Source organism: Bacillus sp. PSXD-155, from assembly GCF_049310765.1.
Lineage (GTDB): Bacteria > Bacillota > Bacilli > Bacillales > Bacillaceae_G > Bacillus_A > Bacillus_A cereus.
The window spans coordinates 169,361-284,703 of record NZ_JBMOWC010000003.1 but is presented as its reverse complement, the minus strand read 5'-3'; the positions used below and the strand labels follow the sequence as shown (position 1 = coordinate 284,703).

Sequence of the window (115,343 nt, the reverse complement as noted above, 5' to 3'; positions counted from 1 at the left end):
TCCAACCGCATCTGCGTATTGTTTAATGAATGCACGCGCATAAAAAGCTCCTGGCAATACATCATAATTGCCTTCTTCAATTGCCACTAAATGGCGTTTTTGAATTTTTGTAATCTCATGCAGCTGATCAATAGTCAAGCCTTTTGCTTCTCTTGCTTCTTTCAGCTTTTGTCCCAATTCCGTCACTACTAACACCTCAATATTTCTTTAAAAGTCAAACATAGAGAAATTATTTTGCGTACCTTGCTCAATTTCATCTACTAAATTATATTGAATTTCTTCATCATAATCGTTACGCAACTCGATAATATAATCAAAATCATCCAATGTGTATTCTGACTGACTCACAAATACATCAGGATGTTCTACAACTTTCGTTGCAGGCAATCTCATAATTTCACGAACGAGCTGCCAATGTCTTTCGTTAGCACGCTTCGTTGACACAATTCCATCTAGGATGAAAATATTGTCATCGCTATACTCATCTTCAATTAATTGACTACGAACAGTTTGCTTAATAAGAGTAGATGATACAAATAACCACCTTTTATTTGCACAAACACTTGCAGCAACAATGGATTCTGTTTTTCCGACACGAGGCATTCCGCGTATCCCAATTAGTTTATGGCCTTCTTTTTTCATAATTTCTGCCATAAAGTCTACCAGTAAGCCTAATTCATCACGCACAAATCGAAATGTTTTCTTATCATCTGCATCTCGTTGTATGTACCTACCATGCCTAACTGCTAGCTTATCTCTTAGCTTGGGCGGACGATATTTCGTTACCGTTATGTTATCCATCGTATTTAAAATTGATTCAAGTCTAGAGATTTGCTCTTGATTATCACACATAAGAAGTAACCCACGTCGTGCATTATCTACACCATTAATTGTGACAATATTAATGCCGAGCATACCGATTAACGAAGAAACGTCACCAAGCAAGCCAGGTCGGTTTTTATGTATTTCATATTCAAAATACCATTCAATCATCCAAGATCACTCCCCTTGCTTACTTTACACCTACGTACTATATTATATGATTTCACCTTAATAGGGAAGCTAAATGTATAATCTATCCTGTGTAATTATTATACAAAAAAAGTAGAGAGGAGAATCTCCTCTCTACTTTTACTTATGTTGTACAAACTTAACCATTAAGTTTGCGATTGTATGTTGCTCCTGTTCATCAGCAACTTTCCAAAGCTCAGCTAATAATTTCTCTTGGTCATTGCGTCCTTCTACTTCATTAGCAAGGTAGTCGCCAACACGAAATGCCATATCTGATACCGCACCGCCGTCTAAACCTTTTCCTTGCGCTTGCTCTAAACGATCTCCTAAAAAGCTCTTCCACTGATCAAAATTATCTAATACTGACATAATTAAGCACCTCACTATTGAGTAATAAAATCATGCTTAATTTGTGCAACTATTCATTTTTTATGTAAGAAATTTTTAACAATGCCAACCGCCATTCACTCCGATGATTTGTCCAGTTATGTAAGATGCTCCTGGTGATACGAGGAATGCAACTGTTTTTGCTACTTCTTCTGGTAACCCTATTCTACCTAATGGTATATCTTCAGCAATTCCCATTTTATCTTCTTCAGAAAAAACACTTAACATTTCCGTTTCAATTGCTCCTGGTGCTACCGCATTCACACGTAATCCACTTAAAGACACTTCTTTCGCTAAAGCTTTCACATATGAATTTTGCGCCCCTTTTACCATTGAATAAAGCACTTCACAAGAAGCCCCTATTTGTCCCCATATAGATGAAACAATTACAATATTACCACTTCTCCTCCCAATCATAGGCGGAAGTGCCATTGAAAGTAATTTATATACGTTCTTCACTTGAAGTTCTACCATATAATCCAATTCATCGTTTGTTACATCTGTTACTAGTCCAAAAATACTCTTCCCAGCTGCATATACAATAACATCAATAGGCTGTTCAATTTGTCCCCACAATTGCTCTGGTCCATCACTAGAAGCCAAATTCGCTTGAACAGGGATAACTTCCCCCCATTCCTTCTGCAATTCCAATACCTTTCCTTCACTGTTATTGTAATGTACATAAACTGTATATCCATCTTGAATTAATTGTTTCGAAATAGCAGAGCCAATCCCCCCGCTCCCTCCAGTTACTAACGCATACTTTTTCATAAATTCCCTCTCTTATCTCTACAAGTTCAATTTTCACACAACTAAATAATACCCTCATCTTACAATTTTTCAATGATAAGATGAGGGTATCTTTAAAATGTTATTTTTTCGGTAACACCTGACAAACACTCATTTTTTCTTCTGATAACAATAATTTTGCTACTTCTTGTAAGTCTTGAACGGTTAGCCCTTCCAATACAGTCAATGCATCAAATAGACTAGATTCATTAAACGCATATCGTGTAAATTGATTTGCAATATATTCTGGTGAATTCAACGAGCGTAAAAAACCACCAATTTTCTTTTTCTTCACTCGTTCTAATGCCACCGCATCTAATTGATCATAATCTGTTTTTAATAAAATATCTTTTAAACGATCTGCCAATTCATCAGGTTGTTTCGTATCACCGCCAACCATTGCAAAACCGAAGTTATTTTCTTCTGTATAATCATACGAGAATGAATCATCAATAAGCCCTTCATTATATAAAGCTTCGTAATGAACAGAACTTTTTCCAAATAAATAATCTAAAAGTAACGTAAGCGCAATTTCTTGTTTTAAAAGCGCTTGCCCTTTTTCTTTTAAATTAGTCGCTTTAATACCAACTAAACATTTCGGTGTTTGCACAGGCATTGAAATAATTTTTTTCTTTTCATTTACCTCATTTGGTTCCTCTTCAAATGAACGCACAATTTCTGGCTGGTTTTTATAATCTTTTTTCGCTTGATTTTCACGTACTAAATCCATTGTTTTCTCTGGATCAATTGCACCCACAACAAATAATAACATATTGCTCGGATGATAAAATGTTTCATAACATTCATATAATAAATCTTTCGTAATTTTACTAATAGATTCGATTGTCCCTGCAATATCAATTTTAATTGGGTGTTTTACAAACAAGCTATCAATTAACCCAAAGTACAAACGCCAATCTGGGTTATCTTGATACATTTGAATTTCTTGCCCAATAATCCCCTTCTCTTTTTCAACTGTTTTTTCAGAGAAATAAGGCTCTTGCACAAAGTTTAGCAATGTATTTAAATTTTGTTCTACGTTTGAAGTACATGAAAAAAGGTAAGCTGTTCGTGTGAAGGATGTAAAAGCATTTGCCGATGCTCCTTGTTTACTAAACAATTGGAAAGCATCGTGATCTTCTTTTTCAAATAATTTATGCTCAAGAAAATGTGCAATCCCATCAGGTACACGAATCATTTCTTCTTTCCCTAATGGTACAAATGTATTATCTACTGAACCATATTTCGTCGTAAACGTCGCAAATGTTTTATTAAATCCTTGTTTCGGTAAAACATATACATCTAATCCATTAGGAAGTTTTTCATAATAGAGTGTTTCTTTTAATTGCTCATAAACAATTTTCTCCATTTACTCTCCCTCCGTTCCTTGTAAAAAGTAAATTGTATCTAGTTCAATATTTTTAGCAACTTTTACAATTTCTTCTTTTGTCACACTTTCTATACCTGTAAGCCATTCTTCAACTGGACGTGTACGATCTGAAATAATACCATGATATAGCATTTCTACAAATCCACGCGGTGTATCAATCGCCTCTAATATTTGATTTTGGATGACACTTTTTGTTTGATGTATTTCTTCTTCAGAAAACTCTCCGTTTTGCATCGCAAGCATTTGTTCTTTAATAATTTCAACTGCTTTTTCATAATTTTTCGCTTCAATTCCTGACATAACAAATAATAAACCTTTATGACTTTCAAAGCGCGATGCTGCATAGTACGCTAAACTATTTTTTTCACGCACATTTACGAATAACTTCGAATGAGAAAAACCACCAAACAATCCATTGAACAATTGCAATGCAAAATAATCTTCATCTTTATATGTGACAAATGTACGATAACCGATGTGTAATTTACTTTGTTTTAATTCTTGTTTTTCAACAACTTCTTTTTCTTCATTATTTCGTCTATGAAGGAGTACATTTCTTTCTCTCACTGGACGAGCTGAAATAGAAAAATACTTACTTACAAGATCAACAGCATTTTCTGAAATATCACCAATAATATATAGATCCATTTCATCTTCCGCTAACACCTTTTGATAATATTGATACAGACTTTCATTTGTAATAGAAGTAACACTCTCTTTTTTTCCATTTGCACTTAAACGATACGGTTCTACTTTGCACATTTCTTCAATTAAACGTTCGTTTGCATAACGCATTTTATCATCATAAGTAGCTTCAATGCGCTGTAAAAGTGCTCTTTTTTCACTTTCTACGATAGAAGGTAGGAAACCGTTCCCCTCCGTTGCTGGATGTAACACAATATCCGATAACATAGAAAGCGCTTTTTCAAATAACGGTGGTGCATCATGTAAATATACTTCATTTGCAATGTCTACATAAATGGAGATGATATGGTCTTCTCCTTTTTTACTTACATCTACCGCTAAAGAAGACCCGTATAATTCTTCTAAATATTGACGAAGACGAATTACAGAAGGTAATTTTTCTGTCGCACTTTGCAATACGTATGGCAATAGGGCACGCTCTGTCACCGTCTCTTCATTTAAAGGCGCTTTAAAACGAAATACAAACGTATTCGTTTTATATTTATCAGTCGGAATAATATGTACGCGTAAACCACCTAACTCATGTAGTTGTTGTTCCATTAGTTTCATTTATAGCCCTCCTTTACGTATATAGGAATATTCCTCTTCAATATACAGTTTTTAGAAATGAAAAATCAACTTTTCTTCCTTATTATGCTTACATATGATCTTTCTAAAAACTTTAATATGTAAGGAACATAGTAAAATTCCGTATTAAATATATTCTATGTAAAAAAGCCCACACTAATGTGCGAGCTTTTTTATACTTATAAAATACTTATCGTTTTCCTTTTTCATAAGGAGTTCCTAATGCTTTCGGAGCTTCAGAACGGCCTACAAAACCGACAAGTGCTAATATTGTGAATACATATGGTAATATCGTTAATAAAACACTTGGAATTTGATCTAATACAGGAATTGTTCCGCCCGTTACACTAAGAGATTGCGCAAAACCAAAGAATAGAGCTGCACCTAGTGCGCCTAGTGGATTCCATTTTCCAAAAATCATAGCCGCTAAAGCTAAGAAACCTTGTCCTGTAATAGTTGCCCCTGAGAAGTTATTAGAAATTGACATTGCAAATATCGCTCCACCAATTCCAGCAAACACTCCTGATATACAGACTCCAATATAGCGCATTTTATATACGTTAATCCCCATCGTATCCGCTGCCATGGGGTGTTCACCAACAGCACGTAGACGAAGACCGAACGGTGTTTTATAAATAACATACCAAACAACGAATGCTAAAATAATGGCAATATACGAAGTTATTGGTACGTTCGAGAAAAATATTTTCCCTAAAACCGGAATATCCGAAAGGCCTGGAATATCAATCTTTTCAATACGATACTGAATAAAGTCAGTCTGCCCTTTATCAAAAATCTTCTTAATTGCAAATACTGTTAAACCAAGAGATAAGAAGTTAATTGCTACACCACTTACAACTTGATCCGCTCGGAATGTAATAGAGGCTACCGCATGAAGTAATGCAAATAATCCACTACCAATTGCCGCAAATAATAACGCAATCCATGGAGTCATCGTTCCCCAAGTATCACCCATTAATAAGTTTGTAACTACTCCAATAAATGCACCAAATAGCATTAGTCCTTCTAATCCGATATTTACAACACCCGATCTTTCACTAAATACACCACCTAATGCTGTGAAAATTATAGGTGCTGATGTATATAACGTACCCGTCACAAGAATGGCTAATATATCTAAAAAGCTCATTTATTTCCCCTCCTTGCTCATGCGTGTAAGCGCCCATCTTAACACATAACTACATGCAACAAAGAAGATGATACATGCAATAATTACATTAATAAGCTCTGATGGTACATCTGCCTCAAAGTTCATTTGAGGGGAAGCACTTTTCAAACCACCAAATAATAAAGCTGAAAGGATTATACCAAACGGATTATTCCCTCCAAGTAATGCTACAGCAATCCCGTCAAATCCTACTCCTGTAAACGAAGACATCGCTGTCATACTCTGGAATGTTCCTAACCCTTCCATCGCTCCACCAATCCCCGCAAATGCACCAGCAATTGTCATAGAAAATACTACATTACGAGAAACTTTCATACCCGCATATTGAGAAGCATGCTGATTAAATCCTACCGACTTTAATTCGTAACCTAAAGTTGTTCTATCTAATAAGAACCACATTAAAATAGCGATTAAAATTGCTACAATAATTCCCCAGTGTAGACGTGAACCATCAGTAATAGAAGCAAGCCAGTCTGAAGATAGTGACGCACTCTCTTTAATATCATACGTTTTGTCATTACCCGCATGTAAGAAACGCTTAATAATGTCATATGTTACATACAACGCGATATAGTTCATCATAATGGTTACAATAACTTCATTCACTTGAAACTTTCCTTTTAAATATCCCGGAATGAAGCCCCAAATTCCGCCCACCAATGCTGCGAATAAAATAGATAATGGAATATGAAGGAAAGCTGGTAGTGAGACTGCATAACCGAACCAAACCGCCGCAAGCCAACCAACTAACAATTGACCCTCTACCCCGATATTAAATAAACCTGTACGAAATGCAAACGCCACCGATAAACCAGCAAGAATAAGCGGTATCATTGTACGAAGCGTTTCACCAATCGCACTTGCGCTACCGAACATACCTGTCCAAAGTGCACTATAACCAACAATTGGGTCATAGCCACTAACTAGCATTACAATTGCTCCTACAAGTAAGCCGAAAATAACGGATAGTACTGGGACTAAAATATTTATCGTTCGCTCTGTTAAAAGTTTTTTAGCCATTGGTACCCACCTGCTCCTTCTTTGTTCCTCCAGCCATTAACAATCCAAGCTGTTGTTCATTCGTTTCTTTCGCATCAACTATTGCTACAATTTTCCCTTCATAAATAACAGCAATTCGATCGCTAACATTTAAGATTTCATCTAACTCTAGTGATAAAAGTAGTACACCTTTTCCTTTATCCCTTTGCTCTATTAATCTCTTATGAATAAATTCAATTGCTCCTACATCTAAACCACGTGTTGGCTGTGCCGCGATTAATAAATCTGGATCACGGTCTACTTCACGTGCAATAATTGCTTTTTGTTGATTCCCCCCAGATAGAGCGCGTGCTAACGTTTGCTCACTAGGTGTACGTACATCAAACTGTTCAATAAGAGCCTTTGCTTTTTCTGTAATTTTGCTGAAATTTAAAATCCCTTTCTTTGAAAACGGATTTTTATAGTACGTTTGCAGAACTATATTATCTCTAACAGAAAAATCAAGAACGAGTCCGTGTTTATGACGATCTTCTGGAATATGACCAATTCCCTCTTCTGTTATTCTTCTAACAGGCCAATTTGTTATTTCTTTTCCTCTAATTGCAATAGAACCTGACTCAACTTTTCGTAAACCAGTAATTGCTTCTATTAATTCACTTTGTCCGTTTCCATCAATTCCTGCAATCCCAACAATTTCCCCCGCACGAACAGTTAAGTCAAGGCCTTTTACAGCAGGTAGTTGACGTGCATCGTGAACAACAAGGTTTGCAATTGAAAGTACCTCTTCTTTTGGCTTCGCGTCTATTTTTTCTGTTTTAAAATTCACTTGACGTCCGACCATTAATTCTGCAAGTTTATTTTCATCCGTATTTGCAACGTCAACCGTTCCAATCCCTTTTCCTTTACGAATAATCGTACAACAATCGCAAACTTCCATAATTTCTTTCAACTTATGTGTAATAAGAACAATAGATTTTCCTTCTTGCACAAGCTTTTTCATAATTTGAATTAGCTCATGAATTTCTTGTGGTGTTAACACAGCTGTCGGTTCATCAAATATTAAAATTTCTGCACCGCGGTAAAGAGTTTTCAAAATCTCAACACGCTGTTGCATACCAACTGAAATATCCTGTATTTTCGCATATGGATCTACAGCTAAGCCGTATTGTTCAGACAGCTTTTGAATTTCTTTAGCAGCTTCCTCAACAGCAATTTTCCCTTTTTTCTTCGGTTCATTTCCGAGAATAATATTCTCTGTAACTGTAAAATTATGAACAAGCATAAAGTGCTGATGAACCATTCCAATACCAAGGTCATTTGCCACATTCGGATTGGTAATGTTTACAGACTTTCCTTTAATTTTAATTTCACCTTGTTCTGGTTGGTACAAACCAAATAGTACATTCATCAATGTGGATTTCCCTGCACCATTTTCTCCAAGTAAAGCATGTATCTCACCCTGCTTTACTTGCAGCGTAATATCATCATTCGCTACAATGCCTGGGAATACTTTCGTAATATTATTCATTTCAATTACGTATTCCATTGTGTTCCTCCTTTTAACAGGGAACATTCCCCTATTACACTATTAACTTATTAAGCAATTCGGAAGTTTTATACATACAAAGGTTAGTTCTATGAACTAACCTTTGCTATTTCTCTATTTATTTTTTTAGAGAAGCTTCATATTCTTTATACTCTTTATCTGTAGCCGGTACTTTAATTTCACCGTCTGTAATTTTCTTTTCAAATTCTTCTACTTTTGTTAAAATTTCAGGGTTAACTTTTTTCACGTTATCAGTTGTTTTTGAAATACCAATACCGTCATCTTTTAAGCCAAACGCTTCAATTTTTCCACCTTTTAACTTTCCATCTTTTGCTTCTTTAGCTACTTTTTCTACAGCTACATCAACGCGTTTTATCATTGAAGTTAATGTTACATTTTCAGGCATACCTTCTTGATGTTGGTCACGGTCAACACCGATTACCCAAACATTTTCACCTTTTTTCTTACGGTTTTTCGCTTCAGTGAACACACCGTTACCTGTACCACCAGCAGCATGATAAATTACATCTACGCCTTGACCGTACATTGCTGAAGCAAGAACTGTACCTTTTTCAGGCTTATCGAATGCTTCTGCATATTCAGATACGATTTCAATGTTTGGATTTACTGCCTTTGCACCAGCCTTAAATCCATTTTCAAATTTACTAATTAAATCACTCTTCATTCCACCAACAAATCCTACTTTATTCGATTTTGTTGACATAGCCGCTACTGCACCTACAAGGAATGATCCTTCATGATCTTTAAATGTAATGCTCGTTACGTTCGGTGCATCTACAACAGTATCTACGATTGCAAATTGTTGTTTTGAAGATTCTTTTGCAACTTCTTTAATTGCACCTTCTAATTTATAACCAATTCCGAAAGTTAAATCATATTTATCTTTTGAGAATTTTTTCAAATTCGGAATATAATCAGCTTCTTTTTCAGACTGAAGGTAACGATAATTTGTCTTTTCTTTTAAACCATTATCTTTACCAAACTTTTGTAACCCTTCCCAAGAAGATTGGTTAAATGATTTATCATCAACGCCCCCAACATCTGTTACGAGACCAACCTTGAAGTCTTTATTGTCTTTCGTGTCTTTCTTATCACTGCTCGCCTTATCCGAGTTACCACATGCACCTAAAACTGTACTTGCTGCTAATGTTAATGATAATAAAAGGCCTGCTTTTTTCTTCATACTAGAAACCCCTCCAAAAATGATATATATTTATTTATTCTTACGCTGCTGTCCCTTACTTCTTGCTGTCACCTCCCTAAAAAGGAATTTACCTACATACGCTTTCTTAATACGTGGAAGCTAAATTTATCAGCTCTAAAGTAATTGATAGAATATAAGATTGGCTCATCATTTTGATCATAGTGCATTTGTTTTAATACAAGCAGTGCTGTTTCAGGCTCACATTCTAAAATCGGTGAGATTTTCGGATGATAGCCAATTGGCTCAATGTGAGCAACCGCATATGTTATGCGCTTATGCGTGTTATTATGTATCACCGTTAATAATGATTCCTCATTGTAACCCGATAAATCTGGCAATATTTCTTTTGCAAGTTTATCGATACAATACACAACAGGTTCCCCATCTGCTGTACGCACGCGTTCAATCATCACTGCATTAAAACCATCTTCACTATTAAACTTCTCTTTTTCCTCTTCAGTTAAAGTTGTAGTGGATGATGATAAAAAGATTGTTCCTGGTGTTTTTCCCACACTAGAAATCATATCTGTAATACTAGAAAGTTGTTCTATTCCAGAAGAAAATAATGGCTTTGCATTTACAAATGTCCCTACACCATGTCTACGAATGACAACATTTTCTTCTTCTAAAATACGTAATGCTTCCCTTAAAGTCGCTCTACTTACGCCAAGTTCTTTCGCTAAATCAAACTCTGATGGTAACTTTTGTCGTTCTTTATAAGCCCCATCTTTAATTTTTTCTTTGATGTGATCAATCACCCGTAAATATAGGTGACGACTATCGGATTTTACTGACATAAGACTCCCCCGCATTTCAATTATTCGACCTCTGATGTAAGACTTCTTTTCTCTTTTTTCAACTTACAACATAGTACAAATGACTAACTACTAAAAATAAGCGCAATTGTCGAATAAATAATAATAATTTTTTAAGATGAAATTTTCACTCTTTACTGTATAAAAAAAACTTTGCACCATAAACATTCCTCATTTCGAGAAAAAGTTCGGCACAAAGATCCTTTACATCCTTTGTTACACACTTTTCCCCTCATAGTCTAGCAATTCATGGTTGCCAGGTAGAAACTTATGGACCTTATCTCCAAGATTATATGAGGCAGTGATTCTTTTCGAAGTAATCTTACCACTTGCTCTCATACGTGTCAACAAAATCCAACATTTTTCTGCATTAAATATCGAACATTTACATAAAACATACTCAAAGTATTCGTATTCTATAGGGACCCTATAAATGTAAGCCCTTTCTTTATTGCTGAGTATAGTATATAACAAAAACACTATATAAAAAAGCCTAATTGTAAAAACAATTAGGCTTTTTTTAAGAACTTTTTTCTTGTACATCATTAATGAGTACTTCTCTCGGTTTACTACCTTCATATGGACCTACTACACCATTCATTTCCATTGCATCAATTAGACGAGCAGCTCGCGTATAACCTACTCTAAACCTACGTTGTAGCATAGAAACAGATGCTGTTTGCATTTCCACTACAAGTTGAACCGCTTCATCATATAATTCATCTTCTACTTCCTGCTTCGTATCAGGAACATCTTGCGGAATCATATCTTCTTGATATTGTGCTTTTTGCTGTCCAATAACATATTCTACAACTCTCTCAACTTCATCATCTGATAAAAATGCGCCTTGTACACGTACAGGTTTCGATGCACCAATTGGTATAAACAGCATGTCGCCACGACCTAGTAGCTTTTCTGCACCACCACCGTCAAGAATTGTACGAGAATCTGTTTGAGAAGATACAGCGAATGCAATACGTGATGGAATATTTGCTTTAATAACACCCGTAATAACGTCAACTGACGGACGTTGCGTTGCAATAATTAAATGAATACCAGCAGCACGAGCCATTTGCGCTAGACGCATAATCGCATCCTCTACATCAGACGAAGCAACCATCATTAAATCTGCTAACTCGTCCACAATTACTACAATATACGGTAATTCGGGTTGTTTCGCTTCTGATTGACTATTATGTTCTTTTATATAATCATTGTATCCTTCAATGTTACGTGTACCACTATGAGCAAATAATTCATAACGACGTTCCATCTCACTCACAACTTTTTTCAATGCTTGCGATGCTTTTTTCGGATCAGTTACAACTGGCGTTAACAAATGAGGCACACCGTTATATACATTTAACTCTACCATTTTCGGGTCAATCATCATTAATTTTACTTCATGCGGTTTTGCACGCATTAAAATACTAACAATAATACCATTAATACATACACTTTTCCCGCTACCTGTCGCACCAGCTACGAGTAAATGGGGCATTTTATTTAAACGGGCTAATACAGCTTCACCTGTAATATCTCGGCCAAGACCAATTAACAACTTCTCTTCCGGATGATTATTAGCCTTAGAATCAAGAACTTCCCTCAGCGTTACCATCGAAACTTCTGAGTTCGGAACTTCGATCCCTACAGCTGATTTCCCGGGAATTGGCGCCTCAATACGAATGTCCTTTGCAGCTAAAGCAAGGGCTAAATCATCACTTAAACTGACAATTTTGCTTACCTTTACCCCCATATCAGGATACACTTCATATTTTGTAACTGCAGGACCTCTATGCACTTTGGTTACTTTCGCTTTCACTCCGAAACTTTGGAATGTACGTTCTAATTTACGAGCATTCTCATAAATTTCCGCGTTTTCATTTGTAACTTGCTTATTCTTTGGAAATTTTAATATATCAAGTGAAGGAAGCTTGTAATCTTTATTTTCTACATTTGAAAATTGCATAGGAGGTGCTTGCGCTTCACTCTCTAACGATTCAACGATTTTTTCTCCACGCTTTTTCTTTGATTCTTCAATTGGTGGAGTCTCTTCAATAAACGGTGAAGTGATCAAATCTTCTTGCTCTACTTCAATTCGTTTATCCTCTTCTTCATTTACAGGATAATTCTCAGTGAAATTTGAAATAATTGGCGGATCAATTTGGATTTCTTCCATCGGCTCAATAACTTCTTCTTGTTCTGCAGCACGTTTGCTTCTTGTACTTCTTGTTGTTTTTTTCTTTTCTGTTTGTTCAGCCGTTCTTTTGGATCTCCAATCTTTATAATCCCCTTGTATCACTTGAAATTGACTTCTAAGAATTCTACCAACTGGAGCTAACACTTCTCCAATATGTTTATTTGTTATACAGAGTACCCCGAGAATAACTAAAATAATTCCAATGATATAGGCTCCTACTTCGTCGAATAGGAAGTAACATGTCGCGAACATAAGCGCACCAAACATACCACCACCTAAATGAACGCTATCTGGCCCTTTTTTCATTTCAAGAAAGAAGTTATCTTTCGTACTCACAATAACAGAAGTATTTTGCACTGCTCCATCTTTTGTAAGAAGGTTAAATAATGTAATATGACTAAACATTAATATTGCCAATACAATTAAATAAAATCCAATTAACCGTTTATTTAAAAGGTTCGGCCATCCGCGTTTTATAACAAAGGAAACCGATAAAGCTATTACACCTAACACACCAATTATGTACCACTCACCAAAGAAGAAGCGAAAAAATAACACAAACGATTTCCCTACAACGCCTAGCTGTAAAATCGTAATGATTGAAAGTGCAAAAAGAGTTAAACCGACGATTTCATAATACAAAGTTGGCTTTATCGTACGTCTTGCCTTTGCCTTCGTCCCTCTTTGCTTTTGTTTTGCCATTTCTTCACCTCGTGTTCTACATATAAGTAAAGCTCTCCTAAAAACGCTCTATTTATATGTCTGTTTTCTCTATTTTTCAGGTCTTTATATCTTCTATTTTTACACTTCTTGTAAAATGCTAAATAAACAGAAGAAAGCAGCCTACTCATGGCTGCTCAACCGTCTTGTTTTTTATATTATACCATAGCTTCTAAACAAAATCCTTCTTTTTGCTAAAAGGTTATTTTCTGACCTGGCTCAAACTCTAAATAGTGAAGTGGGTCCGTACTTAGCACACGTACAATAGAATAACACCCATGTTCCTCTTCAGAAACCATTAATTCCACACCATTTATATTTACAACTTTTTGACTTTCACATTGTGAATAATCGGCCGGATACACAAGTTGCTCTGGCATAATTGTATATAAAATCATTGTAACATTGTCCCTTCTGCACTACCTTCAGCGCGAACATCGATTAATTCGTTTAATTTTCGAATTGCATTTCCAATACCACCAACATCATCTATAAGACCGTACTTTACTGCATCCCCACCAATTACATTCGTCCCAATATCTCGCGTTAAATTTCCTTTCGCAAACATAAGCTCTTTAAAACGATCTTCTGTTACTTTCGAGTGCTTCGTCACAAAACGAATGACTCTTTCTTGCATCTTATCCAAATACTCAAATGTTTGTGGCACACCTATGACAAGACCTGTTAAACGAATTGGATGAATTGTCATCGTCGCAGTTTCCGCAATAAACGAATAGTCAGTAGAAACAGCAATCGGTACACCAATGGAATGTCCCCCACCTAAAACTAAAGATACTGTTGGCTTTGAGAGTGAAGCTACCATTTCAGAAATTGCTAGTCCAGCTTCAACGTCACCTCCAACCGTATTTAATATTAACAGCAAACCTTCAATTTTTGGATTTTGTTCAATCGCAACAATTTGCGGAATGATATGCTCGTATTTTGTTGTTTTATTTTGCGGCGGTAATTGAACATGACCTTCCACTTGTCCGATAATCGTTAAACAATGAATACGTGATTCATTCATCTGTGGTACATTTGTCTGTCCAAGCTGTTGAATTTTTTCTACTATTGAAGCCTCTTTTCCAGCTTCTTTTGGCTCAGCTTCTTTTTCTTCATTTGTATATCGATCACGTTCTGTCATTTCGCATCCCCTTTCACTCGTATATAACTATTATTTCTTAAGTTATAAATTTCATTCGATAGGGTTAAAAAGAAAAAAAGATCACCCATAAGGGTGATCTTTTTTATACTTCCATAATAATCGGTAAAATCATAGGTTTTCTCTTTGTCTCTTCGTACAAGAACTGTCCTAATAATTCACGAATATTTTGTTTTAACATTGACCATTCAATCGAATATTCTTTAATTGACTGCTCAACAATCATACGTACAATCTCTGTAGATCGTTCAATTAACGCTTCTGATTCACGAACATATACGAAACCACGTGAAATGATTTCTGGACCAGAGATAATTTTCTTTTCATCTTTACCAAGTGTTACAACAACTACTAATATTCCATCTTGAGATAACATCTTTCTATCTCGAAGAACGATATTACCAACGTCACCTACACCTAATCCATCAATTAAAACATTACCAGCTTGTACTTTACCGACTAAGTTCGCTTCATCGTCACCAAAAGCAATTACATCGCCTTTTTCTACGATAAAGATATTTTCTCTTGTAATACCTACATCTTCAGCTAAATACGCATGTGCTTTTTGCATACGAAACTCACCATGTACGGGTACAAAGTACTTCGGTTTCATTAAATTTAACATTAATTTTAATTCTTCTTGGCTACCGTGACCTGAAACGTGAACTTTTCTTTCGCCGTAATAAACAACTTCAGCTCCAGCTCTAAATAACAAATCAATAATTTTTGATACAGATATTTCATTACCCGGAATTGGCGAAGCAGCAATGATAACAGTATCACCTTTACGAATTGAAATTTGTTTATGTGCTTGTTTTGCCATTCTAGATAGAGCAGCCATCGGTTCACCTTGACTACCTGTCGTTAAAATAGCTACCTTTTTCTCTGGGAAGTTGTCTACTTCTTGTAATGAAATAACCATACCTTCTGGAACATCTAAATAACCAAGACGTCTTGCAATGTCTACTACTTTCACCATACTACGTCCTACTACGGCTACTTTTCGCCCTGTTTCGGCAGCTGCATCAAATACTTGTTGAATACGATGTACATTCGATGCAAATGAAGCAACGATAATACGACCTTCTGCACCGTAGAACACTTTAGAAATTTCTACACCAACTTCTTTTTCTGAACCTGTATACCCTGGACGCTCTGCATTTGTACTATCAGATAATAGGCAAAGTACACCTTCATTTCCGATTTGCGCCATTTTCCCAAGATCTGCTCCACTATTTCCAATTGGAGTTTGATCGAATTTAAAGTCTCCCGTATATACGATTGCACCTTTTGATGTATGGAAACAAACGCCAACAGAATCCGGAATACTATGTGTCGTTCCGAAGAATGACACTGTTGTAGTGTTAAACTCTACTGTTGAATTTGAATCGATTGTTTTTAGGTCTACACGGCCTAACATGCCCGCTTCACCAAGTTTTTCTTGTATAAGTCCTACTGTTAATTTCGTTGCATAGACTGGAATAGATAATTTACGAAGCACATACACAATTCCACCAATATGATCTTCATGACCGTGAGTAATAAATAAACCTTTTACTCGCTCTTGATTTTCCACTAAATATGTAATATCAGGAATAACGATATCAATTCCAAACATTTCATCTCCCGGGAACATTAACCCCGCATCTACGATAAAGATTTCAGAATCAATTTCAACACAGTACATGTTTTTCCCGATTTCACCTACTCCACCAAGAGCAAATACTTTAACAGACTCATTCTCTTTTCTCTTCATGTTGTTGCCTGGTTTAAAAATCTTGCAAACACTGATTTCACTAAAATTGCAGAGACACCAGGGGAAACTCTACAACCACCATATTTTCACCGTCCAAGACGAATGTCCTTACCGTTATGCGATATCATGTCCTTGTTTATTTTTTAAACCAGGTTTCACCTCTCTTTCATTATATAAATCAAATATCTTATTCGATATGATATGAAAATTTAATTAAATTATAATTTTTCCCAATTTTGCTAAGCATACCCGTACTAAGCTACTTAGCCATATTATACCTGATACAAGAAATAGAACACAAGTTAAATCGTGCGAAAGAAAAAGTAAAAGAAAGGAACAGCACTAAAAGTATATGGCTTATTTCCGCTGCTTTTATACTCCATGTTATTTGAAAAAAAAACTTAAACACTTTAAATTACTTTCATTTGATGGATTTCCTAGATTTTTTTCTTGAATTGCACAAAAACACTTATAAAATGAAGCTTTTTTATAGATTACGTCATATTTGAGGCAATTCCTATAAAAACATAATCGAAAGTATTTTCTGTACTAGCAAATACTTTTCAACAAAATTAAAGATGTAAGATCCTTTTCTTATAAACATTGCATTACATGACAAAAGGCTATGAATTACAAAATCTAATAGAAATTTAATAAGGTTAAATTTTTAGCAGGATTTGACAGCCATTATCGAGAAAAAGATGTTGGAACCAAATTAATGAAAGAACAATATCATACTTTAACAAGTAGAGAACGCGTAGCGTAATATACTCGTTTTCAACATAAAATGTTTTCTATATTATAGGGTCATATACAGACGAGAAAGGCGATCCTAAAATCATTTTACAAAAGATTCACTTTAAAACAGATTCAAACATTTTCATATCAATAAAAAAATGACCTAGTTTCACACTAGGTCATTTTTATTAACGAGGAATAGATTGCATTACAGATTGTAACGTTACTCTTTCTTCTTCTGTTAATGGAAGAAGTGGTAAACGTACAGAACCTACATCTAATCCAACCATTTGTAACGCTGTTTTTACTGGAGTTGGACTTGGCGCCATAAATAACGAATCAGTTACTCTTACAAGTAATTGATGTAATTTTTGTGCCTTTTTAAACTCTCCTGCTTGAAATGCTGTAATCATTTCTTGCATTTCATTTCCGATAACATGAGATGCTACCGAAACGATACCTTTAGCCCCAACTGCCATAGCCGGTAACGTTAAACCGTCATCACCGCTGTATACCGCAAAGTCGTCCGCTGTTTTTTCAATGATTTCTGTCATTATCAACACATCGCCGCCGGCATCTTTAATAGCAACAATGTTTTCTATTTCTGATAAACGAACAACTGTATCAACGGAGATTTGTACAATAGATCGTCCTGGAACGTTATATAGCATAACCGGAAGCGGCGTACTTTCAGCAATTGCTTTAAAATGCTGATACATTCCTTCTTGACTCGGCTTATTATAATACGGTGCTACTAGCATTACTGCATCCACACCAACTTCTGTTGCCTTTTTAGTTAAGTCAATAGAAGCATGCGTATTATTGCTACCTGTTCCAGCGATTACGGGCACTCTTTTATCGACAACAGATACGACATGGCGATATAACGCTACCTTCTCTTCTGAAGTTAATGTAGGAGATTCTCCTGTCGTTCCTCCTACCACGATTGCTGTTGTACCGTTATCAATTAAATAATTTACCAATTTCGTTGTCTTTGCAAAATCGATATTCCCGTTTATATCAAACGGTGTTACCATCGCGGTTGCAATTGTCCCAAAATCTATCATGGTCTCACTCCTTATTGTTCCAGTTGCTTTTCTTTTGAAAGCTCAAACGCACTATGTAATGCATTTACAGCCTCCACTAAATCAGTTTCTTTTACAAGAACCCAAATTGTTGTATGACTATCTGCCGATTGCAGGATTTGAATACCTTTTTCTGCTAAAGCTGTAACGATTTTCGCAGTAACCCCTGGGTATCCTGCCATTCCAGCTCCAACGATAGATACTTTCGCACAATGCTCTGTCACAATTGGCTCATATCCAAGGTTCTTTAATAATTTAACTGCATGACTTGATACATTATCACTCACCGTATATGCTACACCAGTAGGTGAAATATTAATTAAATCGACACTTATTCCTTCGTTCGCCATCTCTTTAAACACATGTTGTTGCAAATCATATGCCGTTTCTTTTGCAAGCACTTTAATTTGCGTTACGTTTGATACGTGGGCGATACCTGTAACAGGACGTTCTTCTACATCACGACCTCTTGTAGCACCGTCATATGCTGAAATAAGCGTACCTTCACTATCAGAATACGTAGAACGTACACGAAGTGGCACTTTTGCATGCATCGCAATTTCAACTGCACGTGGATGAACGACTTTCGCACCTTGATAAGCCATGTTACAAATTTCGTTATACGTTACAGTTTGAAGATGACGTGCATCTTTTACAATACGAGGATCCGCAGTCATAACACCTTCTACATCAGTGAATATATCGATGTATTCAGCATGAAGTGCAACACCTAATGCTGAAGCTGAAGTATCACTACCTCCGCGTCCAAGTGTTGTCGTATCACCTTTTTTCGTTTGCCCTTGGAATCCTGTAACGACGATTACATCTACATTTTCTAACTCTTCATGTATACGATCGCAATTCATTTCAATAATCTTTGCATTCGTAAAGTCATCATTCGTTACAAAACCAGCTTGTGCACCATTTAATGCTGCTGCTTTTATACCGTTCTCATTCAACATATTAGAGAAAACAATTGCAGAGATTAACTCTCCGCACGATAATAATAAATCTTGCTCACGTTTAGAAATAGTAGATTCCTCTTGATTTACAAGACTTAATAACGTATCCGTTGCATATGGTTCACCTTTACGACCCATAGCAGATACGACAGTAACTACTTTATAACCAGCAGCTAATGATTTCTTTATATGATGAAGCGCATGCTTACGTCCATTGTCATCACGTACTGATGTGCCACCAAATTTTTGAACAATTATTTTCATATTTTGCACCTTCTCTTAGCCGTTTACACTAATTGTAATTTTACTAAGCGCTCTGCAATTTGAACAGAATTCCATGCAGCGCCTTTTAATAAGTTATCAGATACGACCCAAAGATGGAATCCTTTATCGTTATTTAAATCTTTACGGATTCTTCCAACGAATACTTCGTTTTTACCTACTGCAGTAGCTGGCATTGGATATAACTGCTCTTCTGGATTATCTTGCAGAACAATACCTTCCGCATTTGCAAGTAAGCTCTTTAATTCTGCTACTGTTACGCCTTCTTTTTCTACTTCGATGTAAACAGACTCAGAGTGTCCTGATACAACTGGTAAACGTACACATGTTGCCGCTACTTCTAATTCAGGCATATGCATAATTTTTTTTGTTTCGTTAATCATTTTCATTTCTTCAAATGTAAATCCATTATCTTGGAACTTATCAATCTGTGGAATCGCATTAAAAGCAATTGGGAAATGCTTCTTATCACCTGATACAGGAAGAACATTTGCCTTAACTTCTTCGCCATTTAAGATTGCTTGTGATTGTTCATGAAGTTCTTCAATAGCTGCCGCACCAGCACCTGATACAGCTTGATATGTGGAAACGATTACTCGTTTTAAACCATATTGCTGACGAACTGGCTCAAGAGCTACTACCATTTGAATTGTAGAACAGTTTGGATTTGCAATAATACCATTATGTTCTTTTAAGTCGTTTTCATTTACTTCAGGTACAACAAGTGGCACGTTTTCTGTCATACGGAATGCACTTGTATTATCAACAACAATCGCACCGCGTTTTGCTGCTTCTGGCGCTAATTGTTTCGATACAGATCCACCAGCACTAAATAGTGCGATATCTACTCCTTCAAAGCTTTCAGGAGTTGCCTCTTGAACTGTAAATTCTTCGCCTTTAAATACAAGTTTCTTACCTGCAGATCGTTTAGATGAAAGTAACGTTAATTTCCCGATTGGAAATTCTCGTTTCTCTAAAGTATTTAACATTTGTTCACCAACTGCGCCGGTTGCTCCAACTACAGCGACATGAAAAGTTTTTTGCTTTTCCATCACTATGCCCCTTTCTAGATACCAATCCTTCTATAACTTAGAATCAGAAGGAGTATACAATACCCCTTCTGATCTTAATAACGTTAATTTTATCATATTCTACAGTAAGAATGATGGTTTCATCAAAAATTGTCCGTTTTTTTTCGTTTTTTAATTCATATATCTGAATTTTTCTACGACCACCGGTTGCAATTGCTTTCCTTGCAGCGCTTCTAATACTGTATCTTCCAGTAACTCCATACGAGCTACCATTGAGTTCGGTTTTTTCTCTGGCGCATCTTGACCGAATGGGACGAAATAGATATTTTTTGTGGCCATTAGGCGCATGAGATTTACCCCATTTAATCCTAAAGCATCATTCGTCGAAACTGCCAATACGACAGGCTTGCCATTTCTTAGCGTCGCTTTTGCTGCCATTAGTACTGGAGAATCTGTCATTGCATTTGCAAATTTACTCATAGAATTTCCTGTTAAAGGAGCGATTACCATGCAGTCTAATGGAATTTTAGGTCCAAGTGGCTCTGCTCCAACAATTGAATTAATTGCTTTAAAACCTGTTATTTCTTCAATCTTCTTAATCCACTCTGCTCCTTCTCCAAATCTAGTATTTGTTGATTGAACAGTGTATGAAACAACGGGACGTACTTCTGCCCCTTCAGCAATTAATTTTTCTAAGTGCGGCATAACTTCCTCATACGTACAATGTGAACCCGTAAATCCGAAACCAATTCGTTTCCCCTTCAAACTCATTTCTTTTCCTCCTTTGCAATTGCATCTGCTGCTAATAACTGAGAAAGAACATTTGCTAAAATTTGCCCAGCCGTTTTGGGAGCAACAATACCTGGTAATCCAGGTGCTAGCAACGCTTTGACTCCTCTTTTTTCCGCATATCTAAAGTCAGTACCACCTGGTTTAGAAGCTAAATCAATCACTAACGTATGAGCTGGCATTTTTGCAATAACATTCGCTGTTACAACGAGGTGCGGAATTGTATTGATTACAATATCGATATTCCCTACTTCTTTCTCTATGTCTTGCATATGAAAAGGAGAAAACATCATTTCTGTAATACGTGCAATATGTTCAGATCGTCTTGCTCCAACTTTGACATGGGCTCCTAATGATTGAAATGCTCTCGCAACACTCATTCCTGTTCTACCAAATCCTAGAACCATTACATTGGACCCATGAATTGTATAGTCGGTATGTTGAATTACCATCATTAATGTACCTTCTACAGTTGGAATAGAATTGTATATTGCCACATCATCACGATCAAATAATTTAACAAGTTTTCGGTTCGTAGTAGATACGAGATTTTCCAAGTAAGGTGTACCAATACCCGAATATATAGTAAAGTGTTCTGGTGTATTTTCAATTTGTTCTTTCGTTATTGAAACTTTTTCATTTGAAAAAATAGTATCTACTTCTCCTTTAGCATTTGTGCCTGCAACCGGCAAAATTATTGCGTCTACAGAAGTGAAATCTAAATTTTGTATACTTTCTTTTGCTGCCCCTGTGAAACCATGATCTAACTGATCAAACCCTATCAAAGAAAGTTTCGCATCCAATTCAACTAGCTTACGAATTACTTCTAGCTGCCTTGCATCTCCTCCTATGACAGCAATATGCATCTCAGTCAACATTCCCTAATTCACCTTCTTTTTCTGTCATTTATAAGAAAAGTGCCTACTTTTTCTTTTTCCTCCACATCATATGTAATGTACGAGTTTATGGTGATTGAAAATCCAAATGCACATATGATTTATCAGGTTTCTATGTAGATACAAAAAAGATGACCAAAATGGCCATCCTTCACTCCGAATTTGAACGATCTATACTATCACAAAGAAGCATATCATGTCCGACTTTCTTTATTTGATTCCATGCCACCCTTACTTCTTGTGGTTCCTTTTTAAAACCTCCCCACTTCCCTACAGGTATTATAAGTGTTTGTATTTGTCCGTCTTTCTCATTAATCTCTAAATCCATATAACCTAAGACTCCCATTTTTTCCGCTTTTTCTATATCTACAACCTCTTTACCACTTAATTCACTTAATCGCATACATACTCCACTCCCCTACTGAATTTTTCATTTGCGTTGTCTATAATTAGTACCTATTCTATATGTATAAAAAAAATAACCTTCTCTCATTTAAAAAGAGAGAAGGTTATTATCAGATACATCATAAAAATCGATTATAGTTTTATTCCTTTTGGAAGTTTTCCGTCTGGACTAATAAGTGCCGCAGAGAATTCATCAGTAAACATGTTGCGAATTAATCCGTCCACATTTTCTTTTGTTACAGTGTTTACACTTTCAATAATCTCATCAAGTGAACGATGTTTACGAAGAAGCAATTCATTTTTACCGTTACGGCTCATACGGCTATTTGTACTTTCTAAACTTAACATTAAGTTTCCTTTTAATTGCTCTTTACTATTCATAAGCTCTTTTTCTGTAATACCTGTATTTTTCAATGTCTCTAATGTTTCTTGCATTGTTTCATACAGTGTATCTAATTGTTGGCTACCTGTTCCACCGTAAAGTGTTAACATACCTGTATCTTCATAAGAAGAGTGGTAAGAAAATACCGAGTAAGCTAATCCACGTTGCTCACGTACTTCTTGGAATAAACGGCTACTCATGCTACCTCCTAAAACATTATTTAATACAATTAAGTTATAAATATCTTCGTGTCCCATTTGTAAGCCTTTATATCCTAGACATAAATGAGCTTGTTCCGTTTCCTTTTTACGGGCTACCTTATTGAAATGGAAAATTGGGCTATGTACTTGTTCACGGTTTGTTGTTCCTTCATAACTACCGAAATATTGCTCCACTGTTTGTAAAAATGCTTCATCAATATTTCCTGCAACTGATACAACTACATTTTCAGGTGTGTAATGATCTTTTATATATTGACGTAACGTATCACCTGTAAACGTATTAAGCGTTTCTTCTGTTCCTAAAATAGGATATCCAAGTGGATGCGTTTCATATGTTGCTTTCGTTAACATATCATGCACAATATCATCTGGCGCATCTTCGTACATTTTAATTTCTTCACATACGACATTCTTCTCTTTTTTCAGTTCTTCCTCATCAAATGTTGAATTAAAGAACATATCTGCTAAAACATCTAGAGCATATTTAGCATGCTCATCTAATACTTTTGCATAGTAACAAGTATATTCTTTTGAAGTAAATGCATTCACTTGACCACCAATGCTATCAAATGATTCTGCAATCTCTCGTGCACTACGTGTTTCTGTCCCTTTAAAGAACATATGCTCTAAAAAGTGAGAAATCCCATTATTTTTTTCATTTTCATTTCTTGATCCCGCATGGATCCAAATACCAATTGCAACCGATCTTACAGTTGGTATATTCTCCATAACTATTCTTACACCATTTTTACAAGTATATTTTTTAATCAAAAACTTTCCTCCTACTGCCAGTTTCTCTAAATAAAACGCTATTATTTAATGATAACAAGTTTAAGGATGAATGTCATGCAAATGTATTTAATCCACACGTTTTTCATCCAGTAATTCAGTTATATTCCCCACTTTATATCCTTGTTCCTTCAATTTTGTAATCATTGTTTCTAAAGCCTCTGCTGTAGACGAAGTAGGATGCATTAATATGATAGCACCTGGATGTATTTTTCTCATTACTCTCTGCAATAGTACATCCGGCTCAGGTCGCTTCCAATCAATCGTATCTACAGTCCACATAATCGTTCCCATTTGAAAATCATCTGCAATCTTTACGACTTCATCTCGAAAGCTTCCACTCGGCGGGGCAAACCATCTTACTTTTTGATTCGTTGCTACTTCTATCATTCGATTTGTTTTTTGTAACTGATCTCGTATTTCATCTGACGATAACGTTTTCATATTAGGGTGTGTGTATGAGTGATTTCCAACTTCTTGTTTTGCATCGACAATCATTTTTGCAAATCGCAAATTTTCTTTCACCCAACGTCCTTCTAAAAAGAAAGTGGCCTTCACATCATGCTTTTTCAAGATTTCTAATATGCGAGGCAAATACTCATTTCCCCATGCCACATTTATTGTTAATCCTACCATCTTTTTATTTGGATGCCCTCTATAAATTGGAGCTGGTGATAAATCTTCCAAATGAACACTCGGTGAGACTTCTTTGAATTCAAGATATTTTTGATCAAATTCCTTTAGCTTCTTCATATTATTATACGATGCTTCAATATCCACTTGTCTTCCATTATATCCAGGTGTTGCCTTCCATATTTTATCAATCATCGCATTTTGAGGTGCAATCTCATACTGTTTTGCATGCTTTTGAATTTCTTCATGCAAGTTATCTTGTGCAAAAACAGAATAAGAGCCTAAACTGACATATAAAGAAAATATACATATGTATGCCAATATACGAACTTTCATATAAACCCTCCCAAATTAACTATATAAAAACATTTTCTTCTTATCTTTGTTAATTTGAGCGTTATAATGAAAACTATACCTATACCGACATAAAAATATATGAACATCATGTTTTTTACATAACAAAAAAAGCCAGTTTAACTGGCTTTTACTTATTGCTGCTCTTGTTTGTTTTCTTCTTTAGCAGCTTCTTTTTCTTGCTCTTCTTTTAGCAATACTTTTCTAGATAGATTTACGCGACCTTGCTTGTCAATCTCGATAACTTTAACTGTAATTACATCACCGATTTTCACAACGTCTTCTACTTTACCTACACGCTCAAGTGCAAGTTCAGAAATATGAACTAATCCATCTTTACCGCTGAATAATTCAACGAAAGCACCAAATTTCTCAACACGTTTCACTTTTCCTTCGTAGATCTCACCTACTTGTACTTCGCGAACGATATCTTCGATAATCTTCTTAGCTTTGTCGTTCATTTCTTGATTTATTGATGAAATGAATACTGTACCATCTTGCTCGATGTCAATTTTAACGCCAGTTTCTTCAATAATTTTATTGATTTGTTTACCGCTTGGTCCAATAACGTCACGGATTTTATCTGGGTTGATTGTCATTGTAATAATCTTTGGAGCGTAAGCTGATAATTCAGTACGTGGCTCTGCAATAACAGATAACATATGATTTAGAATGTGCACACGACCAATTTTCGCTTGTTGTAATGCCTCTTCTAAAATCTCACGTGATAAACCATCGATTTTAATGTCCATTTGCAGCGCAGTTACACCTTGTGCTGTACCTGCTACTTTAAAGTCCATATCACCTAAATGATCTTCCATACCTTGAATATCAGATAAAATTGTGTAATGCTCACCAGATTTAACCAGACCCATTGCAATACCTGCAACTGGAGCTTTAAGTGGAACACCCGCATCCATCATTGCTAAAGTACTACCACAAATACTTGCTTGTGAAGTAGAACCATTTGATTCTAATACTTCAGATACAAGGCGTACTGTGTATGGGAAATCTTTTTCAGATGGAATTACAGGCTCAAGTGCGCGCTCTCCTAGTGCACCGTGACCAATTTCACGACGACCTGGTCCACGCATCGGTCTTGTTTCACCAACACTAAATGATGGGAAATTGTAATGGTGCATAAAGCGTTTTGATTCTTCTACACCAAGACCATCTAAAATTTGCACATCGCCTAATGCACCTAATGTACAAATACTTAATGCTTGTGTTTGTCCACGTGTGAATAAACCAGAACCGTGTGTACGAGATAAAATACCAACCTCTGATGCTAAAGGACGGATTTCGTCACCTTTACGGCCATCTGGGCGAATTTTTTCAACTGTAATAAGACGACGTACTTCTTCTTTTACAATTTTATATAAAATCTCATTTACTTGTCCTAATGTATCAGCGTCAGCTTCCTCAGCTTCGTAATGCTCAATTACACGCTTTTTCACTTCGTTAATTGCATCTTCACGTGCATGTTTCTCATGTACTTGAATTGCAGAATGCATATCCTTCTCAGCCATTTCACGTACAGCTTGATTAAGATCAGCGTCAACTTCATAAAGTTTCACTTCTGATTTCTCTTTACCTACAGCATGTACAATCTCTTCTTGGAATGCAATTAAACGTTTAATTTCGTCATGACCAAACATAATTGCTTCTAACATTGTTTCTTCAGGCACTTGATCTGCTCCTGCTTCAACCATGTTAATCGCATCTTTCGTACCAGCTACAACTAAGTGGATATCACTTTGTTCTTGCTGTTCTACTGTTGGATTAATAACGAATTCGCCATTAATACGACCAACTGTCGCACCAGCGATTGGACCTTCAAATGGAATATCTGAAATCGATAACGCTAATGAAGAACCAAGCATAGCTGCCATTTCAGAAGAACAATCTTGATCAACACTCATTACAATGCTGACAACTTGTACTTCGTTACGGAAACCATCTGCGAATAGCGGACGAATTGGACGGTCGATTAAACGACTTGCCAAAATTGCTTTTTCACTTGGACGACCTTCACGCTTAATAAAACCGCCAGGAATTTTTCCGACTGCATATAAACGCTCTTCATAGTTTACTGTAAGTGGGAAAAAATCTACATTTTTAGCTTCTTTTGATGCAGTTGCTGTAGATAGAACCGCTGTATCGCCATATCTTACTAATACTGCTCCGTTCGCTTGTTTGGCAAGCTGACCAGTTTCAACTGTTAGCTGGCGACCAGCTAAATCTATCGAGAAGACTTGCTTTTCTTGACTCATTTAAGTACCCCTCTCAATTTAAAGTATTCAATTCTTCTATGTAAATGGATAGTATATCACAATATTCTACCTCTAGTATTGCCTAAAATTAAGTAAGCTATAAAGCGTAGAAGATATATTTTTACCTAACAAAAAAGCGGGAATATTCCCGCTTCTTTGACTATCGACGTAAGCCAAGCTTTGTGATTAATTCACGGTAACGTGTGATATCGCTATTACGAAGGTAAGTTAGTAAATTACGACGTTTACCAACCATCTTTAATAGACCACGACGTGAATGATGATCTTTCTTGTGAGTACGTAAGTGCTCGTTTAGAGTGTTAATTTGCTCCGTTAGGACAGCAATTTGAACCTCTGGAGAACCAGTATCAGTCTCATGAGTTCTAAATTGTGCAATGATTTCATTTTTACGCTCTTGTGTTAAAGCCATCCTATTTCACCTCCTATTAATTAAACCCCCAATTACCTAGCAAGCGTCGGTGAGTCGCAATGCCAAGCAATGGTTGTCATAAAGTACATAACATAGAATACTACTTTTCATTTGAAAAAGCAAGTATATTCTTTTCGCTCGCAAAATATTCTTGTGCTGTTTTCTTATCTTTTGCGATTTGTTCAACTAACTCATCAATGCCATTGAATTTCTTCTCTTCTCTTATACGCATATGCCACTCTACTGTAACATTTTGATCGTATATATCTTTGTTAAATTCAAATAAGTGCACTTCAATTGATAATTGACGCTCATCTTCTTTAAAAGTCGGTTTATATCCAATATTACATACACCATCGTACCATTCATCGTGAACTTTTAATCTCACTGCATAAACACCTACAGGTGGCAATAAATACTCATCACTTAAACCTACATTAGCTGTTGGAAAACCAATTTGACGCCCACGTTTGTCGCCGTGTATAACTGTTCCCGCTACAGTATAGGCTCTACCTAAAATAGATGGAATTTGTTCCATTTCGCCATTTCGAATTAACTTTCGTAATGCTGTAGAACTTACTTTCTCTTCTTGAAATTCAACTTTTTCAATCACAGTCTGTGTAAACTCCCCTCTTGCATGAAATGGTAAAGTCTCCATCTTTCCTTTTCCTAAACGTCCATATGAATAATCAAACCCTGCTACTACATGCTTTACATTTAAACCAATAATATAATCATCTACAAATTGTTGTGGTAATAACCCTGCAAATGATTCATCAAATTTAATCACATATAATATATCGATTCCTAAGCTTTCGACTATTTTTTCTTTATCACGCATTGGTGTAATATACTCCACATGCGCATCCTTTTTCCCTAAAACAACAGATGGATGAGGATGAAATGTCATAACTGCACTTTTATATCCTCGGTCGTCCGCTATTTTTTTCGCAGTTCGAATTACACATTGATGTCCTAAATGAATGCCATCAAAAAATCCTAATGCCATTACAGTAGGTGGTAATTCTAATTTATTTTGTTCATGTGGATGAGTTAAATGAATAAGTTTCACGCTTGAATTCACCTTTTTCTGTAATAATCCTTCCAATAATTCATTATAGCTTTAGTTCTTGATTATTCACAAGTACTTTCATTGGCTTTAACATGCCAGGATGTTTCGGATGATGTTCATAAATTGCTAAGCAACGATCATTTTTATCAAACACTGTAATAAATGGTGCTGTTATTTCTAATTCATTCTTTAAGAACATACCATTCTTGATTTTCTCTGCTTGCTTTTCATCTACAACCATTTTTGGAAACTTACTTAATGCTTCATCAATTGAAATGAAGATAGACTCTACTGTTCCATTTTGCACGTTTTCTTCAATTTCTTCAAATGATATGCAATCTTCTAATAAAAATTCACCAGATGCCGTTCTTACAAGGTGAGACATATGTGATGGGAAACCAAGTTTCTCCCCGATCATTACCGCTAACGTTCTTACATATGTTCCTTTACTACACGTTACACGGAAACGGAATGAAATATTTTCTCCTTCAAAAACTTCACGGTCATCAAGTAATACGAATTCATGAATCGTAATTGTACGAACTGGACGTTCCACCTCTTGTCCTGCTCTTGCATATTCATATAATTTTTTCCCGTTTACTTTTACAGCTGAGAACATTGGTGGCATTTGTTCAATCGTACCTGTTAATTCCGCTAGTACCTCTTCTACTTCTTTACGTGTAATAACACGGTTTACATCTTGTTTCTCCACAACTTCACCAGATGCATCTTCTGTTGTTGTTGAAAACCCTAATGTTACTTCACCTTCATATGTTTTCGTTTCACTTGTTAAAAATTGTGCAATCTTCGTTGCTCTCCCCACACAAAGTGGTAATACTCCCGTTACATCTGGGTCTAATGTTCCCGTATGACCAATTCTCTTTTCTCGCAATATCTTTCTTAATTTAAATACACAATCATGTGATGTCATGCCTTTTGGCTTATGTAATAATACTACACCTTCCATATATGTTCACCTCATCATAATTCTTTCGTAGTAAATATCCAAAACTTATTTTGCATTGAAAAAATGGATAGACAAATGTCTATCCATTATTCTTCACGTTTACCGTCTTTATTAATTTCATGTAAAAGTGTATCAATTCGATGACCATATCCGATAGACTCATCAAACTCAAAGGTAATTTCCGGTGTTTTACGAAGACGAATACGTTGGCCAATTTCTGAACGAATAAAGCCTTTTGCCTTCGCTAAACCTTTTAACGTATTTTCTTTCTGTTCTTCGTCACCTAAAACAGAAATATATACTTTGGCAATTTGCAAATCACCACTCACTTGTACATCTGTTACTGTAACAAATCCGATACGTGGGTCTTTAATTTTACGACTAATGATGTCGCCTAATTCTTTTTTCATTTGCTCGCCTACACGGTTTGCACGTAATTTCATAACTCTTCACCTCATTCAATACCATTCCAATTGTGTTATCGTACGTTCAATTTCAGGAAATGAATCGATGTACTCCAGTACACGATTCATTTCTTTTTCACAGATAACACGATTTGAGGATACGGAAACAACCGCAATTTCTGTACGTTGCCATACATCTTGATGCCCAACTTCAGAAACAGCTACATTATAGCGCTGTTTCACACGAGTTAGCACTCGTTGCAAAATTGCCCGTTTCTCTTTTAAAGAATGCACATCGTAAATCATACACTCGAATGAGAGTGAAGCGACAATCATCGCTTCACTTCTTCCATAACGTATGCTTCAATGATGTCCCCTTCTTTAAGGTCATTATATCTCTCAATTGTAATACCACACTCATAGTTCTGTGCAACTTCTTTTACGTCGTCTTTGAAACGTTTTAACGTATCAAGTTGTCCTTCGAAAATTACGATACCATCGCGGATAATACGAACGCCACTATCGCGTGTAATTTTACCGTCAATTACGTAACAACCTGCGATTGTTCCAACTTTTGTTACCTTGAATGTTTGACGAACTTCCGCTTGACCGATTACTTTTTCTTCGAATTCTGGATCCAGCATACCTTGCATTGCTAATTCAATTTCTTCGATTACTTTGTAGATAATGCGGTGTAAGCGAACATCAACGTTCTCTAATTCAGCTGTACGCTTCGCGTTCACATCCGGACGTACGTTAAATCCAATTACAATTGCATTAGATGCAGAAGCTAAAATGATATCAGATTCTGTAATCGCACCTACACCAGTGTGAATGATTTTAACTTTTACGCCTTCAACATCAATTTTACGAAGTGACGCTGCCATCGCTTCAACAGAACCTTGTACGTCTGCTTTTACGATTAAGTTGATTTCTTTTACATCGCTCTCTTGGATTTGTTGGAATAAATCTTCAAGGCTTAATTTAGATTTCTCACCACGTTGTGCAACTAACGCTTCTTGTGCACGTGATTCACCGATTTGACGAGCTTTCTTCTCATCAGCGAATGCCATGAAACGATCTCCAGCTTGTGGTACTTCATTTAAACCTGTAATTTCAACAGGAGTTGATGGACCAGCAACTTTTACACGACGACCAATATCACTTACCATTGCACGAACACGCCCGAATGAAGTTCCAACAACGATTGGATCTCCAACTCGAAGTGTACCGTTTTGAACTAATAATGTCGCGATAGTTCCTTTACCTTTATCAAGCTGTGCTTCAATTACAGTACCCGTTGCATAACGATTTGGGTTTGCTTTATATTCTTCTACTTCACTTACAAGAAGAATCATCTCTAGCAAGTTGTCAATTCCCTCGCCTTGGATTGCAGAAATTGGTACGAAAATTGTATCTCCGCCCCAAGCTTCTGGAACTAATTCATATTCTGTTAATTCTTGCATTACACGATCAGGATTCGCCGCTGGTTTATCCATTTTATTCACAGCAACAATAATTGGTACTCCAGCTGCTTTTGCATGGCTAATCGCTTCAACTGTTTGAGGCATAACACCGTCATCAGCTGCAACAACAAGGATTGTAATATCAGTTACTTGCGCACCACGAGCACGCATCGTTGTAAATGCCGCGTGACCAGGCGTATCTAAGAATGTAATTTTCTTATCATTTACTTCAACTTGGTATGCACCAATATGCTGAGTAATTCCACCCGCTTCGCCAGCAGTTACTTTTGAATTACGAATTGAGTCAAGTAATGTTGTTTTACCATGGTCAACGTGTCCCATAATCGTAACAACAGCTGGACGCTCTTTTAAGTTTTCTTCATCATCTTGCTCATCAATGAATGTTTCAAACTCAGTTTCACTTACAACTACTTCTTCTTCTACTTCAATACCGTAATCAGTAGCAATTAACTCAATTGTATCTTTATCCAAGTCTTGGTTAATTGTTGCCATAATTCCAAGCATGAAGAGCTTTTTAATAATTTCAGATGGCTCTTTACTTAACTTTTTAGCAAGTTCACCTACTGTAAGGCTTCCAGAGAAAGTGATTTTATCTGGTGTTTCTACTATTTGCGTTTGTTGTCTTCCAGCAAAGTTATCTTGACGTTTGTCTTCATTTCCTTTGCCTTTTTTCTTTTTCTTATTGCTGTTCTTTTTACTGCGAACAACTTTCTCTTCTACTTCAAACTCATCTGCAACAGAAGGTTTTTCCGCTCCAGTGTTATATTCATTATCTAATTTATTTACTACTTCATCTTCTAACATTGTCATATGATTCGAAACCTCGATATTCATCTCTTTAAGTTTTGTCATAAGATCTTTACTTGAGATATTATTTTTTTTTGCATATTCATGTACTCGAATTTTACTCATACCTTCACCCCCGGTAATTTGTATCGAGCATGCTACGTAGCTTTTTCGCAAAGCCTTCATCTAACACAGCTACAACGACTCGCTCGTCTCTCCCAATCGCATGCCCTAATTGTTGTCGATTTTCGACTTTTTTCATTGGTACGTTGTAGTACGTCGTTTTATCAGTGATACGTTTAGTAGTGTTCGCTGACGCATCTTCAGAAAGCAATACGAGCTTTGCTTTACCACTTCGTACTTCTTTTAAAACGAGTTCTTCACCCGAAATGATTTTTCGAGCGCGATTTGCTAGTCCTAAAAACGATTTCCAATCGGACACTTATTTCGACTCCTTCTCAACAAGCTCAAGAAGCTCTTCATACAGAGAACTGTCGATTTTCGCTTTTAGATGATGTTCCAAAATGTTTTTCTTTTGAGCTTGCATAATGCATTCTTTATCTTTTGACAAATATGCACCTCGTCCTGATTTTTTTCCAGATAAATCAATAGACACTTCGCCCTCTTTGGAACGAACAATGCGAACGAGCTCTCGTTTTGATTTCATCTCTTGCGTCGCGATACATTTTCGTAACGGAACTTTTCGATTGCTCATACTCATCACCTCTATTCGATTTCGTCTTCAACTGAATCGAATCCGAATGCGATTACGCTATCTTCTTCTGTTACAATTCCAAGTTGTTTCGCATCAGACTCACTTTTAATATCAATTTTCCAGCCTGTTAATTTAGCTGCAAGACGCGCATTTTGTCCACGCTTACCGATAGCTAATGATAGCTGGTGGTCTGGAACAACAACAGTTGTTGCTTTTTCATCTTCATCTACAAGTACTTTAACAACTTGTGATGGGCTTAAAGCATTTGCAACATATTCAACTGGATCATTTGACCAGCGAACGATGTCAATCTTTTCACCTTTTAGTTCATCTACAACACGTTGTACACGTTGTCCTTTCGGTCCTACGCAAGAACCAACTGGATCAACATCAATGTTTTCTGCATGCACAGAGATTTTAGAACGATCTCCTGCTTCGCGCGCTACAGAGCGAATTTCTACAGTTCCATCATAAATTTCTGGAACTTCCATTTCGAATAAACGTTTTAAAAGACCAGGATGTGTACGTGATACGTAAATTTGTGGTCCTTTTGTTGTCTTTTCTACTTTTGTAATAAATACGCGAATACGATCATGTGGCTTATATTGCTCATTTGGCATTTGCTCACTTACAGGTAATAAAGCTTCTACTTTACCTAAGCTTACGTAGATGAAACGAGCATCTTGGCGTTGTACAATACCAACCATAATGTCTTCTTCACGATCACTAAATTCTGAGTAAATAACACCACGTTCTGCTTCACGAACTCGTTGTGTTACAACTTGTTTTGCAGTTTGCGCTGCAATACGACCAAAATCTTTTGGCGTTACTTCAATTTCTAGTACGTCGCCATCTTGGTAGTTTGGATTAATTTGTCTTGCCTCTTCTACAGAGATTTCAAGACGTGGATCAAACACATTATCAACAACGTCCTTACGTGCTAAAACTTGAATTGTTCCCACTTCTGGGTTAAAGCTCACACGAACGTTTTGTGCTTGGTTAAAATTGCGTTTATAAGCAGAGATTAACGCTGCTTCAATCGCATCAATAATAATATCTTTACTAATACCTTTTTCTGACTCTAATACGAGCAAAGCATCTAACAACTCAGTGCTCATGAAGATCCCCCTTCTTACTAAAACGTAACAGCAAGTCGCGCATTTGCAACTTTATCCATTGGAATTTGGATTTCTTTTTTACGTGTTTTAATTGTTAATAGTAGTGTAATTGTAGTACCGTCGTAGGAAAGTAACTTTCCTTCAAACATCTTTTCGCCATCAATCGGCTCATATGTTTTTATTGCCACTTGTTTTCCTACCGCTTGCTGGAAGTCTTTCTCTTTCTTTAATGGGCGTTCTGCTCCAGGAGATGATACATCCAAAAAGTAAAGGTGAGGAATTGGATCCTCTTTATCTAAAGCTTCGCTTAAACGTTCACTTACCGCACCGCATTCTTCAATGTCGACTCCCTTTTCAGAATCGATGAATACGCGTAAGAACCAGTCTTGTCCTTCTTTCACATACTCTACATCTACAAGTTCAAGATTTAACTCTTCAACGATTGGCTGCGCAAATGCTTCTACAACTTCTGTGACTTTCTTATCCATAAACAGCCTCCTTCCTGCCGCCATGTACCATTTACAAGAAAAGATCCCGTTCATAAAGACGGTCTATCTTATTCTTTCTCGTTAGCTAACAAAAGCCCCTGCCGTTAAGCAGGGAATATCTGTCTTAGTATTACCAAATTTAAGAAGTAAAACTTGTAACAAAATATGTATATACGACAGAAATGTCTTTACTATCTACATGAATAAAATGTAGATAGTAACACGAAAGAGTGGGTTTCCCCACTCTCTTTTTCACAAAATATACATGACATGGTTATCTCGGTTTATAGTATACCATAGCAAATATTGATTTGCAAAGACTTTTCCTACCTATTAGAACAGTGATAATTGGTTTTGATCCGGCAAATCTCCTAAACAACCTTGGCTATCTAAATACTCAATAATTGTTTTCGAAACCTTACTTCGTTGCTGTAAGTCTTCTTTTGATAAGAAGTCTCCATTTTTGCGCGCTTCCACAATACTTAAGGCTGCGTTCGTACCAAGACCAGGCACTGCATTAAACGGAGGGATTAATGAGTCCCCATCAATAATAAATTCCGTTGCATGCGAACGGTATAAATCAACCTTTTGGAATGAGTATCCACGCTCACACATTTCAAGTGTCATTTCTAGTACCGTTAATAAACTCTTCTCTTTCGGCGCAGCATCGAGTCCCTTTTGAGCAATTTCATCAATTCTTGCACGTATAGATGCTGAACCTTTCGCCATCGCCTCTACATCAAAATCATCTGCACGGACTGTAAAATATGCCGCATAGAATAAAAGTGCAAAATGTACTTTAAAGTATGCGATACGCACAGCCATAAGTACGTAAGCAGCCGCATGGGCTTTAGGGAACATATATTTAATCTTCTTACATGAATCAATATACCAACCTGGTACATTATTACCTTTCATGTCATCTTCCCATTCTTCCGGTACACCTTTACCTTTACGAACCGACTCCATGATTTTGAAGGCTAATGATGGATCTAAACCTTGATAGATTAAATATACCATGATGTCATCACGACAACCGATAACTTCACTCAGCGTACATGTACCGTTATAAATTAACTCATTTGCATTACCCAGCCATACGTCAGTACCATGTGACAGCCCAGAAATTTGGACCAATTCTGAGAATGTCGTTGGTTTTGTCTCTTCTAACATCTGTCTTACGAATTTCGTACCGAATTCTGGGATACCAAGTGTACCTGTTTTACAGTTAATTTGTTCTTCCGTTACCCCTAACGTTTCTGGACCAGAGAAAATTTTCATTACCTCTGGATCATCCGTTGGGATTGTTTTCGGATCAATACCACTTAAATCTTGTAACATACGAATAACGGTCGGATCATCGTGTCCTAGTATATCAAGTTTCAATAAATTATCATGAATCGAGTGGAAGTCAAAATGCGTTGTTCTCCACTCAGCACCAATTGAATCAGCAGGAAACTGTATTGGGGAGAAATCAAAGATATCCATGTAATCTGGCACAACGATAATACCACCTGGATGCTGTCCAGTTGTACGTTTTACCCCTGTACATCCCGCTACTAAGCGGTCAATCTCTGCATTCCGAATTGTTAAATTGTGATCATTTGCATAACCTTTTACATATCCATAAGCTGTTTTTTCCGCAACTGTACCAATCGTTCCAGCACGGTATACATAATCTTCACCGAACAGTACTTTCGTATAGTTATGGGCACGTGGTTGGTATTCCCCGGAGAAGTTCAAATCGATATCAGGTACCTTATCTCCTTTGAATCCAAGGAACGTTTCGAATGGGATATCATGTCCATCTTTTACATATGCCACATTACATGTCGGACAATCTTTATCTGGTAAGTCGAAACCAGAGCCTACCGAACCATCATTAAAGAATTCAGATTGCTTGCATTTTGGACAGACATAGTGTGGTGGTAATGGGTTTACTTCTGTAATTTCCATCATCGTTGCAACGAACGATGAACCTACTGAACCACGCGAACCTACTAGATATCCGTCGACTAACGATTTTTTCACAAGCTTATGTGAGATTAAATAAATAACGGCAAATCCATGTCCAATAATACTTTTCAATTCTTTTTCTAAGCGAGCCTCTACAATTTCTGGTAGTTCTTCACCGTATATACTGCGTGCCATTTTATAACTCATATCACGTGTTTCATCATCGGCACCCTCAATTTTCGGTGTATATAGATCATCTTTTACCGGACGAACATCACCAATTAATGACGCAACTTTTTGTGTATTCGTTACAACAACTTCTTTCGCTTTGTCCTCACCTAAAAATGAAAAACACTCTAGCATTTCATCAGTTGTACGGAAATGTACTGGCGGTAATGAATGTCGATTTAACGGATTTGCCCCGCCCTGTGAACTAACTAAAATTTTACGATACATTGCATCTTCTGGATCTAAGTAATGCACGTTCCCTGTAGCGACAACTGGTTTATCTAACGTCTCACCTAGTTTTACTAAGTTAGAGATAATTGTTTTTAATTGTCCTTCATCTCGAACGAGTTCACGCTCTACTAAATGACGCAACACCTCTGGAGGCATTACTTCAATGTAATCATAGAACTGTGCAATTTCTTCTACCTCTTCAGGAGCTTTTTGCATCATTGCCTCAAATACTTCACCTTTATCACAAGCCGTTCCTACTAAAATTCCTTCACGGTATTTTTTTAATAGTGACCTCGGTACTCGTGGTACACGGTAAAAGTAATTAAGGTGAGAATATGAAACAAGTTTATATAAATTTTTCAACCCAACATCTGATGTGGCAAGTAACGTCATATGACTTGGACGGCCACGCTTATACGCATCCCCTTGTCCCATGCTATCATTTAATTGATCGTGATATTCAAATCCCTTTTCAATTACATCTTTCAACATTTTCACAAGTAAATATCCCGTCGCTTCTGTATCATAAATCGCACGGTGATGTTGCGTTAATTCAATATCAAGTTTTTTACACATCGTATTTAATCGATGATTTTTCATTTCTGGGAATAAGAATCGTGCAAGTTCTAACGTATCAATAACGGGGTTATTCGTTTTTTCTAACCCAGCCTTTTTAAAACCTACGTTAATAAAGCCCATATCAAAGCTTGCATTATGGGCAACAAGTGTATGGTCACCCATCCATTCCTCAAACTTTTTAAACACTTCGTCCACTTCTGGTGCATCAGTTAACATATCATCTGTAATACCTGTTAATTCAATAATCGTCGCTGATAATGGTTGATGTGGATTTGCGAAAGATTCAAAGCGATCAATGATTTCGCCACCCTTTACTTTTACGGCAGCCAACTCAATGACTGTGTCGTATACAGCTGATAAACCTGTCGTCTCAACATCGAAAACAACATACGTTTCCTCCGCAAGTAAACGATGCGCCTCGTTATACGCTATCGGTACACCATCATTAACTAAATTCGCTTCTACACCGTATATAACTTTAACTCCAGCTTTTTTCCCCGCAGAATATGCCTCCGGGAACGACTGAGCCACAGCATGGTCTGTAACCGCAATAGCTTCATGTCCCCATTTACCAGCTTGGGCAACAAGCCTAGAAACAGGAGTAACAGCATCCATTTGGCTCATCGGAGTGTGAAGATGAAGTTCTACACGCTTTTCGCCTTCTGGCGCTTTATCTTTACGAGACGGCCCTGTTATTTCATTAATATCATTTGCAATCATTACTAAATCTCGAACGAATGTATCGTTTTGAACAGAACCACGCGCTTTCACCCACATTCCTTTTTTCAAGGATTGCAGCATTGGAATATCTTCTTTGTCACGCGAGAACATTTTGATCATAATAGAATCCGTATAATCCGTTATTTTTAAAGTTAATAACGTACGCCCACTACGAAGCTCTTTTGTTTCTACATGGAAGACATATCCTTGAACCGTTTTTCTTCTTTCTTCATCTTGAATTTCTCGCATCGGTGTAATCTCTTCATCCGGCTTAATAAGATACCCGAGTGTAATCGGTCCTTCATGCACAACGCTACTTTCTTCAGCTTGCTTCTTCGCCATTTCTTCCATAGCTTGTATAACACGCTCGCGGTCTTCTTGCTGAGTTTGCTCACGAAACTTTTGCATTTCTTCTGCATTTTGCTGTATATGTGTGTCTAACTGAAAACGCGGGAATCCAAAAACTTCGTATTGATCCCCCACTGGTTTCGCAACGTTTTTCTTTAAAGCAGTAGACTCCAACTCGTTATTTACATTTATCAACAACTTCACTCCATTCACCTGCGGAAGTTGCTTCTTTAAGTACGCGAACATGGGTGAAAATGTAATTCGTTCCGTACAAAGTGGCCAATACGCCCTTACTTCTTCTTCTGTAAATTGTTTATTCTCTGTTTCTAATGCAAATGTTGTTCTTGCAATATGAGAAAATGATTGCTTAAGCTTTGTTTCTAGCAATTCATATAATTCTGTAGGCAAAATACGTGGCACTTGTAAATCAAAATGCCAACTTTTATTCGCTTTATCAATAACGAGCCTTTCAATACCACCGCCTTGTAAATATTGATTTATAAGGTCGTCTGGTATTTGCAACTGCTGGAGCAAAATTTGAAATCGCTCTTGTTGTTCATTTGTTAAAGACATAAGCACTCTCCTTCCATTTGCTATTATAAATTGAAACGTACTACAAAGAAAGATTTCTTCCTTCTTCTTTTACAAAATACGTTTACAAAGAAAGAGAAGGTACCCCATTACGAGGTACCTCTTCTTATTTTAAAATATTTGTAATATATGTTTGAAGTTCTTCTACTTTTACTTCTTCAGACTCACCTGTAGCACGTACTTTCACTTCTACAATACCTTCGTCTGCTTTTTTACCAACTGTAACGCGAACTGGAAGACCGAATAAATCTGCATCTGCAAACTTAACACCTGCACGTTCTGCACGATCGTCTAATAACACTTCATATCCTTGTTCTTGTAATGAGTTGTAGATATTTTCACCCATTTCACGTTGTGCATCAGATTTCATATTTACTGGAATTACATGCACATGGAATGGTGCTACAGCTTTTGGCCAAACTAAGCCGTTCTCATCGTTAAACTGCTCTGCAATTGCTGCCACTGTACGAGATACACCGATACCGTAACAACCCATAATAAGTGGTTGTGTTTTTCCGTTTTCATCTAGGAATGTCGCGTTCATTGCTTCACTATAACGAGTTCCTAATTTGAATACATGACCAACTTCAATTCCGCGTGCGAAAAGAATTGTTCCGTTTCCATCTGGAGATTGGTCTCCTTCTTGAATGAAGCGTAAATCTGTATATTGACTTACTTTAAAGTCACGTTTTGGATTTACATTTACATAATGGAATCCTTCTTCGTTCGCTCCTGAACATCCGTTAACAATTGATGCTACAGCGTGATCAGCAATAATTTCAATATCACCTGTTACACCAATCGGCCCTAATGAACCAATTTCACAATTTAATAATTCTTTTACTTCTTCATGAGAAGCAAGCTCAACAACTGAAGCGCCGTATACATTTTTCACTTTCACATCGTTTACTTCGTGATCACCACGAACAAGTACAACTACTAATTTCTCATCTACTTTAAATACCATAGACTTAATGCACTTGTCAGCTGCAATGTTTAAGAATGCAGATACTTCTTCAATTGCTTTTTGGTCTGGTGTTGCTACTTTTTCAAGAGCTTTTTCTGCTTCGTCACTCTTCGTATACGTATCTACAACAGGAGCCATTTCGATGTTTGCTGCATAATCAGATGTGTCAGAGTATGCAATTGTATCTTCACCAACATCAGATAATACCATAAATTCATGTGTATCTTTTCCGCCCATTGCTCCAGAATCAGCAATAACTGCACGGAAATTCAAGCCACAACGAGCAAAAATGTTAGAGTATGCTTTATATAAGCGATCGTATACTTCATCTAAGCTCTCTTGTGTAGCATGGAAAGAGTATGCATCTTTCATTAGAAACTCTCTTCCACGTAATAAACCGAAACGAGGTCTTTGCTCATCACGGAATTTTGTTTGAATTTGGTATAATGTTAACGGTAATTTTTTATATGATTTCACTTCATCACGCACAAGATCCGTAATTACTTCCTCATGTGTCGCTCCTAATGCGAATTCACGAGCGTTACGATCTTTCATACGCATTAATTCAGATCCGTATGAATACCAACGACCTGATTCTTGCCATAATTCTGCAGCTTGCATAGCTGGCATTAATAATTCTACAGCTCCTGCACGCTCCATTTCTTCTCGAACGATACGTTCTACTTTGTGTAATACTTTTAATCCAAATGGTAGAAAACTATAAATACCAGAAGCATTTTGACGCATAAAACCTGCACGAAGTAATAATTGATGACTCTTAATTTCAGCATCAGCTGGAACTTCACGTAATGTAGGACTGAATACCATACTTTGTTTCATTTATTTGCACCTCTTCATTTTACTCTTACACGCAGTAAAACCCCTCACCTCGAATTAGGTGAGGGATTTTATTCTACGAGCTCTATTTCATTATTAGTTTCATTCTATTTTACAAGAAAAACTTACGAATGTCATTCCATGTTACAACTAACATTAATAACATTAATAATGCAAAACCAATAAAATGAACCATTCCTTCTTTTTGACGGTCAATTGGTTTCCCTCGTAACGCTTCAATTAAGAAGAAGAATAAACGGCCACCATCTAAAGCAGGAACTGGTAATAAATTAAATAAACCAAGATTAATGCTTAGAACTGCCGCTAAACTTAGTACACGCGTAAATCCATAATCTACAACTTGATCTGTTAGATTATAAATTCCTACTGGACCTGACAACTCATTAATAGAAAATTGACCAGTTACTAATTTCACAAGAGATTCAAAAATTAGTTTCGTCCATTGGTACGTTTGTTCAAATCCTGATTTAATAGAACCCATTACTGTTTTCTCTACAGGAGAATAAACACCAATTCTACCAACTTCGTCTTTTCCTTCTTTATCAAGTGTTGGCGTTACTTTCACATTAAACTGTTCATTATCACGCTTTACTTGTAACGTAATTTCTTTATTCGGGTTTTCACGTACAATAGTAACAACATCTTTCCATGTACTTGTGTTTTTCCCATCAATCGCTTGAATTGTATCATTCTCTTTCAGGCCAGCTTGCTGTGCTGCACTATTATCCATCACTTTTCCGACCATTGGTTTGTCAATAGGAACCCCTTGTACAAATCCAAGAATCACAAAAATAACAAATGCTAAAATGAAGTTCATTGCAGGACCCGCAAAGATTGTTAAAGCGCGTTGACCCAATTTTTTAGAGCCAAATTGCCTGTTATATGGAGCAATTTGAATTTCTTCTCCAGCAGTAATGATGCGAGCCTTTTCATTCACTCGGAATGTTTGAAGCTCTTCCTCATACTCTTCATAGCCTGAAATCGTTAGATTATGCTCTAAATCAGCTTGTTCGACTTCAATAACACGAACATTTGGATATTTTTCATATCCATCAAAAACTAATTTCACAGCTTCGTCTTTTTCATTTAGCACAAGGCCAACCTTTTTCCCTGGCTTTAACTCAACTGTGTCTGCATCCTCGCCAGCCATTCTTACATAGCCACCCAGAGGCAGTAATCGAATCGTATACACCGTTTCATTCTTTTCAAATGAGAATATTTTCGGACCAAAACCAATCGCAAACTCGCGGCATAAAATGCCTGCTCTTTTCGCGAAGTATAGATGCCCTAGCTCATGGAAAAATACGAGTGCACCGAAAATTAATATAAAGGCAATCGCTGTATTCAATTCCATAACCACCTTTGCTAAATTTGTTCCATCACAAACCGTCTTGTGGCTGCATCAATTTCCAGAATTTCCTCTAAGCTCGGACGTGCAATGACATTGTGATGGTTCATTGCTTTTTCAATGAGGTCTTCCACTGTTAAGAAACCAATTCTCTTTTGTAAAAAAGCTTCAACAGCTACTTCATTCGCTGCGTTCATTACAGCTGGCATACTTCCACCTGCTTTTCCAGCTTCATACGCAAAACGTAAACAACGGAATCGTTCTTGGTCCATTTTCTCAAAATGCAACGTCCCTATTTCCCATAAGTTTAACTGTTTTGTGTCTGAAAGAGGCAATCTATCAGGATATGTAAGTGCGTATTGAATTGGTACTCGCATATCAGGTGAACCAAGCTGCGCCATTACACTACGATCTTCAAATTCAACCATAGAATGGATAATACTTTCTTTATGTAAAACAACATCGATTTGCTCATAAGGGATACCAAAAAGCCAATGTGCTTCAATTACTTCTAGTCCCTTATTCATCATTGTAGCAGAATCAATTGTAATTTTCGAACCCATTGACCAGTTTGGATGTCGAAGCGCATCTTCTACGGTCACATGATGCAATTCATCTCTCGTTTTATCACGGAAACTTCCACCAGAAGCCGTTATAATAAGACGAGAAATTCTTTTTTCATTTTCACCATTCAAGCATTGAAAAATAGCCGAATGTTCACTATCTACTGGAAGTAACGAAACATTATGTTTTCGCGCTGCTTCCATTACAAGATGTCCTGCAGTTACTAACGTTTCTTTATTTGCAATTCCAATTGTTTTTTTCGCCTCAATCGCACGAAGTGTCGGTAACAACCCTACGCTACCTACAACAGCATTTACTACAATCTCCGCATCTGGATGTAATGCTACTTCTAAAAGTCCTTCACTACCATATACAATTTTTGTATTACCAGAAACAGCTTGTAATTTTAAAACATCTTCCTCTCTTTGCACAGAGACGATTTGCGGAGAAAATTCTTGAATTACCTTTACTGCGTAGTCAATATTTTTCCCTACAGAAAAAGCAACGAGACGGAATTGGTCTGGGTGCGAGCGTAATACATCTAAAGTTTGTGTACCAATTGATCCGCTTGCACCTAATAAACTAATGTTTTTCATGACTCCAACCCCTCGTTCATTTATTAATTGTATTGTAATAAGAAGTAGAGAATTGGTAAAACGAATAACCAACTATCTGTTCGATCTAATATACCGCCATGCCCAGGTAAAATTGTACCTGAATCCTTTACGCCATAATGACGTTTAAAAGCAGATTGTACTAAATCACCAATTTGTCCAAAAATAGAAATGATAATTGTCAGCACAATTAAAATTACTACATTCGATTCGACTGGGAAGAACACGTTGTAAACAAGTGCCACAATAATTCCACAAACGATGCCGCCTAATGAACCTTCAATCGTTTTATTTGGACTAATTTCTGGCCACAATTTTCTCTTGCCCAATGCTTTTCCTACGAAATATGCGCCTGAATCAGTAGCCCATATAACAAATAATGCACAAAACACATATTTAATTCCTAATATTCTCGTTTCATGTAAATATAAGAATCCCATTGCCACATATGTCGTTGCCATTAGTAAAAATGAAGCATTATCAAAAGTAAATGTATTCTTAGAAAGGACTGTATATGATAAAAGTAATAAAACAATCACAAATGTGATTTCCAATTTACCTAATCCAATCCATGTAAACAGTTCTGATGCACTACTTGGAATTAAAAGAATCCACAATAATACTGCAGCTAAAACTGTCGGTACTGAAATAAGCGTAAGCTTATTCATACGAATTAATTCATATAAACCTATAGAAGCAAGTGCATACACTAAAACCGTAAAAGGCACGCCACCGTATATTACGATGGGAATGAATAGCGCGGCAGCAACCACTCCAGTAATAATTCTCTGTTTCACTACCAAACCCTCTCTTTCTACACGCCTCCGAATCTGCGCCCTCTATGTTGAAAGTCAGTAATCGCATTTAGCAAATGTTCTTCTTTGAAGTCTGGCCAATACACATCTGTAAACCAAAACTCCGAATATGCAATTTGCCATAACATGAAATTACTAATACGTAGCTCTCCGCTTGTTCGGATTAACAACTCTGGATCGGGTAAAGAACTCGTCATTAAGTAGGAGGAAAGCATTTCTTCACTTACCTCTTCAGAACGAATTTTTCCTTCCTCATTATCTTTCATCATATGTTGCACAGCAGAAACGATTTCATCTCGACTTCCATAGTTTAACGCGAAATTAAGAATTAATCCCGTATTCTCTTTCGTATCTTCCATGGCTTTCTCCATCGCTCTGCGTGTATGCGTAGGAAGACGATCTTTTTGCCCTATTACTCGGACTTGTACGTTTTCTTCAATCAATTCTGGTAAAAATGTACCTAGAAATTCTTCTGGAAGCTTCATTAAATAATCAACTTCCTTTTTCGGTCTTTTCCAGTTCTCAGTTGAAAAAGCATAAAGAGTTAACACTTTCACATTAAGTTTACTTGCAAATTTTGTAATTTTCTTTACAACTTGCATACCTTCATGATGTCCCGCAATACGAGGCATTGCTCTCCTCTTTGCCCATCTTCCATTCCCATCCATAATGATGGCAATATGTTCTGGGATATATCCTTTTTTCACTTCTTCAACGAGATGATCAAACGATGTGTCCTTTTTACCTTTAAAAAAAGGAAAGTTTTTAAACATCATTCATACCCTCCAACAAGCAGACGTATGCCTAAAAGTGTAAAAAGACCCCCTTAAGAAGAGGGTCATATTTGCGAAGTTATCGCTATTACACTTCCATGATTTCTTTTTCTTTGTTTTTTGCGATTTCGTCAACTTTTGCAATATATTTATCTGTTTCTTTTTGGATATCTTCAGTATATCCTCTTAAATCATCTTCTGTAATCTCGCCAGCTTTTTCAAGCTTCTTAAGATCATCATTTCCGTCACGACGTACGTTACGAACAGCTACTTTTGCTTCTTCAGCATATTTTTTCACAACTTTAACAAGATCACGACGACGCTCTTCTGTTAATGCAGGGAATGCAATACGAATTACAGTTCCATCATTAGAAGGGTTTAAGCCTAAATCTGCTTTTAAAATTGCTTTTTCGATATCACCGATAGAAGTTTTATCATAAGGTTGAATTACAAGTAAACGTGCTTCTGGAACTGTAATGTTCGCTAATTGCACAACTGGTGTTGGTGCACCATAGTAATCAACTTGTACCTTATCTAATACAGACGAGCTTGCACGACCAGCGCGAACTGTTGCTAATTCACGAGAATAAGCAGCAACTGCTTTTTCCATTTTTTCATTTGAAGACTTCAATACTTGTTGTCCCATATTTATTTCCCCCTTACAACTGTTCCAATATTTTCGCCTAAAACGGCACGTTTAATATTACCTTTTTCCATAACTGAGAATACAATTAATGGAATATCATTATCCATACATAGAGAAGAAGCTGTAGAATCCATTACACCTAAACCTTCTTTTAATACATCTAAGTAAGTAAGCGTTTCGTATTTCGTAGCTGTTGGGTCAATAGATGGATCTGCGCTATATACGCCATCCACATTATTTTTTGCCATTAAAATAACGTCTGCTTCGATTTCCGCTGCACGTAATGCTGCTGTTGTATCTGTAGAGAAGTATGGATTACCTGTACCTGCTGCAAAGATAACAACACGTTTTTTCTCTAAGTGACGAACTGCTTTACGGCGAATGTAAGGCTCTGCCACTTGACGCATCTCAATTGAAGTTTGTACACGAGTTTGGATTCCAATATTCTCCAAGCTATCTTGAAGAGCTAATGAATTCATAACTGTAGCTAACATGCCCATGTAATCTGCTCCTGCACGATCCATGCCCATCTCACTTCCAATTTTCCCACGCCAAATGTTACCGCCACCAACAACAACAGCAACCTCTACATCAAGTTCTGCAATTTCTTTTACTTGTTCTGCAACTGACTTAATAACAGTTGGATTAATTCCAAATCCTTGCTCTCCAGCTAAAGCTTCTCCACTTAGCTTTAAAACGACACGATTATATTTCGGTTTACTCATAATGAACCTCCAATTGCTTACATCTTTATTTTAAAAAAGGGAACACAATGTGTTCCCTAATCTGTATTAGTTACTACCTTTTACTTGGTTCATTACTTCTTCAGCAAAGTTGTCTTCGCGTTTTTCGATACCTTCACCAACAGCGTAGCGAACGAATCCTTTTAATGTTCCGCCTTTAGACTCAACGAACTGACGAACTTTCATATCAGGGTTTTTAACGAATGCTTGGTCAAGTAAGCAAATCTCTTCGAAGAATTTGCCTAGACGGCCTTCAACCATTTTTGCAACGATTTTTTCAGGCTTGCCTTCGTTTAATGCTTGTTGTGTTAATACTTGACGCTCATGCTCAACTTCTTCAGCTGTTACAGCATCGCGGTCGATGTATTTAGGGTTAACTGCAGCGATGTGCATTGCAACATCTTTAGCAGCAGCTTCATCAGTAGAACCTTCAAGAACTGTTAATACACCAATGCGTCCACCCATGTGTAGGTAAGCGCCGAATGCATCTGCATCAGTTTTTGATACGATTTCGAAACGACGAAGTGTAAGTTTTTCACCAATTTTAGCGATTGCTTCGTTGATGTGCTCTTCAACGTTTTTACCGTTTTCCATTGTTTGAGCCATAGCTTCTTCAACGTTAGCTGGTTTGTTAGTTAATAAGTGAGCAGCTAATTCTTTAATTAGTGCTTGGAAACCTTCGTTTTTCGCAACGAAATCAGTTTCAGAGTTTAATTCTAAGATTAAAGCGTCGTTACCGTTTGTTTCGATGAAAGTTAAACCTTCAGCAGCAATGCGGTCTGCTTTTTTAGCAGCTTTCGCAATACCTTTTTCGCGTAAGAAGTCAATTGCCTTCTCCATGTCGCCGTTAGTTTCTGTTAAAGCTTTTTTGCAGTCCATCATACCTGCGCCAGTTTTTTCACGTAATTCTTTTACCATTTGAGCAGTGATTGCCATATTTTTCATCCTCCTAAAATATGTATTTATACCTTTTATAAAGGTGTTTATACCTTAAAAAAGGTGATAAAAGGCCGAACCCCTTATCACCTTTCCAACTTTGTTACGCAGTAACAGTTTCTTCACCTTGTTTTGCTTCAAGGATCGCGTCTGCCATTTTAGATGTAAGAAGTTTTACAGCACGAATTGCATCATCGTTTGCTGGGATAACGTGATCGATTTCGTCTGGATCACAGTTTGTATCAACGATACCGATGATTGGAATGTGTAATTTGCGTGCTTCAGCAACTGCAATACGCTCTTTACGAGGGTCTACTACGAATAATGCACTTGGAAGACCTTTCATATCTTTAATACCGCCTAAGAATTTCTCAAGACGCTCTAACTCTTTTTTAAGTTGAACAACTTCTTTCTTAGGAAGTACTTCGAAAGTACCATCTTCTTGCATTCTTTCGATGTCTTTAAGACGCTTGATACGCTTTTGGATTGTTTGGAAGTTTGTTAAAGTTCCGCCTAACCAACGTTGGTTAACGAAGTACATACCAGCACGAGTTGCTTCTTCTTTAATAGCTTCTTGTGCTTGTTTTTTAGTACCTACGAATAAGATGTCTCCACCTTCAGCAGCGATGTCGCGCATCGTTCTGTAAGCTTCCTCAACTTTTTTCACAGTTTTTTGTAAGTCGATGATGTAGATACCGTTACGCTCTGTGAAAATGTAACGCTTCATTTTTGGGTTCCAACGACGAGTTTGATGTCCGAAATGAACACCAGCTTCAAGCAATTGCTTCATAGAAATTACTGACATAATATAGTTCCTCCTAAATGGTTTTTGATATCCTCCGTTTACTTCATCTCTAAGCGAAACTACAAACGTAGCACCAACACTTAAATCAGTAAACGTGTGTACTTTGTACTGACACCACTGCTTACTATATCATACTGAAATATTACAATCAAGTCGAAAATGCGAACAATGTAAAACTTTCTTTGTTCATACTCGAATTCTAGTATTACCAACCTTCATTTCTTTTAAGCAAAAAAGTAAAACACAATTAATAGTTTTCCCAGAAAACACGCTTATGGCACTTTTCACAAGCGCCATCAATCCATTGCACAAAAAAACTCTCCTCGATCGAGGAGAGTTTTTTATAAATTAGTTTGTTTTTAATTTAGCAAGTTCCTGTAGAAACTTGTCGTTTAGCACTTTAATGTATGTTCCTTTCATACCTAAAGAGCGAGACTCAATTACACCAGCACTTTCTAATTTACGTAGTGCATTTACGATTACAGAACGAGTAATTCCTACACGATCAGCAATTTTACTTGCAACAAGTAAACCTTCTGTTCCATTTAATTCTTCGAAGATATGCTCAATTGCTTCTAACTCACTGTAAGATAATGAGCTGATCGCCATTTGAACAACAGCTTTACTACGTGCTTCCTCTTCGATTTCTTCTGCTTTTTCACGTAAGATTTCCATGCCTACAACAGTTGAGCTGTACTCAGCAAGGATTAAATCGTCATCTAAGAACTCTTGACCAAGACGAGCTAATACTAAAGTACCTAGACGCTCACCACCACCAACGATTGGTACGATTGTAGTTAAACCTTGACCAAATAATTCTCTGTTTTCTACCGGGAATGCTGTGTAAGCACTGTTCACATCTAAGTTTGAAGATGTTTCTGTAATGTTGAATAAGCTTTGTGTATATTCTTCTGGGAATTGACGTTCTGCAAGCATTTGCTTCATGCGTTCGTTTTCGATTTGTTGGTGAATTGCATAACCTAGTAATTTACCACGACGACTAACTACGAATACGTTTGCTTCGATTACTTCACACATTGTGTCAGACATTTCTCTAAAGTTTACAGGCTTCCCTGCTGCGCTCTGTAATAACGCATTTAATTTTCTTGTTTTTGCTAATAATTCCATTTCAAAAGTTCCTCCTACATGTTACTCACATATTTTTTCATCACTTGGAAACTAGGGCGAGTCACCTGATGACACTATTACAAAATAAACTGGCTCACATCTTTATTTTTAGCAATTGTTGCTAATTTCTCCTCAACGTATTGAGGGGTTATCGTTATTTTCTCTAACGTAATTTCAGATGCTTCAAACGATAAATCTTCAAGGAGCTTCTCCATAATCGTATGAAGTCTTCTTGCTCCAATATTATCTGTATCCTGATTAACTTGATAAGCAATCTCAGCAATCTTACGAATAGCTTCGTCTGAAAATTCAATTTCTATACCTTCGGTCGCTAATAATGCCATATATTGTTTAATTAACGCATTGTCAGGCTCGATTAATATTTTAACAAAATCGTCTGTCGATAATTTTGTTAATTCTACTCGAATCGGAAATCTCCCTTGCAATTCCGGAATTAAATCCGACGGTTTAGACATATGGAACGCTCCAGCTGCAACGAATAAAATATAATCCGTTTTTACTGATCCGTATTTTGTCGCAACATTCGACCCTTCTACAATTGGCAAAATGTCACGTTGCACACCTTCACGTGATACATCTACGCTATTCGACTGCTTACCAGCAATTTTGTCAATTTCATCAATAAAAATAATCCCGAGCTGTTCAGCACGATAAACAGCCTCTTGTGTAACTTCATCCATATCAATTAAGCGCTGTGCCTCTTCATTTGTCAAGAGTTTTCTTGCTTCTTTTACAGAAAGTTTACGTTTTTTTGTTTTTTTCGGCATAAAACTCCCTAACGCATCTTGGAAATTCATTCCCATTTGCTCCATGCCAGTTCCTTGTAACATATCAAACATTGACGACTGTTGCTCAGTCACTTCAATCGATACAATCTCTTCTTCGAGAAGCCCTGCAGCAAGCTTTCTCTCCACATCTTGACGTTTCTTTTCGATTTCACCATCTTCTTGTGTATCAGACGTTTGACTCGAATTTTGAGCGCCCCCAAAAAGCATCTCTAATGGATTTTTAAATCCAGATTGCTTCTCCGGACTCGGTACTAAAATTTCAACAAGACGTTGATTCGCTTGCTCTTCTGCTTTATCTTGAACTTTCACTACCATTTCTTCTTTTACGATACGAACCGATGTTTCCACAAGGTCACGTACCATCGACTCTACATCTCTACCCACATATCCAACTTCTGTGAATTTTGTAGCCTCAACCTTAATAAAAGGTGCTCCAACGAGTTTCGCCATTCGTCGTGCTACCTCTGTTTTCCCAACACCTGTCGGTCCAATCATCAAAATGTTTTTAGGTGCTATTTCATCACGTAAATTTTCAGCTAATTTACTGCGACGGTATCGATTTCTCAACGCTACAGCAACCGCTTTCTTTGCGTCTTTTTGACCGATGATATATTGATCTAATTTTTCCACAATTTGGCGCGGAGTAAAATGTAAATGCATATAAAATGCCTCCCTTACGATTCTACAATTCTTCAACAATTATGTTGTGATTCGTATAAACACAAATATCACCAGCAATCTCTAAACTCGCTTTCGCAATTTGTTTCGCTGTTAAGTGTTCACTTGCATATTGCTTTAAAGCACGACCTGCAGAAAGCGCATAATTTCCACCAGATCCAATTGCTAAAATACCATCATCCGGTTCAATCACTTCTCCTGTACCTGAAACAAGAAGCATAGTTGTTTTATCCATGACAATGAGCATCGCTTCTAGTTGACGTAACATTTTATCGCCACGCCATTGTTTTGCCATTTCAACAGCAGCACGCTGCAAGTTGCCATTATACTCTTCTAATTTTCCTTCAAACATTTCAAAAAGAGTAAATGCATCAGCAACTGAACCTGCAAAACCAGCTAAAACTTTACCTTGGAAAAGTCTGCGAACTTTACGAGCTGTATGTTTCATTACAACAGCATTTCCCATTGTCACCTGACCATCTCCAGCCATTGCACATTCTCCATTATGATGAACTGCAAATATCGTTGTAGCGTGGAAATTCCCCATAGAAAAAACTCCTTTATTTGTTTTTATAGCTTTTAAAGCAATTTATGCCCGCGGGTGATGCTTCATGTAAACAGAACGCAATCTTTCTTTAGAGACATGCGTATAAATTTGTGTAGTCGACAAATTCTCATGACCTAATAGCTCCTGTACAGTACGTAAATCCGCCCCTTCATCTAACATGTGTGTAGCAAATGTATGCCTTAACATATGGGGACTTATCCGCATTGTCAGTGACGCCTTTTTAATGAGTTCATTTAAAACATAACGTACTCCACGACTTGTTAGCGGTGTACCTTTCGCATTTAAAAATACCATACGAGAGTCTTCGTCAGTCTTATTAACTAACTGTTTTCTCCCATTCTCTATATAAGTAATTAAAGAATCTTGCGCATAGCTTCCGAACGGAATATACCTTTGTTTTTTTCCTTTTCCCATTACTAAAATTGTTCCCACCGCAAAGTCAATATCGGTAAGTTGTAAATTGACACATTCACTCACACGGATTCCAGTCGCATACATCAATTCTAATAAAGCTTGATTCCTTTGACCTAATGGTGTTCCCGTGTCAGAAACTTCAAATAATTCCTCTAACTCTTCAGCATATAAAAACTTTGGGATTGACAATTCTTTTTTGGGGAGTGACGCAAGTGCAAACGGATTATCTTTTCGATAACCTTCACGCATCAAAAAACGATATAAACTTCGTAAGCTTGATACTTTTCTTGCGACAGATTTACGGGCTAACTTTTCATCGTGCAACGTCGTTAAGTACAAACGAACATCCGCGTATGTAACGTCTAAAAAAGAGGATATGCCTTCTCGCTCCATAAATTGCACAAAATGTTCTAAATCATTTTGATAACTTGCAATTGTATATTTTGAATAATTTCTTTCAATTTGTAAATATCCAACGAATAATTGTAACAATTTCTTCACATTCACACAACTCACCTCAATAAAGGCTACTAAATCGTATCACAACTTAGTAGCCTTTGCAAGAAATTTAACTAAATATTTACAAAATTTTGAATTGTTTCTAAAGCGCGTGTTGCGTATGCTTCATTTCGTTCCGCTTTCTTTTTGATCTTTTTCTCTAACGGTGCAAATAGACCGAAGTTCGCATTCATCGGTTGGAAGTTTTTAGCATTCGTTGCCGTAATGTAATTTGCCATGCTACCCATTGCAGTTACTGACGGTAATACAACTGGCTCTTCACCTTGCACAAGACGTGCAGCATTAATTCCCGCTAATAATCCTGATGCTGCTGATTCAACATATCCCTCTACTCCAGTCATTTGACCAGCGAAGAATAAATCATCACGTTGTTTATATTGATATGTTGGACGAAGCAAATTAGGTGAATTAATAAACGTATTACGATGCATTACACCATAACGTACAATCTCTGCATTTTCCAGTCCCGGAATTAACTGTAGCACTTCTTTTTGTGGTCCCCATTTTAAATGCGTTTGGAAACCTACGATATTGTATAAAGTTCCCGCTGCATCATCTTGACGCAACTGAACAACAGCATATGGCGTTTTTCCTGTTTTTGGATCTTCCAATCCAACAGGTTTCATAGGTCCAAATACTAGCGTCTGTCTCCCTCTACTTGCCATAACTTCTACTGGCATACAACCTTCAAAGAAAATTTCTTTTTCAAACTCTTTTAAAGGCACTGTCTCAGCAGCAATTAAAGCCTCATAAAAACGGTCAAACTCTTCTTCTGTCATTGGGCAATTTAAATATGCAGCTTCACCTTTGTCATAACGCGATTTTAAATATACTTTACTCATGTCAATGCTGTCTTTTTCTACGATTGGTGCTGCCGCATCGTAGAAATAGAAATAATCTTCACCTGTTAGTTCTTTTAATTGTGCAGCAAGATCAGGAGATGTAAGTGGACCTGTTGCAATAATTGTTGGTCCTTCTGGAATTTCAGTAAGCTCTTCGTTCACTACAGTTACATTCGGATGGTTTTTTACGTATTCTGTTACTTTAGCTGCGAACTCATGACGGTCTACAGCTAAAGCACCTCCAGCTGGTACAGAGCACTCGTCTGCCGCACGAATAATTACAGAATCCATTAAACGCATTTCCTCTTTAATAACTCCAACTGCATTTGTTAAAGTGTTTGCACGAAGTGAGTTACTACATACTAATTCAGCAAATTTATCTGTGTGATGAGCTGGTGTTTGCCTTACCGGCCTCATTTCATATAATCTAACTTGGACACCACGTTTTGCAATTTGGTAAGCTGCTTCACTTCCTGCAAGACCTGCGCCAATGACGTTTACTACTTGTGTTGTCATTTATATCACCTTTCCTTTTCTTCCCGAAAAAAATGTGAGCAGTTACGCTCACATTTGTTGTTCTTCTTCATAATCGCACGAAATACATTGTACTTGCACGCCTTTTTTTAACTTTTTCTCTACAAGCATGCCTTCACACTTCGGACATTTACGACCAATTGGCTTATCCCAAGATACAAAGTCACACTCTGGATACGTACCGCATCCATAGAAAAGACGTTTCTTTTTGTTACTGCGACGCTCAATAATTTGTCCTTCTTCACATTTCGGACAAGTTACACCGATTTCTTTCACAATCGCTTTTGTATTACGACAATCAGGGAAATTCGAACAAGCCATAAACTTCCCGTATTTACCCATTTTAAAGACCATTGGATGTCCGCATAATTCACAGTCTTCCCCAGCTGGCTCATCTTTAATTTCCACTTCACGCATTTCTTTTTCCGCTTTTTCTAAGCGCGGTTCAAATCCTACGTAGAAATCATCAACAATTTTCACCCAATTGGCATTTCCTTCTTCTACTTCATCAAGGCTTTGCTCCATATTGGCAGTAAATTCAATGTTAATAATTTCTGGGAAAAACTCTAAAATAAGTTCAATTACTATTTCACCAAGTTCAGTCGGAACGAAGCGTTTATTATCCAAACCTACATATCCACGTTTTTGAATCGTTTCAAGTGTAGGTACATAAGTCGACGGTCTTCCAATTCCAAGTTCTTCAAGTGTTCTTACTAGACGGGCCTCTGTATAGCGCGGAGGAGGTTGTGTAAAATGTTGCTTCGGTTCTAAATCCTTTGAAAATACAGTTTCCCCTACTTCTAAAGGCGGCAACATCTTATCCTTTTCTTCCGCACCATCATCTTTCGACTCTACATACACTTTCATAAATCCTGGGAACTTTACAACCGATCCACTTGCACGGAACTGAACATTGTTATTAATGAGTCTCGCTGTCACAGTATCCATTATAGCAGACGCCATTTGACTTGCAACAAATCGCTCCCAAATCAATTTATATAATCGAAGTTGATCACGACTTAAGAAACTTTTCAGTTCCTCTGGCTTTCTCATTACCGAAGTAGGACGAATTGCCTCATGTGCATCTTGTGCATTTGACTTTTTCGATTCTTTCTTCTTTTCTGTTCCTATGTATTCCGTACCATACGCTTCAGTGATGTAAGTACGTGCCTCTGTTTGAGCTGTTTCTGAGATACGTGTTGAATCAGTTCTCATATACGTAATAAGACCTACAGTTCCTTGTTTTCCAAGATCTATCCCTTCATACAATTGCTGTGCAAGCATCATCGTTTTCTTTGCTCGCATATTTAACTTACGTGCTGCTTCTTGTTGCAAGGAAGATGTTGTAAACGGTAATGCAGGATTACGTTTTCGCTCTTTGCGCGTTACATTTTCAACTGAAAACGCATTGTCTTTCATCTGTTCAATTATTTCATTCACTTGCGTTTCATTCGTTAATTGAACTTTTTCACCATCTACACCGTAAAAACTTGCTTCAAATGTGTCTTTTCCTTTTACAAATTCTGTTTTAATTGTCCAGAATTCTTCAGGTTCAAAGCTTTGAATTTCCTTTTCACGTTCGATGATTAAACGAACTGCTACAGATTGTACACGCCCTGCACTTAATCCTTTTTTTACTTTCTTCCATAATAAAGGACTAATATTGTAACCAACAAGACGATCAAGTATGCGTCTTGCTTGTTGTGCATCTACTAAATCCATATTAATTGCGCGAGGATGTTTAAATGATTCTTTGATTGCATCTTTCGTAATCTCATTAAACACAACCCGACAATCTGATTCAACGTCCACATTTAACGTATTCGCTAAATGCCAAGCAATCGCTTCCCCTTCGCGGTCTGGATCGGCCGCGAGATAAACTTTCTTTGCTTTTTTCGCCGCTGATTTTAAATCCTTTAAGACGGGACCTTTACCACGAATGGTAATATACTTCGGGGTGAAGTTGTTCTTTACTTCTATCCCCATTTGACTTTTTGGCAAATCGCGAACATGTCCCATAGACGCGACAACTTTGTATTTTTTCCCTAAATATTTCTCAATGGTCTTCGCCTTAGAAGGCGACTCCACGATTACGAGGTAATCTGACATGCTAGTGCCTCCTTAAGAGGTGGATTCAAGTCTTCATTAATCTTATTGATTTCTCTTGTTTTTGTCAATCAAGAATGAATATACCATACAGTGCCAATCTACCATTTGTCAATAATTGTTTAATAAAAATTTAAAAATATAAGGTTAATTTAAAATCTCCTCCAAGATATCTTCTGCATTTCTTACTAATTTTGCTCCTTGTTGAATAAGATGATTCGTTCCCGATGCCCCCTCTATAAATATAGGTCCAGGAAGCGCAAACACCTCTCTATTTTGCTCTAACGCAAGGTCTGCAGTAATAAGTGTTCCACTTCTCGATTTGGCTTCTACAACTAAAACACCTTTACTTATACCACTAACAATCCGGTTCCTTTTTGGAAAATACCATTTTTTCGGTGCATAGTGCGGAGGATACTCTGTCAATAACAATATATATTCCTTCCACATTTCATATAAATGTCTATTTTCTTTCGGATACATAAACGACAATCCGTGCCCTAATATCGCAATAGTCGGGCAATGATGCCTTACTGTAATCTCATGAGACATTGTATCTATCCCTTTTGCAAACCCACTGACAATAAGCCACTCTCTTTCTAATAAAGGGTGTAAAATAAACTTCAAACTCTCATGACCATATAATGATGGTTCTCTCGTTCCAACAACTGCTAATTTATTTACTTTATTGAGAAAATCTTTCTCTCCTTTTCCATATAAAACGAAGGGAGGATCTTGTATTTCACGTAATAATTGCGGATAATTTTCATCCCATATCGTTATATAAAAAATACGATTTTTCTCTAAATAAGATATATATTGCGGAAGATTTGAACTTTGAAGAAATTTCACTAGTTCTGAAGATTTTTTCGAGGATATTCCAGTGTAGTATTCCATTTGTTTTTCGTTAAAAGTATATATGTTCTTTAATTCTGGATCGACATATAGTAGCCTCTCCATCGCTTTCCAATAATCTGCTAGCAAGTAATGAAGATGTAATAATCGCTCTCTTTTCATCTCAATTCTCCTTACCCATAATTTTTATTATGTAAACAGAAAAAGTGTAAAAAGACACCCTCAAGTAAGAGGGTGTCTTTCAACAGATTAATAGTTTTTGCAAGTCTCAAATAAACCTTTTTCTTTTAAAACAGAGATTAGCGTTTCTCCCATAACTGCTGGAGTTTCAGCTACTTTAATGCCACAAGCTTCCATTGTTTTAATCTTTTCAGCAGCAGTTCCTTTACCGCCAGAAATGATTGCACCAGCATGGCCCATACGTTTGCCAGCAGGCGCTGTTTGACCACCAATGAAGCCTACAACAGGTTTTGTCATATTAGCTTTTACCCATTCAGCTGCCTCTTCTTCTGCTGTACCGCCGATTTCACCAATCATAATTACAGCATGTGTTTCTTCATCTTCATTAAATGCTTTTAACGCATCAATAAAGTCTGTACCGTTAACAGGGTCCCCGCCGATACCTACAGCAGTAGATTGTCCAATACCCTCTTGTGTTAACTGGTGTACAGCTTCATACGTTAAAGTACCAGAGCGCGATACGATACCTACATGACCTTTTTTATGAATGTATCCTGGCATAATACCGATTTTACATTCATCAGGCGTGATAACACCTGGGCAGTTTGGTCCAAGTAAACGTGTATGTTTACCAGCCATATATCTCTTTACGTTTACCATATCTAATACAGGAATTCCTTCAGTAATACATACTACTAAATCAATTTCTGCATCAACTGCTTCCATAATTGCATCAGCCGCAAAAGCGGGTGGAACGTATACAACTGAAGCGTTTGCACCTGTTGCTTTCACTGCATCTTCTACAGTATCAAATACTGGTACACCTTCAATATCAGTGCCACCTTTACCTGGCGTTACACCACCGACAATTTTCGTACCGTATTCAATCATTTGTTTTGTATGGAATAAACCTTGAGAACCTGTAATACCTTGAACAATAACTTTTGTATCTTTATTAACTAATACGCTCATTTTTCTCCCCCGCTTTCTATTAGCCCACTAGTGAAACAATTTTTTGTGCACCGTCTGCCATAGATTCTGCTGCAACAATATTTAAGCCAGACTCATTTAAAATTTTCTTACCTAGTTCTACGTTTGTACCTTCAAGACGTACAACTAAAGGTAACTCAAGACCTACCTGTTTCGTTGCTTCAATAACACCTTCTGCAATAACATCACACTTCATAATGCCACCAAAAATGTTAACGAAGATACCTTTTACATTTTTGTCAGAAAGGATAATTTTGAATGCTTCTGTAACTTTTTCAGCAGTTGCACCGCCACCAACATCTAAGAAGTTAGCTGGGTCACCGTGGTAATGTTTAATGATATCCATTGTAGCCATCGCTAAACCTGCACCATTAACCATACAACCGATATTTCCATCTAAAGGAATGTAGTTTAAGTCGTATTTTGAAGCTTCAATTTCTTTTGCATCTTCTTCGTCAAGATCACGAAGCTCTAAAATGTCTTTATGGCGATATAACGCATTAGAATCAAAGTTTAATTTTGCATCTAGTGCCATAACTTTACCTTCACCTGTTGTAACAAGTGGGTTAATCTCAGCGATAGAGCAATCTTTTTCAATAAACGCACGGTATAAGCCCATCATAAACTTCACAGCTTGTCCTACAAGCTCTTTTGGAATATTGATGTTAAATGCAATTCGGCGCGCTTGGAAACCTTGTAAGCCTACTGCTGGATCAATATATTCTTTAAAGATTTTTTCAGGTGTTTTTTCTGCTACTTCTTCAATTTCTGTTCCGCCTTCTTCAGAAGCCATTAAAACAACTTGAGAAGTTGCACGATCTAAAACTAGACCTACATAATATTCTTTTTTAATATCGCAACCTTCTTCGATAAGTAAGCGTTTTACTTCCTTACCTTCAGGACCTGTTTGATGTGTCACAAGTGTAGTTCCTAAAATGCTTTCTGCATATGTACGAACTTCATCTAAATTTTTTGCAACTTTTACTCCGCCAGCTTTGCCGCGTCCACCAGCGTGAATTTGTGCTTTCACTACACATACATCTGTTCCTAATTCTTTCGCTGCTTCTACAGCTTCTTCTACTGTAAATGCAACCTTCCCGTTCGGAACGCTAACCCCATAGCTTCTAAGGACTGCCTTACCTTGGTACTCATGGATATTCATGGTCCCATCCTCCCCTGTTTTCCTGTTTTACTCGAAAAGTTTTTTAATGTTTAAAAAACATTACATTGCCATTGTATAAGATGATTGGCACGCTGTCTACAATAAAGTGTCAGAAAACTGAAATCGCTTTATTCTTTTTCGGAAATAGTAATGTTTATATGCCAAAATAAAAAATAAGCTGTATATTTACAGCTTATTTTTGAATCATATCTTTAATTGGCGCGAATGACTTTCGGTGTTCCTCTAATACTCCATGCACTTCAATTGCCTCTAAATGTTGCTTTGTGCCATATCCCATATGTTGCTCAAATCCGTATTCAGGATACTTCTCTCCCAGTTCTTTCATCATACGATCTCTCGTTACTTTTGCGATAATGGATGCAGCTGAAATCGAAACACTTTTCGCATCACCTTTAATAATTGAAGTTTGCGGAATTGGTGTGGGAAGCTTCATCGCATCAATTAATAAATGTTGGGGTGTATAAGATAAATTTGCAACAGCATCTAACATCGCTTGTTTCGTTGCTTGGTAAATATTAATTTCATCAATAACTTGCGGTGATACAATTCCAACTCCAATTGCAATCGCTTGTACTTTTATTTCATTATAAAAACGCTCACGTTTCGCTTCACTCAGCTTTTTTGAGTCATTTAACCCTGGAATATAAAAATCCTCAGGAAGAACGACAGCTGCCGTCACAACAGGCCCAGCCAATGGCCCGCGCCCTACTTCATCAATACCTGCGATATATGTGACCCCTTTTTCACGCAAAGCATTTTCATACTTGGACATTTCAAAAAACTTCTCTTTTTCTTTCTGTTCTAACTCTTTTTGTTTATACCACTTCAAAACGAGCTTTTGAACGCCTTTTCGCTCATCTTTCATTAACAGTTGAAAGCGATCATCTTCTTCATTCATAATTTCTTTCAATACATTTTCCGCTTCTTTTATCGTCATTGTTTGCATTTATACAAGCTCCTTTTTAAACGTATCCAAAAAGAAAAGACGCACAAACGCACGTCTTATACTTCTTCTATTTTTTCCACATCTTCTACTTGCTCTGCAAACTCTTCCGGTGTCTCAAACGTCATTTTTCCAAGTTTGCCACCACGAAGCTCACGAAGTACAAGCTCAGATGTCTTATCATAATCAATCATTCCGCCGCCCATTAAGCAGCCTCTATTTTTTCCAATTGCATCGAATAATTCCACAATATCTTCTGGAATCTCATTTAAATTGTAGCGTTCTTTCAAGCGTTCTGGATAATGTTTCTCCATAAAACGTAATGCGTAAACAGCTACATCTTGTAAATTTAAAATTGAATCTTTAATTGCACCCGTCGTCGCTAAGCGAAGACCCACTAATTGATCTTCAAATTTAGGCCACAGAATACCTGGCGTATCTAACAATTCCATTTCCTTCCCAACTTTAATCCATTGTTGAGCTGTTGTCACACCTGGACGATCTCCTGTTTTAGCAATATTTTTCTTTGCCAATTTATTAATTAATGTAGATTTACCAACATTTGGTATACCTACAATTAATGCGCGAATCGCTCTCGGTCTAATACCTTTTGCAACCATTTTATCAAATTTTTCTTTAACAAGCACTTTACAAGCTGCTGCAATTTCTTTCATACCTTGTCCAGCTTGCGCATTAATCGAAATTGCCATATGGCCTTTTTCTTTAAAATATGCGATCCATTGTTTTGTTAAACGATCATCTGCCATATCCGCTTTATTTAAAACAACAAGCCTCGGCTTATGTGTAATGATTTCATCAATCATTGGGTTTCGAGATGATAATGGTAATCGAGCATCTACAAGCTCAATTACAACATCAATTAATTTTAATTTCTCCGTTACTTGGCGTCTAGCCTTCGCCATATGCCCTGGAAACCATTGAATTACCATGTTGCCACCTTCTTTTTCATTTATTTCACAATACGTGCGTCTTCTAACGGCCAATATAACATATTGGCTTTACCAATTACTTGATCCTTTGAAATCGTACCGATTGAACGGCTATCTTTACTAAAACGACGATTATCACCTAAAACAAATAATTGATCTTTTGGAACAGTTTTCTTGCCTGTCATTTCTTCAAGATTAAAATCATATGTAAGCGGTCCGTCAGCAATTTGCTTTTTCTGCTTGTCTAAATACGGCTCCTCATAAGCCTTTCCGTTAACATACAGTTTATCATTACGATACTCTATTTCATCGCCTGGCAGGCCTATAATGCGCTTAATGTAATCTTTATCTTCTGTTGCTCGAAATACGATAATATCAAAGCGTTTTGGATCTCCAATGTGATAACCAATTTTATTCACAATCATTCGATCACGATCATGTAAAGTAGGTGCCATCGATACCCCGTCTACGAGAATTGGAGCAAAGAAAAACTGTCTAATAACACCAGCTAATACAACAGCAATCAAAATTGCTTTAATCCATTCCCAAAGTGAACTCTTCTCTTTTTTCATGCATTTCCCCTCCACGGTTATGTAAGCTGTTCGTATTATACCAAAATTTCATATAGATTGGAAAAAGGGAGCTTGTGCATTTACAAGCTCCCATACATGTCTTATCGAATTTCTTTAATACGTGCTTTTTTACCGCGAAGGTTACGTAAGTAGTATAACTTAGCACGACGTACTTTACCACGGCGAAGTACTTCGATTTTCGCGATTCTTGGCGTGTGAACTGGGAATGTACGCTCAACACCTACACCGTAAGAAATCTTACGAACTGTGAATGTTTCACTAATTCCGCCACCACGACGTTTAATTACAACACCTTCGAAAAGCTGAATTCTTTCACGAGTTCCCTCAACAACTTTTACGTGTACACGTAAAGTGTCACCAGGACGGAATGAAGGAAGGTCAGTTTTTAATTGGCCTTTTGTAATTTCTGCGATTAATTGTTGCATATTAAATTCTCTCCTTTAAACAGATGCTCTTATAAAGTCTTAATAAATTACAGCGGAACATCGTTAATACGGCTACTGATTTCAGTAGCACAAATGTTATAATAGCATATTACTAGGCCTGTTGCAATAGCAAATATATGAAGTTATTACTGCTCTCGCTTTATTTCCTCAAGCCATTTTTTCTCTTGTTTAGATAGATCTCTATCATCTAACAAATCAGGTCTACGCGTATACGTACGGCGCAAAGATTCCTTATGTCGCCATTCGTCAATATTTTTATGATTCCCTGACATTAATACATCCGGTACCTTCATACCACGAAAATCAGCCGGACGTGTATAATGAGGATGCTCTAATAAACCTGTACTAAACGAATCCTCCACTTGTGAAGCATGATTTCCTAGCACGCCTGGCAAGAGACGTACAACACTATCAGTAATAACCATAGAAGCTAATTCTCCGCCCGTTAATACATAGTCACCAATAGAAATCTCATCCGTTACGAGATGCTCACGAATTCGTTCGTCATACCCTTCATAATGCCCACATACAAAGATCAAATGTTCTTCCTCTGCAAGCTCTTCCGCTTTCTTCTGCGTAAATCTTTCGCCCTGCGGACACATTAAGACAACTCTCGGCTTACGCTCTGTCTCTTTCGTCAAATCTTCTACAGCATCAAAAATAGGCTGAGGAGTAAGCACCATACCAGCTCCTCCGCCGTAAGGATAATCGTCTACGCTATTATGCTTACTTGTTGTATAATCACGAAAGTTAACAACACGAAGGTTTACCGCTTCTTTTTCTTGCGCCTTCTTTAATATAGAAGATCCAAATACACCGGTAAACATGTCTGGGAACAACGTTAAAATATCAATTTTCATTATAGCAACCCTTCCATTACATGAATGGTTACTAATTTATTTTCAATATTAACTTGAAGTACAACGTCATCAATATAAGGAATTAAAAGATCTTGACCCTTCGGACGTTTAATCACCCAAACATCATTTGCACCAGGAGAGAGAATTTCTTTGATTGTCCCTAGCGCTTCTCCTTCTTCCGTTACAACGCTGCAACCAATAATTTCGTGATAGTAGTATTCACCTTCAGCAAGTTCGCCTAACTGCTCTTCTGGTACTTTTATTAAAGAACCTTTAAACTTCTCTACTTCATCTACATTGTTATATCCTTCAAATGTTAATAAATCGAATGTCTTATGTTGGCGATGAGAAGTTACCTTCACCGGAAGGTAGTCTGTGTCTTTCTCATTCGATATGTATAGTGTGTTTCCTACTTTATATCGCTCTTCTGGAAAATCAGTACGAGAAATAACACGGATTTCTCCTCTTACGCCATGAGTATTTACAATTTTCCCTACGTTAAACCATTTTGTCATAAATAGTATGTCACCCCTGGTTTCTATATAAATTAAGCATCTCCATTTCATAGATGGAACATGCAATCTCTATTTAAATGTTAAAAAAGGGAGAGGAATAACTCCTCGCCCTTTTTACGTTTATTGAATTTCCAGTGTTACTTTTTCATCATTATGATGTCCCACTGAATACAAGAGCATTCGAATCGCTTTCGCAACTCTCCCTTGCTTTCCAATGACTTTTCCAACATCCTCAGGATGTACAGTTAATCGATACTTTATCTCTCCGTTGTAAAGTTCCTGTGTAACTTTTACATCTTCAGGATGATCGACAAGAGGCTTGACAATCGTCTCGACTAACTTCTTCATAGTCATTGCCTCAATTACTTACCTTGTTTAGATAAGTGGAATTTCTCCATGATACCTTGGTTAGAGAATAAGTTACGAACTGTATCAGATGGTTTAGCACCATTTCCTAACCATTTTAATGCTGCTTCTTCGTTGATCTTAACTTCAGCTGGTTGAGCAACTGGATTGTAAGTTCCGATTTCCTCAATGAAACGTCCGTCACGAGGAGAACGAGAATCTGCAACAACTACACGATAGAAAGGAGTTTTTTTAGCTCCCATACGTTTTAAACGAATTTTAACTGCCATTTATAAAGCACCTCCGAATTTATTTCACACAGATAATTATATTAGCAAAAAGACTATTGCTTTGTAAAGTATTTTTTCTTAACAGAGCCATCTTTTTTTCCTTACATGAATGGAAACTTCAATCCACCTAGTCCTTTTTTCTTGCCTTTTTGCATTCCAGTCATCGTCTTCATCATTTTTTTCATGTCATCGAATTGTTTGATTAGACGATTGATTTCTTGTACAGTTGTACCGCTACCTTTGGCAATGCGCTTTTTGCGACTAGCATTGATTATTTCCGGTTGTTCTCGTTCTAATTTAGTCATAGAACGAATAATTGCCTCAATATGCCCAATTTGTTTTTCATCAACTTGCGCATTTTTCAGCCCTTTAATTTTATTTGCACCAGGAAGCATTCCTAACAATTCATCAAGCGGCCCAAGTTGACGCACTTGTCCAAGTTGTTCTAGGAAATCGTCAAGCGTAAACGAAAGCGTACGCATTTTTTGCTCAAGTTCTTTTGCTTTCTCTTCATCAACTGTAGCTTGCGCTTTTTCAATCAATGTTAAGACATCGCCCATCCCTAAAATACGGGATGCCATACGCTCTGGATGGAACGCTTCAATTGCATCTAGTTTTTCACCCATACCAGCAAATTTAATCGGTGTGTTTGTTACAGCTTTAATAGATAATGCAGCACCACCGCGCGTATCACCATCTAATTTCGTTAATACAACACCTGTTAAACCTAACTGTTCATGGAAACTTTGTGCAACATTTACCGCGTCTTGTCCCGTCATCGCATCGACAACAAGGAAAATTTCATCCGGTTTCGCAACTTCTTTAACTTTCGCTAATTCATCCATTAGTTCTTCATCAATATGCAGGCGACCCGCTGTATCGATTAAAACATAATCATGATGATCTTCTTTTGCTTTTGCAATCGCTTGTTTCGCAATTTCAACAGGACTTACTTGATCTCCTAAAGAAAATACAGGCATGTCCAATTGCTTCCCTAATGTTTCAAGCTGTTTAATTGCTGCTGGACGGTAAATATCAGCTGCAACAAGCATCGGTTTACGATTATGCTTTTTACGAAGCAAATTCGCAAGCTTACCTGTCGTCGTTGTTTTACCCGCACCTTGCAGACCAACCATCATAATAACAGTCGGTGGCTTATTAGCAACAGCAATTTTGCTTTGCTCTCCGCCCATAAGTTCTGTAAGTTCTTCCTGTACAACTTTAATTACTTGTTGTCCAGGTGTCAAACTTTTCATTACATCTTGTCCGACAGCACGTTCAGACACACGCTTCACAAAATCTTTTACTACTTTAAAGTTAACATCTGCTTCTAAAAGAGCTAGACGAACTTCTCTCATCATTTCTTTCACATCGGCTTCAGAAACTTTTCCTTTGCCGCGGATTTTTTGCATTGTCTGTTGAAGTCGGTCGGCTAATCCTTCAAATGCCATATTGCCGCCCTCCTAATCTAATTTTTCGATAGCTTCAACAACTTGTTTCATTTCTTCATTCACATGCTCTTCTTCGCTGATTAGCTGTTTTAGCTTTGCAACAAGTCGCTGTCGCTCTTGAAACTTTTGAAGTAATACTAATTTTTCTTCATATTCTTCAAGCATCGCTTCAGTCCGTTTAATGTTATCATACACGGCTTGGCGACTTACATCAAATTCTTCCGCAATTTCACCAAGAGATAAATCATCTAGATAATAAAGCGACATATAACTTCTTTGTTTTTGCGTTAACAACGATTGATAAAAATCAAATAAATAGTTCATTCTCGTTGTTTTTTCGAGCATGTTGGATCATCCTTTGTTAAGTGATTTCCCTTTACATGAATTAGTTTACATGGAGTCCAAAAGAGTGTCAAGTTTTTTTCTTAACATCATATATTTTTATAGAAAAAGAAGCGGAAATACCGCTTCTTTCGCTTATACTTCTTCTGTTTCTACTAAGTTCGCAAATAAACCATACACATATTGTTCTGGATCAAACTGCTGCAAATCATCCATTTGCTCTCCTAATCCAACAAACTTCACCGGTACATCCATTTCGTTACGAATCGCTAATACAATACCACCTTTAGCAGTTCCATCTAACTTCGTTAAAACAATACCAGTTACATTCGTTGCCTCCCGGAATGTTTTCGCTTGGCTTAAACCGTTTTGTCCTGTTGTTGCATCAATAACAAGCAATACTTCATGAGGAGCACCTGGTACTTCACGCTCAATTACACGCTTCACCTTCTCTAACTCTTTCATTAAGTTTACTTTATTTTGCAAGCGTCCTGCTGTGTCACATAGTAATACATCTACCTTACGTGCTTTCGCAGCTTGTACAGCGTCATACATAACCGCCGCTGGATCAGATCCAGATCCTTGTTTAATCACTTCTACACCAACACGATCGCCCCATACTTCTAATTGTTCAATCGCCCCAGCACGGAATGTGTCTCCTGCTGCCAATAGGACTGACTTACCTTCTGATTTAAACTTATGCGCCAGTTTACCAATTGTTGTCGTTTTTCCTACACCGTTAACACCAACAAATAAAACAACCGTTAATTGGTCCTCTTGCATATTAATTTCGTTACTAAAATCGCTGTCACCTTTGTAAATTCCCACTAGTTTTTCTGAAATAACAGCTTGTACTTCTTTTGGATCTTGAATGTTACGACGTTGTACTTCTTCTTTCAATTGATCAATTAATTCCATTACCGTCGCAACGCCAACGTCTGCACCAATTAAGATTTCTTCTAACTCTTCGAAGAAATCTTCGTCCACTTTACGGTAACGATACACTAAATCATTCACTTTATCCGCAAATGAATTTCTAGTTTTTTCTAATCCGTGTTTAAATTTCTCTGTAACTGTATCCGTTTGTTTTGAAATTTTTTCTTTTAGTTTTTTAAAAAAACTCATACTTTCCCATCCTTCCTATTCACTTGCAATAAGTTCTTCTCCAGCATCTAAACGAACCGAAACAAGTTTAGATACCCCTGATTCTTGCATTGTTACACCGTACAACACATCAGACTCTTCCATTGTACCTTTTCTATGTGTAATTACAATAAACTGCGTCTCATCACTAAATTTCTTTAAATACTGTGCAAAACGAGCTACATTCGCTTCATCAAGGGCGGCCTCTACCTCATCTAGTACACAGAACGGTACTGGGCGCACTTTTAAAATACCAAATAAAAGCGCAATTGCCGTTAAAGCACGCTCTCCACCTGAAAGTAAACCTAAGTTCTGCAATTTCTTCCCTGGCGGTTGTGCTACAATATCAATACCCGTATTTAGTAAATCCTCTGGATTAGTCATTACTAAATCCGCTCTACCGCCTCCAAATAATTCAGAGAATACCGATTGAAATTCCATTCTAATGCCTTCAAACGTAGTAGAAAAGCGTTTTTTCATTTCTTCATCCATTTCGGTAATAAGCTGGTGCAATGTCGTTTTCGCTTCTTCTAGATCGTCTCTCTGCTCTAGTAAGAATGTATGACGCTCCGCTACACGTTCATATTCATCAATTGCCCCTAGGTTCACTGTACCTAACTCTTCTATGGATAATTTGATTAATTTTACTTTCTTACGCGCATCTTCTGCAGGCATTGTCATTGTATATTTTAGTTTCGCCGCTTCAAATGAAATCGTATATGTTTCACGTAAATGTTGTAATCTATTTTCCAACTCTACATCAAGTCGGTTTATTCTCACTTCTTGATCTTTCAACATTTCAAGAATATATTTATGTTTACCTGTCGTTTCTTTCAAATTGCGTTCTAAATGTTCTACTCTCTCTTGCAACGATACACGTTGTTCACGACGAGAGCGAATTAATTCTGAAGTTTGATTACGATCATACGCTTTCTTCTCAATCATATTCGTAATTTGCTCTTCACCACTTGAATTAGATGTCATTTCTTGTTTTAAGAATGCTAAATCCTCTTTCGTTTTTACAAGTGTCGCATCCGTTTCTTCTTTTTCCTTCGTCAATCGTTCAATTTTTTCTTTTTGATTAGATAAGCGTTGTTGCTTTTCAGCTGCCAGCACTTTTAATTCAGTCATTTCTTTTTGAACTTTTTCTTTCGAAGAATGTTGCTCACTTTTTTGTTTTGTTAAAGCTACAATTTTACTATCTAACTCAGTGATATCAGCTTGAAGATTCGCTAAAATCCCTTCTAACTCCTCTTTACGCCCTTGCATTTTTACTCGATCTTGTAAAAACCCTTCAATCTCTAAATCATAAATAGACAAGCGGTCATTAATACGATGTTCTTCTAATTCTAAACGATTAATCTCTTCTCTTAATTTCTGCTCTTCTACACGATCCACTTCTACAGTTTGCCTTAGTTCGCGTATTTTCACTTCTTTTTCTTGAATCTCTTGTTTTACTGCTTTAACAAAGTTTTCTAACTTCGTTGTTTTTTCTTCCATATCGGTTAACTTACGAGTCCACTCTTCCAGTTCACGTTGGCGTCCTAATAAAGAAGATTTCGCTTGTTTTACCGCCCCACCAGTCATAGAACCGCCAGGATTCACTACGTCACCTTCGATTGTTACAATGCGATAACGGTATTGCAGTTGTTTCGCCAACTCATTTGCTCCGCGTAAATCTTTCGCAACAATAACAGTACCTAATAAATTTGAAACTACATTTTCATATTTATTGTTGTACTGCACAAGTTCTGCCGCCACACCTACAAACGATGGGTGTTGATTTGCAATGCGTAATTGCTCAAATGATAACGATCTGCTTTTAATAACAGCTTGCGGTAAAAACGTTGCACGTCCATGTTTATTTTGCTTTAAAAATGCAATCGCATTACGAGCATGCTCCTCTGTTTGTACAACAATATGCTGCATCGCTGCACCTAGAGCGATTTCCATTGCAACTTCGTATTCTTTCGGAACCGTTAACAGTTCGGCAACAGCACCCTCGATACCTTGCAACCTATTTTCTCTAGCTTTCAATACTTCACGTACACCTTGATAGAAGCCAGAATAATCTTCTTGCATCTCTTCAAGCATTTCTTTTCGAGAACGTGCCTGTTGCACAAATTGGTATGCTTGGTATAGTTTTGTTTCATTTTCACTATACTGCGTCTTACATTTCCCAAGTGCCGCCTCTGTCTTCTGTATGTTTGAGAGAATGCCAGCTACTTTTTCTTTCGCTTGTTCGTAACTTTCTACAAGTTTCGTCTTTTTCGCTGTAATTTCCATACGCATTTCTACATATTTCGCATTCTCTTCATCTAGACGCTCGTTTTTAGACGTTTGCTGTTTAGATTGTTCTTCAATCATAGATAATTCATTGCGATGACTAGCTTGTTGATTTAAAAGTTCAATATAGTCACCTTTTAAATTCTCAATCTGTTCCTCTAAATTGTCAGCAAAAGTAGCAAGCAATTGCTCATTATCATGCAATTTTTGCTCCAACTCTTTTACTTCATTCACAAATTGCATTAAAGCTTCTGTACTTGACTCAATCTCACCATCGTAAATTTTAGCTTTCTCTGTTAATTCAACAATTAACTGCTCAAGTTGCGCACAATGCGTCGTAGCATTTTGCTTTCTCTCTTTTAACAACTCGCGCTGCCCTTCTAGTTTTTCTAGCTCTTTACTAGAAAGAAGAAGTACCTCTTGCAACGAGTCTACAGACTCATCTACCGCTTGTAATTGTCCACGTAATTCCTCAAGTTCTTCTTCACTTTTTTGTAAATTCGTTGACATTTTAGCTTCTTCGTTTTTATTATGCCCAAACTGATTTCGAAGTGCTTCCCATTTCTCATGCAATTCTTCAATTTCATGGACAATAAGCGCAGCTTCTACTTTCTCTAATTCTTCTTTATTCTCAAGATAATCTTTCGCAATAGAAGCTTGTCTTTCTAAAGGTTCTACTTGACTACTTAATTCATGAATTATATCTTGTACACGATTTAAGTTTTCTTGTGTTTCTTCTAATTTTCCTTCAGCTTTCTTTTTGCGAAGTTTGTATTTTAGTACGCCTGCCGCTTCTTCAAACACACCTCGACGCTCTTCTGACTTACTACTTAAAATCTCTTCCACTTTCCCCTGGCTAATAATTGAAAAAGCTTCTCTTCCCATACCAGAGTCCATAAATAAATCAATAATATCTTTCAATCTACATGATTGTTTATTAATATAAAAATCACTTTCACCTGAACGAGATACACGACGTGTTACACACACCTCATTGTATTCAATTGGTAAACGTTGATCTTCATTATTTAAAGTTATTGTTACTTCAGCAACATTAACCGCTCTCCTTGTATCACTGCCTGCAAAAATAATATCCTCCATCTTTGCACCACGTAATGATTTTGCAGATTGTTCACCAAGTACCCAGCGAATTGCATCAGTAATATTACTTTTCCCGCTTCCATTAGGTCCTACTACAGAAGTTACACCCGGGACAAAATCAACAGATACACGCTCAGCAAAAGACTTAAACCCTGCTATTTCTAATCTTTTTAAAAACACGAAAGGCCTTCCTCCTATTCTCCGTCGTTACAAATGTTTTCTATACAAAAACAAGCTATTATACGGATTTACCTTCTTTTTATTTACAAACAAAAAGAAAGTTTCATTCTATGCACAAGGAATCCCCCTCATTCAAAGGGGGATTCCTTATAGTTGTTCTTTTAATTTTTTCAATGCTTCTGCAGCAGCTTGTTGCTCTGCTTCTTTTTTCGACTTACCACTACCAAGACCTAAAGCTACGTTATTTAACGTAACACGTGACACAAATTCTCGATTGTGAGCTGGTCCTTTTTCTTGCAAAATTTGATACTCAACATTGCCACTACCATCACGCTGAATCAATTCTTGTAACTGACTCTTATAATCCATCACATGAGAAAAAGCACCCTCATTAATTTTCGGATATACAATTTCTTTTAAGAATTCCCAAACTGTTTCTAACCCTTGATCAAGATAAAGGGCACCAATAAACGCTTCAAAGACATCCGCTAATAAAGCTGGTCGTTCACGTCCACCTGTCATTTCTTCACCTTTTCCTAATAAAACAAGGCTACCAAATGACAATTCGTTCGCAAAACGAACAAGAGATGGCTCACATACAATAGCTGCACGTAGTTTTGTTAACTCTCCTTCGCTCATTGTCGGATATTTTTGAAACAGATACTGCGATACAGTAAGTTCCAATACTGCATCTCCAAGAAATTCAAGACGCTCATTATCTTCATGCGGTTTTTTTCGATGCTCATTCACATACGATGAATGCGTAAATGCTTGAATCAATAATTTTTCATCTGTAAACGTAATACCTATCTTTTCTTGAAACACTTTAAATGCTTCACGATATTTTGTTTCGTATTTTTTTTCTCTATATTTTCGGTACGGCATAGGTCCCTCCAGATATAAGCCAGAAAGCCCCGCTAAAAAACGGGACTTCACTTAAGCATTATAGATGACTCTCTATGTAAGTCACAGCATCGCCAACAGTAGCAATCTTTTCAGCATCTTCATCAGAAATTTCCATTTCGAATTCATCTTCTAATTGCATTACAAGTTCTACTACATCTAGGGAGTCTGCTCCTAAATCTTCCTTGAAGCTTGCAGCTGGTACTACCTCAGTCTCTTCTACTCCTAAACGATCAACGATGATTTTTGTTACGCGCTCTAAAACATCTGCCATTCCATTCACCTCCCCTCAAATATTATATTAAATATTGACCAAAAAAACTAGGTGAAATCGATTCTTTTATTACATTACCATACCGCCATCAACATTTAACGTTTGACCTGTAACATATTTGCTTTGATCAGAAGCAAAAAACGTTACAGCATTCGCGATATCTTGCGCTTCACCAAATTGAGCAGCTGGAATAACTTTTAACATTTCGGCTTTAATATTCTCATCTAGTACATCAGTCATATCAGTCGCAATAAAGCCTGGCGCAATTGCATTCACAGTAATATTTCGACTTGCTAACTCTTTTGCAGATGTTTTTGTTAATCCAATAACACCCGCTTTAGCAGCAACATAATTAGCTTGCCCTGGGTTTCCTATAACACCCACAACAGAAGCGATATTTATAATTCTACCATGACGTTGACGCATCATATAACGAGATACTGCTTTTGTACATAAGAATACACCTTTTAAGTTTGTATTAATAACTGTATCCCATTCTTCTTCTTTCATACGCATTAATAAATTATCTTTTGTTACACCAGCATTATTTACAAGAATATCAACTTGTCCAAATGTATCTACTGTTTGTTTCACCATATTTGTAACATCATCAGCATTTGCAACATCTGCTTTTACCGCAATTGCATCAGAACCTAATTTCTTAATTTCATCTACTACTTCATTTGCTTTTTGTTCATTACCCGCATAATTTACTACTACATTTGCCCCTTGTTTCGCTAAATCGATCGCAATCGCGCGACCAATTCCACGTGAAGCGCCAGTTACTAATGCTACCTTCCCTTTTAACATCAGTTTTCTCCTCTCAAATTTGAAATGGTATCTTTTAATGTCTCTTCATCATATATCGCATATGCTTTCACTGATGAATCAATTGACTTCATAAGTCCAGCAAGTACTTTTCCAGGTCCAATTTCAATAAATGTATCTACTCCCTGCTTCACCATACATTCAATAGACGGGTACCATAATACAGGCGAATAAAGCTGTTCGATTAACTTTTCTTGAATGTCGGCACCACGTGTAATAACATCCGCCGTAACATTTGCAATAACAGGAATATTCGTATCATGAATTGTAATTTCATTTAAAACACTTTGGAACTTCTCAGCTGCCGGCTTCATAAGTGAAGAATGGAATGGCCCACTTACTTTTAGTGGAATTGCTCTCTTTGCACCATTTTCTTTCGCTCTTTGAGAAGCAAGCTCTACGCCTTGCTTCGTTCCAGAAATTACAATTTGCTTCGTACTATTCATATTAGCGATTTGCACTGCATATCCTTCACTTGTTACTTCTTCTGTAACTTGTTTCAGCATATGTGGGTCAGCACCTAATATAGCTGCCATTGCACCATCCCCGCCCGGAACAGCTTCTTCCATATATTCCCCGCGTTTCCTTACAGCATATACCGCATCTTCAAAAGTTAATGCACCAGCTGCTACAAGAGCGCTATATTCACCTAAACTATGACCAGCGACAAAGTCAGGTGTAATGTCATACTCTTTCAAAGCTGTCAAAATAGCAAAACTCGTTGTTAATAATGCAGGCTGAGCATTTGTTGTTAATGTAAGCTTTTCCTGCGGTCCTTCAAAAATCACTTCTGAAAGTGAATCTTCCAACACCTCATCTGCTTTTGCAAACACTTTTGCAACCTCTTTATTATTCTCTGCTAATTGTTTACCCATTCCAACTGCCTGTGAACCTTGGCCCGGAAAAAGAAATGCTATTTTTCCCATTTCAAATCCTCCTCTTATTGGAGTGACTCTTTCTCCATTACGCTTGAAATCGTAGGAATTACTTCTTTCGCTACCATTTCTCTCGTTTGACGAATCGCACTAAATATCGACTGGTCATTAGAAGAACCGTGAGCCTTAATGACAGGTGCTTTCAATCCAAATAATGCAGCTCCTCCATACTCCGAATAATCCATTTTATCTTTTAATACCATAAGTTTTGGCTTTAATACCGCCGCTGCTAATTTGCTCGTAAATGAACTCATTAATTGTTCTTTCAACATAGAGAATAGCGCAAGTGCTGTTCCTTCTAATGATTTCAACGCTACATTCCCTGTAAAACCATCACATACAACAACATCTGCTACACCTTGCAATAAATCTCTTGATTCAACGTTCCCAACGAAATTAATTGGCGCATCCTTAAGCATTGCAAATACTTGCTTTGAAAGCTCGTTTCCTTTTCCATCCTCTGTTCCAACGTTTAATAGTCCAACACGAGGATTTTCAATTCCTCTTACCTTCTCAGCATAAACAGATCCCATTACTGCATATTGATATAAATGAATTGGTTTTGCATCAACATTTGCTCCAACATCTAACATAACAAAACCTTTTCCATCTACAGTTGGCATTGTAGGCGATAAAGCTGGTCGCTCAATTCCTTCCATACGACCGACAACAAATAATCCAGCTGCCATTAAAGCTCCTGTACTACCTGCGGATATACAAGCGTTTGCTTCTCCATCCTTTACTTGCTGTGCCGCAAGTACCATTGAAGCTTGTTTTTTTCGACGAACCGCTCTTACTGGTTCCTCCGTCGATTCTATTTTTTCGTCTGTATGAAGAATAGTAATTCGTTCATCACTCGTTAAGTATTGACGAATTTCCTCTTCTTTCCCTACTAACGTAATATGTAGATCAGAATATTCCTTAATAGCTTTCATTGCCCCTAATACTACAGCCTTTGGAGCGTGATCTCCGCCCATTGCATCTATTGCGATTTTCATAAGTTGTTACCTTCCTCACTATAATTACTAGATCGATACATTTCAAAAGTGCCTGTAAAAACAAGTTCTTCTCCAACGAAGCTACGCACTTTGACAACCGTCCGTCCCTTATCATTCTCTACGTCTTCAACGCGCGCTTTTGCAACAACACGCTCTCCTAATTTTACAGGGCGAATGTATCGAATGGTAGACTTTGCAGTTAAAGCTAATTCTTCATCAATAACCGCAACAGCTAGTGAGTTTGCTTGCGCAAACAGATGATGCCCACGGGCAATTTGATTTCTTTTAAATACATGTTCTACCTTTACTTCAAAGATAGAGATTGCATGTCTATCTAATTCAATATCAATAATTTCTCCGACAACCTCTTCTAACGGTAAAGATTTCACATCTTCTTCATGTTGCTTTGTAGCTACATGTTTAATTCTCTCTCTTAATTCAGGAATAGACAATTCCATACGATCCAGTCGTACTGTTTGTATACTCACTTGAAATTTTTCCGCTAAATCTTCATCCGTAATAAAAGGATTTGATTCGATTGTTTGTTGTAATAATTCTTGTCTTTCTTTTTTACTTCTTCTTTTCTTCATACCGCACCATCCATTTTTATGACTAGGTACTAACAGTAGTATATAATCATTAAAAGTAGAATGCAACAAAAATTTTTGTTGACTCCCTTTAATCGAGCTTCTCTCCTTGGAACACACCTGTCCCATCAAGATACGTACGCAAGGCAGCGTACTGATCATTGTGCCAAAATGCTTCTGAATCTACTAGTATCGCCGCATCTTGCCTTGCTGTTTCTAACGCTCGATAATCGTGTACCATGTCAGCAACCTTAAATTCTGGTAAGCCACTTTGCTTACTCCCAAAGAAATCTCCAGGACCTCGTAATTCTAAATCTTTTTCTGACAATACAAATCCATCATTTGTTTCAGTCATTATGCGCATTCTTTCTTTTCCTGTTTCTGATTTAGGGTCTGCTATTAATAAACAATATGATTGTTCACTACCACGCCCGACACGCCCTCTAAGCTGATGAAGCTGCGATAAACCGAAACGTTCTGCATCATAAATAACCATCACAGTCGCATTCGGTACGTTCACACCCACCTCAACAACCGTTGTCGATACAAGAATTTGCACTTTATTTTCACTAAACTGGCCCATTATCTCTTCTTTTTCCTGAGACGATAATCTCCCATGCATCAATCCAACTTGGCATTTCCCTTGGTAATGATGCGTCAGCATACTATGTAAGTCGATAGCATTTTGCACATCAAGTTTCTCAGATTCTTCAATTAGAGGACAAATAACGTATGCCTGTCTTCCTTTTTTTATTTCCTTCTCAACAAAACCGAGGACGCGATCTAACATATCATGTTTTGCCCAGTATGTTTCAATCACCTTTCTACCTGCTGGCATCTCATCGATTATCGAAACATCCATCTCTCCAAATGCAGTAATTGCAAGCGTACGCGGAATTGGTGTCGCTGTCATAAATAATACATCTGGATTTTCACCTTTCTCCCGTAAAACTCGGCGCTGCGCTACACCAAATCGATGCTGTTCATCTGTAATAACGAGACCCAACCTATGAAATATAACTTCATCTTGAATTAAAGCGTGCGTTCCAACAAGAATATCTATTTCTCCTTGTTCTAACTTCGCTAAAATTTCTCGGCGTCTTGCACCTTTAACAGAACTTGTTAGCAGTTCCACCTTCATACCAAAATGCGAAAACGTTTCAGCAAGCGACTGATAATGTTGCTCAGCTAAAATTTCTGTAGGAACCATTAAAGCACCTTGATAATGAGCTAATTTCGATGCATAAAGGCCAATCGCAGCAACAACTGTTTTCCCAGAACCAACGTCACCTTGTAATAGTCGGTTCATCCGATAAGGAGATGTCATATCTTTTAAAATTTCATCTACAACTCGGCGCTGCGCACCAGTTAATGGGAACGGCAGTGCATCGATAAATTCTTGTAATTCTACTGACGGAATCTCTTTCTTCGTCCCTTTTGAATTTTCCCTCTCCATTTTCCTCAGTGTTTGCATTTTCAGCTGAAATAAGAAAAATTCCTCATATACAAAACGGCGACGCGCTTGCTTTAAATCCTCCTGTCCTACCGGAAAATGCAAAGCCTTAAGTGCTTCATATCTTGGTAATAATTTATACCGGCCTAACAAACCATCCGGTAACACTTCGACTATAGAATCTCCATATTCCTTTAACGCTTGAGCAATAAAACGACGCATCTGTTTTACTGTAAGTTTCCCCTTTACTGAGTAAACTGGCTCCACTTCTTGTTGACGTACAACTGGCCCAAAATGAAGTTCTGATACAGCAATTGTTTGACGATGTTGATCCCATTTACCAGTAATCGTTACCGTTTCATCTAACGTTAATTTTTGCTTATAGTAAGGCCTATTAAAACATACCGCCGTAATTAAATAACGACCGACGAGAACACGAACTGTTAGACGCGATTTCTTCTTACCATAATATTGCAGCAAAGGAGCACTATGAACCTTCCCTTCAACCGTTACACGTTCATCATGCTTTACTTCAGCAAGATCTTTCATCGCATAATCTTCATAACGGTACGGAAAATGTTCTAATAGATGAGAAACTGTATAAATCCCCATCTCATGTAGTAACTCAGATGTTTCTCCTCCGATCCCCTTTACATCCGTAACAGGAACTTGTACAACATCATTCAAGATTCTCACACCCCGTCACATTATTTTCTTTATTGCATTTTATTTGAGTACCAATTAGCATCTGTAATCGCTCTCTTTCACCTTATATATTCTATCATAGGCATTCTAAGAGAAACTACTCAAATCCCTTATATAAAACAAGTAAAAAAGAGCCTCACTATTAGCAGCAAGGCTCTTTTCTCTCTTCAATATGCTAGCCTTTTGAATAAAAACTAGTAATAAACTTCATATTACTACTTCTTATCCATTAGCAAGTAAGTAATCCATTTATTTTCAAAACGAATCTTATCTTATTCTACAGAGAAGATGAAAGAATACACTGGTTGGTTTCCAGCATGCACTTCTACTTCTGCATCTTCAAATTTCTCTTCTACAAATTCAACTAACTCCGCTACTTCTTCGTCAGTTGCATCTTCACCTTGTAGAATCGTTACGATTTCAGAATCTTCATCAATAAGCGCTTCTAGTAATTGCTTCGCAGCTCCTACTTTTTCAGCATTTGTAGATACAATTTTTCCATCTGCAATACACATGAAGTCATCTTTTTGAATTGCTACACCATCAATTTCCGTATCACGTACAGCATACGTAATTTGACCTGTTTTCACATGAGATAAAGCTTCTTGCATGTTTTCTTCATTCTCTTCTAACGTTCCAACTGGGTTAAATGCTAACATTGCTGCCATACCTTGAGGAACTGTTTTCGAACGAACAACAATAACTTCTTGATCTACAACTGATGCTGCTTGTTCTGCTGCCATTACAATATTTCCGTTATTCGGTAAAATAATGATTTTTTCAGCATTTGCTTCTTCAATTGCCTTCACGATATCCTCCGTACTTGGATTCATCGTTTGACCACCTTCGATAACTTTCGTTGCGCCGATGCTCTCAAATAAAGTTTTAATACCAGACCCCATTGCCACAGTTACGATACCATATGGTTGTTTTTCTTTCGATTGAGCTGGTTGTTCAGGAACCATAGCAGGTTCATCTAATAAAGCAGTATGCTGTTCACGCATATTTTCTACTTTAATCTTAATTAAACTACCGTATTTTTGCCCGTAGTTCATAGCGTCTCCAGGATGTTCTGCGTGGATATGAACTTTTACAATTTCATCATCAGACACAACTAGTAGAGAATCACCATATACACTAATATCTTCACGGAATTTTTGTTCAGAGAAATTATGCTCTTTCACCTTTTCAGCCTCTAATTTCACCATGAACTCCGTACAATATCCATACTTAATATCTTCTGTACTCAATTGGCTTTGTACACTACGGTGATGTTCTGCGCGTACCATCTCATTCATAGATGTTTGCGTCGGTGCATCAGAAGAAATCGTTTCTCCTTTTAAGTCAGCTAAAAATCCTTCGTATACCACTACAAGACCTTTACCACCGCTATCTACAACGCCAACTTGTTTTAATACAGGTAATAAATCTGGCGTACGATTTAACGATGCGTTTGCTTCTTTCACAACGTCTTCCATAAACAAAACAAAGTCGCGCTGTTTTTTCGCAACTGTTACTGCATATTTACCCGTTTCTCTTGCAACCGTTAAAATCGTTCCTTCAATCGGTTTCATAACCGCTTTATAAGCCGCCTCTACTCCAGCTTCTAGTGCTGCAGCAAAATCAACTGTTGTTAATTCTTCTTTTTGTTCAATGGATTTAGAGAAACCACGGAACAACTGAGATAGAATAACTCCAGAGTTACCACGAGCTCCCATTAATAATCCTTTGGCTAAACTTACGCCGACTTTACCAGCATGCTGTGAAGGATTTGCTTTCACTTCACGCGCACCTGAAGTCATAGATAAGTTCATGTTTGTACCGGTATCGCCATCTGGAACTGGAAATACGTTTAATGCATCAACAAGCTGAACATTATTTGTTAAATTATTCGCTCCTTGCATGATCATTTGTGATAAACGTTTTCCATCAATTTTTTGAATTGACACAGATTTTCCTCCTTAATGCACATTACAAGTTTATTACTTTAACTCCTTGTACGTAGATGTTTACAGAATCTACTGCTAGTCCTACAGTTTGATCTAATGTATATTTCACTTTCGTCTGCACATTATGTGCCACTTCTGAAATTTTCGTACCATAGCTCACAATAATATACATATCAATATGTACTTCATCTTCATCTTTACGAACAATAACACCTCTAGTGAAGTTTTCTTTTCGTAAAATGTCTGTTAATCCATCTTTTAACTGATTTTTTGATGCCATACCTACGATACCGTAGCAATCTACCGCGGCACCTCCAGCAATTGTTGCAATTACATCTGTACTAATATCAATTTGACCGTACTTCGTTTTAATTTCAATTGACATCTCGTTTCCCCCTTCATAAATGGTGAAAGTGAGCTAGACTACTTTAGTTACTATCATATAATCTTTTTAAAGAAAATTCCATCGTTCTTTCTTTTCACTCTCATATTTTATGTTTTAAATTACACTTTTTTATGATGAGCAAAATAGTCCATTGTTATTATACAACATGTACCACTATAATATGTCAAGCAATTTTTATGGATTTTAACTTTTCTTCATTGACATATAGTGTCAAGTAAATTTTCTTGATTTCTTTTTTCTACGGTGTTGCATTCTCTTTTTAGTTGTGTTAAATTATAGTAGTGTTTTTAGCATCGCATAAAAGACTAACATTGAAAAATTACGTATGGTAAGGTATCAAGGGAGGGAAATATAAATGGCTCGTGTTTGTGCTATTACTGGAAGAAAAGCTCGTTCTGGTAACTCTCGTTCTCACGCAATGAACGCTACAAAACGTAAGTGGGGCGCTAACCTTCAAAAAGTTCGCGTACGCATCGACGGAAAAGTTCAACGTGTTTACGTTTCTGCTAGAGCATTAAAATCTGGCAAAATCGAACGTGTTTAATAATAAAAAAAAGAGCCGATAGGCTCTTTTTTTACTATAACAATGGAAAAAGCACCGGTGATAGGTGCTTTTTTTAATCTTTTTTGAAGGTATTTAACATTGCACGAACAATTCCACCAAGAAATTTAGGTAACTTAATTGTATAAAATCTCATGGTTTCCCTCCTAATCCCCATTACTCCACTTGGTCACTATATGATGTAAGGAGCAAAATTGTTTCTTCAATCAGTGCTTCTTATCAACATTAATATGCCAGAAGTAAATGAAAAAGTACCTTTTTCCTCAACGAGTTCGTTACTAATACAAAGTGTTGATCCCCACTCTATTGTTTTATTAGTAAGAGGGTACTTAAAACCAAACAATGTAATCCCTTCCACTATTTCAGTAACTGGTACAAAAGATACATAAGGAAAATTTTTATTTTCTTCAATTATATGTGTACCCACTTTTTTAACTGTTATTTCATTTTTATTGTCCACAATACACATTTCTATCTCTACTTCTAACCCTTTTAAAAGCATTTGTATATTTGCCAAACCGTGATCAAGTCTTCCACCGGTAGCACCAAAAATACGAATTAGTGCCGGCTTCTGTCCTAATGCCCAGTTGATTGCAATTTCTAAATCCGTTTGATCTTTTTCCCGCGGAACAATATGTAATTCGTTCGTTTGCTGTCCCATCCATACTAATTCTTCTTCAGTAACTGAATCGTAATCTCCAAACGCAACAGCCGGGGTAATCCCTTTCTTTAATAGACGGTATACTCCCCTATCAACCGCAGCCCACACTACTTCCTTATTCTCATATCGAGCAAAATCTGCGCAATATTCCGAAGGTCCTCCTGCCAAAATATGAATAATCATTTTTTTCCCCTTCCATTGTAAAAAGGCAATCTGCCATTCGGTAGATTGCCTTTTTACATATTTTTACCCTATCCTATGAATACCTTACTAGGATAAAAGTTCATCACTACCCACGAATTACGCGAATTGCTTCACCGCGGTCTTTTTGATTGTATACTGCTGATCCAGCTACAAGTACATTTGCTCCTGCTTCCACACAAAGTCTTGCTGTTTCAGCATTTACACCACCATCAACTTCAATTTCTACTTCTAGATTGCGCTCTTTCACCATGTCTGCAACTTGTTTAATTTTCGGTAATACAGAATGGATAAACTTCTGTCCACCAAATCCAGGGTTTACTGTCATAAGTAATACCATATCTATATCTTCTAATACATGCTCAATCACTGAAACTGGCGTATGTGGATTTAATACAACGCCCGCTTTAATACCGTGAGATTTAATTAACTGAATTGTACGATGCAGATGTGGACACGCCTCTACGTGAACAGTAATAATATCCGCTCCCGCTTGTGCGAAAGTCGGGATATAGTTATCAGGATTTTCAATCATTAAATGTACATCTAATGGTAATGATGTAATTGGACGGATAGCTTCTACAATTAATGGTCCAATCGTAATATTTGGTACGAAATGTCCATCCATTACGTCAACGTGAATGTAATCCGCTCCGCCCTTTTCTACATCTTTAATCTCTTCCCCTAATTTTGAAAAATCTGCTGATAAAATCGATGGTGCAATTTTAATCATAACTAATACCTCGGCTTTCTCTCTCTAATTTCTTCTACGAATTGTTTATAGTTCTTATAGCGATATTCTGTAATCTTCCCTTCTTCAACCGCAGCTTTCACAGCACATTTCGGTTCAGAAAGATGTGTACACCCTCTAAATTTACAGTATTGGCTCGCTTCTTTCAACTCTGGAAAACAATATGTAAGATCTTCTACTTCTATATCAATGAAATCTAGTGAACTAAAACCCGGTGTATCTGCTACTAGTCCACTCCCAATTGCAATTAATTCTACGTGTCTTGTCGTATGCTTCCCGCGTCCTAAATGGGAGGAAATATCATTTGTTTTCAGCTCTAATTCTGGACGTAGCACATTAAGCATTGAAGATTTCCCAACACCAGATTGACCCGCAACAACAGAAACACAATTTTCTAAGTATGGTTTTAATATATCAATACTTTCTGACGTATTAATAGAAGTAAATAAAACATCATAACCCATCTCACGATAATCATTCGCATAAGCTTCAACAGTTGCTTTCATCTTTTCATCTACTAAATCCATCTTGCTAATACAAATAATTGGCTTAATGTTATGATATTCAATCAGCACTAAAAATCGATCTAACAGTCCAGGATTAAAATCTGGTTCTACTGCAGAGAACACAAGGATCGCTTGATCGACATTAGCAATAGGAGGTCTAACAAGTTCATTTTTTCGATCAAACACTTCAAGCACATAACCTTCAGTTGGATTATCTGCCTGAAAAACAACTTGGTCTCCTACAAGTGGTGTAATTTTATTTTTTCTAAATACACCTCGCCCACGACATTGCGTAACCCCTTCTTCATGCTGCACGTAATAAAACCCACTTAAAGCTTTTATAATTTTTCCTTCTGGCATAGAATTCTCCTTTTTTTGTATAAGGTGATGCTGAATTTAAAAATGAATGGATTTAAATTTTCCAAATAACGATTTCAAAACCTACCATATATACTTTCGCTAATATACATTAAATTTCCCATTAAATGCAAAAAAATATTTACAGCTGCATCACTTTACTAGCTTTTTGAATCATATATTTTTGCCTGCTATACCGTCCACTTTGTAGACAGCATAACAGGCAATAATAATAAGTAGTTCACTATTATTGAGTTGGATATGGTACTTCTTTATCAATAATCGTTACTCCATCTCGTACAATTTTATAGTGTCCCTTTGAACCTTCTTGAATTACAAATTCTAAAGAAATAGTCGCTGATTCAGTAATTGTTCTCGTTTCAACCGGTCTATCCATTTTTTGCTGCATGTCTTCTTTATAAATTTCTATTGTTTGCGGCTTTTTTTCACCTGTTACAGCAGGCTCATATGGGATAGAGATATTGTCCACTTTTACCGTTTTAGTCACTTTAGGCTTTTGACCATCAGAGATAATAATAGTTACTTTATCTCCCTCTTTTAATGGTGTACCTGGTTTTGGAAATTGCGAAATTACAAGTCCTTTTTCGACTGAATCTGAGTACTCTCGTTTTATATCTGACGTTAGTTTTCTCTCATTCAAATAACCAGTTACACTATTTTCAGTCCACCCCGAAAAGTCACCTGGTCTAATTTGATAAGGACCTTTACTTACCCAAATTTTCAGTTCTTGCTCCGCTTCTATAACCATTTGATCAGGCGTCGGAATTTGCTCTACAATTTCACCTTTCGGCTTATCATTTTCAATATAATTTACTGTAACTTGTTTATATTTTTCTTCTAACTCAGCTTTTACACTCTCAAAGTTTTGCCCTGTGAAATTCGCCATCTTACTTTTCTTTTTTCCACCTGATTGATAGATAGTAATTTTAGCGTTTTCTTTTACGACTCTTCCTGCTACAGGTTCCGTTTTTATTACATCCCCAACTTCAATATCATCTGTATATACAATATTAGGCTCCGTCACCTCAAAGCCCTTTTCTACTAACGTATTTACAGCTGTCGTGTATTTCATACCAGCCACATCAGGAACTTTCACATCTTTCGGAATAAATAATCCTGGAATAACCGTAAGCGCTAATGTTATTCCTATTGCTAAAAATAAAAATGTTGAAATTAAAACTTTAAGCCACTTGTTACTCCGTTTTTTCTTCTTATCTAACTCAGCTGCTTCTGCTCTTATCGGTTCTTCCACCTTACTCCCTTTTAAAACAATCGTTTCATCACTTACATTTTCAAATAATTGTTCTTGTTGAATAATCGGAATCGCTTTCGTCGCTTCCATATCTTCTGGTATGTAAAATGGTTGCTCATTTATCCTCTCTGGATATAGCGCAGTTTCAATATCTCGCTTCATAGCATTGGCAGATTGATATCGATGAAAAGGATCTTTTGCAGTTGCCTTTAATATAATATTTTCAACACTTTGCGGAATATTTTCATTCCATCTTTTTGGTGATGGGATTTCACTTTGTAAATGTTTTAAAGCTATAGCAACAGCAGATTCGCCAGAAAACGGTTGTCTTCCTGTTAACAATTCAAACATAACTATTCCAAGAGAATAAATATCCGATTGTTTATTTGCTATCCCGCCACGTGCCTGTTCTGGTGATAAATAATGGACTGAACCCAGTACTGAATTTGTATGTGTAATTGTTGTTGCACTTGTAGCTGTCGCAATTCCAAAATCTGTTACTTTTATTATTCCATCAGCTCGAATTAAAATATTGTGCGGCTTTATATCACGATGCACAATTTCAAAATGATGGGCGTGTGCCATGGCGGATGTTAACTGCTCCATAATATCAAGAGCTTCTCCTATAGGTAACATACCTCGCTCAATTATGTATTGCTTCAATGTTTGCCCGGGTACATATTCCATGACAAGATAATATATACCATCTTCTTCTCCGACATCATACATATTCACAATATTTGGATGCGACAACGTTGTAACAGACTGCGCTTCTCGATGGAAACGTTTAATAAACTCTTCGTTATTTGAGTAGTCGAGTCTTAATATTTTTACCGCTACATCTCGGCCAAGTATATCATCATGAGCTAAATATACATTGGCCATTCCGCCACCACCAATCATTTTCAGCAGCTTATAACGGTCATTTAAGCGTTTTCCAATCAGCACGTTGCACTTCACCTACTTTCGTTTGTCGAACCCGCATAATCAATAAGAACAAGTGTGATATTATCTTCTCCACCGCGATCATTCGCCAATTGAATGAGACGCTGCCCTTTACCTTCAAGCTGTTCATTTAACTGTAAAATTTGTTGCATATCATCAATAGAAACTTTGTTTGATAATCCATCAGAGCAAAGAAGTAATTGATCATCTTCCTCAAGCACCAACGTTTTAACATCTAATCCAACTTTTTCTTCTGTTCCTAGCGCTCTTAATAACACATTCTTTTTCGGATGATACTCTGCATCTTCCTTTGAAATTTCACCATGTCTCACAAGCTCATTTACAAGCGAATGATCTTCCGTTACAAGCGTCATTTCTCCTTCTGATACCATATAGCAACGACTATCTCCTATATGCCCTATCGTCACAAAACTTGGTGTACAAACAGCTATTATAAGCGTTGTTCCCATACCATTACATTCTACATTTTGCTGAGCGTATTCATATATGCGCTCATTAATAATCCCAACACTAGTATGTAACCATTGTTCTACTTTTTTCGGTTCATTCATATTATGCGTTTGCTTCCAATAATCATGGAATAATTGAATGGCCATCGAGCTAGCTACATCACCAGCTCGATGACCTCCCATTCCATCTGCTACTACCGCTAAAACATTTCCATCTAAATTGTGAAAAACTCCTGCACTATCTTCATTATGTTGACGAACTTTTCCTTTATCCGATAGAAATACGGCTTTCATCTCGTCACCTCGTCTCTTCTTTGCGCTCCTTCGCACGCAACTGACCGCAGGCTGCGTCAATATCATGACCTTGTTCACGGCGAATCGTTACATTCACTCCACGATCTTTTAACGTTTTCTCGAACAAGAAAATTTGCTCACGTGGTGTACGTACATAATCACGTTCAGGTACGTAGTTTACCGGGATTAAGTTTACATGACATTTTACACCTTTTAAGAGCGCAGCAAGCTCTTCAGCGTGCTCAACTTGGTCATTTTCTCCTCCAAATAATCCATATTCAAAAGTAATACGGCGCCCTGTTCTATTTACATAGTATTTAATAGCTTCCATTAAATCCGGTAATTTATAAGCACGGTTAATCGGCATTAATTTTGAACGTAATTCTGAGTTTGGAGCATGCAATGAAATCGCAAAATTAATTTGTAGTTCTTCTTCAGCAAACTTATAAATTTTCGGGATAATTCCACTCGTCGAAACAGTCATATGTCTAGCACCAATATGAAGTCCTTTTTCATGGTTAGTGATGCGTAAGAATCCCATTAAATTATCGTAGTTATCAAATGGTTCTCCAATTCCCATAACAACAAGAGAACTTACACGTTCTTCTGTTTCATCAAGCGCACGCTGAACTTCTACTACTTGCGCTACGATTTCTCCAGCTTCTAGGTTTCGTTTTAGTCCACCAAGTGTCGAAGCACAGAACGTACATCCAATACGACAACCAACTTGCGTTGTTACACAAATGGAATTTCCATATTCATGTCGCATTAATACCGTTTCAATAGAATATCCGTCATATAATTGGAATAAGAATTTAATCGTTCCATCTGAAGACGTTTGTTTTACTAACGTGTTTAAAGTAGTAATATCAAAGGAATTCGACAATTTATCACGCAATCCTTTAGAAAGGTTTGACATATCCTCATAATTTTTTACACGTTTTTTATATAGCCAGTCAAAAATTTGTCCAGCGCGGAACTTCGGTTCTCCTTGTTCCTTTAACCAATCTTGCATTTCATGAAGTTGTAAAGAGTAAATTGATGGTTTCTTCGTTTCTACATTTTTCTTTTGTTTTCTTACAGTTGTTTCCATGATGCTACACCTTCTTCCTTAAACAAGCAATATAAAAGCCATCCGTTGCAAAATAATGCGGTAAAATTTGTACTTGACCTTCATTAATATACGGACTTAATTTTTCTGGCATACGCTCTTTTATCGTAGTATCCCATTCAAATTCAGGATGTTCTTTTAAAAATTTATCTATTACTTGTTCATTTTCTATTTTCTCAATTGTGCACGTACTATAAACAAGACGACCACCTTGTTTTAATAATGGTGCTATTTTTTCTAGTATCGCAAGTTGAATCGTCGATAATCTTTCACTATCGCCTTTATCTTTTCCTAACTTAATATCAGGCTTACGTCTAATTACACCAAATCCAGAACACGGTGCATCTACCAATATTTTATCAAACGTTTCATTTGCAAAGTGCTCTTGCACTTTTCTAGCATCTAGCGCTTTTGTTTCGACATTTTCTAGACCAAGTCGCTCTGCTTGCTGTTTAATTAAACGTACTTTGTGTGCATGTAAATCAAGGGACATGACCTTACCAGTTCCCTTTAATCGTTCCGCGATATGCGTTGTTTTTCCGCCTGGAGCAGCACAACTATCAAGAACTGCATCTCCCGTATTCGGTTCTAAAGCGCGTGCTACAAGCATAGAACTTTCATCTTGAATAGAAAGAAATCCTTTTTTAAACGCTTCTGTATGCGCTACATTTCCTCTTTCAATCTGAATTGCATCATCTGACAAGTCACCACGTTTTGCTTCTATACCTTCACTTGCCAACAACTCAATCGCTTCTTCTACCGTTACCTTATCAACATTCACACGTGCTGTTGGTACAGGTGGTAACATGTTTACTTCGCACATTTTCTCTGCAGTTTCTAAGCCATATGCAGAAGTCCACTCTTGTACAAGCCAAACTGGATGACTCGTCGCAATTGCAAGACGTTCTACTGGATCCTTGATTTCATCTACAGAAGGTACACCTTCTCTCTGAATCGAACGTAATACACCGTTCACCATACCAGCAATTCCTTTATGCCCGCGACGCTTTGCAATCTCAACCGCTTCATGAATAGCCGCTCTTTCTGGCACTCGGTCTAAATAAATCATTTGATATAAAGATAAGCGAAGCAATACTCTTACCCACGCCTCAACCTTCTTTTTTAAAAAAGGCTGTAAATAATAATCTAATGTGTCACGACGTTGAATCGTTCCATATACAATTTCAGTTAATAAACCAATATCTTTTCTATCAATTGCACTTTTTTCAATTAGATTATTTAAAAGTAAGTTGCTATATGCACCACTTTTTTCCACTTGAATTAAACCATCAAGAGCTAATTCACGAACATTTTGTCTCATGCATTTTCTCCTAACTTCGTTCCAATTTCAGGTTTTGTTCCACGTAAAAATTGTGAACAACTCATACGCTTTTTACCAGAAGGTTGCAATTCAGTAATTTTAACACCTGTTTCATTACTAGTTGCTACAACAAAACCATCTTCTTCGATTGCAACAATCGTACCTGCTTCAGCCGGTTCAGTTACAGGCACTTTTTCTCCCCACCATACTTTAACAACTTGTCCTGCTAAAGTTGTATAAGCAACTGGCCATGGATTCAATCCGCGAATGTGATTGTATACTTCTTCACCTGTTTTTGTCCAATCAATTTTCTCTTGTTCACGTTTTATATTGTACGCAAACGTTACTTCTTCTTCGTTTTGTTTAATCGGTTCTAACTTACCTTGAATTAATAAAGGTACTGTTTTAGATAGAAGGTGTGCTCCAGCTTCACTTAATTTATCAAATAACGAGCCTGTCGTTTCACGCTCTTCAATTTCCACTTCCACTTGCGTTAAGATATCACCAGCATCCAATTTTTCTACCATATACATAATTGTAATACCAGTTTTTTCTTTACCTTCCATAATTGCATAATGAATTGGTGCACCACCACGAAGTTCAGGAAGTAAAGAAGCGTGGACATTAATACATCCATACTTCGGTGCTTCTAAAATTTCATTTGGTACAATCTGACCAAATGCAGCTGTTACAATTAAATCTGGCTCTAATGCCAATACTTTTTCATATTCATCTTTTTCACGAATTTTTAACGGCTGTAACACAGGGATACCATGTTTTTCCGCTTCAACTTTAACAGGTGTAGGTGTTAATACTTTTTTTCTACCTACCGGACGATCAGGTTGCGTCACAACACCTACTACCTCATAGCCATCTTCAATAAGACGACGAAGCACCGGCACTGAAAAGTCCGGTGTTCCCATAAACACTACTTTTATCATTTAAAAACCGCTCCTTTTAACACCTATTCTAGTTCGTTTTCTTCATAATATCTTGTCACTTTCGATGTAAATAAAACACCGTGTAAATGATCGATTTCATGTTGAATTGCACGCGCTAAAAATCCTTCCGCTTCTAATAAAAATACTTTCCCACGGCGATTTTGCGCTCTTACTTTAATATAATCGGCACGTTCTACTTCACCATAAAGTCCCGGGAAGCTTAAACAGCCTTCGGGACCTACTTGTTCACCACGTTTTTCTAATATTGATGGATTGATTAACTCGATTTTCCCAGTATCATCATCGACATCAACAACCGCTACTTGCAAGCTTACACCTACTTGAGGCGCAGCTAAACCGACTCCGTCCGCAATTAACATTGTTTCATGCATATCTTTCAACAATTTCACTAACTTTTTATCAAAGTTAATTACTCTTTCGCATGGTGTTTCTAACACTTCATTTGGATGCTTTATTATTTCTAAAACTGCCATATTTCCCTCCGCTACATTAACATTGTTGGATTAAAATCAATTGAGATTTGTAGCTCTTTTTGCATTTCTGCTTGATAATGTTCATTTACCATTTTGAGCACGTTCTTTAAGTTTGGTTCCCGTTTGTATTTTATCATGCATTGATAACGATATCTATCTTTTATCCTTGGAATTGCTGAAGCAACTGGTCCTAACACCATTGTTTGCTGTGAGCAATGCGTTCGTAAATACGAGGCAATTTTTTCCGTCACTTGCACCGCTTTTAATAATTCTGGATGAGATACGGTTATGAGTACAACATAGTAATATGGGGGATATTGTCTTGTTCGCCTCATTTGCATTTCTTGGTCAAAAAACACATCATATTGTTGGTTCTTCGCTAACTCTATACTGTAATGTTCTGGCGTATATGTTTGAATCACAACTTCCCCTGGCAATTCATGTCTACCCGCTCGTCCACTTACTTGCGTCAATAACTGATATGTCTTTTCACTTGCCCGAAAATCAGGTAAGTGAAGCATCGTATCTGCAGTTAAAACCCCAACAAGAGTTACTTTCGGAAAATCTAATCCTTTAGCAATCATTTGTGTTCCAAGTAGTATATCTGCTTTTTCTTCCCCAAACGCCTTTAATAATTTTTCATGCATTCCTTTTCGACTTGTCGTATCTACATCCATTCGAATGACTCGCGCCTCTGGAAATAGTTTTGTAATTTCTTCTTCTACCTTTTGTGTACCTGTACCAAAGAAACGAATGTATGTACTTTGACAAGCAGGACACTCAGTTGGCATATTTTCTTCATAACTACAATAATGACATTTTAAACGATGATTCATTTTATGATATGTCAATGAAATATCACAATGCGGACATTGTACAACATACCCACAATCACGGCACATAACAAATGTAGAATGACCTCTTCTATTTAAAAAAAGTACCATCTGTTCTTTCTTTTCTAATCGATCTGCTATTTTTTCATGCAGCGCCTTAGAAAACATTGATCTATTCCCGTCACGAAGTTCTTCTCGCATGTCAACAATCTCTACCGTTGGTAAAGCTTGTTCATTCATACGTTTTTCCATTGTTAGTAGTTCATAAACACCTTTTTTCGCCCTTGCAAACGATTCAAGTGTTGGTGTCGCACTACCAAGAACGATAGGACATTTATGATATTGCCCTCTCCAGATAGCTACATCTCTTGCATGATACCTCGGATTATCTTCTTGTTTGTAACTTGATTCATGCTCTTCATCAATAATAATAATCCCTAAATTCTCAAAAGGCGCAAAAACGGCTGAACGCGCACCAACTACAACTTTCACTTCTTTTCTTAAAATCTTACGCCACTCGTCATACTTTTCTCCAACAGACAACGCACTATGAAGAACTGCAACTTGCGAGCCAAACCTACCTTTAAAACGATCCACCATTTGGGGCGTTAGTGCAATTTCAGGAACAAGAACGATAGCTTCTTTTCCTTTCTCGAGCACTGCTGCTATAGATTGTAAATATACTTCTGTCTTTCCACTTCCTGTAACACCATATAGTAAAAATGGATTATAAGTTTCATTTGTAATTGATGATAAAATCGGTGTAATAACTTGATTTTGTTCCTCCGTAAGTGGAAATGGTTTCGTTTGTTCAAAATCATCATCGTCATACGGATTTCGGTATACTTCCACATACTTTTCTGAAATGAAGCCCTTTTTAACAAGTGCTTTTATTGGAGCATCTGTTATTTGTAACTCTTCTGTAATTATTTTCAACGGTACACTTTTATAATTTTCCACAAAATAATAAAGTACATCTTGTTGTTTTTTACTTTTCAGTTCAAATGCCGCTAATTCCAATTTATCTTCTGGCAACTCCGGCTGAACAACTCTTTGCTTCTTCTTTTGTACTTTATCTTTCACTTGATAAACGACTTCAACCGTACCATTTTTAATTTCTTGTTGAATAGTCCGGTATAAATGTGGCTGCTGCTCGATTACTTCAAAATCAATTGCTTCTTTATCCTGAAATAAATATAGTATTTCAGATGCTATTTCTTCATGCTTACAAATTTGTAGACGTTTTTTATACGTTGCTTTTATCGCAGTTGGAAGCATCACTTGAAAAGCTGAAATCATGTAGCATAACGTTTCACTTGTAAGCCAATATCCAAGCTTTAATAATTCATCATTTAAAACCGGTGTTACATCTAATATTTCATGGATTGTCTTTAACTTCTTACTTTCTACATCCACCGAATCTTTAATCCCAATAATAAAACCTTGTAATTTCCTTGGCCCAAACGGAACTACTACACGCATTCCTGTCTGTACAATATCTTCCCATTTTTCAGGGATAATGTAATCAAATGGTCGATCTGTCTGACGGGCAGGTACATCAACAATTACACTTGCAAATTTCATAAACGATCATCTTCTAACATCATTTCAATTTGCTTTAATATTTCACGAGCTACCTCTTTTTTCAGTAAAAGTGGTAACTCAATAACTTTTCCATCTTTTCTATACATTGTTACAATATTCGTATCCGTGCCAAATCCAGCTCCTTGCGCTTTTACATCATTCGCGACAATCATATCTGCATTTTTCTCACGTAGTTTTTTCGTTGCATATTCCTCTACATTTGTCGTTTCAGCAGCAAAACCGATAAGTAACTGTTTATCCTTTTTCTGACCTAACGTTTTTAAAATATCCACCGTTCTTTCGAGTTCAATGACAGCATCACCATTTTGCTTTTTCATTTTATTATCATGAACATATTTCGGACGATAATCTGCAACTGCTGCTGTTTTAATGACAACGTCTACGTTTTGATAATGTTGAAGAACTGCTTCTAACATATCTTGTGCAGATTCCACTTGCACTGTCGTTACATGTAACGGTGGATTTAATGCTGTCGGTCCTGAAACGAGTATAACATCAGCGCCTAAATTCGCCGCCACTTCTGCAATCGCATACCCCATTTTTCCAGAAGAAAAATTCGTCATAAAACGAACTGGATCAACTTTTTCACGTGTTGGGCCAGCAGTTATTAATATTCTTTTTCCCTGCAATGGTTTGTGTTCTGAGAAAGCTTCCTCTAACCGTGCAATAATCGCTTCAGGTTCTTCTAGTCGTCCCTTCGCTACATATCCACATGCTAAAAAGCCTTCCCCAGGCTCAATAAATGTATATCCTAGCGTTTTCAATGTCATCATATTTTTTTGAACAATTTTATTTTCATACATATGCACATTCATAGCAGGCGCAATCCATACCGGGGCTGTAGTAGCTAACAGAGTAGTTGTAATCATATCATCCGCAATACCACCAGCTAACTTTCCAATACAATTGGCAGTAGCAGGTGCGACAAGTACAACATCCGCCCAATCTGCTAAATCAATATGAGCAATAACAGCCGAGTCTTTCTCATCAAACGTATCCGTATATACATCATGGCGAGAAAGCGCTTGGAATGTAAGAGGCGTAACAAACTTCATTGCCGACTCACTCATCATTACTTTTACAATCGCGCCAGATTGTGTCAATTTACTCGTTAACGCAGCTGCTTTAAAAACCGCAATGCCTCCTGTTACACATAGAAGTATCTTTTTCCCTTTTAGCATATGACTCGTCCTCTTTCTTTTTCAAACTTATAATACTGAAATAGAATTCCCAGCTCGTCAGTACCAATATTTCATTCCTTTCGTAAAAAAATAACAACCTACTTGTAAATAGGTTGTTACCGTTACATAGAAAATTATAAAGTCTATGTTTTATTTTGTCGAAGGCAAAGGCTTATTCAGCTACTTTATCTTCACTTGGTACGTAGCTTAATGCTTCTGCATCGATTTCTTCTAATGCTTTACCTACACATTTATGAGAAACAGGTTGCTCTACAACACAGTTATTAGCAAGTTGCATTTCACGTGCGCGTTTTGCAGCCACTGTTACTAATGTGTACTTAGAATCGATTTTTTGTAGTAATGAGTCAATTGATGGATTTAACATAATTATAGACCCTCCGTCATTTCTTTATAATATTTTGCTACCCTTTCGCGGCGGCAATGTTCGCCAACCACAATTGCTTTAATTCTATCACAAGCTAATTCAACTTGATCGTTTTCTACTACATAGTCGTAAGCGTCCATCATCTCGATTTCTTCTTTCGCTACAGTTAAACGATTTTCAATAACATCTTCAGTCTCTGTACCACGTCCGACAATACGGCTCTTTAGTTCAGATAAACTTGGAGGTGCTAAGAAAATAAATACACCTTCTGGGAAAGCTTTCTTAACTTGAATTGCTCCTTGCACTTCAATTTCTAAGAATACATCTTTTCCTTCTTGTAATGTTTTTTCAACATAGTCAATTGGTGTTCCGTAATAATTACCTACGAACTCAGCCCACTCAAGTAATCTTTCATTACGAATCATTTCCTCAAATTCTTCTCTTTCTTTAAAGAAATAATCCACACCATCTACTTCACCTTCACGCGGCTTACGTGTCGTTACTGAAATAGAGTACTGAAAACGTGTATCCTCATGGCTAAACAGCTCTTTACGAACCGTTCCTTTTCCAACCCCAGAAGGCCCTGAAAGAACGATGAGCAATCCTCTTCTACTTCTCATAAATATGTAAAACCTACCCTTCCTCACTTAAATCTTCTTTATTATTCAAACGATGTGCAATCGTCTCTGGTTGAATTGGACTTAATACAACATGCCCATCATCCATAACAATAACCGCCCTTGTTTTTCTCCCATACGTAGCATCAAGCAAAGCATTATGTTCGCGTGCTTCTTGTACTGTTCGTTTAATAGGAGCTGACTCCGGACTTACAATAGCAATAATTCGATGAGCAGATACAATATTTCCGTATCCAATATTTAAAAACCGCATGGCCATAGTTTGCGCCTCCTAGTAAGTCTATCCGATTTCTCCACCACGTATAACTTTATATATTTTTTGAAAGCTACTCAATATTTTGTACTTGTTCACGAATTTTTTCAAGGTTATTTTTCATTTCTACAACATATTTTGAAATTGTTAAGTCATTTGCCTTAGAACCAATCGTATTAATTTCTCTATGCATCTCTTGCACGATGAAATCCATTTTCCTTCCAACAGGCTCTTCAATCTGCAATGTTTCACGAAATTGCTCTAAATGACTTTGCAAACGGACTAACTCTTCATGAATATCACAACGCTCTGCAAAGATTGCGACTTCTGTTAGCAATCTTTGTTCATCTAACTCTTGATTATGTAATTCTTTTAAGCGATTTTCTAATCGTTCACGATATTTTTGTGTAACAATTGGTGCATGTGGAATAATTGCATTTACACAATTGCTAATCTCTTGTAAACGATACGCTATATCTTTATGTAATCGTTCTCCTTCGTCATCTCTCATCGTTTTCAACATATGAGCAGCTTGACGAACAGCCTCATATAAACTGTTCTCAAAATGTTCATTTACATTTTCTATTTCTTCAATTGCTGTTACTTCTGGCATTGCCATTAATTGCTCGAGTGTAATAGAATCTTGTAATTGAAACTTTCCTTTTATATCTTCCATCATCGATTGGTACTGCTCAAGAAGTGACCAATTCACACTTAATTTTCTTTCAACAAGTCCTTCACCTGCTATACTAATAGACACTTCAATGCGTCCACGTCGAACTTGCTGTGCAATTATTTTACGAATTTTGTCCTCAAATACCATCATTTGCTTAGGAAGTCGAATACTCATCTCTAAAAAACGGTGGTTCACCGATTTCATTTCTACTGTAATTTGAAAAGTATCACTTTCTACTTTCGATCTTCCAAACCCTGTCATACTAGAAATCATTTTTATCACATCCAAGCCATAAAATAACTCAATGAAAAAGGTAATAGAGACAAGGCTCTACTACCTTCTGTAAATTATATCACATTTTCATAACATTGACTATTTCAAGTTTAATCCCTTCTTATATAACATTGGCTTTTTCTTTTTCGCCTTTTTCCCTGTTAATAAAGAACCTACTAGTAAGAAAGTCGGAATTGATGACAAACCTCCAATTAATAACCAATCTCTTGCTTGTATCGGCATTGTGCTAAAAATCGGTTGTAACGGTGGATAATATATCACCACTAGCATGAGTAGTAATGAAATGATAACCGCCCCTACTAAATACACGTTCCCAAATGGATTACGATGAAAGACAGAATGCTCACTACGACAATCAAATACATGAATAAGCTGAGCAAGTACCAACGTCGCGAACGCTACAGTTTGTGCATATTTCAGTTCATTTGGATGTTGGTTATACGCAATAATAAACGCTACTAACGTCACTGCCCCAATTAAAAAACCTCGACTTATTATTTTCCACGCAAGCCCTCTAGCGAATACCCCTTCTTTCGGGTGGCGCGGCGTTCTCTTCATCACATCTCCTTCAGCCTTATCCAAACCTAATGCCATCGCTGGTAAACCATCAGTAACTAAGTTCACCCATAAAATTTGAATAGGAACCATCGGCAGGGGTAATGCAAGTAACATCGCAAATAACATAACTAAAATTTCTCCAACATTTGATGCTAATAAATATCGGATGAACTTACGTATGTTCTCGTATATATTTCTTCCTTCTTTAATCGCTGACTTAATTGTAGCAAAATTATCGTCTAGTAAAACAAGTGAAGAGGCTTCTTTTGCAACATCTGTCCCTGTAATCCCCATCGCTATCCCAATATCCGCTGTTTTTATAGCTGGAGCATCGTTCACTCCATCACCTGTCATCGCTACTATATGCCCTTGATTTTGCAGTGCCTTAACAATTTTTAATTTATGTTCAGGTGATACACGAGCGAATACATACGTATCTTCTACAACATTTTCTAATTCCTCCACATCCATATTCGCGAGTTCTACTCCTTCAACAACGCGTCCATCTGGTGGCAAAACTCCTAATTGTTCAGCAATCGCCATTGCTGTCACTTTATGATCACCTGTAATCATTACTGTTCGAATACCAGCTTCTTTACACTCTTTTACCGCCTGCGCCACTTCTGGTCTTGGTGGGTCAATCATACCTTGTATCCCAACCAACATAAAATCTTTTTCAACGTCTCTTTCATGTTCAATAGAATCCGTTATTTTTAAAGGTTTAAACGCAACTGCAATTGTTCGAAGCGCTTGACTACCTAAGCTATGAATAGCCGCCTGTACTTCTTTTCTATATAGCTCACTTAACGGCTGTTGCTTATCCCCCCATAAAATCGTTTGACTCATTTGTAAAAGAACATCCGGTGCTCCCTTCGTAACAATAAACTTTTTCCCCTCTCGATCTCGTACAATAACACTCATCATTTTTCGAGTTGAATCAAATGGAAATTCACGAATAACTTCAAATTTCCCTTTCAATGCCTCACGTGTTATCCCAGCTTTCATTGCTGCAGCTACAAGCGCTCCCTCTGTTGGATCTCCATCTAATACGTACGCCTTTTTCTTTTGAATAATATTTGCATTGTTACATAGTGAACCAAATGTAAGTAGCTGATAAAGTGCTTTTGTCTTAGCTGGATTCACTTCTTTTTCACCTTTCATAAAAGAGCCATTAGGTTCATATCCTTGCCCTGTCACTTTCCACAATTCTCCGCCTGACCACATATGTGTTACCATCATTTTGTTTTGCGTCATTGTTCCCGTTTTATCAGAACATATAACAGAAGCACAACCTAACGTTTCTACGGCTGGTAACTTTCGTACAATTGCTCTCTTTTTTATCATACGCTGTACACCAAGTGATAAAGCTACTGTAACAATTGCCGGCAACCCTTCTGGAATAGCCGCAACAGCCAGAGACACACCAGCTAAAAACATATGATATACTTCATTCCCTTGATACACACCAGCTAATACAACGAGTGCTGTCAAAATAAGAGCCACAATAATTAATATTTTTCCGAGCTGTTCTAACCTTCTTTGCAGTGGTGTTTCCATTTGCTCTGCATTTTGTAACATATTTGCAATTTGCCCCATCGCTGTATTCATACCAGTTGCTACAACGACTCCTGTACCAGATCCTCGCGTAATCATTGTCCCCATAAAAGCCATATTTTTTTGATCACCAATTGCAACATCTTGCCCTTGCAATGCTTCTACCTTCTTTTGTACAGGTACGGACTCCCCTGTCAAAGCAGACTCTTCAATATATAAACTTGATGCTTCAACAAGACGCACATCAGCCCCAATACGATCACCACTGGAAAACTTAATAATATCACCTAAAACAAGTGCTTTAGATGGTGCTTTTACCCACTTTCCATTCCGCATTACAGTAACTTGTGGAGCGGCTAGTTCCTTTAAAGCTTCCAATGATTTTTCAGCTTTTCTTTCTTGAAAAAATCCGAGAATACCATTGATAATAACAATGGCAACAATAGCAATAGAATCAATGTATTCACCTAAAAACGCAGAAACAATTGTTGCTCCAAACAAAACGAGTACCATGAAATCTTTAAACTGTGCTAAAAATACCATTAGTGCAGAAGGCCTTTTTGCTTCTTCTAATTCATTAGTACCAAATTTCTTTACGCGCCCTTCTGCTTCTTTCTCTGTAAGTCCAACCTTTACATTCGTATTCGTTCTTTCTTCCACTTCATGTGCCCGCATTCCATACCAGTTCATCCTGCCATCGACCTCCTGATTCCAGACATACTCTATTGAAAGCTTATTCAGCCTCGTCCAAAAAAATGCTATAATTAACTTTTAGTTAGAAAGGAGTGTTCATTTATGGCATTCGATGGATTATTTACAAGAGCAATTACACATGAAATTGCAAATTCTCTTTACACAGGAAGAATTTCCAAAATATATCAACCTTCAAAGTATGAGATTTTATTACATATTCGAGCAAACGGAAAGAACCAAAAACTAATTCTTTCGTCTCACCCTACATATGCGCGTCTGCACTTAACGAATCAAAACTACGATTCACCAGCAATACCGCCAATGTTTTGTATGCTTCTTCGTAAACATTTAGAAGGTGGGTTTATTGAAAAAATTGAACAAATTGACTTAGAACGTATTATTCAAATTACAGTTCGCAGTCGGAATGAAATTGGAGACGAATCATTAAAAACATTAGTAATCGAAATAATGGGCCGACATAGTAACATTATCTTAGTAGATACGAAAACAAACGTTATTTTAGATAGCTTAAAACACATATCTTTAGCGGTAAACCGCCATCGTACTGTATACGCTGGAGCTGAATATATTGCACCACCAGCACAACATAAAATTAACCCACTTCAGATTGAAACAAATGATGAATTTATTAGACCACTAGACTTTCTATCTGGAAACATGGATAAACAGCTTGTCGGCACCTTTACGGGAATATCCCCGTTATTCGCAAAAGAAGTAGTGAAAAAAGCTGGTATGGTAAATGAAAAAGCATTAGCGGATGCATTTTTCTCCATACAAAAACCATTATTAACTCATACATATTCACCAGCGATGACTACTTCAAATGGGAAAGAATTCTTTTATCTTTTCCCTCTTGCACACTTGCAAGGAGAAGATAAGACGTTCTCATCTGTTAGTGAATTGCTTGATCGTTTCTTTTTCGGAAAAGCAGAGCGCGATCGTGTAAAACAACAAGCTCATGATTTAGAACGCTTTATGCAAAATGAAAAAAATAAAAACGAGAAAAAACTCATTAAACTCGAAAAAACACTGCAAGATGCTGGAAAAGCAGATAAATATCAACTATTTGGAGAGCTACTTACAGCTAATATGTACGCTTTGAAAAAAGGCGATAAAGATATTGAGGTCGTTAATTATTACGATGAAAATGGCGGAACTGTAAAAATCACATTAGATCCTTTAAAAACACCATCTGAAAATGCACAACGCTATTTCCAAAAGTATCAAAAAGCAAAAAATTCAGTTGTTGTTGTAGAAGAACAAATTGAAAAAACCAATGAAGAAATTCTTTATTTTGATAGCTTACTTCAACAAATGGAAGCTGCTTCTTCAAAAGATATTGAAGAAATTCGTGAGGAATTAGCTGAAGAAGGTTATGTACGCAATCGCAAAACGAAAAACGCAAAGAAAAAGCCTACTAAGCCAGTATTAGATAAATATTTAGCAAGTGATGGCACAGAGATTTTCGTTGGTAAAAACAATAAACAAAATGATTATTTAACAACGAAGTTTGCCCGCCGTGATGAAATTTGGTTACATACGAAAGACATACCTGGCTCTCACGTTGTCATTCGTTCTTTAGAGCCTGCTGAAGAAACTTTACTAGAAGCTGCCAAAATTGCCGCTTATTACAGTAAAGCGAAAGAGTCTAGCTCTGTACCTGTTGATTTCACTAAAATACGCCATGTGAAAAAACCGAGTGGTGCAAAACTTGGTTTTGTTACGTACGACAATCAGCAAACCGTATATGTAACACCAGATGCTGATATTGTAATGAAATTAAAAGCGTAAATACAAAAATGCGTTGCTTATAAGCAACGCATTTTTTATATTCGTTCACACTAGTTCATATACCCATTTACTAATTCATAACATCTTGCTTTTGTCATCTTATATTTCTCTTCTGAAGCTTCTATACGCCTCATCGTTCCGTTATTTGTATCAGTACCAATTGCTTTAACTTTACTTTCTTTTTCTTTAACCCACGCAATTTGTTTCGTTTTTAACGACTGAAACGCATCAGGTGACATCGTACTTTTTAATGTACTGTAAATTTCATTTAGTTTATTATCCCACAGTTCATAATTTCCTTCTATTTCATTTACTATGTCATTATCTGACGCAACATTTGCATGTGTTTCTTGATTTTCTAGAGCAGCTAACTCATTTAAAACCTTAGTTTTGCCTATCGCTGACGAAGTTTCTTTTTTAGGTTGCTTCTCTTCTTTAGATGTAACTTGTGAACTCACACTATTTGCCTTAACCGTTTCTTGATCTTGACTATTATTTTCTCTTGCTACCTTTTCCTGTTTTTGCTCATCTAAATTATATGTAATAACCGATGTTTTTGCATCTACAGCAATTAATCTAGCATTTTCTTTAAAAATATATTTTTTGTCACCACTGTCTTCTTCTTTAACAAAATCAACATTCTTAAAGCCTTGAATTTTCAGAAATTCACTAGCTTCTTCCTTCGTAAGTTTTAAATCGCTAGGTATATGCGATGACCATTTATCTATTAACCATTTTCCATCTTTATAAACGAAAATAAATTCCCATATCTCTGCTTCATTTCCCATATCATTTGAAGGTGTGATAGTCTCAATCGTTAAAATATCTTTTTTCTGTGAATATGTTAATCTCATGTTCGGTTTAATATTAATAGGGAATGGTAACATATCCGTCTCTCTTGATCGATTAAATGTTGCAAGCGACTTAGGAAGCTGATTCTCTACAAACTTTTCTGAAACAAATCCTTTAACTCCTTTTTTAGCTGTCTCTAAATCCCCAGGATTATTTCGGCTCCATCCATTTTCTTTTTCCATCTCACTAAACGCATTTGCTATTCCATCTACACTCTTTCTTACAATCTTTTTCGCTTCTTTTTCTGTCACTTCTGGCGCTTCATCAAGCTGTTCAATCGTTTCATTTACTTGAACTTTGTGTTCGCTTGTTTCACACCCCGTTATAACAAGCATACTAGCGGTCAAACAAAATGACATTACTTTACTTAATTTCTTCATACACTCACATTCCTTAACCCAGTTTTTTTCGTTACATCTCTTTACCTATAAAAAACGTAACAATCCCTTATTATACCAATTAACTTAATTTATTTATACAAAAAATATAATATTTAAATTAAAAAGATTTTCGTTTGCGAGTTTATATTATTGTTCAGTCACATAAAAAATTACTGTAAAAATTTTATATATATTTATTTTACATTCGTCTAGTTTTTTTGACACACAGCTACCCTCTTCTCTTTTATTCTAAATAAATATACTGGCACAATTCTTGCTTTATTAATGTAAAAAGGAGGAATTAAAATGAATGTAAGAATAACTAACATCCAAAAACAACTACATAATTACGGAATCGACGGGTTACTTATTACAAAAAAAGAAAACCGTCAATACGCAACAAACTTTACAGGTAGCGCAGGCGTTGTCTTAATTGCTGCGCATAAAGCTATTTTCATTACTGATTTCCGTTACGTAGATCAAGCAAAAACGGAAATAAAAGCAGCAGAAATTATTATGCATAAAGGAAATTTAGAAGAAGAAGTTGCAAATCAAGTATCAAAATTAAACATTCAAAAACTTGGTATAGAAGACAATAATATGACTTTGCAACAATTTAAGAAACTACAAAAATATATACATACAGAAATGGTTCCAGTGTGTGAGATCATTGAAGATATTCGACTTATTAAAGACACATCTGAAATAGAAACAATGAAAATCGCAGCTACAATCGCTGACGAAGCATTTCACCATATTGTTACATTTCTAAAGCCTGGAATAAGCGAGACTGACGTTCGAGATGAGTTAGAATTTTTCATGCGAAAAAAAGGGGCTACATCTTCTTCATTCCAAATCATTGTAGCCTCAGGCGTTCGTTCTTCACTTCCCCATGGAGTTGCATCAAATAAAATAATCGAACGAGGCGATATCGTTACATTAGACTTCGGTGCACTTTACGACGGATATTGTTCCGATATAACACGTACCGTAGCAATCGGGGAACCATCGGAAGAATTCCAAAAAATATACAATGTTGTACGAGAAGCGTTAAAGCGTGGGACTGAAGCAATTAAGCCTGGAGAAACTGCGAAAAGTATCGATGATATAACGAGGAATTACATTACAGAACATGGATACGGTCAATACTTTGGCCACTCTACCGGGCACGGTCTTGGGTTAGAAATACATGAACCACTTCGCCTATCCCAAGAAAGCAAGGCAACTTTACAAGAAGGTATGGTTGTTACAGTTGAGCCGGGCATTTACATACCGAACTGGGGCGGTTGTAGAATCGAAGATGATATTGTCATCACCAAAGATGGTTATGACGTTATTACAAAATCAAATAGAGAACTAATTATAATCCCTTGTTAATATTATGAAGGTTTAAACAAAACTTTTTTTGCACATAGAATTCCTTCTCTGGAGTATTCATTTAAAGAGGGGGAATTTTAATTGAATTTTGTAATTGATAAATTGGAGGGTTTACATGTAGAATTTTCAAAGCTTGTTTCCATGATGAATTACGCTCGCTATACAACAATGCAAGCAGTGGAAAGTTTAACAATTGAAGAACTTGATTATTTATATGATAAGGAAGCAAATTCAATTGGCATGTTATTGTATCATATGGCTGCTATTGAATTTTACTACCAGATTCATACTTTTGAAGACCGTGAACCAACGGAGGCTGAATTAGAACGCTGGTTACCTGGCATTGAATTAGGCGATCTTGGACGTGAGAAAATAAAAGGAAACGCTATAGAATTTTACATAAATACATTACAAGAAGTACGTTCCAAAACAATCGAGACTTTTCAATCGTTATCTGATGAATGGTTATTTAAAACGACAGACTTTTGGTATGACAAACCAGCAAATAACTATTTTAAGTGGTTTCACGTTTTTGAAGATGAAATCAATCATCGTGGACAAATTCGTTTAATTAAAAAGATGCAAAAAGCTCATGCAGTAAAATGAGGAAATGCCACCGAATAAGGTGGCATTTTCTTTTATTCATTAACGAATAGCTTTTCGTTTACTATTTTAGTGACTACCACTGCCAACATTAAAATGCATATTAAATATAGCATTTTCGCAATAAACAACCACCCTTGAAACATTACAATTCCATCTATTATCTCATTTCCTTTCCATAACAAAAACGGAATTGTGCTGATTATAATGACAAATTCGATGCTGAAAACCATTTTCTTTTTTCGACTATATGCTTTCCATTCATTCCAGCGATACATAGGAGCAAAAATCAATACTCCTATACATAATATAACTGGTACCCATTCACTGTTAAGAAATTGTCCTGAAATAATTGATAATAGTAAACAAACTAGCACACCATAATATCCTATTTTTTCTCTCATTCGTACTCCCCCATTCTACTTCTCCTTTAATATGTAACTTGCTATACTTATAACAATTCTTAGAAAAATAACAACTATAATTACAAGATAAAGACCGTTTGCAGAAGACATCCATTCTTGAAAAATAGACATTTTCTCCATTTGTTTCTGACCCTCTATTAAAATAACCCCTGCGAACAATGAGCAAACAACGATGATACCTATCATAATTCCGATACTTTTCTTACTATATTGTTTCATACCATCCCAGTTATATAAAAGTATAAATACAAACCCGAAAACAGGTATAATACTTATCCATTCATTGTTTGTAAATAGCTTTAAAATGATTAATAGACTACAAGATATGATAAATCCCAAAAATCCAATTTTTTTGTGCATAAGCCCTCCTCTAATTCCATTTTTAGGATTAATTGTATTGTAACATCCATTTTTTATCCTTACCATTGCAGTACATGAAATTTTACCTTTTTTTCTGTTTCTTATACTCACATACTTTCCCTACTTTCATACAATAAACTACACGATTGCCTAAGGATGTGAATGTTATGGGAGTTGAATTAACGCTATTACACGCTCTCTATGTTATTTGTTTACTCACTATTATTACCTTTTTTATTCTCCGGAAAGATACTACAATTATTTGTATCGTTTTTATCTTTTTATTAGCATTAACTGCTACAAGTTCTATCCCTCTTGCCGTTAGCGGCATTTTTCAAAGTTTTATTTACGCCATTACTGAGCTATTACCAACTATATTAATCATTTCTATTATTGTATCCATGAGCAATTTACTCGTTCATACCGGTATAAATGATACAATGATTTCACCATTTACAAAGATGATCCGTACCCCTACCCTCGCCTACTGGATTATTGGCCTTTTGATGATGACAATTTCTTTCTTCTTTTGGCCTTCTCCCGCTGTCGCCTTAATGGGAGCTATTTTATTACCGGTTGCTGTACGCGTCGGTCTCCCCCCAATTGGAGTAGCAATTGCTATGAACTTATTCGGTCATGGGATTGCTTTATCCGGCGACTTCGTTATACAAGGCGCACCAAAATTAACCGCAGACGCTGCTGGTCTCCCTGTTTCCAGCGTCGTATCTGCAAGTGTTCCACTCGTTATCGTTATGGGCGTTGTGACAACTTCCGTCGCTTTTTTCTTCTTACGAAAAGAGTTTCATACAGGCTTAGCTATACAAGAATCTATTCTATCAACTGAGTCTTCTAAAACGCTCACTTCATTATCTCCTCGCACAAAGAAATGGCTCGCTATTTGTATCCCTATCGTATATATCATTGATATCCTTTGCATGATTCAATTTCAACTACAAGGAAGCGACGCAACTGCACTTATCGGCGGAACAACTGTTATTATGATTATCATCATTTCTCTCATCGCCTACAAAGGTAATGGACTGAATAAAACGACCGATTATTTCATAGAAGGGCTCCAATTTGGCTTTAAAATTTTCGGACCAGTTATTCCTATCGCTGCACTCTTTTATTTAGGAGATAGTGGCTTTGTGAAAATTATCGGAGACTATTTACCGAAAGGTTCACACGGAATCATTAACGACTTAGGCATCGCTTTATCTCAAACTGTTCCTTTAAATCAATATGTATCGGCAGGGACATTAACCATCGTGGGTGTCATTACCGGCTTAGATGGATCAGGTTTTTCAGGTATATCACTTGCTGGTTCCATTGCCAATCTTTTTGGAACAGCACTTGGCCATGGAACAGCTACATTAACAGCACTCGGGCAAATTGCAGCTATATGGACCGGGGGCGGGACGTTAATCCCTTGGGCACTTATCCCTGCTGCTGCGATTTGTAAAGTCGATCCATTTGAACTTGCACGCCGAAACTTTTTACCGGTTGTTATCGGTTTAATTGTCACCACGATCGTTGCGATGTTTATCCTATAACGTAAGCAAGTGTTCTCTTGCTTACGTTTTTTGCTTGTAAAATTCATCATGAATTATCAGTTTTCAAGAGGGATTCGTTATTACTTAGCGAAATTATATTAGGAGAGTAATTATTTCAAAACGTTTACGAGAAACAGATTACTGCAATTAGAAAAGGGGACATACCTATGAATGAATTGATTTTCGTCTTATTAATTTGTCCATTATTTATCTTTATCGTATCTGTTATTGGAACACGCAAAACGAAAACGTATTACGTAATGCCGATTGTAACGTTTGCTAGTTTTTTAATAATAGGTGTTATCGCCTTTACTCCAAAATTTTTCTTTTGGGTTGGCATGTACAGCATCTTCTCGTTTATCGTTTCTTATATGACGCTATTGTTTGTGAAAGGATATGAGGTTGCTGAAAACGCTAAATAGTTGTTAGCAAGGAGACAGCAATATGATTTTCTTTGATATTGATGGAACTTTACTTGATTATGAGGCTGCTGAAAGAAATGGTATTATAGATTTTTTTCAAATATATAATACTATTTTTTCAGGCAATGAATTAGAGGCAACGAAAGTCTGGCATGAATTATCAGAAGAATATTTCAACAAATTTTTATCCAGGGAATTATCTTTTCAAGAACAACAAGTAATGCGAATGTATCATTTATTTAAAACATATGGAGTAAACCTATCTACCAAAGAATCTCAGCATAGATTCAATCAATATATAGAACTATATAAGAACAACTGGACCGCGTTTGAAGATGTACACTATACATTACAGAACTTGCAGCAAGGCGGTCACTCATTAGGTATCATTAGTAATGGTGACTATGAACAACAAGTCGAAAAATTAACTGCCCTAAACATTTTAAAACATTTCAAATATATATTTACTTCTAGTGAACTTGGTATATCGAAACCAGATCCTGAAATTTTTCACAGAACCGTATTACAATCGAACCTTGAAATGAAAGATTGCTATTATATTGGCGATCGATTAGAGACTGATGCGATTAGTAGTACAGCAGCTGGGATGCAAGGGATATGGTTAAATCGAGATAACTCACAACTCAAGTACGATATTCCTACTATCTGTTCTTTACATGAAGTTTTAACAATAATATAAAAAACGACCGCGTTCCCCCGCGGTCGTTTTTTTCATGTTACGCTGTAATCCAAGCTTCGTTAGCTGGATTTTTACGCCACTCTTGTAATTTTTTCGTTTCAGCTTGTCCGATCATACCTTTTTCTGCTGCAACTTCAGTTAATGCACTGTAATCACTTAAAGAATATGATGCTACGTTAGCTGCTTCTAGCTTTTCTTTTCCTGCTTCTAGCTCGTATGTGAAGATTGATACGATTCCTAATACTTCACAGCCAGCTTCGCGAAGTGCTTCTACACATGTAATTGCACTTCCGCCAGTTGAAATTAAGTCTTCTACTACTACAACTTTTTGACCTTTTTCAGCTTTTCCTTCAATTTGATTCCCTTTACCGTGGCCTTTTGCTTTACTACGTACGTAGCACATTGGTAAATCCATACGATCGCTTACCCATGCAGCGTGCGCGATACCAGCAGTTGCTGTTCCTGCAATAACTTCTACAGTTGGGAAGTGCTCTTTAATTAACTCTTCTAATCCAGCTGCAATCGCTTGACGTACTTTTGGATAAGATAAAGTTAAACGGTTATCACAATAAATTGGTGATTTCATACCTGAAGACCATGTGAATGGATCATTCGGTTGTAAAAATACTGCTCCAATTTCTAATAAATGCGATGCGATTTCTTTTTTCATACTGTTACACCTTCCCACTGTTGTTTTACTGTTTTATACGCTTCAAGCGGATTTTCTGCTTTTGTAATGCTACGTCCAACTACGATGTAGCTTGAGCCAAGTTCCCTCGCACGTTTCGGTGTTGCTACGCGCACCTGGTCATTTACATCATCGCTTGCAAGACGAATCCCCGGTGTTACTGTTACAAATTCATTTCCGCATACTTCACGTAATTTTGGAACTTCAAGCGTTGAGCAAACAACGCCATCAAGTCCACTTTCTTTCGTTAGTTTTGCATAATGAGCAACCGCTTCTTCTAACGTCTTCTCAATGCCGATCTCTTTTTTCATCATAGCTTCCGAAGTGCTTGTTAGTTGTGTAACTGCAATACAAATCGGTCTCTCTTTTCCTTCTTGCTTACCTTCCTCTAATCCCTCAATCGCAGATTTCATCATGCTGCTTCCCCCAGCAGCATGAACATTTACCATATCAACATCTAGACTAGCTAGGCTACGCATAGCGCTTTTTACTGTATTCGGAATATCATGAAGTTTTAAATCTAGAAAAATCTTATGTCCTTTTTCTTTTAAGTACGTAATAATTGCAGGGCCTTCTTTGTAAAATAACTCCATACCAACTTTGACAAATAACTCTTCCCCTTCAAAGTGGCGCAAGAATTGTTCTACATCTTGTTTCCCTGGAAAATCTAGTGCAACGATTAACGACTGTGACATGTTTGCTTCCAGCTCCTTCCTTGACATTCCGAAATGTGATCAAATCCTAATTCATCTAGTAATGCTGGTAACTCTTCAATAATTGTCGGACATACGAACGGATCGATAAAGTTCGCTGTACCTACTGCAACTGCGCTTGCGCCAGCGTAGAAGAATTCAATTACATCTTCCGCTGTTTCAATACCACCCATTCCGATAATTGGAATGTTAACCGCTTGGCTTACTTCATGTACCATACGAATTGCTACTGGCTTAATCGCAGGACCTGATAATCCGCCTGTACGGTTTGCTAAAATTGGTTTAGCTGTTTTTAAATCTAAACGCATACCAAGCAATGTATTAATCATCGTTAAACCATCTGCACCTGCATTTTCAATTGCTTTTGCAATTTCCACTATGTTTGCCACGTTTGGTGACAACTTCACGTATACAGGTACTTCAGAAACCTCTTTTACTCGCTTCGTTAAATCAGCAGCAATTTCAGGATTTGTACCAAAGGCGATACCACCTGTTTTTACGTTCGGACAAGAAATATTTAATTCTAGTGCATGGACATTAGGCGCTTTAGAAATTTCCTTTGCAACCGCTACATAATCCTCAGCTTGTGAGCCTGCAACGTTCGCAATGATTGGAAGATCAAATTGTTCTAACCATGGTAATTCAGAATTCATTACTTTTTCTAACCCTGGGTTTTGAAGTCCGATCGCATTTAACATGCCGCCCGGTGTTTCAGCAACACGAGGCGTTGGATTTCCATAGCGTGGTTGTTCTGTCGTCGCTTTAATCATGATTGATCCTAGTACACTTAAATCGTAAAACTGTGCATATTCACGACCAAATCCAAAGCATCCAGATGCCGGTATAATTGGATTTTTTAATGATAATCCTGGTAATTCAACTTGCAATCTGTTCATAGTACAACCTCCCCGATTGGAAATACTGGTCCGTCGCTACACACCTTCTTGTAAGAATGTCCACTTGGATCTTCTTGTAAGTGGCATACACATGCGAAACAAGCTCCAATACCGCAGCCCATACGTTCTTCTAATGAAATATAGGCTTTTTTCTCTTTGTAACGTCCTTCTAATGCACGAAGCATCGCTAACGGACCACATGAATAAAGAATATCAAAGTCAATTCCGTAATTATCAATTACATCTGTGACAAATCCTTTTGTACCGTGTGTACCATCTACTGTCGCAACGTACGTATCACCAAGTTCTGCAAATTTTTCTTCATAGAAAACTACATCTTTCGTTTGAAAACCTAAGATGTGAATTACACGTACACCTTTTGCAACGAGGCGCTGTGATAGTTCATAAAGTGGTGGTACACCAATCCCCCCGCCTACTAGTAAAGCTGTTTGACCAGCTTCTGCTTCTTCTACAGGAAAACCGTGTCCTAGTGGTCCTAGTACGTCTACCATTTCACCTTGTTTTCTAGTTGCTAATGTTTTTGTCCCTTGTCCTTCCGCACGATATAGCATTGTAAATTCGTTCTTCTCTTGATCTACATTACAAATACTAATCGGGCGGCGCAGAAGGGGCGCAATGCCCTCTGCTACCTTAATGTGTACAAACTGCCCTGGTTCGTTCATTTGCTGTACTAAAGTTCCTTGAAGCACTAACTCGTAAATGTTTTTTGCGATTTCTTTTTGATTAACGACGATCATATTTTGCTTTTGCATCATGCATGTACCACCTCGTGACGCTTTGTTTGCGTAATTTCTTTCATTGAATGAGCTGAGAATGTCATAGATTCTAATACTCGTAAGATTGCTCTTGTTGTATCAAGTGATGTTAAGCAAGCCACACCATTTTCTACTGATTCACGGCGAATGCGGAAACCATCACGCGCTGGTTGTTTACCTTTTGTTAATGTGTTAATTACAAACTGTGCTTTTCCTTGACGGATAATATCTAGTAAGTTGTAGTCTTCAGAATCAATTTTGTTTACAACTTGTACTGGGATATTTTGCTCTTCTAATGATTGTGCTGTTCCAGCTGTTGCTAATAAGTTATAGCCGATTTCGTGGAAACGTTTTGCAATTTCCATCGCCTCTTCTTTATCTTTATCCGCTACAGTAATGATTACTGATCCGTGCGTTGGGATGTTAATTCCTGAAGCAACTAATCCTTTATATAATGCTTTTTCAAGCGTTAAGTCTTTACCCATTACTTCCCCTGTTGATTTCATTTCAGGTCCTAATGTTGTATCAACTGAACGTAGTTTCGCGAATGAGAATACCGGAGCTTTTACATATACTTCTTTCTCTTCTGGGTGATAGCCCGTTCCGTATCCTTGCTCTACTAGGTCTTGCCCTAAAATAACTTTCGTTGCAACATTCGCCATCGGTACGCCTGTAATTTTACTTAAGAACGGTACTGTACGGCTTGCACGTGGGTTTACTTCAATTACGTACACTTGATCTTTGAATACTACGAACTGGATATTTAGTAATCCAACAATGTTTAATCCTTTTCCAAGTGCAATTGTATGTTCAATGATTTGTTCTTTTAGTTTTTCAGATAAACTTTGTGGTGGATATACTCCAATTGAGTCACCAGAGTGAACTCCAGCGCGTTCAATATGTTCCATAATACCTGGAATGAATACATTCTCACCATCCGAAATTGCATCTACTTCAATTTCTTTACCAACCATGTAACGGTCGATTAATACTGGGTGATCTGCATGAACTTTAACTGCATTTTTCATGTAGTGCAGCAGTTCTTCTTGGCGATATACGATTTCCATCGCACGTCCACCTAGTACGTAAGATGGTCTTACTAATACTGGATAACCAATTTCTTCTGCGATTGCTACTGCTTGTTCTACAGTCGTTGCTGTTTTACCAACTGGTTGCGGGATACCAAGTTTTGTTAAAGCAGCTTCAAATTTATCACGATCTTCTGCACGGTCTAAGTCTTCAAGTGATGTTCCTAAGATTTTCACACCGTGAGCCTCTAATTTCGCCGCTAAGTTAATTGCCGTTTGTCCACCGAACTGAACAATAACGCCTTCTGGTTTTTCTAAATCAATGATGTGCATTACATCTTCGATTGTTAATGGTTCAAAGTATAATTTGTCAGAAATACTGAAGTCTGTTGAAACTGTTTCTGGATTGTTATTAACAATGATTGCCTCATATCCAGCTTCTTTAATTGCCCATACAGAGTGAACTGTTGCATAGTCAAACTCAACCCCTTGACCGATACGGATTGGACCAGACCCTAGTACAACAACACTCTTACGATCTGTTATAACCGATTCATTCTCATCACCATATGTGCTGTAGTAGTATGGTGTTGCAGATTCAAACTCTGCCGCACAAGTATCTACCATTTTATAAACAGGAGTTATATTGCTTTCTTTACGCATATCGTAAATTTCACGCTCCGTTTTGTTCCAAGCAGCTGCAATGTAGTGATCACTGAAGCCCATTTCTTTCGCAGCTTGTAGTACTTCCATATTTCCTACATTCGCTTTTACTTCGCGTTCCATATTTACGATGTTTTCAATTTTTTGTAAGAAGAAGAAGTCCATTTCACACCATTCGTTGATTTCTTCTTTCGTTACACCTTGACGAATTGCTTCTGCTACAATAAACAGTCGCTCATCGTCTGCTTTAATAATGCGTTTTTTCATTGTTTCTTTATCAAGTTCTTTTAAGTGGTCTAATTCTAAGTGATAAATGCCAAGCTCTAAAGAACGAACCGCTTTTAATAATGATTGCTCTAAGTTACGTCCGATTGACATAACTTCACCAGTTGCCTTCATTTGTGTACCAAGTGTTCTGTTTGCTGATTCAAACTTATCAAATGGCCAGCGTGGAATTTTTGAAACAACATAGTCTAATGCTGGCTCGAAGCAAGCGTAAGTTTTTTGTGTTACTGGGTTTATGATTTCATCTAATGTTAAGCCGACTGCAATTTTCGCTGCTAATTTTGCAATTGGATATCCAGTCGCTTTAGATGCTAGTGCAGATGAACGACTTACACGTGGGTTTACTTCGATTACATAGTATTGGAAGCTATGTGGATCTAGTGCAAGCTGAACGTTACATCCACCTTCAATTCCTAATGCACGAATAATTCGTAATGAAGTGTTTCGTAACATTTGATATTCACGGTCGCTTAATGTTTGGCTTGGTGCTACTACGATAGAATCACCTGTGTGAACCCCAACTGGATCGATGTTTTCCATGTTACATACTACAATCGCGTTATCATTCGAATCACGCATTACTTCATATTCAATTTCCTTACAACCAGCAATGCTCTTTTCTAATAAACATTGTGTTACTGGACTATGTTTTAATCCACCGGATACGATTTCAATTAGTTCTTCTTCATTACTACAAATTCCGCCACCTGTTCCTCCCATTGTAAATGCTGGGCGAACAATAACTGGATAACCAATTTCTTTTACAAATTCATGTGCTTCTTCCAGCGTATGAATGATCGTACTAGATGGAATTGGTTCATTTAAATCCTGCATTAATGTACGGAATAAATCGCGATCCTCCGCTTGCTCGATGGCTGATAATTTCGTTCCTAAAATTTCAACTCCGCATTCTTCAAGTATGCCTGATTTCGCAAGTTCAACAGCCATATTTAACCCTGTTTGACCACCTAATGTTGGTAAGATTGCATCTGGACGTTCTTTACGAATAATACGGCTTACGAATTCTAATGTTAATGGTTCGATATATACTTTATCTGCTGTTGCAGTATCTGTCATAATTGTTGCTGGGTTAGAGTTAACAAGGATTACTTTGTAACCTTCTTCTCTTAGAGATTGACAAGCTTGTGTACCAGAGTAGTCAAACTCCGCTGCTTGCCCAATTACAATTGGTCCTGATCCGATTACTAAAATTGTGTTAATATCTAGGCGTTTTGGCATAACTCTTCCCCTTCTTTCTTGAAGTTTTCAATCATTGCTAAGAAATCTTCGAATAAATCATTTGCATCTTCAGGTCCTGCTGAAGCTTCTGGATGGTATTGTACTGTAAATGCTGGGAACTTCTTATGACGAAGACCTTCTACTGTTCCATCATTTAAAGCAACATGTGTAATTTCAAGCTCTGTATTTTCAACTGATTCTTCTTCTACTGCGTAACCATGGTTTTGAGATGTAATTGCTACTTTTCCAGTTGCAAGATTTTTTACTGGATGGTTTAAACCACGGTGACCGAATTTCAACTTACTTGTATTTGCACCAGATGCTAGAGCGAACAATTGATGTCCTAGGCAAATTCCGAATAAAGGAACTTTACCGATAATGTCTTTTAACATTTCAATTGCTTCTGGTACATCTTTTGGATCCCCAGGTCCGTTACTTAACATAATTCCATCTGGGCTAAGGCGTAAAATTTCTTCTGCTGTTGTGTTGTAAGGAACTACAATTACATCACAGTCACGCTTATTTAATTCTCGTAAAATACCATGTTTCATTCCGAAGTCTACAAGTACAACTCGGTGTCCGCGTCCTGGACTTGGGTATGGATCTTTCGTTGATACGCGTTTCACGTGATCTGTAAATACTGTCGCTTTTAATTGGCTCACGATGTATTCTACATCTGCATCCATGTTACAAAGGCGTCCGCGTAATGTACCGTATTGACGAATTTTTCTCGTTAATTTTCTCGTATCAATTCCTGCTAATCCCGGGATGTTTCTTTCTTTTAAGTAATCATTTAACGAAATTTCATTACGGAAGTTTGATGGATGATCACAAATTTCGTTTACGATTAAACCATTTACAGATGGGTGAATCGATTCGAAATCGTCACGGTTAATGCCGTAGTTTCCGATTAATGGGTACGTGAATGTTACGATTTGACCGCAATATGATGGATCAGATAATGTTTCTTGATATCCAGTCATTCCTGTTGTAAATACAACCTCACCTGACTTTTCGGTTTCTCCTCCGAAACCTTTTCCAATTAATACTGTTCCATCTTCTAAGATAAGTTGTCTTTTCATACTAATGCACTCTCCTTTTGCCATGCGATCTTACCACCAACGATTGTCATTACCGGCCATCCTTGGCATTTCCAACCTGCGAATGGTGTATTTTTTCCTTTTGATAAGAATGTTGTTGGATCAATCTCTTCTTCTTGTTCTAAATCAATGATTGTAATATCAGCTGTTCTACCTTCTTTCAGGCGACCTGCTTCTAAGCCGAATGTATCAGCTGGCTTTTCTGTTAAATATTGAATTAATTGTTCTAGCGTAATAACTCCTTTTTTCACAAGGTTTGTGTATAGAAGCGGGAATGCTGTTTCAAAACCAGTAATTCCGAATGGTGCTCTTTCAATTCCTTGTGCTTTCTCTTCCGCTGTATGCGGTGCATGGTCAGTTGCGATCATATCGATCGTTCCATCTAATAAACCTTCAATTAATGCTGCATGGTCTTCTTTTCCACGAAGCGGTGGGTTCATTTTAAAATTAGGATCAGCTGATGGGATATCATCTTCACATAACACTAGGTGATGTGGTGTTACTTCTGCTGTTACTTTAATTCCAGCGCGTTTCGCATCACGGATTACACGTACTGAACCTTTCGTACTTACGTGACATACGTGATAGTGACAATCTGCTGCTTCCGCAAGCAATATATCCCTTGCAATATGTACAGATTCACATACTGATGGGATACCGTTTAATCCGTGTTTCTCAGAAAACTTCCCTTCATGTACACAACCTTTATTAATAAGCGTATTCTCTTCACAGTGCGCAACTACTGCCATATTTAATTTTGCTGCACGTTTCATAGCCGCTAACATCATGCTCGCATCTTGTACGCCTACGCCGTCATCTGTGAAAGCAAATGCTCCAAGTTCTTTTAATGTTTCGAAATCTGTCATTTCAGAACCAGCTTGACGTATTGTAATTGCTCCGTATGGTAGTACGTTGACATGTGCTTTTTCTTTAATACGATTTTGCAAGTCTTCCATATGTTCTCTGCAATCTGGTACTGGACGTGTATTTGGCATTGCACAAATTGTAGTGAATCCACCTTTTGCCGCTGCTAGTGTACCTGTTTCAATTGTTTCTTTATGTTCACCACCTGGTTCACGAAGATGTACGTGTACATCTACTAATCCAGGTGCGATTAACTTTCCGTTCACATCGA

At 37.0% G+C, this 115,343-nt stretch carries 108 protein-coding genes and 1 riboswitch (2 of these 109 running past the window's edge); of the genes, 7 read left to right on the top strand and 101 right to left on the bottom strand.

The annotated features are described in order from the left end of the window. The 74 genes from ACO6VI_RS04265 to ACO6VI_RS03900 all read right to left on the bottom strand — a co-directional run. On the bottom strand, positions 1-186 hold the 5' end (the start) of the coding sequence (locus tag ACO6VI_RS04265; protein WP_000137473.1) for a helix-turn-helix domain-containing protein. The gene continues 726 nt to the left of window position 1, outside the view; only the first 186 of its 912 coding nucleotides appear in the window; the start codon lies at positions 184-186; its stop codon lies beyond the left edge, outside the window. A gap of 21 nt (positions 187-207) precedes the next feature. Then, positions 208-993: a DUF3388 domain-containing protein gene (locus tag ACO6VI_RS04260; protein ID WP_000574107.1), complete on the bottom strand. Its 786-nt coding sequence runs from the start codon at positions 991-993 to the stop codon at positions 208-210. A gap of 138 nt (positions 994-1,131) precedes the next feature. Beyond that, positions 1,132-1,380, bottom strand: coding sequence for a DUF3243 domain-containing protein (locus ACO6VI_RS04255; protein ID WP_000114444.1), 249 nt, complete (start codon positions 1,378-1,380; stop codon positions 1,132-1,134). 75 nt (positions 1,381-1,455) lie between these two features. Then, positions 1,456-2,169: an elongation factor P 5-aminopentanone reductase gene (ymfI, locus tag ACO6VI_RS04250; protein ID WP_000759628.1), complete on the bottom strand. Its 714-nt coding sequence runs from the start codon at positions 2,167-2,169 to the stop codon at positions 1,456-1,458. A gap of 100 nt (positions 2,170-2,269) precedes the next feature. Then, on the bottom strand, positions 2,270-3,556 hold the full coding sequence (yfmH, locus tag ACO6VI_RS04245) for an EF-P 5-aminopentanol modification-associated protein YfmH (protein ID WP_000411974.1): 1,287 nt from the start codon (positions 3,554-3,556) through the stop codon (positions 2,270-2,272). Next, positions 3,557-4,831 (bottom strand): EF-P 5-aminopentanol modification-associated protein YfmF, encoded by a 1,275-nt coding sequence (gene yfmF, locus ACO6VI_RS04240; RefSeq protein WP_000772415.1) that lies wholly within the window; start codon positions 4,829-4,831, stop codon positions 3,557-3,559. 208 nt (positions 4,832-5,039) lie between these two features. Then, positions 5,040-5,999 carry an ABC transporter permease gene (locus ACO6VI_RS04235; protein WP_000008857.1) on the bottom strand — a complete coding sequence of 320 codons (960 nt, stop codon included), beginning with the start codon at positions 5,997-5,999 and terminating at the stop codon, positions 5,040-5,042. Further along, positions 6,000-7,058, bottom strand: coding sequence for an ABC transporter permease (locus tag ACO6VI_RS04230; RefSeq protein ID WP_001085254.1), 1,059 nt, complete (start codon positions 7,056-7,058; stop codon positions 6,000-6,002). Then, complete coding sequence (locus tag ACO6VI_RS04225) at positions 7,051-8,583, bottom strand: ABC transporter ATP-binding protein (protein WP_422423002.1); 1,533 nt, start codon at positions 8,581-8,583, stop codon at positions 7,051-7,053. Before ACO6VI_RS04225 ends, ACO6VI_RS04230 begins: the two co-directional genes overlap by 8 nt. 118 nt (positions 8,584-8,701) lie before the next feature. Continuing rightward, positions 8,702-9,787: a BMP family lipoprotein gene (locus tag ACO6VI_RS04220; RefSeq protein ID WP_000725769.1), complete on the bottom strand. Its 1,086-nt coding sequence runs from the start codon at positions 9,785-9,787 to the stop codon at positions 8,702-8,704. Positions 9,788-9,879: 92 nt separating this feature from the next. Further along, positions 9,880-10,605: a GntR family transcriptional regulator gene (locus tag ACO6VI_RS04215; RefSeq protein WP_000114182.1), complete on the bottom strand. Its 726-nt coding sequence runs from the start codon at positions 10,603-10,605 to the stop codon at positions 9,880-9,882. A gap of 233 nt (positions 10,606-10,838) precedes the next feature. After that, positions 10,839-10,940, bottom strand: a riboswitch (purine riboswitch). A gap of 203 nt (positions 10,941-11,143) precedes the next feature. Beyond that, complete coding sequence (locus ACO6VI_RS04210; RefSeq protein WP_001118792.1) at positions 11,144-13,525, bottom strand: DNA translocase FtsK; 2,382 nt, start codon at positions 13,523-13,525, stop codon at positions 11,144-11,146. 212 nt (positions 13,526-13,737) lie between these two features. Continuing rightward, positions 13,738-13,941 (bottom strand): YlzJ-like family protein, encoded by a 204-nt coding sequence (locus ACO6VI_RS04205; RefSeq protein ID WP_000605020.1) that lies wholly within the window; start codon positions 13,939-13,941, stop codon positions 13,738-13,740. After that, complete coding sequence (gene tepA, locus ACO6VI_RS04200) at positions 13,938-14,687, bottom strand: translocation-enhancing protein TepA (protein WP_000139807.1); 750 nt, start codon at positions 14,685-14,687, stop codon at positions 13,938-13,940. The genes ACO6VI_RS04205 and tepA overlap by 4 nt, the downstream gene beginning before the upstream one ends. A gap of 103 nt (positions 14,688-14,790) precedes the next feature. Then, complete coding sequence (locus ACO6VI_RS04195) at positions 14,791-16,461, bottom strand: ribonuclease J (protein WP_000823089.1); 1,671 nt, start codon at positions 16,459-16,461, stop codon at positions 14,791-14,793. A gap of 926 nt (positions 16,462-17,387) precedes the next feature. Then, on the bottom strand, positions 17,388-18,266 hold the full coding sequence (gene dapA, locus ACO6VI_RS04190) for a 4-hydroxy-tetrahydrodipicolinate synthase (RefSeq protein WP_422423001.1): 879 nt from the start codon (positions 18,264-18,266) through the stop codon (positions 17,388-17,390). Positions 18,267-18,277: 11 nt separating this feature from the next. Beyond that, on the bottom strand, positions 18,278-19,510 hold the full coding sequence (gene dapG / locus ACO6VI_RS04185; RefSeq protein WP_000692450.1) for an aspartate kinase: 1,233 nt from the start codon (positions 19,508-19,510) through the stop codon (positions 18,278-18,280). A gap of 23 nt (positions 19,511-19,533) precedes the next feature. Continuing rightward, positions 19,534-20,580 (bottom strand): aspartate-semialdehyde dehydrogenase, encoded by a 1,047-nt coding sequence (gene asd / locus ACO6VI_RS04180; protein ID WP_000414846.1) that lies wholly within the window; start codon positions 20,578-20,580, stop codon positions 19,534-19,536. Between the two features lie 150 nt (positions 20,581-20,730). After that, positions 20,731-21,330, bottom strand: a complete 600-nt coding sequence (gene dpaB / locus ACO6VI_RS04175; RefSeq protein WP_000053596.1) for a dipicolinate synthase subunit B — start codon at positions 21,328-21,330, stop codon at positions 20,731-20,733. After that, on the bottom strand, positions 21,327-22,226 hold the full coding sequence (gene dpaA, locus ACO6VI_RS04170) for a dipicolinic acid synthetase subunit A (protein ID WP_063548471.1): 900 nt from the start codon (positions 22,224-22,226) through the stop codon (positions 21,327-21,329). Before dpaA ends, dpaB begins: the two co-directional genes overlap by 4 nt. 169 nt (positions 22,227-22,395) lie before the next feature. Then, on the bottom strand, positions 22,396-22,647 hold the full coding sequence (locus ACO6VI_RS04165; RefSeq protein ID WP_001239757.1) for a YlmC/YmxH family sporulation protein: 252 nt from the start codon (positions 22,645-22,647) through the stop codon (positions 22,396-22,398). 134 nt (positions 22,648-22,781) lie between these two features. Next, complete coding sequence (locus ACO6VI_RS04160) at positions 22,782-24,023, bottom strand: M16 family metallopeptidase (RefSeq protein WP_000593001.1); 1,242 nt, start codon at positions 24,021-24,023, stop codon at positions 22,782-22,784. Between the two features lie 87 nt (positions 24,024-24,110). Continuing rightward, entirely contained in the window at positions 24,111-25,010 is a 900-nt protein-coding gene (locus tag ACO6VI_RS04155) for a polysaccharide deacetylase family protein (RefSeq protein WP_000868222.1), read from the bottom strand. A gap of 152 nt (positions 25,011-25,162) precedes the next feature. Beyond that, positions 25,163-27,301, bottom strand: a complete 2,139-nt coding sequence (gene pnp / locus ACO6VI_RS04150) for a polyribonucleotide nucleotidyltransferase (protein ID WP_063548473.1) — start codon at positions 27,299-27,301, stop codon at positions 25,163-25,165. A 160-nt stretch (positions 27,302-27,461) separates the two neighbouring features. Then, a complete protein-coding gene (gene rpsO / locus ACO6VI_RS04145) occupies positions 27,462-27,731 on the bottom strand; it encodes a 30S ribosomal protein S15 (protein WP_001229392.1) in 270 nt (89 codons plus the stop codon). A gap of 100 nt (positions 27,732-27,831) precedes the next feature. Then, complete coding sequence (ribF, locus tag ACO6VI_RS04140; protein ID WP_000766703.1) at positions 27,832-28,803, bottom strand: bifunctional riboflavin kinase/FAD synthetase; 972 nt, start codon at positions 28,801-28,803, stop codon at positions 27,832-27,834. Positions 28,804-28,846: 43 nt separating this feature from the next. Continuing rightward, complete coding sequence (gene truB / locus ACO6VI_RS04135; RefSeq protein ID WP_000399362.1) at positions 28,847-29,770, bottom strand: tRNA pseudouridine(55) synthase TruB; 924 nt, start codon at positions 29,768-29,770, stop codon at positions 28,847-28,849. Between the two features lie 86 nt (positions 29,771-29,856). Then, positions 29,857-30,213 carry a 30S ribosome-binding factor RbfA gene (rbfA, locus tag ACO6VI_RS04130; protein WP_000776437.1) on the bottom strand — a complete coding sequence of 119 codons (357 nt, stop codon included), beginning with the start codon at positions 30,211-30,213 and terminating at the stop codon, positions 29,857-29,859. A 15-nt stretch (positions 30,214-30,228) separates the two neighbouring features. Further along, complete coding sequence (locus tag ACO6VI_RS04125; RefSeq protein WP_000634350.1) at positions 30,229-30,510, bottom strand: DUF503 domain-containing protein; 282 nt, start codon at positions 30,508-30,510, stop codon at positions 30,229-30,231. After that, the gene (gene infB / locus ACO6VI_RS04120) at positions 30,507-32,573 is read right to left on the bottom strand and encodes a translation initiation factor IF-2 (RefSeq protein WP_000036347.1); all 2,067 of its coding nucleotides are present in this window, start codon (positions 32,571-32,573) and stop codon (positions 30,507-30,509) included. The genes ACO6VI_RS04125 and infB overlap by 4 nt, the downstream gene beginning before the upstream one ends. Before the next feature lie 4 nt (positions 32,574-32,577). Continuing rightward, complete coding sequence (locus ACO6VI_RS04115) at positions 32,578-32,889, bottom strand: YlxQ family RNA-binding protein (protein ID WP_001286522.1); 312 nt, start codon at positions 32,887-32,889, stop codon at positions 32,578-32,580. Beyond that, a complete protein-coding gene (gene rnpM / locus ACO6VI_RS04110) occupies positions 32,890-33,162 on the bottom strand; it encodes an RNase P modulator RnpM (RefSeq protein WP_000071125.1) in 273 nt (90 codons plus the stop codon). Positions 33,163-33,173: 11 nt separating this feature from the next. Next, positions 33,174-34,280 (bottom strand): transcription termination factor NusA, encoded by a 1,107-nt coding sequence (nusA, locus tag ACO6VI_RS04105; RefSeq protein WP_000102598.1) that lies wholly within the window; start codon positions 34,278-34,280, stop codon positions 33,174-33,176. Between the two features lie 17 nt (positions 34,281-34,297). Next, on the bottom strand, positions 34,298-34,768 hold the full coding sequence (rimP, locus tag ACO6VI_RS04100) for a ribosome maturation factor RimP (RefSeq protein WP_000359095.1): 471 nt from the start codon (positions 34,766-34,768) through the stop codon (positions 34,298-34,300). A 333-nt stretch (positions 34,769-35,101) separates the two neighbouring features. Further along, the gene (locus tag ACO6VI_RS04095) at positions 35,102-39,403 is read right to left on the bottom strand and encodes a PolC-type DNA polymerase III (protein ID WP_000060002.1); all 4,302 of its coding nucleotides are present in this window, start codon (positions 39,401-39,403) and stop codon (positions 35,102-35,104) included. 124 nt (positions 39,404-39,527) lie between these two features. Next, positions 39,528-41,228 carry a proline--tRNA ligase gene (locus tag ACO6VI_RS04090; protein WP_063548475.1) on the bottom strand — a complete coding sequence of 567 codons (1,701 nt, stop codon included), beginning with the start codon at positions 41,226-41,228 and terminating at the stop codon, positions 39,528-39,530. A gap of 109 nt (positions 41,229-41,337) precedes the next feature. Then, positions 41,338-42,594: an RIP metalloprotease RseP gene (gene rseP, locus ACO6VI_RS04085; protein WP_001090233.1), complete on the bottom strand. Its 1,257-nt coding sequence runs from the start codon at positions 42,592-42,594 to the stop codon at positions 41,338-41,340. 17 nt (positions 42,595-42,611) lie between these two features. Beyond that, a complete protein-coding gene (dxr, locus tag ACO6VI_RS04080) occupies positions 42,612-43,754 on the bottom strand; it encodes a 1-deoxy-D-xylulose-5-phosphate reductoisomerase (RefSeq protein WP_000790358.1) in 1,143 nt (380 codons plus the stop codon). Between the two features lie 23 nt (positions 43,755-43,777). Next, positions 43,778-44,569, bottom strand: coding sequence for a phosphatidate cytidylyltransferase (gene cdsA, locus ACO6VI_RS04075; RefSeq protein ID WP_161520102.1), 792 nt, complete (start codon positions 44,567-44,569; stop codon positions 43,778-43,780). A gap of 17 nt (positions 44,570-44,586) precedes the next feature. Then, positions 44,587-45,363: an isoprenyl transferase gene (uppS, locus tag ACO6VI_RS04070; RefSeq protein WP_000971296.1), complete on the bottom strand. Its 777-nt coding sequence runs from the start codon at positions 45,361-45,363 to the stop codon at positions 44,587-44,589. An 85-nt stretch (positions 45,364-45,448) separates the two neighbouring features. Then, positions 45,449-46,006 carry a ribosome recycling factor gene (frr, locus tag ACO6VI_RS04065; protein WP_000531505.1) on the bottom strand — a complete coding sequence of 186 codons (558 nt, stop codon included), beginning with the start codon at positions 46,004-46,006 and terminating at the stop codon, positions 45,449-45,451. Positions 46,007-46,008: 2 nt separating this feature from the next. Further along, positions 46,009-46,731, bottom strand: a complete 723-nt coding sequence (pyrH, locus tag ACO6VI_RS04060; protein ID WP_000042669.1) for a UMP kinase — start codon at positions 46,729-46,731, stop codon at positions 46,009-46,011. 66 nt (positions 46,732-46,797) lie between these two features. After that, a complete protein-coding gene (gene tsf, locus ACO6VI_RS04055; protein ID WP_001018577.1) occupies positions 46,798-47,685 on the bottom strand; it encodes a translation elongation factor Ts in 888 nt (295 codons plus the stop codon). A 103-nt stretch (positions 47,686-47,788) separates the two neighbouring features. Beyond that, on the bottom strand, positions 47,789-48,490 hold the full coding sequence (gene rpsB, locus ACO6VI_RS04050) for a 30S ribosomal protein S2 (protein ID WP_000111485.1): 702 nt from the start codon (positions 48,488-48,490) through the stop codon (positions 47,789-47,791). Between the two features lie 348 nt (positions 48,491-48,838). Beyond that, positions 48,839-49,618 (bottom strand): GTP-sensing pleiotropic transcriptional regulator CodY, encoded by a 780-nt coding sequence (codY, locus tag ACO6VI_RS04045; protein WP_000421290.1) that lies wholly within the window; start codon positions 49,616-49,618, stop codon positions 48,839-48,841. A gap of 77 nt (positions 49,619-49,695) precedes the next feature. After that, entirely contained in the window at positions 49,696-51,087 is a 1,392-nt protein-coding gene (gene hslU / locus ACO6VI_RS04040) for an ATP-dependent protease ATPase subunit HslU (RefSeq protein WP_000550085.1), read from the bottom strand. Between the two features lie 22 nt (positions 51,088-51,109). Further along, positions 51,110-51,652 carry an ATP-dependent protease proteolytic subunit HslV gene (gene hslV / locus ACO6VI_RS04035; protein ID WP_000526274.1) on the bottom strand — a complete coding sequence of 181 codons (543 nt, stop codon included), beginning with the start codon at positions 51,650-51,652 and terminating at the stop codon, positions 51,110-51,112. Between the two features lie 42 nt (positions 51,653-51,694). Further along, complete coding sequence (gene xerC, locus ACO6VI_RS04030; RefSeq protein WP_001101245.1) at positions 51,695-52,594, bottom strand: tyrosine recombinase XerC; 900 nt, start codon at positions 52,592-52,594, stop codon at positions 51,695-51,697. 65 nt (positions 52,595-52,659) lie between these two features. Further along, on the bottom strand, positions 52,660-53,964 hold the full coding sequence (trmFO, locus tag ACO6VI_RS04025; RefSeq protein WP_422423000.1) for an FADH(2)-oxidizing methylenetetrahydrofolate--tRNA-(uracil(54)-C(5))-methyltransferase TrmFO: 1,305 nt from the start codon (positions 53,962-53,964) through the stop codon (positions 52,660-52,662). Between the two features lie 48 nt (positions 53,965-54,012). Further along, positions 54,013-56,091, bottom strand: a complete 2,079-nt coding sequence (topA, locus tag ACO6VI_RS04020) for a type I DNA topoisomerase (protein WP_001286955.1) — start codon at positions 56,089-56,091, stop codon at positions 54,013-54,015. A 144-nt stretch (positions 56,092-56,235) separates the two neighbouring features. After that, on the bottom strand, positions 56,236-57,105 hold the full coding sequence (gene dprA, locus ACO6VI_RS04015; RefSeq protein WP_000818046.1) for a DNA-processing protein DprA: 870 nt from the start codon (positions 57,103-57,105) through the stop codon (positions 56,236-56,238). 87 nt (positions 57,106-57,192) lie between these two features. Continuing rightward, complete coding sequence (sucD, locus tag ACO6VI_RS04010) at positions 57,193-58,095, bottom strand: succinate--CoA ligase subunit alpha (RefSeq protein WP_000115178.1); 903 nt, start codon at positions 58,093-58,095, stop codon at positions 57,193-57,195. 19 nt (positions 58,096-58,114) lie between these two features. Next, the gene (sucC, locus tag ACO6VI_RS04005; protein WP_001020790.1) at positions 58,115-59,275 is read right to left on the bottom strand and encodes an ADP-forming succinate--CoA ligase subunit beta; all 1,161 of its coding nucleotides are present in this window, start codon (positions 59,273-59,275) and stop codon (positions 58,115-58,117) included. A 193-nt stretch (positions 59,276-59,468) separates the two neighbouring features. Further along, positions 59,469-60,242: a ribonuclease HII gene (locus ACO6VI_RS04000; RefSeq protein WP_063548479.1), complete on the bottom strand. Its 774-nt coding sequence runs from the start codon at positions 60,240-60,242 to the stop codon at positions 59,469-59,471. Positions 60,243-60,298: 56 nt separating this feature from the next. Next, positions 60,299-61,189: a ribosome biogenesis GTPase YlqF gene (ylqF, locus tag ACO6VI_RS03995; RefSeq protein ID WP_000236702.1), complete on the bottom strand. Its 891-nt coding sequence runs from the start codon at positions 61,187-61,189 to the stop codon at positions 60,299-60,301. 20 nt (positions 61,190-61,209) lie between these two features. After that, entirely contained in the window at positions 61,210-61,761 is a 552-nt protein-coding gene (gene lepB / locus ACO6VI_RS03990) for a signal peptidase I (protein ID WP_000711852.1), read from the bottom strand. Between the two features lie 101 nt (positions 61,762-61,862). Beyond that, complete coding sequence (gene rplS / locus ACO6VI_RS03985; RefSeq protein WP_001186516.1) at positions 61,863-62,207, bottom strand: 50S ribosomal protein L19; 345 nt, start codon at positions 62,205-62,207, stop codon at positions 61,863-61,865. A gap of 146 nt (positions 62,208-62,353) precedes the next feature. After that, positions 62,354-63,088 (bottom strand): tRNA (guanosine(37)-N1)-methyltransferase TrmD, encoded by a 735-nt coding sequence (gene trmD, locus ACO6VI_RS03980; RefSeq protein ID WP_000686899.1) that lies wholly within the window; start codon positions 63,086-63,088, stop codon positions 62,354-62,356. After that, the gene (rimM, locus tag ACO6VI_RS03975) at positions 63,088-63,603 is read right to left on the bottom strand and encodes a ribosome maturation factor RimM (RefSeq protein WP_000170272.1); all 516 of its coding nucleotides are present in this window, start codon (positions 63,601-63,603) and stop codon (positions 63,088-63,090) included. The genes trmD and rimM overlap by 1 nt, the downstream gene beginning before the upstream one ends. A gap of 120 nt (positions 63,604-63,723) precedes the next feature. After that, positions 63,724-63,951, bottom strand: a complete 228-nt coding sequence (locus ACO6VI_RS03970; protein WP_000737399.1) for a KH domain-containing protein — start codon at positions 63,949-63,951, stop codon at positions 63,724-63,726. Between the two features lie 14 nt (positions 63,952-63,965). Next, positions 63,966-64,238, bottom strand: coding sequence for a 30S ribosomal protein S16 (gene rpsP, locus ACO6VI_RS03965; protein ID WP_000268750.1), 273 nt, complete (start codon positions 64,236-64,238; stop codon positions 63,966-63,968). A gap of 101 nt (positions 64,239-64,339) precedes the next feature. After that, positions 64,340-65,689: a signal recognition particle protein gene (gene ffh, locus ACO6VI_RS03960; protein WP_000863460.1), complete on the bottom strand. Its 1,350-nt coding sequence runs from the start codon at positions 65,687-65,689 to the stop codon at positions 64,340-64,342. Between the two features lie 12 nt (positions 65,690-65,701). Further along, positions 65,702-66,034, bottom strand: a complete 333-nt coding sequence (locus tag ACO6VI_RS03955; RefSeq protein ID WP_000891062.1) for a putative DNA-binding protein — start codon at positions 66,032-66,034, stop codon at positions 65,702-65,704. 132 nt (positions 66,035-66,166) lie between these two features. Then, entirely contained in the window at positions 66,167-67,156 is a 990-nt protein-coding gene (gene ftsY, locus ACO6VI_RS03950; protein ID WP_000007642.1) for a signal recognition particle-docking protein FtsY, read from the bottom strand. 15 nt (positions 67,157-67,171) lie between these two features. Further along, positions 67,172-70,741 (bottom strand): chromosome segregation protein SMC, encoded by a 3,570-nt coding sequence (gene smc / locus ACO6VI_RS03945; protein WP_063548481.1) that lies wholly within the window; start codon positions 70,739-70,741, stop codon positions 67,172-67,174. Positions 70,742-70,888: 147 nt separating this feature from the next. Next, a complete protein-coding gene (gene rncS, locus ACO6VI_RS03940) occupies positions 70,889-71,626 on the bottom strand; it encodes a ribonuclease III (RefSeq protein WP_001146875.1) in 738 nt (245 codons plus the stop codon). A gap of 58 nt (positions 71,627-71,684) precedes the next feature. Next, complete coding sequence (acpP, locus tag ACO6VI_RS03935; RefSeq protein ID WP_000786062.1) at positions 71,685-71,918, bottom strand: acyl carrier protein; 234 nt, start codon at positions 71,916-71,918, stop codon at positions 71,685-71,687. Positions 71,919-71,987: 69 nt separating this feature from the next. Beyond that, the gene (gene fabG / locus ACO6VI_RS03930; protein WP_000911769.1) at positions 71,988-72,728 is read right to left on the bottom strand and encodes a 3-oxoacyl-[acyl-carrier-protein] reductase; all 741 of its coding nucleotides are present in this window, start codon (positions 72,726-72,728) and stop codon (positions 71,988-71,990) included. Then, positions 72,728-73,672 carry an ACP S-malonyltransferase gene (gene fabD / locus ACO6VI_RS03925; protein WP_063548485.1) on the bottom strand — a complete coding sequence of 315 codons (945 nt, stop codon included), beginning with the start codon at positions 73,670-73,672 and terminating at the stop codon, positions 72,728-72,730. Before fabD ends, fabG begins: the two co-directional genes overlap by 1 nt. 14 nt (positions 73,673-73,686) lie before the next feature. Next, positions 73,687-74,679, bottom strand: coding sequence for a phosphate acyltransferase PlsX (plsX, locus tag ACO6VI_RS03920; protein ID WP_063548487.1), 993 nt, complete (start codon positions 74,677-74,679; stop codon positions 73,687-73,689). After that, a complete protein-coding gene (gene fapR / locus ACO6VI_RS03915) occupies positions 74,676-75,269 on the bottom strand; it encodes a transcription factor FapR (RefSeq protein ID WP_000747349.1) in 594 nt (197 codons plus the stop codon). Before fapR ends, plsX begins: the two co-directional genes overlap by 4 nt. Before the next feature lie 88 nt (positions 75,270-75,357). Further along, complete coding sequence (gene recG / locus ACO6VI_RS03910; protein ID WP_063548489.1) at positions 75,358-77,406, bottom strand: ATP-dependent DNA helicase RecG; 2,049 nt, start codon at positions 77,404-77,406, stop codon at positions 75,358-75,360. A gap of 290 nt (positions 77,407-77,696) precedes the next feature. After that, positions 77,697-79,373, bottom strand: coding sequence for a DAK2 domain-containing protein (locus ACO6VI_RS03905; protein ID WP_000027131.1), 1,677 nt, complete (start codon positions 79,371-79,373; stop codon positions 77,697-77,699). Positions 79,374-79,395: 22 nt separating this feature from the next. Beyond that, positions 79,396-79,758, bottom strand: coding sequence for an Asp23/Gls24 family envelope stress response protein (locus ACO6VI_RS03900; protein WP_000021109.1), 363 nt, complete (start codon positions 79,756-79,758; stop codon positions 79,396-79,398). Positions 79,759-80,134: 376 nt separating this feature from the next. Here ACO6VI_RS03900 and rpmB point away from each other — a divergent pair, with 376 nt between their 5' ends. Next, positions 80,135-80,323, top strand: a complete 189-nt coding sequence (rpmB, locus tag ACO6VI_RS03895; RefSeq protein ID WP_000124776.1) for a 50S ribosomal protein L28 — start codon at positions 80,135-80,137, stop codon at positions 80,321-80,323. A 73-nt stretch (positions 80,324-80,396) separates the two neighbouring features. Here the strand turns inward: rpmB and spoVM are convergent, their stop codons facing one another. The 17 genes from spoVM to ACO6VI_RS03810 all read right to left on the bottom strand — a co-directional run bounded on the left by spoVM (position 80,397) and on the right by ACO6VI_RS03810 (position 98,333). Continuing rightward, on the bottom strand, positions 80,397-80,477 hold the full coding sequence (gene spoVM / locus ACO6VI_RS03890) for a stage V sporulation protein SpoVM (RefSeq protein ID WP_001213599.1): 81 nt from the start codon (positions 80,475-80,477) through the stop codon (positions 80,397-80,399). 66 nt (positions 80,478-80,543) lie between these two features. Next, a complete protein-coding gene (locus tag ACO6VI_RS03885; protein ID WP_063548491.1) occupies positions 80,544-81,185 on the bottom strand; it encodes a thiamine diphosphokinase in 642 nt (213 codons plus the stop codon). Between the two features lie 106 nt (positions 81,186-81,291). Continuing rightward, positions 81,292-81,936: a ribulose-phosphate 3-epimerase gene (gene rpe / locus ACO6VI_RS03880; RefSeq protein ID WP_000589974.1), complete on the bottom strand. Its 645-nt coding sequence runs from the start codon at positions 81,934-81,936 to the stop codon at positions 81,292-81,294. 2 nt (positions 81,937-81,938) lie between these two features. Then, complete coding sequence (gene rsgA / locus ACO6VI_RS03875) at positions 81,939-82,820, bottom strand: ribosome small subunit-dependent GTPase A (RefSeq protein WP_001113932.1); 882 nt, start codon at positions 82,818-82,820, stop codon at positions 81,939-81,941. Between the two features lie 244 nt (positions 82,821-83,064). Further along, a complete protein-coding gene (gene pknB / locus ACO6VI_RS03870; RefSeq protein ID WP_000904746.1) occupies positions 83,065-85,038 on the bottom strand; it encodes a Stk1 family PASTA domain-containing Ser/Thr kinase in 1,974 nt (657 codons plus the stop codon). 8 nt (positions 85,039-85,046) lie between these two features. Further along, on the bottom strand, positions 85,047-85,799 hold the full coding sequence (locus tag ACO6VI_RS03865; protein ID WP_000648708.1) for a Stp1/IreP family PP2C-type Ser/Thr phosphatase: 753 nt from the start codon (positions 85,797-85,799) through the stop codon (positions 85,047-85,049). Positions 85,800-85,803: 4 nt separating this feature from the next. Continuing rightward, entirely contained in the window at positions 85,804-86,892 is a 1,089-nt protein-coding gene (gene rlmN, locus ACO6VI_RS03860; protein ID WP_000450550.1) for a 23S rRNA (adenine(2503)-C(2))-methyltransferase RlmN, read from the bottom strand. A 4-nt stretch (positions 86,893-86,896) separates the two neighbouring features. After that, positions 86,897-88,231, bottom strand: a complete 1,335-nt coding sequence (gene rsmB / locus ACO6VI_RS03855) for a 16S rRNA (cytosine(967)-C(5))-methyltransferase RsmB (protein WP_001249664.1) — start codon at positions 88,229-88,231, stop codon at positions 86,897-86,899. After that, entirely contained in the window at positions 88,228-89,172 is a 945-nt protein-coding gene (gene fmt, locus ACO6VI_RS03850) for a methionyl-tRNA formyltransferase (RefSeq protein WP_000598805.1), read from the bottom strand. The genes rsmB and fmt overlap by 4 nt, the downstream gene beginning before the upstream one ends. A gap of 23 nt (positions 89,173-89,195) precedes the next feature. Further along, on the bottom strand, positions 89,196-89,666 hold the full coding sequence (def, locus tag ACO6VI_RS03845) for a peptide deformylase (RefSeq protein ID WP_000279455.1): 471 nt from the start codon (positions 89,664-89,666) through the stop codon (positions 89,196-89,198). Between the two features lie 11 nt (positions 89,667-89,677). Then, a complete protein-coding gene (gene priA, locus ACO6VI_RS03840; RefSeq protein ID WP_023522849.1) occupies positions 89,678-92,083 on the bottom strand; it encodes a primosomal protein N' in 2,406 nt (801 codons plus the stop codon). After that, positions 92,080-93,285 (bottom strand): bifunctional phosphopantothenoylcysteine decarboxylase/phosphopantothenate--cysteine ligase CoaBC, encoded by a 1,206-nt coding sequence (gene coaBC, locus ACO6VI_RS03835; RefSeq protein ID WP_000911748.1) that lies wholly within the window; start codon positions 93,283-93,285, stop codon positions 92,080-92,082. The genes priA and coaBC overlap by 4 nt, the downstream gene beginning before the upstream one ends. 172 nt (positions 93,286-93,457) lie before the next feature. Next, positions 93,458-93,670 carry a DNA-directed RNA polymerase subunit omega gene (gene rpoZ / locus ACO6VI_RS03830; RefSeq protein WP_000933961.1) on the bottom strand — a complete coding sequence of 71 codons (213 nt, stop codon included), beginning with the start codon at positions 93,668-93,670 and terminating at the stop codon, positions 93,458-93,460. 2 nt (positions 93,671-93,672) lie between these two features. Continuing rightward, positions 93,673-94,290, bottom strand: coding sequence for a guanylate kinase (gene gmk / locus ACO6VI_RS03825; RefSeq protein ID WP_001257742.1), 618 nt, complete (start codon positions 94,288-94,290; stop codon positions 93,673-93,675). Positions 94,291-94,303: 13 nt separating this feature from the next. Then, positions 94,304-94,567, bottom strand: coding sequence for an extracellular matrix/biofilm regulator RemA (remA, locus tag ACO6VI_RS03820; protein WP_001251456.1), 264 nt, complete (start codon positions 94,565-94,567; stop codon positions 94,304-94,306). A gap of 67 nt (positions 94,568-94,634) precedes the next feature. Further along, on the bottom strand, positions 94,635-95,510 hold the full coding sequence (locus ACO6VI_RS03815) for a YicC/YloC family endoribonuclease (protein ID WP_000625865.1): 876 nt from the start codon (positions 95,508-95,510) through the stop codon (positions 94,635-94,637). 99 nt (positions 95,511-95,609) lie between these two features. Beyond that, positions 95,610-98,333, bottom strand: a complete 2,724-nt coding sequence (locus ACO6VI_RS03810) for a calcium-translocating P-type ATPase, SERCA-type (RefSeq protein WP_001104774.1) — start codon at positions 98,331-98,333, stop codon at positions 95,610-95,612. 105 nt (positions 98,334-98,438) lie between these two features. On the opposite strand from ACO6VI_RS03810, the gene ACO6VI_RS03805 reads away from it, so the two are divergent. Further along, positions 98,439-100,148: an Rqc2 family fibronectin-binding protein gene (locus ACO6VI_RS03805; protein ID WP_000863271.1), complete on the top strand. Its 1,710-nt coding sequence runs from the start codon at positions 98,439-98,441 to the stop codon at positions 100,146-100,148. Between the two features lie 50 nt (positions 100,149-100,198). Here the strand turns inward: ACO6VI_RS03805 and ACO6VI_RS03800 are convergent, their stop codons facing one another. Continuing rightward, positions 100,199-101,380, bottom strand: coding sequence for a lysozyme inhibitor LprI family protein (locus ACO6VI_RS03800; protein ID WP_063548493.1), 1,182 nt, complete (start codon positions 101,378-101,380; stop codon positions 100,199-100,201). A 306-nt stretch (positions 101,381-101,686) separates the two neighbouring features. Here ACO6VI_RS03800 and ACO6VI_RS03795 point away from each other — a divergent pair, with 306 nt between their 5' ends. Together ACO6VI_RS03795 and ACO6VI_RS03790 are read left to right on the top strand one after the other, a co-directional pair. Then, positions 101,687-102,757 (top strand): M24 family metallopeptidase, encoded by a 1,071-nt coding sequence (locus ACO6VI_RS03795; protein WP_001102865.1) that lies wholly within the window; start codon positions 101,687-101,689, stop codon positions 102,755-102,757. A gap of 81 nt (positions 102,758-102,838) precedes the next feature. Next, on the top strand, positions 102,839-103,363 hold the full coding sequence (locus tag ACO6VI_RS03790) for a DinB family protein (RefSeq protein ID WP_016080505.1): 525 nt from the start codon (positions 102,839-102,841) through the stop codon (positions 103,361-103,363). Between the two features lie 32 nt (positions 103,364-103,395). On the opposite strand, the gene ACO6VI_RS03785 is transcribed toward ACO6VI_RS03790, so the two are convergent. Beyond that, positions 103,396-103,764 (bottom strand): YoqO family protein, encoded by a 369-nt coding sequence (locus tag ACO6VI_RS03785; RefSeq protein WP_063548495.1) that lies wholly within the window; start codon positions 103,762-103,764, stop codon positions 103,396-103,398. A 15-nt stretch (positions 103,765-103,779) separates the two neighbouring features. Further along, a complete protein-coding gene (locus tag ACO6VI_RS03780) occupies positions 103,780-104,211 on the bottom strand; it encodes a YoqO family protein (RefSeq protein WP_142321521.1) in 432 nt (143 codons plus the stop codon). Between the two features lie 101 nt (positions 104,212-104,312). Between ACO6VI_RS03780 and ACO6VI_RS03775 the strand changes: the two genes are divergently transcribed. The 3 genes from ACO6VI_RS03775 (at position 104,313) to ACO6VI_RS03765 (ending at position 106,820) form a co-directional block, all read left to right on the top strand. Next, on the top strand, positions 104,313-105,698 hold the full coding sequence (locus tag ACO6VI_RS03775; RefSeq protein ID WP_000537906.1) for a membrane protein: 1,386 nt from the start codon (positions 104,313-104,315) through the stop codon (positions 105,696-105,698). Between the two features lie 167 nt (positions 105,699-105,865). Continuing rightward, complete coding sequence (locus tag ACO6VI_RS03770) at positions 105,866-106,120, top strand: YbeF family protein (protein WP_001003915.1); 255 nt, start codon at positions 105,866-105,868, stop codon at positions 106,118-106,120. 22 nt (positions 106,121-106,142) lie between these two features. Continuing rightward, the gene (locus ACO6VI_RS03765) at positions 106,143-106,820 is read left to right on the top strand and encodes an HAD family hydrolase (protein WP_063548499.1); all 678 of its coding nucleotides are present in this window, start codon (positions 106,143-106,145) and stop codon (positions 106,818-106,820) included. Positions 106,821-106,857: 37 nt separating this feature from the next. Here the strand turns inward: ACO6VI_RS03765 and pyrE are convergent, their stop codons facing one another. The 7 genes in view from pyrE to pyrC are tightly spaced (each overlapping or abutting the next) and all read right to left on the bottom strand, a layout consistent with a single transcriptional unit that may run on beyond the window. Beyond that, positions 106,858-107,490 (bottom strand): orotate phosphoribosyltransferase, encoded by a 633-nt coding sequence (pyrE, locus tag ACO6VI_RS03760; protein WP_000711449.1) that lies wholly within the window; start codon positions 107,488-107,490, stop codon positions 106,858-106,860. Beyond that, positions 107,487-108,203: an orotidine-5'-phosphate decarboxylase gene (gene pyrF / locus ACO6VI_RS03755; protein ID WP_063548501.1), complete on the bottom strand. Its 717-nt coding sequence runs from the start codon at positions 108,201-108,203 to the stop codon at positions 107,487-107,489. The genes pyrE and pyrF overlap by 4 nt, the downstream gene beginning before the upstream one ends. After that, complete coding sequence (pyrD, locus tag ACO6VI_RS03750; protein WP_001081057.1) at positions 108,188-109,117, bottom strand: dihydroorotate oxidase B catalytic subunit; 930 nt, start codon at positions 109,115-109,117, stop codon at positions 108,188-108,190. Before pyrD ends, pyrF begins: the two co-directional genes overlap by 16 nt. Next, positions 109,114-109,893 (bottom strand): dihydroorotate oxidase B electron transfer subunit, encoded by a 780-nt coding sequence (gene pyrK, locus ACO6VI_RS03745; RefSeq protein WP_000983359.1) that lies wholly within the window; start codon positions 109,891-109,893, stop codon positions 109,114-109,116. The genes pyrD and pyrK overlap by 4 nt, the downstream gene beginning before the upstream one ends. Further along, on the bottom strand, positions 109,890-113,108 hold the full coding sequence (carB, locus tag ACO6VI_RS03740) for a carbamoyl-phosphate synthase large subunit (protein ID WP_001126128.1): 3,219 nt from the start codon (positions 113,106-113,108) through the stop codon (positions 109,890-109,892). Before carB ends, pyrK begins: the two co-directional genes overlap by 4 nt. Further along, positions 113,093-114,190, bottom strand: coding sequence for a carbamoyl phosphate synthase small subunit (locus ACO6VI_RS03735; protein ID WP_063548503.1), 1,098 nt, complete (start codon positions 114,188-114,190; stop codon positions 113,093-113,095). Before ACO6VI_RS03735 ends, carB begins: the two co-directional genes overlap by 16 nt. Next, on the bottom strand, positions 114,187-115,343 hold the 3' portion of the coding sequence (pyrC, locus tag ACO6VI_RS03730; RefSeq protein ID WP_063548505.1) for a dihydroorotase. Its footprint extends 130 nt past the window's final position; the window shows 1,157 of its 1,287 coding nt (coding positions 131-1,287); its start codon lies beyond the right edge, outside the window — the gene reads right to left on this strand; it ends in the stop codon at positions 114,187-114,189. The genes ACO6VI_RS03735 and pyrC overlap by 4 nt, the downstream gene beginning before the upstream one ends.

Bases quoted from the DNA above. Each gene is read 5' to 3' on its own strand.
- ACO6VI_RS04260 (WP_000574107.1), bottom strand. From the start codon at position 993: ATGATTGAATGGTATTTTGAATATGAAATACATAAAAACCGACCTGGC.
- ACO6VI_RS04255 (WP_000114444.1), bottom strand. From the start codon at position 1,380: ATGTCAGTATTAGATAATTTTGATCAGTGGAAGAGCTTTTTAGGAGAT.
- ymfI (WP_000759628.1), bottom strand. From the start codon at position 2,169: ATGAAAAAGTATGCGTTAGTAACTGGAGGGAGCGGGGGGATTGGCTCT.
- yfmH (WP_000411974.1), bottom strand. From the start codon at position 3,556: ATGGAGAAAATTGTTTATGAGCAATTAAAAGAAACACTCTATTATGAA.
- yfmF (WP_000772415.1), bottom strand. From the start codon at position 4,831: ATGAAACTAATGGAACAACAACTACATGAGTTAGGTGGTTTACGCGTA.
- ACO6VI_RS04235 (WP_000008857.1), bottom strand. From the start codon at position 5,999: ATGAGCTTTTTAGATATATTAGCCATTCTTGTGACGGGTACGTTATAT.
- ACO6VI_RS04230 (WP_001085254.1), bottom strand. From the start codon at position 7,058: ATGGCTAAAAAACTTTTAACAGAGCGAACGATAAATATTTTAGTCCCA.
- ACO6VI_RS04225 (WP_422423002.1), bottom strand. From the start codon at position 8,583: ATGGAATACGTAATTGAAATGAATAATATTACGAAAGTATTCCCAGGC.
- ACO6VI_RS04220 (WP_000725769.1), bottom strand. From the start codon at position 9,787: ATGAAGAAAAAAGCAGGCCTTTTATTATCATTAACATTAGCAGCAAGT.
- ACO6VI_RS04215 (WP_000114182.1), bottom strand. From the start codon at position 10,605: ATGTCAGTAAAATCCGATAGTCGTCACCTATATTTACGGGTGATTGAT.
- ACO6VI_RS04210 (WP_001118792.1), bottom strand. From the start codon at position 13,525: ATGGCAAAACAAAAGCAAAGAGGGACGAAGGCAAAGGCAAGACGTACG.
- ACO6VI_RS04205 (WP_000605020.1), bottom strand. From the start codon at position 13,941: ATGATTTTATATACAATTATGCCAGAGCAACTTGTGTATCCGGCCGAT.
- tepA (WP_000139807.1), bottom strand. From the start codon at position 14,687: ATGACAGAACGTGATCGATATACAAATGAAGAAAAAGAAGCTGAGCCA.
- ACO6VI_RS04195 (WP_000823089.1), bottom strand. From the start codon at position 16,461: ATGAAGAGAAAAGAGAATGAGTCTGTTAAAGTATTTGCTCTTGGTGGA.
- dapA (WP_422423001.1), bottom strand. From the start codon at position 18,266: ATGATAGATTTTGGGACAATTGCAACCGCGATGGTAACACCGTTTGAT.
- dapG (WP_000692450.1), bottom strand. From the start codon at position 19,510: ATGAAAATAATTGTTCAAAAATTTGGTGGCACATCAGTACGTGATGAC.
- asd (WP_000414846.1), bottom strand. From the start codon at position 20,580: ATGGAAAAGCAAAAAACTTTTCATGTCGCTGTAGTTGGAGCAACCGGC.
- dpaB (WP_000053596.1), bottom strand. From the start codon at position 21,330: ATGAGTTTGAAGGGGAAACGAATTGGTTTCGGATTTACGGGTTCACAT.
- dpaA (WP_063548471.1), bottom strand. From the start codon at position 22,226: ATGTTGACTGAGATGCATATTGCTGTCATAGGAGGAGATGCAAGGCAG.
- ACO6VI_RS04165 (WP_001239757.1), bottom strand. From the start codon at position 22,647: ATGCGATTAAGTGAATTAAGTGGTAAAGAGGTTGTAGATATAGAAAAA.
- ACO6VI_RS04155 (WP_000868222.1), bottom strand. From the start codon at position 25,010: ATGAAAGTTCGTATATTGGCATACATATGTATATTTTCTTTATATGTC.
- pnp (WP_063548473.1), bottom strand. From the start codon at position 27,301: ATGAGTCAAGAAAAGCAAGTCTTCTCGATAGATTTAGCTGGTCGCCAG.
- rpsO (WP_001229392.1), bottom strand. From the start codon at position 27,731: ATGGCTTTAACACAAGAGCGTAAAAATGAAATCATTGCACAATTTAGA.
- truB (WP_000399362.1), bottom strand. From the start codon at position 29,770: ATGGAAGGTGTAGTATTATTACATAAGCCAAAAGGCATGACATCACAT.
- rbfA (WP_000776437.1), bottom strand. From the start codon at position 30,213: ATGAAATTACGTGCAAACCGTGTAGGCGAGCAAATGAAAAAAGAATTA.
- ACO6VI_RS04125 (WP_000634350.1), bottom strand. From the start codon at position 30,510: ATGATTGTCGCTTCACTCTCATTCGAGTGTATGATTTACGATGTGCAT.
- infB (WP_000036347.1), bottom strand. From the start codon at position 32,573: ATGAGTAAAATTCGAGTACATGAATATGCAAAAAAAAATAATATCTCA.
- rnpM (WP_000071125.1), bottom strand. From the start codon at position 33,162: ATGAGCAATCGAAAAGTTCCGTTACGAAAATGTATCGCGACGCAAGAG.
- nusA (WP_000102598.1), bottom strand. From the start codon at position 34,280: ATGAGCACTGAGTTGTTAGATGCTTTGCTCGTATTAGAGTCAGAAAAA.
- rimP (WP_000359095.1), bottom strand. From the start codon at position 34,768: ATGGATAAGAAAGTCACAGAAGTTGTAGAAGCATTTGCGCAGCCAATC.
- ACO6VI_RS04095 (WP_000060002.1), bottom strand. From the start codon at position 39,403: ATGTCTTTAACAAATGAACAACAAGAGCGATTTCAAATTTTGCTCCAG.
- ACO6VI_RS04090 (WP_063548475.1), bottom strand. From the start codon at position 41,228: ATGAAACAAAGTATGGTATTCAGTCCTACATTACGTGAAGTTCCAGCT.
- dxr (WP_000790358.1), bottom strand. From the start codon at position 43,754: ATGAAAAACATTAGTTTATTAGGTGCAAGCGGATCAATTGGTACACAA.
- uppS (WP_000971296.1), bottom strand. From the start codon at position 45,363: ATGATGTTTAAAAACTTTCCTTTTTTTAAAGGTAAAAAGGACACATCG.
- frr (WP_000531505.1), bottom strand. From the start codon at position 46,006: ATGGGACAACAAGTATTGAAGTCTTCAAATGAAAAAATGGAAAAAGCA.
- pyrH (WP_000042669.1), bottom strand. From the start codon at position 46,731: ATGAGTAAACCGAAATATAATCGTGTCGTTTTAAAGCTAAGTGGAGAA.
- tsf (WP_001018577.1), bottom strand. From the start codon at position 47,685: ATGGCAATCACTGCTCAAATGGTAAAAGAATTACGTGAAAAAACTGGC.
- rpsB (WP_000111485.1), bottom strand. From the start codon at position 48,490: ATGTCAGTAATTTCTATGAAGCAATTGCTTGAAGCTGGTGTTCATTTC.
- codY (WP_000421290.1), bottom strand. From the start codon at position 49,618: ATGGAATTATTAGCAAAAACAAGAAAATTAAATGCGTTATTACAGAGC.
- hslU (WP_000550085.1), bottom strand. From the start codon at position 51,087: ATGCATTTACATTTTACTCCGCGCCAAATTGTGGAAAAATTAGATCAA.
- hslV (WP_000526274.1), bottom strand. From the start codon at position 51,652: ATGGGGAATTTCCACGCTACAACGATATTTGCAGTTCATCATAATGGA.
- trmFO (WP_422423000.1), bottom strand. From the start codon at position 53,964: ATGACAACACAAGTAGTAAACGTCATTGGCGCAGGTCTTGCAGGAAGT.
- topA (WP_001286955.1), bottom strand. From the start codon at position 56,091: ATGTCAGATTACCTCGTAATCGTGGAGTCGCCTTCTAAGGCGAAGACC.
- dprA (WP_000818046.1), bottom strand. From the start codon at position 57,105: ATGAAAAGAGAGCGATTATTACATCTTCATTACTTGCTAGCAGATTAT.
- sucD (WP_000115178.1), bottom strand. From the start codon at position 58,095: ATGAGCGTATTAGTTAATAAAGATACAAAAGTTATTGTTCAAGGTATT.
- sucC (WP_001020790.1), bottom strand. From the start codon at position 59,275: ATGAATATCCATGAGTACCAAGGTAAGGCAGTCCTTAGAAGCTATGGG.
- ACO6VI_RS04000 (WP_063548479.1), bottom strand. From the start codon at position 60,242: ATGCAAACAATGACGATAAAAGAAGCGGAAAATGTATTGAAAGAAATT.
- ylqF (WP_000236702.1), bottom strand. From the start codon at position 61,189: ATGGTAATTCAATGGTTTCCAGGGCATATGGCGAAGGCTAGACGCCAA.
- lepB (WP_000711852.1), bottom strand. From the start codon at position 61,761: ATGAAAAAAGAGAAGAGTTCACTTTGGGAATGGATTAAAGCAATTTTG.
- rplS (WP_001186516.1), bottom strand. From the start codon at position 62,207: ATGCAACAATTAATCGCAGAAATTACAAAAGGCCAATTAAAAACTGAC.
- trmD (WP_000686899.1), bottom strand. From the start codon at position 63,088: ATGAAAATTGATATTTTAACGTTGTTCCCAGACATGTTTACCGGTGTA.
- rimM (WP_000170272.1), bottom strand. From the start codon at position 63,603: ATGACAAAATGGTTTAACGTAGGGAAAATTGTAAATACTCATGGCGTA.
- ACO6VI_RS03970 (WP_000737399.1), bottom strand. From the start codon at position 63,951: ATGAAGAAGTTAGTCGAGACGATTGTCAAGCCTCTTGTCGATCATCCT.
- rpsP (WP_000268750.1), bottom strand. From the start codon at position 64,238: ATGGCAGTTAAAATTCGTTTAAAACGTATGGGAGCTAAAAAAACTCCT.
- ffh (WP_000863460.1), bottom strand. From the start codon at position 65,689: ATGGCATTTGAAGGATTAGCCGACCGACTTCAACAGACAATGCAAAAA.
- ACO6VI_RS03955 (WP_000891062.1), bottom strand. From the start codon at position 66,034: ATGCTCGAAAAAACAACGAGAATGAACTATTTATTTGATTTTTATCAA.
- ftsY (WP_000007642.1), bottom strand. From the start codon at position 67,156: ATGAGTTTTTTTAAAAAACTAAAAGAAAAAATTTCAAAACAAACGGAT.
- rncS (WP_001146875.1), bottom strand. From the start codon at position 71,626: ATGCCGTACCGAAAATATAGAGAAAAAAAATACGAAACAAAATATCGT.
- acpP (WP_000786062.1), bottom strand. From the start codon at position 71,918: ATGGCAGATGTTTTAGAGCGCGTAACAAAAATCATCGTTGATCGTTTA.
- fabG (WP_000911769.1), bottom strand. From the start codon at position 72,728: ATGTTAAAAGGGAAGGTAGCATTAGTAACTGGCGCTTCACGTGGAATT.
- fabD (WP_063548485.1), bottom strand. From the start codon at position 73,672: ATGGGAAAAATAGCATTTCTTTTTCCGGGCCAAGGTTCACAGGCAGTT.
- plsX (WP_063548487.1), bottom strand. From the start codon at position 74,679: ATGAAAATCGCAATAGATGCAATGGGCGGAGATCACGCTCCAAAGGCT.
- fapR (WP_000747349.1), bottom strand. From the start codon at position 75,269: ATGAAGAAAAGAAGAAGTAAAAAAGAAAGACAAGAATTATTACAACAA.
- ACO6VI_RS03900 (WP_000021109.1), bottom strand. From the start codon at position 79,758: ATGTCAATTGAAATTAAAACGAAGTACGGTCAAATTGATATTAGTACA.
- rpmB (WP_000124776.1), top strand. From the start codon at position 80,135: ATGGCTCGTGTTTGTGCTATTACTGGAAGAAAAGCTCGTTCTGGTAAC.
- spoVM (WP_001213599.1), bottom strand. From the start codon at position 80,477: ATGAGATTTTATACAATTAAGTTACCTAAATTTCTTGGTGGAATTGTT.
- ACO6VI_RS03885 (WP_063548491.1), bottom strand. From the start codon at position 81,185: ATGATTATTCATATTTTGGCAGGAGGACCTTCGGAATATTGCGCAGAT.
- rpe (WP_000589974.1), bottom strand. From the start codon at position 81,936: ATGATTAAAATTGCACCATCGATTTTATCAGCAGATTTTTCAAAATTA.
- rsgA (WP_001113932.1), bottom strand. From the start codon at position 82,820: ATGCCAGAAGGAAAAATTATAAAAGCTTTAAGTGGGTTTTATTACGTG.
- ACO6VI_RS03865 (WP_000648708.1), bottom strand. From the start codon at position 85,799: ATGAAAGCCGTATTTCTATCGGATAAAGGAAAAGTTCGTCAACATAAT.
- rlmN (WP_000450550.1), bottom strand. From the start codon at position 86,892: ATGGAAACAACTGTAAGAAAACAAAAGAAAAATGTAGAAACGAAGAAA.
- rsmB (WP_001249664.1), bottom strand. From the start codon at position 88,231: ATGAGACAAAATGTTCGTGAATTAGCTCTTGATGGTTTAATTCAAGTG.
- fmt (WP_000598805.1), bottom strand. From the start codon at position 89,172: ATGATAAAAGTAGTGTTTATGGGAACACCGGACTTTTCAGTGCCGGTG.
- def (WP_000279455.1), bottom strand. From the start codon at position 89,666: ATGGCAGTTTTAGAAATAATAAAGCATCCAAATGAAGTGTTAGAAACA.
- priA (WP_023522849.1), bottom strand. From the start codon at position 92,083: ATGAAATTTGCAAGTGTAATTGTTGATGTACCTGCCCGTCAGACAGAT.
- coaBC (WP_000911748.1), bottom strand. From the start codon at position 93,285: ATGCTAAAAGGGAAAAAGATACTTCTATGTGTAACAGGAGGCATTGCG.
- rpoZ (WP_000933961.1), bottom strand. From the start codon at position 93,670: ATGTTAAATCCATCAATTGACTCATTACTACAAAAAATCGATTCTAAG.
- gmk (WP_001257742.1), bottom strand. From the start codon at position 94,290: ATGAGAAGTAGAAGAGGATTGCTCATCGTTCTTTCAGGGCCTTCTGGG.
- remA (WP_001251456.1), bottom strand. From the start codon at position 94,567: ATGGCCATGCGGTTTTTAAATATTGGATACGGAAATATTGTATCTGCT.
- ACO6VI_RS03815 (WP_000625865.1), bottom strand. From the start codon at position 95,510: ATGATTTCTAGTATGACAGGGTTTGGAAGATCGAAAGTAGAAAGTGAT.
- ACO6VI_RS03810 (WP_001104774.1), bottom strand. From the start codon at position 98,333: ATGAACTGGTATGGAATGCGGGCACATGAAGTGGAAGAAAGAACGAAT.
- ACO6VI_RS03805 (WP_000863271.1), top strand. From the start codon at position 98,439: ATGGCATTCGATGGATTATTTACAAGAGCAATTACACATGAAATTGCA.
- ACO6VI_RS03800 (WP_063548493.1), bottom strand. From the start codon at position 101,380: ATGAAGAAATTAAGTAAAGTAATGTCATTTTGTTTGACCGCTAGTATG.
- ACO6VI_RS03795 (WP_001102865.1), top strand. From the start codon at position 101,687: ATGAATGTAAGAATAACTAACATCCAAAAACAACTACATAATTACGGA.
- ACO6VI_RS03785 (WP_063548495.1), bottom strand. From the start codon at position 103,764: ATGAGAGAAAAAATAGGATATTATGGTGTGCTAGTTTGTTTACTATTA.
- ACO6VI_RS03780 (WP_142321521.1), bottom strand. From the start codon at position 104,211: ATGGTAAGGATAAAAAATGGATGTTACAATACAATTAATCCTAAAAAT.
- ACO6VI_RS03775 (WP_000537906.1), top strand. From the start codon at position 104,313: ATGGGAGTTGAATTAACGCTATTACACGCTCTCTATGTTATTTGTTTA.
- ACO6VI_RS03770 (WP_001003915.1), top strand. From the start codon at position 105,866: ATGAATGAATTGATTTTCGTCTTATTAATTTGTCCATTATTTATCTTT.
- ACO6VI_RS03765 (WP_063548499.1), top strand. From the start codon at position 106,143: ATGATTTTCTTTGATATTGATGGAACTTTACTTGATTATGAGGCTGCT.
- pyrE (WP_000711449.1), bottom strand. From the start codon at position 107,490: ATGAAAAAAGAAATCGCATCGCATTTATTAGAAATTGGAGCAGTATTT.
- pyrF (WP_063548501.1), bottom strand. From the start codon at position 108,203: ATGTCACAGTCGTTAATCGTTGCACTAGATTTTCCAGGGAAACAAGAT.
- pyrD (WP_001081057.1), bottom strand. From the start codon at position 109,117: ATGAACAGATTGCAAGTTGAATTACCAGGATTATCATTAAAAAATCCA.
- pyrK (WP_000983359.1), bottom strand. From the start codon at position 109,893: ATGATGCAAAAGCAAAATATGATCGTCGTTAATCAAAAAGAAATCGCA.
- carB (WP_001126128.1), bottom strand. From the start codon at position 113,108: ATGCCAAAACGCCTAGATATTAACACAATTTTAGTAATCGGATCAGGA.
- ACO6VI_RS03735 (WP_063548503.1), bottom strand. From the start codon at position 114,190: ATGAAAAGACAACTTATCTTAGAAGATGGAACAGTATTAATTGGAAAA.